A 113,730-nucleotide genomic window follows, 5' to 3' on the forward strand; every position below is an offset into this window, starting at 1 on the left:
GCGGCTGGCTGCCACTGTTGGAGCGGGTGACGCACAGTGCCAGCGGGCCGTGGGTGGCGTCGAGCCAGGTCATCTGGGCGATGGGCACGCCGTCATATTCGAGCAATTGCGCGCGTTTGAACTGCGCGCCGGGCAGTTTCAGTTTCGCCGGCGACAGGCTCACGCCCAGCCGCGCATCGACGGTTCGCAACTGCGCCAGTTGCGAGGCTTCATCGGTGGGTAGATGTTCGAGGGTCTGCGGCACATACAGCGCCATGTAATCGCCCACCAGTTCACGCCAGTTGTGCGATTGCTGCATTTGCCAGGCCAGAAACAGGCGGTCCGCCGCGACGGCGGCGAGTGCGACGCCCGCTGCCGCTGCGCCGATGAACCAGCGTCGGCTGAAACCGGGTTTCTGCGGTGACGGCGCAGCATCGAGCCGGGCCTGCAAACGGTCGAGCGGTACCTGTTGCGCCAGTTCGTCGTAGGCAGTTTTGAACGGCAGATTGCTGCGACTCAGCCATTGCACCCGCAAACTCAGCAGCGGATCGTCGGCGATGAGGCTGTCGAGTTGGCTGCGCTGTTCGCGGTCCAGTTCATCGTCCAGATACGCCACCAGTTGCTCGTCGGAAGGCGCATTCATTGCCGGTCTCCTGCGGGGCTGTTTGGTACCGCTTGCAGCGGCGGATATTCGGCCAGTTTCAGGCGCGCGGTGGCCAGCCGGCTCATGACCGTGCCGATCGGCACTTGCAGGATCTCGGCAACTTCGCGGTAGGACAGGCCCTCGACGTAAGCGAGATAAACCGTTTCACGCTGGGTTTCCGGCAGCGCATCGACCCGGCGGATCACCTGCGCCGCCATCACATGAGTCTGCGCGGCGTATTCACCATCGAAGGTCAGCTGACTTTCGGCGTCCGCCACACCCTGGCCCTGGCGCACCCGGCGGGCGCGCACTTCATTGAGCCAGATCGAATGCAGAATGCTCAGCAGCCAGCGATCCATGCGCGTGCCGGCTACGTACTGGCCCGAACGCTCGAGCGCCCGTACGCAGGTGGCTTGCACCAGATCCTCGGCCACGTGCCGGCTGCGCGACAGCAGCAAGCCGTAGCGCCACAGGCGCACCAGGTGTTGCCCGAGTTCGGCTCTGAAGGCCTGATCGCTGAAAATGTTCGCCTCCGCGTGTCGTGTCAGGTTTTCGATGAATCGTTGATGGCTTCGGCCAGGTCCCGGTATTCCTCGCAGGTCGTGCCGCAGATCTTCTGGATGTGCTGCAACTGTTCCTGCGCCAGATCGACGCGGCCCTTGATCACATAGGCTTCGCCCAGGTACTCGCGGACTTGCGCGTACTGCGGATCGAGTTTCACCGATTGCAGGTAATAACCGATCCCTTCGTCGGTGCGCCCCAGTTTTCGTGTGGCGTAACCGCGATAGTTGAGGGCCTTGGCGGTGTTCGGTTGTTCCAGCGTGTCGAGCAGGGCCAGGGCTTCTTCATAACGGCCGGCCTTGGCCAGACGGTAGGCGTAATCGGTCCGGTCGGCGTCGGGCACCAGATGGCTGGTCTGCATGACGCACTTCTGCGTCTTGGTGTCGAACACCTGGCCTTTGGGGCAGTTGGGTTTCTGCACCGGCGCCTCTTCATCGCCATTGGCGAAGGCGAGGGGGCTCGCGAAAACGGCGGCCACCAGCAACGGGGCGGCGAACATAACGGAACGGATAGTCATGGGCAAGGCTCCACAGGGGGTCATGTTTCACTTTGAACACCACAGGGTGAAAATTTATTCATTGCTTTGTCAGGCTTTGTTAAAGGAAAGCCCTTTTCCCGGCGCTATGCTCGTCAGCATTCGTTGTCGATCTGCAGTTCTACCATGGGAGTTTGGCCATGAAAGATCAGGTTCACCACTCGGCCGCCAGCGGCTACAAAACCGCTGCCGATACCTACGTCAAAGGCCGGCCCGACTATCCGCCGGCCGTCAGCGAATGGCTGACGGGCACACTGGGCCTCGATGGCCACAAGACTGTTATCGACCTCGGCGCCGGCACCGGCAAGTTCACCGGACGGCTGGTGGCGACCGGCGCCCAGGTGATTGCCGTGGAGCCGGTGGCGCAGATGCTGGAAAAACTGTCGCTGGTCTGGCCGCAGGTGTTGGCCGTCAGCGGTACGGCAACGGATTTGCCGCTGCCCGATGCCTCGGTGGATGCGGTGGTGTGCGCGCAGGCCTTTCACTGGTTTGCCAGTACCGAGGCGCTGGATGAAATCGCCCGGGTCCTCAAACCGGGCGGCAAACTGGGCCTGATCTGGAACCTGCGCGACACCCGGATCGACTGGGTGCCCAAGCTGGACGCCATCGTCAATGCGTTGGAAGGCGACACGCCGCGCTTCTACACCGGCGAATGGCGCAAGGCCTTTCCCCATCCGGCGTTCGGGCCGTTGCACGCTCAGCACTTTCAGCACGGCCATACCGGCTCGCCGGAAGATGTGATTTTCAACCGGGTGCGCTCCACCAGTTTCATTGCCGCGTTGAGTGACCAGCAGCGCGCAAAGATCGACGAGCAGATTGCTGAACTGATTGCCAGCGAGCCGCAACTGCGGGGCAGGGAGGTGGTGACGGTGCCATACGAGACCGCTGCCTTCGTCGCGGTGAAGAACGGCTAGAGTCCCGCATTTGGCCGAACCGCCGTGCTGATGCCTTGTTATAGTTCGGGCCTCATTTTCAGCCCGGTAAAGGATTTCTGCCATGACTCAATACACCACCTTCAGCGTCGAACTGGCCGACAACATCGCCCATGTGCAGATCAATCGTCCGGAAAAGATCAACTCGATGAACGCCGCGTTCTGGAGCGAAATCGTCGAGGTGTTTCAGTGGATCGACGACACAGACGAGGTGCGGGTGGTGGTGCTCAGCGGCGCCGGCAAACACTTTTCCTCGGGCATCGACCTGATGATGCTGGCCGGCGTGGCCAATGAGCTGGGCAAGGATGTCGGTCGCAATGCGCGCCTGCTGCGCAAAAAGATCCTGACCCTGCAAGCATCCTTCAATGCCGTCGACAATTGCCGCAAACCGGTACTCGCAGCGATCCAGGGTTATTGCCTGGGCGGCGCCATCGACCTGATCGCCGCCTGCGACATGCGCTACGCCGCTGAAGACGCGCAATTCTCTATTAAAGAAATCGATATCGGCATGGCGGCTGATGTAGGCACTTTGCAACGGTTGCCACGGATCATCGGTGACGGCATGCTGCGTGAGCTGGCTTACACCGGTCGCACCTTTGGCGCCGAAGAAGCGCGCAGCATCGGCCTGGTCAATCGCGTCTACAGCGACAAGGACGGTCTGATCGAAGGCGTGATGGACATTGCCCGGGACATCGCCGGCAAGTCGCCGATCGCGGTCACCGGCACCAAGGAAATGATCAGCTACATGCGCGACCATCGCATCGACGACGGTCTCGAGTACGTTGCCACCTGGAACGCCGCCATGCTGCAATCCAACGATCTGCGCGTGGCGATGGCCGCCCATATGAGCAAACAGAAACCCGAATTTCTGGATTGAGAAACCATGACATCTCGCTGGACCACTGCAGTACTGGACACAGATCAACCCGGCGGCTGGGCCGTGGCGCGCAGCCCCGAGGGTTTCCTGTTCGATGACAACGGCGCGCTGTTCCCCCGGGAATGGCTCAAGCGTCAGGACTTGTCGGTCCTTGCCGAGCACGGTATCGGTCATCTCGATGGCGAGCCGGTGTATCTGCTGGAACTGCGCAGCACCAGCGAGGTGCCGGGGTGCAACTGGAAAGGCCTGCGGGCGTTCATGCTCGACGGCGATCACACGATCTACAAAGTGCTGGGTTATGCGGCGCAGATTGGTACTTGGGCGCGCGAACACCGTTTCTGCGGCAATTGCGGTCAGGCCATGACCCAGGTGCCGCGGGAGCGGGCGATGTATTGCCAGCCCTGTGACCTGCGCAGTTATCCGCGGATTTCGCCGAGCATGATCGTGCTGGTGACCCGTGGCGATGAAGTCCTGCTGGCGCGCTCACCGCGTTTCGTCACCGGGGTCTACAGCACGCTGGCCGGGTTTGCCGAACCGGGTGAGTCGGCCGAGGATTGCCTGATTCGCGAAGTGCGCGAAGAAGTGCAGATCGAGGTGAAGAACATTCAGTACATGGGCAGCCAGTGCTGGCCGTTCCCGCACTCGATGATGCTCGGCTTCCATGCCGAATACGCCGGTGGCGAGATTGTCTGCCAGGAAGACGAGATCGAAGACGCCCAGTGGTTCAACGTGCACGATCTGCCGCCGTTGCCGGCATCCAAATCGATTGCCCGTTACCTGATCGACGTCTACGTGGCGCGGCGCTTAGGCCACGCTGAACCAGTGCTGCCAGGCTAGACGCACGGTCAACCCCAGCACCACGGTGATGAACACCGGACGAATGAACTTGGCGCCGCCGCTGATCGCGGTGCGCGCCCCGAAGAAGGCGCCGACCATCACCGACAGGCCCATGCTCAGGCCGATGATCCAGTCCACCTGCCCGGAAAACACGAACACCGACAGCGCCGCAATGTTGCTGACGAAGTTCATGCTGCGCGCCACGCCGCTGGCCTTGACCAGATCGATCGGGTAGAGCAGCAGGCTGCTGACCGTCCAGAACGCGCCAGTGCCGGGGCCGGCCACGCCGTCGTAGAAACCGAGGCTGAAGCCCTGGGTCGATTGCCACTTCTTCTTGATCGGTGCGTCGCTGTCCAGCGGCGCTTTCGGCGTGCCGCCAAACAACAGGTAAAGGCCACAGGCGAAGACGATCACCGGCAGCATCTTGTTCAGCCATTCGGCCGGCAGATAGTGGGCGACGACGGCGCCGGTCAGCGCACCGACCAGCGTGCCGACGATGGCGTGCATCCACTGCCGTGGGTGAAACAGCTTGCGTCGGTAGAAAGTGAAACTGGCGGTGGCCGAACCGAAGGTCGAACTCAGTTTGTTGGTGCCCAGCACCAGGTGCGGCGGCAGGCCGGCGGTGAGCAACGCAGGCGTGGTCAACAGACCGCCACCGCCGGCGATGGCGTCGATGAATCCGGCAATGAAAGCGACAAGGGCCAGAACGGCCAGGGTGGTGAGGTCAACGCTGAGTTCGAAAGGCATGGAATCGGCTTATTTCGGCAGGGCGCAGAACAGGGCTGCGGGGAGGGTGGTCATGTTACTCATTTCCAAGTGTTGCGGCGACCCATAAGGCCCTATCGCGAGCAGGCTCGCTCCCACATTGGAATGCATTCCCACTGTGGGAGCGAGCCTGCTCGCGATAGCTTGGGTCCAGCCACTTCAAATCCCAACTGTTGCCCACCCAACACGCTAACAACAAATCACCCTCTCACCATGCATGCCGATTGCCGGAAGCCCCAATAAAACCGGGCTTCAGGGGCTGGCACGCTTGCTGCTCTAGCTCACTCACCTTCATCAACTGTCCCGAGGACACGCCAATGAGTCAGCAAGCCGTGAAATTTGCCTACTGGGTGCCGAACGTCAGCGGTGGGCTGGTGGTCAGCAAGATCGAACAACGCACCGACTGGGGCATCGACTACAACCGCAAGTTGGCGCAACTGGCCGAGGCGGCGGGTTTCGAATACGCCTTGACGCAAATCCGCTTCACCGCCGGTTACGGCGCCGAGTTCCAGCATGAATCGGTTGCCTTCAGCCACGCGCTGCTCGCTGCCACCAGCAAGCTCAAAGTCATCGCCGCCATTTTGCCCGGCCCGTGGCAACCGGCGCTGGCGGCCAAACAGTTGGCGACCATCGATCAACTCACCAACGGCCGGATTGCGGTGAACATCGTCAGCGGCTGGTTCAAGGGCGAGTTCCAGGCGATTGGCGAGCATTGGCTGGAGCACGACGAGCGCTATCGTCGCTCGGAAGAGTTCATCCGTTCGCTGCGAGGGATCTGGAGCCAGGACAACTTCACCTTCCGTGGCGATTTCTATCGTTTCGACAACTACAGCCTCAAGCCTAAACCGCTGGGCCGCCCGGAAATCTTTCAGGGTGGCAGTTCCCGTGCCGCGCGGGACATGGCGGCACGGGTGTCGGACTGGTATTTCACCAATGGCAACAGCGTCGAGGGCATCAAGACCCAGGTCGACGACATTCGCGCCAAAGCGGCAGCGAACCATCATTCAGTCAAAATCGGGGTGAATGCGTTTGTCATTGCCCGGGATACCGAAGAGGAAGCCAAAGCGGTGCTGGCGCAGATCATCGATCAGGCTGACCCGGAAGCGGTGAATGCCTTTGGTGATGCGGCGAAACAGGCGGGCAGGGCGTCGCCGGAGGGCGAGGGCAACTGGGCGAAATCGACCTTTGAAGATCTGGTGCAGTACAACGATGGCTTCAAGACCAATCTGATCGGCACGCCTCAGCAGATTGCCGAGCGGATCGTGGCGTTGAAAGCGGTGGGTGTGGATCTGGTGTTGGCGGGGTTCCTGCACTTTCAGGAAGAGGTGGAGTATTTCGGCAAGCGAGTGTTGCCTTTGGTGCGGGAGTTGGAAGCCAAACCAGCGCTGCAGCACAGCGCCGAAGTGGCCTGAAGACCCTTCCTGCACAATCTGCAGGAAGGATCGGCGGCTGAATTACAGACCCAGCTCGGACAGTCCCGGATGATCATCCGGGCGGCGGCCCAGCGGCCAGTGGAACTTGCGTTCGCTTTCCTTGATCGGCATGTCGTTGATGCAGGCGTAGCGCTGGAACATCAGGCCGTGTTCGTCGAATTCCCAGTTTTCGTTGCCGTAGGAACGGAACCAGTTGCCCGAGTCGTCGTGCCATTCGTAGGCGTAGCGCACGGCGATGCGGGTGTCGGAGTAGGCCCAGAGTTCTTTGATCAGGCGGTAATCCAGTTCCTTGGCCCATTTGCGGGTCAGGAAACCCTTGGCTTCTTCGCGGTTGTTGGCGAATTCGGCACGGTTGCGCCATTTGGTGTCCAGGGTGTAGGCCAGCGACACGCGCTCCGGGTCGCGGGAGTTCCAGCCATCCTCGGCCAGACGAACTTTTTCAATGGCCGATTCACGGTTGAACGGTGGCAATGGCGGACGAACTTCGGCTGCAGTAGACATGTTTGTCTCCCGATCTGTTAACAGTTAAACAACTTGTCAGGCTTATTAAGGCGTTACAGGTCCAATAACTTTCGCGCCATGCATTGCGCATTATCGGCGGCACTGTGATCACCCATCACAAGCGCTACGGTAATGGCGCCGTCAATCAGGATCAGCAGCTGTTTGGCCAACAGTTGCGGGTCCTCGGCCCCATGTTCGGTACACAGCTCGCACAGGTAGTCGAGCAGTTTCTGTTTGTGGTCTTTGGCGACCAGGCGCACCGGATCCTCGGGATCGCCGGTTTCGCCACTGGTGTTGATGAAGGCGCAGCCCCGGAAACCTTCCGAGGCGAACCAGCCCTTGAGCACGGTAAACAGGTTGAGCAGACGATCGGCCGGGGTTTCGGCCTGATCGACGGCGCTTCTGTACCAATGCATCCAGCGCACGTCGCGGCGTTGCAGGGCGGCGACGGTCAACTCCTCCTTGTTGGCGAAGTAGCGGTAGATACTCTTTCTGGAAACACCGGCGGTTTTCACCAGAAGATCCATGCCGGTGGCAGCGATGCCACTTTTGTAGATCAACTTTTCGGTGACATCCAGAATGATGTCTCGGGTCGTGTCGTTGCTTGTGATTTCGTTCATGTGGCGAACAGTAGAACGATCGTTCTCCTTGGTCAAATGTTTTTTATTGATCGTTCCCACGCTCCGCGTGGGAATGCCTCAACGGACGCTCCGCGTTCCAGCTCTGGAAGGGACGCGGAGCGTCCCGGGCTGCATTCCCACGCAGAGCATGGGAACGATCATTCAAGAGCGCGGTAACGATCAGTCATTACAGACACTCACAAGACCCGAAGGAGTTGATGGTGTAAGCTCTCGGGTTCTTCGGATTCGACCCATTGCGAGCCCTATGCCGTTGCTTTTCAAACGCTCTCTGCTGCCCAAACTGCGCAGCTTTCCGCTGACCGCCGAGGCCGTGACGATCCTGCCCGGCGCCGCCGATTTCCGCCGTTGCCTGCTGGAAAAAATCGCCCAGGCGACCCAGCGCATCTACCTCGTTGCGCTTTATCTGCAAAACGATGAAGCCGGCCAGGAAATTCTCGATGCCTTGCACGCCGCCAAACTCAAGCGTCCCGAGCTTGAAATCGCGGTGGTCGTCGACTGGCTGCGGGCCCAGCGTGGCTTGATCGGCGCCGGCAAACAGCCGGGCAACTCGGCGTGGTATCAGGAAATGACCCGCACCCACCAGAGCGTGGTGCCGGTCTACGGCGTGCCGGTGCAAACCCGCGAGCTGTTCGGCGTGCTGCACCTCAAAGGCTTCGTGATCGACGATTGCGTGGTCTACAGCGGTGCGAGCCTGAACAACGTCTATCTGCACAAGTTCGACAAGTACCGCTTCGACCGTTATCACGTGCTGCAAAGCCGCGAACTGGCGGACTCGATGCACCACTTGGTCAAGCACGGCCTGATCGAATCGAAAGCGGTGCATCGCCTGGACCTGCCGAACCTGCCGACCACCCGCAGCCTGCGCAACGACATCGGCGACCTGCGCAGCCGCCTCAAATATGCGGCCTACGACACCAGTGCCGGCAGCACGGCGCATACCGGCCTGTCGGTCAGTCCGTTGCTCGGTGTAGGCAAGAACAACCCGCTGAACCGGGTGATTCTGGAGCTGATCGCCAGCGCCCAGAAGCAACTGACTATCTGCACGCCGTACTTCAATCTGCCGCTCGGCGTGATCCGCGAGATCAACCGGGCGCTTGCGCGCGGCGTGAAGATCGACATCGTGGTCGGCGACAAGACCGCCAACGACTTCTACATTCCGCCGAGCGAGCCGTTCAAGGTGATCGCCGCGCTGCCGTATCTCTACGAGATCAGCCTGCGCCGTTTCGCCAAGCGGCATCAGCGCAACATCGACAGCGGCCAGTTGAACCTGCACCTGTGGCGTGAAGGCGACAACAGCTATCACCTCAAGGGCATGTGGATCGACCAGCGCTACACGCTGCTGACCGGCAACAACCTCAACCCGCGGGCTTTCCGTCTCGATCTGGAAAACGCCTTGCTGATCGATGACCCGAAAGGCGAGTGGCTGGAACCGCGCCGCGCGGAGCTGGAGAACATCTTCGTTCACACCACGCGGATTGCACGTTTCCAGGACCTGGAAGCCTTGCCAGACTATCCGGCGGGCGTGGCCAAGTTCCTCAAGCGCGTAAGCCGGGTGCGGGTCGAGCGGTTGCTCTATCGCATTCTCTAAAACCGGCCCACAAAAAATCCCCCGAACGCAGCACGCGTCCGGGGGATTTTTTTATGCGCGGACTCAGTTCAGACCGAGCTTGCCACGCAACGTCGACAGGTCTTCGGCCAAGGTATTGACCGGGCCGACCAGCGCCTTGCGGTCGTTGTCCTTCACCTTGTCGTAAGTCTCAAAACCACCGTCCTTGGTCTTGTACTTGGCCAGGATCTTGTCCACGGTGGCGAAGTTCTTGTCGACTTTGGCGGCGAAGGCCTTGTCCTGCTTCTCGATCTGCGGACGGAACAGGTCGACGATTTTCTTCGCGCCGTCGATGTTGCCCTGGAAGTCGTAGAGGTCGGTGTGGCTGTAGCGGTCTTCTTCACCGGAGATCTTGGTCGCGGCAACTTCTTCGAGCAGCGCAGCGGCGCCGCCGACGACTTTTTCCGGCGGGAATGTCAGGCCGGCGACGCGGGTCTGCAGGTCTTTCACGTCCTTGTTCAGGCCATCGGCCAGGGCGTCGAGATCCTTGGTGCTCTTTTCCGAGAACAGCGAGTATTCGATGCGGTGGAAACCGGTGAAGTCTTCGGCTTTCACGCCTTGCTCGTGGTCGTCGACGCGGGAGTCGATGGAGGCGTCGAGGTCACTGAACAGCTCGGCAATCGGCTCGATCGACTCATAAAAAACGCGGGTCGGCGCGTAGAGCTTCTGCGCGGTGGCCAGGTCGCCTTTTTTCACCGCGTCGGTGAACTGCTGGGTGTGGCTGGCCAGTTCATCCAGTTGTTCGGTGACGTAGATCTTGTAGTCCGACACCGGCCCCACCAGATCCAGAGGCGCGGTCGCGGCGAACGCCGACAGCGGGGTGTTGAGCAAACCAAGGGTCAGCAATAACGCGAGTGGCGTCTTTTTCATGGGGGCGGCTCCTGTTGAATGCTATGCAGTTGTTTTTGGTTGGGTAGCGTTGAGCAGCGAGCGACCGATGAAGTCCTTGTCGCCCGTGACACCCGGGAGGGTGAAGAAGTAACCGCCGCCGACCGGCTTGAGGTATTCCTCCAGCGGCTCGCCATTGAGGCGGGTCTGCACGGTGATGAAGCCTTTTTCCAGGTCGGCCTGGTAACAGATGAACAGCAGGCCCATGTCGAGCTGGCCGTTCTTGTTCACGCCGTTGGAATAGTTGAACGGTCGGCGCAGGATCAGGTTGGCCTGGCTCGCGGCGGTGCGCGGGTTGGCCAGGCGGATGTGCGCGTCGAGCTTGGTCAGCTTGCCTTCCGGGTCCTTGCTGTAATCCGGGACTTCGGTTTCATGGCTGGCGCCCATCGGCGCGCCGGTGGTTTTGACCCGGCCGATGATGCTTTCCTGTTCCTGCAATGGCGTGCGGTCCCAGCGTTCGACGAAGTTGCGGATGATCCGCACCGCCTGATAACTGCCGTGGGCCGCCCAGGCCGGTTCGTCGCTGCCCGGTTGCACCCAGACGATGCGGTCCATGGCTTTGCCGTCGTTGGAATCAGGGTTGGCCGAACCGTCACGGAAACCCAGAAAGTTACGCGCCGATTGCGCCGGCACACCGGATTTGGCCGGGGCTTGCGGCGGCACGCTGCCTTCCTGTTTCCAGCGCACCAGCAGCAGGTCCGGCAGGTTCTTCACGATGTCGCGCAGGGCGTGGATGTTGGTGTCGGCGGTGTTGGAGCAGAACTGCAGGCTCAGGTCGCCGTGGCAGCAATCGGCTTCCAGCGCATCGTTGGGGAAACCGACCATGCGGATCAGGCGCTTGGGTTTGGCGGACGCGAGGCCGAAACGCTCGTCGAACAGCGATTCGCCCACCGACACAGTGATGGTCAAGTTGTCCGGGGTGACCACCGGGCCGAGGATGCCGGAATCCGGCGGCGGCAACTTCGGATCGATCTGCGCCACCGGGCCGCCCTTCATCAGGAACGCGATGCGCTCGTTGAGGGTGCGGAACAGACGCTCCAGGTCTTCACGGTCGCTGGCCAGCACATCGAACGACACCAGCATGCCGGCCGCCGGGCGCGGGGTGACGATGCCGCTCTGGTGTACGCCATGAAAGTCATGGTGATCCTGGGTCTTGTCGCTGCTCGGTGCTTCGGTGACTTGCGCAGGCGCGGCGGCCATCGCCGGGCAGCTCAACGCCGTGCCGGCCAGTGCGACACCGGCGGCGCCCATGCCCATCAATACGCGGCGACGTTGCAGGTTGAAGTGTTCGGAATCGTTCATCGGTATTCGTCTTCTGCTTACAGGCCGGAGAGGCCGAGGGCGGGATCAATGGCGTCGAGGGCGTCGGCCAGAGCCTTGGCCTTGTCGGCGATCTGCTTGCGTTGCTCACCGTTGACGGTGTCGTAGCTGGCGTAGCCGTCCTTGACCTTGAAGCCGTTCAGCGTGGTATCGAAATCAGCCAGCGCGCCGTCGATTTTCGGCAGCAGGTCGGCGGCGGATTTGCTCAGCAGCGGGCGCAGCAGTTCGACGACTTTGTGCGCGGTTTCCTGATTGGCCGCGAAGCCGTTGAGATCGCTGTGGCTGTAGCGTTCCTCTTCGCCGCTGGCGGCGCGCACGTCGGCGAGGGTGTTGAGGTTGCGCACGACGATTTCCACCAGTTGCTCCGGCGGCAGCGACTGGGCCAGCAGCTGTTGTTTCAACGTGGTGACGTTGTCGAGCAAGCCCTGGGCAATGGGCGTCAGGCCGTCGAGTTTGCGTTGCTGGAACAGAGCGTATTCGAGGCGGTGGAAGCCGACGAAGGCCGGATCCTGCTCGCGTTTTTCGAAGTAATCGGCGCGGGCGTTGATGCTGTTGTCCAGCTCGGCCAGGCGTTGTGCGGCGGGGGCCAAGCGCTGGTACGCGGCGCGGGCTGGCAAATACAAAGCCTGGGCTTGTGCCAGATCGCCGCTGTCGATGGTTTGATTCAGCGCCGTCACGGCTTTGATCAGCGCGCTGCCCTGGCTGGCCAGATAGACGCGGAACTCCGACAGCGGCCCGACGAAGGCAACCATCGACGGCTTGGCCTTGGCGGCGGCATCCGAAGCGGCGGTCGGCGTCACGTGCAGGGTGCCGCGCGGGTTGCTCAGCAGGCCGCAGGTGATGGCGTAATCGCCGGGTTGCAGGTTGGCGTTGATCACCTGGCTCAGGCCCGGCGCGATGTTCTCGCGTTCTTCGATCACCAGCACGCCGTCGAGGATCTCCCATTCCACCGCCCGGTCGGAGCGGTTGACGATGCGAAAACTGGCGCGGCCGGCCGGTACGGTGAGGGCGTTCGGCTCGCAACTGTGCGGATGGATGTTCACCACCACTTCGTCATGATTGTGCTGACGTTTGGCGGCGGCCATTTTCGAGGCGTAGTAGAACAGGCCACCGGCGGCGATCATCACGACCACCGAACCGGCCACCGCCCAGCGCAAGGCGCGGGGAGGCGAGGCCTGAGGAATATTAGGCTTTGACATGAAGGCCCTTATTGGCTGGAAACAGAAGACGATTGGGCAGCGGGTTTGGGGGCAGGCATGAAGAACATCACCAGCGCCACCAGCAGATAAATCAGGTACGCGCCGAGGGTGCTGACGGTCGGTGCGTCCTGATAACCGAACATGCCGGCCAGCACCGAGCCCAGCGGGCCGTCCATCGGCAGCGTCGCGCTGAAGTCGAAGAGCACGGTTTGCAGGTGGTTCCACACCCCGGCTTCATGCAGCGCCTGCACCGAGTTGGCGAGAATCCCGGCGGCGACCACGAGGATGAACAGCCCGGTCCAGCGGAAGAACGCCGACAGGTTCAGACGCATGCTGCCGCTGTAGATCAGGAAGCCGACGATGATCGCCAGGATCAGGCCGAGCAGGGCGCCGATCGGCGCGGCCGGGCCTTCGCTCTGCTGGAACACGGCGAGCAGGAAGAACACGGTTTCCAGACCTTCCCGAGCCACGGCGAAAAACACCATGGCGATCAGCGCGATGACCTGATGCTTCGACGCGGTCAGCGCATGATCGAGGGAGGCTTGCAGCGAATGCTTGATCGAACGCGCCACCTTGCGCATCCAGAACACCATCGAACTGAGAATCCCCACAGCGACGAGGCCGACCACGCCTTCGAACAGTTCCTGCTGCTTTTGCGGGAATTCGGCGCTGACCAGTTCCAGGCCACCGCCGACCAGCAAGGCCAGCGCGGCGGCGAGAAACACCCCGATCCACACCGCCGGCATCCACTGGCCACGGCCGGTCTGTTGCAGGTAGCTGGCGATGATGCCAACGATCAGCGCGGCTTCGATGCCTTCGCGCAACATGATCAAAAAGGGAACGAGCATTCGACGATCACTGTGTAACGAAATGAGGTTACAAGTTGTAACATAATGAAAGTCATTCTCACATGGCATCCATTGACATTTACCTGAACCTCAGCTGAACGACTCTGAACATCCACGTCGCCCAGCCAGCTGCGCTAAGATGCCCGCCACTCGAACAACAACAGGATTGCGCGCGTTCCATGTCGGAAAAAGACACCATCGCCATTCAACTGGTGCGCGAAGCACTGCTGCAAAGTTGTGCCCCGGGCGTGGCCACGGAAGAAGTCTTGAGCAAGGTCGGGATCGATCCGGCGCTGCTGTCCACCGATGACGCGCGCGTGCCGGCCAGCCAGTACGCGCGGTTATGGCGCCTGTTGGCGCGACGCGGCGATGACGAATTCTTTGGCATGGACCCGCGCAAGCTGAAATCCGGCAGCCTGGAATTCCTCTGCCGCAGCGCCATGGCCCAGCCGAACCTGGCTGCGGGGCTGAGCACCGGTTTGAATTTCCTGTCGTTGATGCTCGAACGCATGCCCGCGCAACTGGTGCATCAGCAGAGTCTGGCGGAAATCGTGCTGCTGGAAGACGATCCGGAACCGCGCCGCGCCTTCACCTATTTCACGTATTGGATGATCGTCCACGGTGTGGCGTGCTGGCTGGCGGGGCGGCGGATTCCGATCCTGGCCATCGAGCTGCGCTGCCCGGCGCCGGATTTCTGTGATGACTATCGGGTGATGTTCTCGGAAAACCTGCGTTTCGACCGGCCGCGCACGCGGATGATCTTCGCCGCTGACGTGCTGGATCTGCCGATCAAGCGCAGCGCCGAGGAATTGAAGCGCTTTCTGGCCCATGCCCCGGCCAACATTCTGGTGAAGTACCGCGACCCGGAAAGCCTTGCGAGCCGGATCAAGCAGGATCTGCGGCAATTATCTGCTGAACACTGGCCGGAAACCGATGCGCTGGCCCAGCAATTGTGCATGTCGGCGTCGACCCTGCGCCGGCGTCTGGCTGAAGAAGGGCAGACTTATCAGGGGCTGAAGGACAGTGTGCGCAAGGAGTTGGCGATCACCTGGCTGGCGGAGCCTTCGATCAGTTTTGCAGAGATCGCCACCCGCTTGGGGTTTTCCGATGCGAGTTCGTTCTACAAGGCGTTTCGCAAGTGGTCGGGGACCAATCCTGGGCACTATCGCAGCTTGATCCTCAACGAAGCGGTCTGATCCTCGATTCCACGCAAACCTTGGCCAAACCAGTCATCCATCTTGATGGCTTTGACCATTGCCCCGCACCCCGCATGGCGCGAGTATTCCTCTGTTGTTTACGGTTCCCCAACCTAATAAGAACAGAGGGATTCTGGCAATGCGCGATTACTTGTCTGCCACCGCACAGTTTGATTATCAGCACACCGTGGACGCCGCGCTCAGCGGCACGCTCGAGGCGCTCAACGCCTGCGTCGAATGTTGTGACCGGCACGCGCTGCCGGGACGCATCGCGCTGTTCTGGGAAGGCCGCGACGGCGCCAGTGCGACGTACACCTTCAGCGACCTGCAGGACAAAGCCGCGCGTTTCGCCAATTTCCTTCTCGCCCAGGGCGTGCAGAAGGGCGACAAGGTCGCCGGCCTGCTGCCGCGCAATATCGAATTGCTGATCACCGTGTTCGCCACCTGGCGCATCGGCGCGGTGTATCAACCGCTGTTCACCGCGTTCGGCCCCAAAGCCCTCGAGCATCGCCTGAACAGCTCCGGTGCCAAAGTCGTGGTGACCGACGCCGCCAACCGGCCAAAACTCAGCGAAGTCGCCGATTGCCCGACGCTGGTCACCGTTGGCGGTCCGAAAGGCCAGGGCATCGTCCGTGGCGATTTCAGTTTCTGGGCCGAGCTGCCCAACCATTCAAATGTCTGCGAACCTGTGATGCTGACAGGCGAAGACCCATTCCTGCTGATGTTCACCTCGGGCACCACCGGGCCGTCGAAAGCGCTGTCGGTGCCGCTCAAGGCCGTCGTGGCGTTCCAGAGCTACACCCGCGATGCCGTGGATCTGCGCCCGGAAGATGCGTTCTGGAACGTCGCTGATCCGGGCTGGGCCTATGGCATCTATTTCGGTGTGACCGGTCCGTTGTCGATGGGCCACCCGATCACCTTTTACGATGGCCCGTTCACCCTCGAAAGCACCTGCCGGGTGATCAACAAGTACGGCATCACCAACCTCACCGGTTCGCCCACGGCGTATCGCCTGCTGATTGCCGGCGGCGACGAGTTCGCCAAGTCGATCAAGGGCAAGCTGCGCATCGTCAGCAGCGCCGGCGAGCCGTTGAACCCGGAAGTGATCCGCTGGTTCGCCGACAACCTCGGCGTGGTCATTCACGACCATTACGGCCAGACCGAACTGGGCATGGTCCTGTGCAACCACCACGGCCTCGAACACCCGATCCACCTCGGCGCTGCCGGTTTTGCTTCGCCGGGCCAGCGGATCGTGGTGCTTGACGATCAGTACAACGAACTCGGCGTCGGCCAGCCCGGCATCCTCGCCATCGACCGCACGCAGTCGCCGATGTGCTGGTTCGCCGGGTATGAAGGCGCGCCGACCAAAGCCTTCGTCGGCAATTACTACCTGAGCGGCGACACCGTCGAGTGGAACCCGGACGGCAGCATCAGCTTCGTCGGCCGCAGCGATGACGTGATCACCACTTCCGGTTACCGGGTCGGCCCGTTCGACGTGGAAAGCGCACTGATCGAACACCCGGCGGTGGTCGAAGCGGCGGTGGTCGGCAAGCCCGATCCGGAGCGCACCGAACTGGTGAAGGCCTTCGTCGTGCTCAACCCGCAATACCGCGCCGAACCGGCGCTGGCCGAAGAGCTGCGCCAACACGTGCGCAAGCGTCTGGCCGCGCATTCGTACCCCCGTGAAATCGAATTTGTCAGCGAGTTGCCGAAAACCCCGAGCGGCAAATTGCAGCGCTTCATCTTGCGCAACCAGGAAATCGCCAAGGCTCAAGAGGCCGCGGTGCACAACGTTTCAGCTTGAATCCAAGGAAACAGTCATGCAGATCGAGAACAAGGTTTTTATCGTCACCGGCGGCGCGTCCGGCCTGGGTGCCGCCACCGCTGAATTGCTGGTGAACGCCGGCGCCAAAGTGATGCTGGTGGACATGAACGCCGACGCCGTCGCCGCTCAGGCCCAACGCCTCGGTGCGCAGAGCGTAGTGGCAGACATCAGCAACGAAGCCGCCGCCGAAGCCGCCGTGCAAGCGACCGTTAAAGCCTTCGGTAGCCTGAATGGTCTGGTGAACTGCGCCGGCATCGTTCGCGGCGAGAAGATCCTCGGCAAGAGCGGCCCGCACGCCTTGTCCAGTTTCGCGCAGGTGATCAACGTCAACCTGATCGGCAGCTTCAACATGCTGCGTCTGGCAGCGGCGGCGATTGCCGAAAGCGAAGCCAACGCCGAAGGCGAACGCGGTGTGATCATCAACACCGCGTCGGTTGCGGCGTTCGACGGTCAGATCGGCCAGGCGGCGTACTCTGCATCCAAAGGCGCGATCGCCAGCCTGACGCTGCCTGCCGCCCGCGAACTGGCGCGCTTCGGCATCCGCGTGATGACCATCGCCCCGGGCATTTTCGAAACCCCGATGATGGCCGGCATGACCCCGGAAGTGCGCGACTCGCTGGCCGCCGGCGTGCCGTTCCCGCCGCGTCTGGGCAAACCGGCCGAGTACGCCGCGCTGGTGCGGCATATCATTGAAAACAGCATGCTCAACGGCGAGGTGATCCGTCTCGACGGTGCCTTGCGCATGGCCGCCAAGTAAGGAGGATTTCCCATGACCATCTCCAACGATCCGATTGTCATCGTCAGCGCCGTCCGCACCCCGATGGGCGGTTTTCAGGGCGAACTGAAAAGCCTGACCGCGCCACAACTCGGTGCGGCGGCGATCAAGGCTGCGGTTGAACGTGCCGGTGTTGCCGCCGATGCGGTCGATGAAGTGCTGTTCGGCTGTGTACTGCCGGCCGGTCTCGGCCAGGCGCCTGCGCGTCAGGCTGCACTGGGCGCCGGGCTGGACAAATCCACCCGCTGCACCACGGTCAACAAGATGTGCGGTTCGGGCATGGAAACCACCATTCTGGCCCACGACATGCTGCTGGCTGGCAGCGCCGATGTGGTGATCGCCGGCGGCATGGAAAGCATGTCCAATTCGCCGTACCTGCTGGATCGCGCCCGCGCCGGCTACCGCATGGGCCACGGCCGGGTGCTGGATTCGATGTTCCTCGACGGCCTCGAAGACGCCTACGACAAGGGCCGTCTGATGGGCACCTTCGCCGAGGATTGCGCTGAAACCAACGACTTCAGCCGCGAGGCTCAGGACGCTTTCGCCATCGCCTCGACCACCCGCGCCCAGCAGGCGATCAAGGACGGCAGCTTCAAGGCCGAGATCGTTCCGCTGACCGTGACCGTTGGCAAAGAACAGGTTGTGATCAGCAACGACGAGCAGCCGCCAAAAGCCAAACTGGACAAGATCGCTTCGCTGAAACCGGCGTTCCGCGAAGGCGGCACCGTGACCGCAGCCAACTCCAGCTCGATCTCCGACGGCGCAGCGGCGCTGGTGCTGATGCGTCAGTCGCAAGCGCAGAAACAGGGTCTGAAACCGCTGGCGGTGATTCACGGCCACGCCGCCTTCGCTGACACCCCGGGCCTGTTCCCGGTGGCACCGATTGGCGCGATCAAGAAACTGATGAAGAAAACCGGCTGGTCGCTGGATCAGGTCGATCTGTTTGAAGTCAACGAAGCCTTCGCCGTGGTCGGCATGGCGGCGATGACCCACCTGGAAATCCCTCACGACAAGCTCAACATCCACGGCGGCGCCTGCGCCCTCGGTCACCCGATCGGTGCCTCCGGCGCGCGGATTCTGGTGACCTTGCTCTCGGCCCTGCGCCAGAAAGGCCTGAAACGCGGCGTCGCGGCGATCTGCATCGGCGGCGGCGAAGCCACGGCGATGGCTGTCGAGTGCGTCTGAACCCGAGTTAAGGATTTGCCATGATTCCCAATGACGACCAACAACAAATCCGCGACATGGCCCGGCAGTTTGCCGAGGAACGGCTGAAACCGTTCGCCGCCGAGTGGGATCGCGAGCACCGCTTCCCGAAAGAAGCCATCGGCGAAATGGCCGGGCTGGGCTTCTTCGGCATGCTGGTGCCGGAGCAGTGGGGCGGTTGCGACACCGGTTACCTGGCCTACGCCATGGCCCTGGAAGAAATCGCCGCCGGCGACGGCGCTTGCTCGACGATCATGAGCGTACACAACTCGGTGGGTTGCGTGCCGATCCTCAAGTTCGGCAACGACGACCAGCGCGAGCGCTTCCTCAAACCGTTGGCCAGCGGCGAGATGCTCGGTGCTTTCGCACTAACCGAACCGCAGGCCGGTTCCGACGCCAGCAGCCTGAAAACCCGCGCACGGCTGGAAGGCGATCACTACGTGCTCAATGGCTGCAAACAGTTCATCACCTCCGGGCAGAACGCCGGGATCGTGATTGTGTTTGCGGTCACCGACCCGAGCGCCGGCAAGCGCGGGATCAGCGCCTTCATCGTGCCGACCGACTCGCCGGGCTACAAAGTCGCCCGCATCGAGGACAAACTCGGCCAGCACGCCTCGGACACCTGCCAGATTCTGTTCGAAGACGTGAAAGTGCCAGTGGCAAACCGGTTGGGCGAGGAGGGCGAGGGTTACAAGATCGCCCTGGCCAACCTTGAAGGCGGCCGTGTCGGCATCGCTTCGCAATCGGTGGGCATGGCCCGCGCCGCGTTCGAAGCGGCCCGTGATTACGCCCGTGAACGTGACACCTTCGGCAAACCAATCATCGAGCACCAGGCCGTGGCGTTCCGCCTGGCGGACATGGCGACCCAGATCGCCGTGGCGCGGCAGATGGTGCATTACGCCGCCGCGCTGCGCGACAGCGGCCAGCCGGCGCTGGTCGAGGCGTCGATGGCCAAGCTGTTCGCTTCGGAAATGGCCGAGAAGGTCTGCTCCATGGCATTGCAAACCCTCGGCGGTTACGGTTACCTCAACGACTTCCCGCTGGAGCGCATCTACCGCGACGTGCGGGTCTGCCAGATCTACGAAGGCACCAGCGACATTCAGCGCATGGTCATTTCGCGCAATCTTTGAGAAGGAATCTGCACATGAGTTACGAAACGATTTTGCTGGAAACCCATGGCCGCGTCGGCCTGATCACCCTCAATCGCCCGCAGGCGCTGAACGCCCTCAACGCGCAACTGGTCAGCGAAGTGAACCGCGCGCTCGATGGTTTTGAAGCCGACGCGAACATTGGCTGCATCGTCATCACCGGTTCGACCAAAGCCTTCGCCGCCGGCGCCGACATCAAGGAAATGGCCGATCTGACCTACCCGCAGATCTACATGGACGACCTGTTCAGCGACAGCGATCGCGTGGCCAACCGCCGCAAGCCGATCATCGCGGCGGTCAACGGTTTTGCCCTGGGTGGCGGCTGTGAACTGGCGCTGATGTGCGACTTCATCCTGGCCGGCGACAACGCCAAATTCGGCCAGCCGGAAATCAACCTCGGCGTGCTGCCGGGCATGGGCGGCACCCAGCGCCTGACCCGCGCCGTGGGCAAGGCCAAGGCCATGGAAATGTGCCTGAGCGGTCGTTTGATCGACGCGGTGGAAGCCGAGCGCTGCGGCATCGTCGCGCGGATCGTGCCGAGTGCCGAGTTGCTGGATGAGGCGCTGAAAGTGGCGGCGGTGATCGCCAGCAAATCGCTGCCGATTGCGATGATGGTCAAGGAAAGCGTCAACCGCGCGTTCGAAGTGAACCTGACTGAAGGCGTGCGCTTCGAGCGCCGGGTGTTCCATGCGGCGTTTGCGACGCAGGATCAGAAGGAAGGGATGGCGGCGTTTGTGGCCAAGCGGCCACCTGAATTCCAGGGCAAGTAACGCGGCGCTTCTATCGCCAGCAGGCTGGCTCCCACATTGGATCTGTGATTACACAAATCCCTGTGGGAGACAGCCTGCTGGCGATGCTTTTAGAGCTGATAGTTCTTCAACTCCCGAGCAATCACCATCCGCTGTATCTCACTCGACCCCTCATAAATCTGGGTAATCCGCGCATCCCGGTAGTACTTCTCAACCGGATAATCCTCCAGATACCCATACCCGCCATGAATCTGAATCGCTGACGAACACACCTTCTCGGCCATTTCCGAAGCAAACAGCTTGGCCTGCGAAGCCTCCGACAGACACGGTTTACCCGCCGTGCGCAGCCGCGCCGCGTGCAGGATCATCAAGCGTGCCGCGTTGATCTGCATCTGCATGTCCGCCAGCAGGTTGGCGATGCTCTGGTGCTCGACAATCGCCTTGCCGAACTGCACCCGATCACGGGCGTAACCCAGCGCCGCTTCAAACGCCGCACGGGCGATGCCCAATGCTTGCGCCGCAATGCCAATGCGCCCGCCTTCAAGGTTGGAAAGGGCAATCGCGAGGCCTTTACCGCGTTCACCCAGCAGATTCGCTTCAGGAATGCTGCAATTGTTCAGCGTCACCGCGCAGGTGTCGGAAGCTCGGATGCCCATCTTGTGTTCGGTGCGATCAACGATGAAACCGGGCGTATCGGTCGGCACCAAGAACGCCGAGATCCCGCGCTTGCCCAGATCCGGATCGGTCACCGCAAACACGATCGCCAGTTTCGCCCGCTTGCCATTGCTGACAAATTGCTTGGCGCCGTTGATTACCCATTGCCCGTCGCGCAGTTCGGCGCGGGTGCGCAGGTTGTGCGCTTCGGAGCCGGCCTGGGGTTCGGTCAGGCAGAAGCAACCGATCACTGCGCCGCTGGCCAGATCCGCCAGCCAGGTCTGTTTCTGTTCTTCGCTGCCGTAGTTGAGCACCGGCCCGCAGCCCACCGAGTTGTGGATGCTCATGAACGCGCCGGTGGCGCCGTCACCGGCGGAAATTTCTTCCACCGCCAGCGCATAGGCCACGTAGTCGACGTAGGTGCCGCCCCATTCTTCCGGCACCACCATGCCCAGCAGGCCGAGTTCGCCCATCTTCGCCACTAGGGCGTCATCGATCCAGCCAGCCTTTTCCCAGGCCTGTGCGTGGGGCGCGATTTCGCCGCGGGCAAAGTCCCGGGCCATGTCGCGGATCATTACCTGGTCTTCAGTCAATTCGAGATCGTGCATGGCTCAGCTCCCGCTCTCTTCGAAACCGTGGAAGAAACTCGCGATGTGCTCGGCGTGTAGCGCGGCGAGGGTCGGCGGGTTCCAGCGTGGTGATTTGTCTTTGTCGATCAGCAAGGCGCGCACGCCTTCGATCAGGTCGCCGCGTTCGAACCACTGGCGATCCAGATGCAGTTCGAGGGCGAAGCAGTGTTCCAGGCTCAGATGGCGGCCGCGACGGAGCATTTCCAGGGTCACGCCCATGGCCAGCGGCGAGCGGGTTACCAGCAGGTCGGCGGTGGTAGTCGCCCATTCGTGGCTGTCGGCGACGGTCACGGCGCGCAGTTGCTCGACGATGCTCGGCACATCAGGCAAGGCGAAGAAGTGGTCGATGGCCGGGCGCAAGGCTTCAAACGGGGCATCCGGCAGGGTTTGCACGGCGTGGCGGGCCAGCAGGCTTTGCAGGTCTTTAAGCGGCGTGTCGTGCCATTGCAACTGATCGAGCTGCTCGTCGAGGGTGCCGAGTTTGCTGCTGTCCAGATACCAGTCGGCCAGCCCGCAATACAGCGCATCCGCCGCACGAATCTGCACGCCGCTGACGCCCAGATAAATCCCCAGCTCGCCGGGAATGCGCGGCAGGAAATAACTGCCGCCGACATCCGGAAAATACCCGATGGCCACTTCCGGCATTGCCAGACGGCTCTTCTCGGTGACCACCCGCAGATCGGCGCCTTGCACCAGACCCATGCCGCCGCCGAGAACGAAACCGTCCATCAGCGCCAGCACCGGTTTGCGGTAGTGGTGGATCGTCAGGTCGAGGGCGTATTCCTCGACGAAGAAATCTTCGTGCAGCGTGTCGCCGCTTTTATGGCTGTCGTACAGGGATCGAATGTCGCCACCGGCACAGAAGGCTTTCTCGCCGGCACCGCGCAGCACCACCGCGTGGATATCGGCATCGGCGGCCCAGGCGTCCAGGTGTTGCTGGAGCTGGCGCACCATGTCGAGGGTCAGGGCATTGAGGCCGGCGGGGCGGTTGAGGGTCAGATGACCGATGTGATTGCGAACCTCGGCCAACACTTCGTGTGGCGTGGCATCCATGGACGAAGTCCGCGGGGATGAAGCCTGAGCAGTCATCACTAACTCCCTGCTTTTATTGTCTTTATTCGAGAAGCTCGCGCGCGAGCGTTACCGGATCGTAACAGTGCAAATTTGCCGTGTACAACGGGGATATGTGCACGGGCTGTCTGCATTTTTACCTTAGGCCAAATGCACGGGATCGCGGCTTCTTTTCAATCGACAACGCTGACAGGGACAGGCTCTGGACTCAGCGGAACACCTGGCCAATGCTGCGCCGTTTGGCATGCAGTTCACTGGCATGAATCAACTGCTCCAGATCCTCCGGCGTGACATCGATGAACGCCTCCATATCGGCCAGTGCCAGTTTCAGATCTTCGGCCGTGATGGACTGAATATCCACTGGTGCCACGGCCGGCGCCGGTTCGGCAGGGCGTTTCGGGTAGCGGATGCGGGTGAGGTTGTTGTAGGCCAGTGCGGCCAGCAGCAGGCACGTGGCGCTAAGCATCACCGGTTCCAGGGCTTTCCAGTCCATGGCGATGGTCATCGGGTCGGCCAGCACCATGGTCAACGCCACGGCGCCGGCCGGTGGATGCAGGCAGCGCATCCAGCACATCAGGATCAGCGCCATGCCTGCGGCGAGGCACGCGCTGCCCAAGGTTCGGCCGAGGACGTGGGCCACCAGCAACGCGACGACGCCCGCGCACAGGTAGCCGCCGATGATCGACCACGGTTGGGCGAGGGCGCCGGAGGACACGGCGAAGAGCAGCACCGCCGAGGCGCCCAACGGGCCGATCAGGTGGTAGGCCACTTCAATGCCAAACACCTGACTGCACGCCCACACGCTGAACAACGTGCCCAGGGCCATGCCGATCGCGGCGCGGCTCCATTCGGTGGGACGGGTGTTGATGGCGGCGGGCAACCAGCGAGCGAGCATGCAGAATCGATCCTTTGCGAAATCCGGGGCAAAAAAAAGGACTTGTCCGTAAACGCGGAAAGTCCTTCGAAGTGTTCCAACTATTGGGGGAGGAACGCGCACAGTGTGCCAATCATTCACGATGCTGACAAATTCATATAAATGCAGTTTCAGTGCATTATTTATGAAGTAAAGCCACGCGGCGCCCGCTCATGAAACACAGGAAGCCGCCCATCGCAGTCAATGCGCTGAGGGCATAGAACATGGTCGGCGCCGGCGTATGCATCAGCAGGAAGCCGCAGATCACCGGACTCAGCGCGCCACCCAGCGCCGCCAGATTCTGCGCGCCGTAATAGCTGCCGCGCAGTTCTTCCGGGGCCAGAGTGTCGACGAACAGGAATTCCGACGGGTAAATGATCATCTCGCCGAGGGTGAAGATGAACATCGCGATGCACCACGTCACCAGGCTGTCCGCCAGGCTGAAGCCGATCAAACCGAGGATGAACAGGCTGGTGCCAGCGGCGATCCAGTAGCGCAGTTTTTCCCGGTTCAGAAAGCGGCCGATCTGATATTGCAGCAGGATCACCGCGATGGCGTTGCAGGCGAGCAGGGCGGCCATGGTTTGCAGGGCGCGCTGCGAGTCTTCGACCACCAGCAGGTATTGCGACAGGTACAACGTGAAGCGGCCGTGAACCACGGTGCTGAGCAGGCAACCGCAGGTGAACATGATCAGCGTGCGGTCGTTTTTCAGGGTGATCAGGGTTTTCAGAAAGCTTTGCGGCTGGCCGATGGCGGCGACGGGGCTGGCGTCCCTGGGAATACCGATCATCAGGAAGATGCTGCCGAAAGCGATGCCGGCAGCAATCAGGAACGGCGCAATCGGGTAGACCCCGGCGATCACCACGCCGAGCATCGGGCCCGTGGCGTAGCCGATGTTGGTTAGCGTATAGCGCAGGGAAAACGCCTTGGCCCGCTGGCTCATGGGCAGGTTTTCACTGAGGATTGCTTTTGAGCCGATCAGGAACAGCGCCGAGGCGGTTTCGGTGATGACCAGGGTGGCGGTCGTCAGGTACAGGTCTTTGGCGAAGGTCAGCAGCACGAAACCGATGGAGCTGGAGAGCATCGCCAGAATCAGTAACCGACGCTTCTCGAGCCGGTCGATGATGTAGCCGCCGTACAGCGCAAGCAGGGTGGCGATGAACACCGCGATGCCCAGCAGCAACCCGACGTCCTGTTGGTTGAGGCCGAGCTTGTTGCTCAAGAACAGGGTGAGCAACGGACTGGTGATGGCGCGGCTGACGACGATGGTCAGCGAGACGATCATCAGGCGGCGGATAACGAGCGAGTAGGTGGCCACGGAAAATCAAATGTCCTTATTCGGTTAACAGATGCTCGAGATCGCGCACGGAATCCAGCGTTTGCAGTTGCCGCAGTTGCGCCAGTAACGGCTCGGCCTTGACCGGAGAAATGACCCGCAACGCCAGACTGAAAAACTTTTCCTCCAGCGCCGCCTCGCTCAGCGGATTGCCCGGCGCGCCCAGCGGCACCTCGATACACAGGCTCGCCTCACGCCCGTCGCGGGCTCGCACAACGACCACTGGCTCGCCATCCTCCGACAGTCGCTCATCCACTTCAAGGCGAATGCGCGTCAGCCATTGAGCGATGCGCGGATCGTTGCGTGGCTGTTCGTCGTAAGCCTCCAATCGGCAATGACCGTGCACCAGTCGCGCGGCGAGGGCGTAGGGCAGGCTCATCTGCGCGGCGGCCAGACTTTGGATGTCGCGACCGCCGCACATGTCGAGCAGAAACCCGCACAGGTTCACCTGGACGTCTTCCACCTGATCGGCGCCGATCTGCAGTTGCTCCAGCAGCAGCCCGAGCGCATCGATAGCCGAATGGGTGCCACGGCAAGCGGCGTAGGGTTTGATCGAACAGCGCGCGAGTTTCCAGACGCGCCCCAGTTCGACATCCAGCGCATCCGGTTGCGCGCTGCCCGGCGCCAGCGTCTTGAGAAACCCACCCCAGACATCCTCGAACAACACCGACGGCCCACTGACGCCTTCACGGGCAAAACGCGCCGCGAGCAAGCCACCCTCGGCTGCGCGGCCGCTGTGCAGTTTCTTGCTTTGCGAACCGTCGTGAATGAACGCCCACAACCCGCCGCTGAAACTGCCGGCGATGCCCAGCGCCGACACGGTTTGCCCGATATCCAGCGCAAAGATCCGCGCACAGGCCGCCGCCGCGCCGAACACGCCGCAAGTGGCGGTCGAATGCCAACCGGCGCCGTTGTGCGCCGAATAACTGCCGCAGGCTTCCAGCACCCGCCGGCCGATTTCGTAGCCGATCACCACAGCGGTGATGAACTCGCGACCGTCCACCGGCCGATCCACGAGCGACAGCGCCGCCATCACTGCCGGCAACACCACCGCGCCGGAGTGATCGCAGCCGCCGGTGTCGTCCAGTTCCAGCGCATGGGCAGCGATGCCGTTGAGCAACGCCGCATGTCCCGCGCCGACGCGCAATGACGAACCCCAGACCAGCGCGGTGCCCGGCTCGGCGCCGAAAACCTGCCGCGCCTGAAGCGCCACCGCGCTGTCGGCCCCGGCCAGCGCCGCGCCGAAGGTGTCGAGAATGTGCCGCTTGGCCTGCTCCACTAAAGCCGGCGGCAGATCTTCAAACCCTGTTTCGACGCAAAACTGCGCCAGCCGCTGCATGCGTTCGGTCATACGAGGTAGTCCCGATAATGGCGCTCATACACCGACGCCGGATGATCCTGCGCGACCGGCGCCGCCGTTTGCGCCCACCACTGCGCGACCTCAGCGCCGGTGGCGATCCACACGTCGTCATGTTGCTGAATGCCTTGCAGCAATTCGCGCAGCACGCCGATGCGCCCCGGTGTGGCGATGATTTCCGGGTGCAGGCGCAGCACGTAACACAGGCCGAAGCGGTGGAATCCGGCGAAGTCCATTTGCAGGTTGCCCAGGGTGTGGCTGTAGGAAGCGATCCGCGATTGCGCCGGCGGCACGGCCGGGCTCAGGTTGAAGGCGAAGTAAGGCTCGTCTTCCAGTTCGTAATGCAGCGGCAACTCGACCACTTCGGGGGCGGTCGGGTGCAAGAACGGCAGGTCATCGCCACGCCATGATGACGACCATTGAATGCCGTGGTCTCTCAAGGCTTCGATGAAGCCCGGCGCGCCGTTGCCTGCGGGAATCCGGAAACCGGTTGGAGGCACGCCGGTCAATGCTTCCAGCGCTGCACAACCCTTGGCGACTTCCGCACTTTGCGCCGCCAGATCCAGCGTGTCGTAATCCTGATGGCGGTAACCGGCACAGGCGATCTCATGCCCGCCAGCCTGGATGGCTGCGATGTGCTGTGGGTTTTCCTCGGCAACGATGCCGGGCACGAACCAACTGCTGCGCACCCCGAGTTCCCTGAACAGGCCGAGCAATCGCTCGACGCCGCGTTGCGTGCCGTAGCGCCACACCGACAGCGTCTTGTCGCGCCCGGCGACTTCCGGGGCCTGGGTGAGAATGCCGTGGATGTCGTTGTAATCGACGGTCAGCACCACCGTGCAGCGTTTGCCGGCGGGCCAGAGGTTGTCAGCGTCAGCCATGGTGATGCTCCTTCAGCCACCAGCGGGCGACGTCGCGGCAGGTGGCGAACCACACGTCATCGCGCTGGCGCATATGTTCGAAGAGTTTCTCCAGCAACAGGATGCGCCCCGGTTTGCCGGTGACTTTCGGGTGGAACAGGGTAGTCAGGCACAGGCCTTCGTCCATCGCGCCGTCGTACTCGCGTTGCCAGTTGTCGAGGGTCAGCTCGTAGCTGGCGGTGCGGTCGAGCCCGGACGGAAAGTTCGGTGCGCGGGTGTAGGCGAGGGAGGCGTAGTCGTCCATTTCCCAGCGACCGGGGATTTCCACCAGCGGTGTGTCGTGGCCGGGGACGTTGACCAGATACGGGCGATCATCGCCGCGCATGCTGCTGGAATAGATGACGCCGTTGTCGGCCAGCATCGCCGGGGTTTCGGCACGCCAGTCGCCGGACGGGGTGCGAAAACCCTCGGCGCGGATGTGCAGGTATTGCCAGAACACGTCGCGGGATTTGTTCATCACGGCCTGCTGCTGGTCCAGCGTCAGGGCGTAGAAGGATTCGTGCTTGTAGCCGTGGTAGGCGACTTCATGGCCGCGCTCGACGATGGCCTGGCACTGTTTCGGCCAGTTTTCCACGACCCAGGCGGGGACGAAGAAAGTGGTCGGGATCTTGAAGGTGTCGAGCAGATCCAGCAGGCGCGGCAGGGCGCGGTACGGGCCGTAGCCGCCGAAGCCGAAGTATTCGGGTTTGTGCCAGATCGAGTTGTTGAGCATGGCATCGCCGGTCGGGCCGTCGAGGTCGAAGGCCAAGGCGAGGCAGGCTTTGTGCTGGTCGGGCCAGGTGGGTTGCAAGGAGGACATCAAGGGCGCTCCAGCTGTTCATGAAAAAGCGCCGACCGGTTGGGTCGGCGCTGACCGGATTACTTGCCCGCGTTAATGGTCACATCCTTGATCGCACCCAACTCCAGATCCCACTTCTTCAGAATCGCGTTATAGCTGCCGTCATCCACCATGCTCTGCAACGCCACCTTCACCGCTTCACTCAGCTCAGGTTTCTTCTTGCTCACCCCCAATCCGGTGAACTGCACGGAGATCGGCTGGCCGACCGTCTTGTACATGTCCTTTTCCTGGGTCTTGAGGTACGACAGAGTCTCGCTGCCCTGCATCGCCGCATCGATTCGGCTCTGGCGCAGTTGGGCGCGGGCGTCGGCCGAGCCTTCGGTGCCGATCACGTTGATCGCAGGTTTACCCGCGGCTTCACAGTTTTCCTTGCTCCACGCGGCGATTTCCGCCGGGAAGGTGGTGCGGCGGCTGGTGCCGACTTTCTTGCCGCACAGGTCGATGATTTCGTTGGTCGCTGCGTTCTTCTGCAGGGTGTAGAACTGCGGGCCGCTGGTGAAGTAGTCGACGAAGGTCACGCTGGCCTGACGCTCGGCGGTGTCGGTCATGCCTGACAGGACCATGTCCACGCGGTCGGTGGTCAGGGCGTTGATCATTTGCTCGAAGCCGGTTTCCTGCCACTTGATCTTCACCCCGAGGCGTTCGGCCAGGGCGTTGCCCAGGTCGTAGTCCAGGCCGGTGAGCTTGTTGGTGGCCGGGTCCTTGAAATCCATCGGCGGATAGTTGGGCATGATCGCGACGACGATCTCGCCTTTTTCCTTGATGCTGGCCGGCAACTCGGTGGCCACGGCGAAACCGCAAGACATGAGGGAGGTGAGTACTGCTGGAATGACGAAGTTCTTCATGGACGTTCTCTTATGAGTGTTGTGAAGGCCAAAGGGGCCTCAGGTTCGAACGGCAGAAATGAAGCTTTGGGTGCGCGGGTTTTGCGGACTTATTAGTATTTCTTCGGGGCTTCCAGCCTCCACGATCTGGCCGCCGTCCATGAACACCATGCGGTTGGAAACCTCCCGGGCGAAGCCCAGTTCATGGGTGACGACGATCATGGTCATGCCGGTCTGCGCCAGATCGCGCATCACCGACAGCACCTCACCGACCAGTTCCGGGTCGAGTGCCGAAGTGGGTTCATCGAACAGCATCAGCTTGGGTCGCATGGCCAGGGCGCGGGCAATCGCCACCCGTTGCTGCTGACCGCCCGACAACTCGATCGGGTAGCTGTTGCGTTTGTCGGCCAGGCCGACCCGGGCCAGCAGTTCCAGGGCTTCTTCGTGCGCCTCCTTGGGCGAACGCTTGAGCACCTGGCACGGGCCTTCGATGATGTTTTGCAGCACGGTCATGTGCGGGAACAGGTTGAAGCGCTGGAACACCATGCCGGTGGCCAGGCGCTGACGGGCGATCTGCGACTCGTTGAGTTCGTGCAGCTTGTGCCCGACCACGCGGTAGCCGACCAGTTCGCCGTCGACCCAGAGGCCGCCCTTGTCGATCTTTTCCAGTTGGTTGACGCAGCGCAGCAGGGTGCTCTTGCCCGAGCCGGACGGGCCGATGATGCACAGCACTTCGCCTTGCTCGACCTCGATGTTGATGTCCTTGAGCGCGTGGTACTGGTCGTAATATTTGTTCAGGCTCACGGCCTTGACGATGCTTCTCATGTTCGACTCCTCAAGAACGCTTGCCGGCGCCGCGAGCGAAACGACGCTCCAGACGGCTTTGACCAAAGGACAGGACGGTGACGGTGGCCAGGTACCAGATACCGGCGACGATCAGCAGCTCCATGACCCGGGCGTTGGCGTAGTAGATGTTCTGGGCGTTGTAGAGCAGTTCCGAGTACTGGATGACGCTCGCCAGCGAGGTCATTTTCACCATGCCGATGAATTCGTTGCCGACCGGCGGAATGATGATCCGCATGGCCTGGGGCAGGATGATCCGGCGCAGCGCCTGCAGGCGCGGCATGCCGATCGACTTGGCTGCTTCGTACTGACCGGTGTCCACCGACAGCAGGCCGGCGCGCACCACTTCAGCGGTGTAGGCGCCCTGGTTGATGCTCAAGCCGAGCAGGGCGGCCACGAACGGGGTCATCAGGCTCACGGTGTCGAGTTCGAGCAGACCGGGAATGCCGATGGTGGGGAAGATCAGCGCCAGGTTGAACCACAACAGCAGTTGCAGAATCAGCGGCGTACCGCGAAACAGCCAGGTGTAGGTCACGGCCACGTAGCGCAGGATCGGGTTGGCCGACATGCGCATGATCGCGGTGATCACCCCGAACACGATGCCCAGCGCCATGGCCAGCACGGCCATGATGATCGTGTTGAACAGGCCCCACATGATCGCTTCGGAGGTGAGGAACTGGCCGATGTACGACCATTCGATCTTGCCTTCGGCGAAGGCCCGCACCAGGCCGATGATCGCGATGACGATCACGGTGGCGAAAAAGATCCGCCCGTAATAACGCCGTGGCACGTGCTGGTACTGGGTAATGTCGAACTGGTTTTCCGCCAGTTTGCGCTCCGCCTGGAGTCGTTCTGCCTGAGTCTGGCTCATGGTGTTTCTCCGTACACTGTACTTTTCGATCAACCCCCTCCCGGTGGGAGGGGGACCCGGCTTAGAGGCGGAAGCCCTGGTAGTTTTCGGTCCACTGTTGCTGCGCGGCGAGGGCGGTTTTCAGGCGGCCGATCTGCTCGCGAACCTGCTGCGGCGCGGTGCCGCCCCAACCGCTGCGGGCAGCGATGGCGGCTTCCAGGGTCAGGCTGTCACGCACGTCTGCCGTAAGGCGCGGGTCGATCTCGGCCAGCAACGCCGGCGAGGCTTCCCACAATTCGAGGTCGTGTTTTTCGCAGGCCTGAACTAGCGCCCCGGTGATTTCGTGCGCTTCCTTGAACGGCACGCCGCGCACCGCCAGCCAGTCGGCGACTTCGGTGGCGAGGGTGAAACCCAGCGGCGCCTGACGGCGCAGTTCCTCGACGTTGACGGTCATGGTCGCGACCATCCCGGCCATCGCCGGCAGCACCAGCAGCAGGGTGTCGACGCTGTCGAGCACGCCGTTCTTGTCTTCGCTCAGGTCGCGGTTGTACGACAGCGGCAGGGATTTGAGCGTCGACAGCAGGCCGGTCAGGTTGCCGATCAGACGCCCAGCCTTGCCCCGCGCCAGTTCGGCGATGTCGGGGTTTTTCTTCTGCGGCATGATCGAGCTGCCGGTGGCGTAGGCGTCGTCCAGATCGACCCAGCGGAACTGGCGCGATGACCACAGGCAGAACTCTTCGGCCAGACGCGAGATGTTGATCCCGAGCATGCTGGCGATGAACAGGAACTCGGCAACGTGATCGCGGCTGGCCACAGCGTCGATGGAGTTTTCGCAGACCCCGGCGTAGCCCATTTCCTTGGCCGACTGTTGCGGCTGACGAGCGATCGCGGAACCGGCCATGGCCGCAGCACCGAGGGGCGACAGCGAAGTGCGGGTGTCCCAGTCCACCAGTCGCTGCACGTCACGCAACATCGATTGCGCGTGGGCCAGCAAGTGGTGGGCGAACACGATCGGTTGCGCTTGCTGTAAGTGGGTGAAACCGGGGCAGATGCTTTCGACGTGCTGCTCGGCCTGATCCACCAGCGCCGTTTGCAGGGCCAGCACTTCCACGGCCAGGGTGCGGACGTGATCACGCAGGAACAGGCGCAGGTCGTTGGCGGTCTGGTCGTTGCGTGAACGGCCGGCGCGCAGCTTGCCGCCCAGTGCGCCGAGGCGTTCGGTCAGCAGGCGCTCGATGAAGGTGTGAACGTCTTCGTCGTCCAGGGTCGGGGCGATGCGCCCGGCAGCGAAATCGGCACCGATGCCGTCCAGGGCTTCGATCATCGTGCGGGTTTCCTGCTCGTCGAGCAGGCCGGCACGTTGCAGTTCCCCGGCGTGGGCCTTGGAGCCGGCCAGATCGTACGGCGTCAGGCGGAAATAGCGCTCGGGGCAACGGGACAGGGCCGCCAGGGCTGCGGACGGGCCGCTTTTGAAACGGGCACCCCAGAGACGGTCGGTGGTTTGAGACATTTGTTGTTTTCCTCGTCGGTAACGCGAACTGAAATCGGTGTGCTGGGCCCTGAATATCGCGCCAAACAATCAGCGGACGGAATCAGGCCAAAGCAGTTTTCAAGAGGGCAGTTGCAAAGAGACAAGAGCTGATCGAAGTGTCAGCTTTTAATGTTTGGCGATCAGTGAGTTGGCACTGATGTTCGGGATTTTTTGGCGGTTGCCAAGGCTTGTTTTCTGTGATCATTATTATTAGCCGGCGATGTTTTTGTTGTTGGACACAGATTGTTGAACATTGCGCCAGAGGTAAATCAGCATTATGGAAACCCCACTTTCCAATTCCGGAAACCCACCGGTCAAAACCGCTCACCGGGCACCTTTGGCCCTCAGCGGACTGGATTTCAAACTGCTCAAGGTGTTCAAGGCGGTGGTCGAGGCCGGCGGCTTCAGCGCGGCGCAGAACGAGCTGAACGTGGGCCTGGCCGCGATCAGCAAGCAGATTTCCGACCTGGAAATCCGCATCGGCATGCGGCTGTGCACCCGGGGGCGCGAAGGGTTTCACCTGACCGAAGAAGGGCGTCTGGTGTATCAGGCGTCGATCGATCTGTTTGCCTCGGTCGACAACTTTCGTGACCGGCTTAGTTCAGCGCAGAACGAACTTATCGGCGATCTCGGGGTGGGAGTGATCGATAACACTATTACCGACGATAATTCGCCGTTAGTTGCCGCGCTTAAAAAGATAAATGAACACTCGCCGAAAGTAAGGTTTCAACTTCAGGCAACCCAGTTGGATGAAGTGGAAAGAGGCGTGGTGGAAGGTCGCTTAGTTGCCGGAATAGTCCCGGTTTATCAAAAGCGTGAAGAGTTCGATTATTACCCACTCTATGAAGAACGCTCGCAGGCTTACTGCGCCGTCGGCCACCCGTTGTTCGAGATGCCGGCGGAGCAGATGGGCGGCAACGTGCTGCAGGAATACGAGTGCATCAACCATCGCTACGCGATCCATCGCGACAAGCTCAACTTCGCCCGCTACGACAGTTTTTCCGCGTCGGCGACCCAGGTCGAAGCCGTCGCGTTGCTGATCAAGACCGGGCGTTTCGTGGGCTTTCTACCGCAGCATTACGCCGCCACGCTGGTGGCCGCCGGGCAGTTTCGTGCGGTGTGCCCGGAGCTGATCCACTTCGACACGCCGTTCAATCTGATCCTGCGGCATAACACCGTGCGCAGTCCGTTGGTCAAGGCGTTTGCCCAGGCGCTGGGGGTTGATCTCAAGCCGACGGCGTGAGCACCAGGCGCATGGCGCAACGTCGCTCGCCGGGCAATCCGTGAGCGATTTCATCGCGCAATACATCGCTCAGACGTACGTCGCTGTCGTCGGCGTTCAATAGCGTAAAACCCATGCGTTGATAGAACGGCGCATTCCACGGCAGATCGCGAAACGTCGTCAGCGTCACCGCCCGAAGTTGCCACAGACGCGCCTGTTCAATCGCCGCCAACAGCAACTTGCGACCGACGCCCCGGCCCTGAAAGTGTTGGCTGACGGACAGTTCCTCAATGTGCAACTGTTGGTCGACAGTCACCGCCCTTAAAAAACCTGCAAGTTGCCCGTCATTGTTTTCCGCGACCCACAGTTCGCCCCGTTCAATGGCCGGTAAATGCGCCGACGCCTGCGGCACGGCGGCATCCGTCAGCCAGGCCAGTGAAGGGTCGAGGCGAAACAGTTCGGCGGCCGAGCGCTCGATGGCGGGGAGGGCGATGGCATCGGCTGCCAGGGCCTGTCGCACGGTAAAGGTCATCAGTCAGCGGTCCCTGTCGAAATCACGTCGCGCAGGTTAAGGCGTCAGCCACAGCAACACATAATCGTTTTTGTCGAAACGCCCGCTCAGCACCGGCCGCAGCGTTCCGAGCGGCGTGCCTTGCAGAGCCTGCAAGTCGCTGCGATCCATCATCAGCCACGCCGGCCCCTTGAGCGCTTCGAGCGCTTGCGTGGTTTCAGTGAACAGCGGTTGCAGATCCTGCTCGACGTTGACCATGAACTTGATCGCCTTGGCGTCCTTGCCCATGCCATGCAGCACCAGCGGCGCGGGTTGCTCGTGGATCCGCGCCAGCGCCGCCTGGCTGAAGGTCCGCGTGTCATAGAGCTGGCGCTCCACCGGCTCGAACACCAGCACATACGCCGACCAGACCGCCAAAACAGCGCTGAACGCGAGGACTTCCGTTCGCCAGCGCGGCAGCCACAACCGTGACAAAGCGGCCAGTTGCAGGAAGCCCAAGACGGTGAACACCAGCGTCAGGTCGGTCAACGACTCGGGAAACCGTCGCTTCGCCACCCACAACAAGACGATCAACAATGCGGAAATCAACAACCACAATCCCTGCATGCCGACGCGCAGCCAGGCAAACACCCGTCCGTGCAACACCTGAAACGGATACGCCGCAATGATCGCCGCCATGGGCAGCATCGGCAGCAAATAACGGGCCTTTTTCGCCTGGGGAATCGACAGCCCGAGCATCACGATCAATCCCGCCGCGGCGCAATACTGCACCAGGCGCAAGGCCGGGCCGCGTTGCCGGGGCTTGCTCAGCCACGCCGCTGCCAGTGCCAGCAAGGCCAGCGGATACGCCAGCGCGTAGTTGCCCAGTGAACTGGTGAAGTAATACAGCGAGCCGCTGACGCCTTCGCTGCCGTCCATGCGCCCCATGAACTGCATGCGGATCACGTCCTGCCGAAACGCCGGCCCGCCGCTGACCTCCGCCAGCCACAACAACAGCCCGACGCAGGCCGCCAGCAACAGCGAAGCCAGCACGCCGAAGATCAACAGGCGCGACCATTGACGATCCAGCAGGTAGTAACTGCACAGCATGCCGGTCGGCACCACCAACCCGATCGGCCCGCGAATGCCGAACCCCAGCAGCAACAGAATGAACACCAGCGGCCAGCGTCGTCCGGCAGCGAAATGGTCATGGGCATAGCCGAGGTAGAACACCGAGAACGCCACGGCGGCGAGCATCAGGTCCTGCGACACCGCACGGGTCTCGGTGATGAAGGTGCTGGTGAGCATCAGCAACGCGATGCTGACCACCGCCCAGCGCACGGACGAAGGCGCGAGCAAGCGATACATCAACGTTACGATTACCGCGCCGGCCACTGCGCTAGGCAGCCACGCCGTCAGGCTGTTGACCGTCCCGAACGGCAACGACAACAGCCAGATGAACAAGGTCGAGAGCGACGAATAATCGGCGTACGGCTCACCATAGGTGGTGGGAAACACACTGGGCCCGTGGCGGAGCATTTCCTGGGCGAACAACACGAAGCGCGAGTCGAAACCGATGGGTGCCTGCCCGTACACGCCGGCGATGAACAGCAAAAACGCCAGCAGCCCTGCGATCAGGGACTGCCGGCGCAGGGCAGGGGTTAAACCGATCAAGCCACGTCCGAGGCGTGCGGCCATTGCTGCAACGGAATCGGCAGGGTGCGCGATTCGCCACGGCCCATCGGGAAGTAATGGAAGCCGTTGCGGGCCAGACGTTCGGCGTCGTACAGGTTACGACCGTCGAAGATTACCGGGGCCTTGAGGCGTTGCTGGATCAGGTCGAAATCCGGCGCCTTGAACTGCTGCCATTCGGTGCAGATGATCAGCGCGTCGGAACCGGCGAGTACCGATTCCGGGGTGCCCATCAGCATCAGTTTTGATTCTTCCGGGTACAGATGCTGGGTTTCCTGCATCGCTTCCGGGTCAAACGCCCGCACGCTGGCGCCGGCGGCCCACAACGACTCCAGAAGAACCCGGCTCGGTGCATCGCGCATGTCGTCGGTGTTCGGCTTGAACGCCAGGCCCCACAGGGCGAAGGTCTTGCCGCGCAGTTCGCCCTTGTAGAACGCGTTGATGCGTTCGAACAGCTTGTGTTTCTGCCGCTGGTTGATCGCTTCCACCGCTTGCAGCAAATCGCTGGAGCAGTGCGCCTCTTCGGCGCTGTGGATCAGGGCACGCATGTCTTTGGGGAAACACGAACCGCCGTAACCGCAACCGGGGTAGATGAAGTGGTAGCCGATGCGGCTGTCGGCGCCGATGCCCTGGCGCACCGATTCGATGTCCGCGCCCAAGTGTTCGGCCAGTTCGGCGATCTGGTTGATGAAGCTGATCTTGGTCGCCAGCATGCAGTTGGCGGCGTACTTGGTCAGTTCGGCGCTGCGCAGGTCCATGAACATGATGCGGTCGTGGTTGCGGTTGAACGGCGAGTACAGGTCACGCATCACGTCGCGCACTTCTTCGCGCTCGCAGCCGATGACGATCCGGTCTGGCCGGCGGCAATCGGCGACCGCGGAACCTTCCTTGAGAAATTCCGGGTTGGACACGATATCGAACTGCAACAGGCGCCCGGCCTTGATCAGCGCTTTGTCCAGGTGGGTGCGCAAGGTGTCGCCGGTGCCGACAGGTACGGTGGATTTCTCCACCAGAATCAGCGGTTTTTCACGGTGACGGGCCACGGCGTCGCCCACCGACAGCACGTAACGCAGGTCGGCCGAACCGTCCTCTTTCGACGGGGTGCCGACGGCAATGAACGCGACCTTGCCGTGCTGCACCGCGAGTTTTTCATCGCAGGTGAATTGCAGGCGTCCGGCGTCCAGGCCCTCGCGGACCAGACCGGCCAGCCCCGGCTCGAAGATGCTGACGTGGCCCTGGCGCAGCAGCTCGACTTTTTTCTCGTCGATGTCCATGCACACCACGTCATGGCCGACTTCGGCCAGCACGGCGGCCTGCACCAGGCCGACATAACCGCTACCAAACACTGTGATTTTCATGGCGAACTCCTCAATTCGGGCGCACGGGCCGGACGAGTGTTGATGGTGATGACCCCGAGCATGACCAGCGCCACGCCCAGTGATTTAGAGAAACTGAAGGATTCGTTGAACAGCGGCAGGCTGGCCGCCAGCAGGTACACCAGCGCATAGCTGATGCTCAGCAGCGAATAGGCCCGGCCCAGCGGCAGATCGCGCAGGGCGGCGAGCCAGCAGAGCATCGACAGCGCGTAGGCGAAGATCGCCGCGAGCACCACGGCCAGCGCGACTGAATCGACGCTGGGCGCGGCCAGCCACTGATCCGGCCGAGGCAGGCGCGTCATGCTCCAACGCATGCTCAGTTGCGCCATGCTGACCAGCAGCACGCTGGCCAGGGCGAAGAAGATTCCACGACGCTGGTTCATGACTGTTGCCCCAACAGCGCCACGCCACCGATGACCAGAAACACGCCGAACCAGTGTTGAACGTCGACGGGCTCCTTGAACACGAAGCGGGCGATCAAGGTGATGATCACGAAGTTGAGGCTGAGCATCGGGTAGGCGATGCCGACCGGCAGGCGCTGCAACACCAGCAGCCACACCAGCAGACCGGTGCCGAGGGCAAACAGCGCCAGCCACAGCCACGGCGATCGCAGTTTGCGCGACCACGACAGGCTCGCACCGCGCCAGCTCTCGACGGCGAATTTCTGCGCGACCTGGCCCAGGCAGGTCAGCAGGCAGGCGAGCAACAGCAGCCACAGGCTCATGACGCCTCCTGCGGAAGAATCACGATCACCAGATTGCCTTGCTCATAACGGACGCCGTCCTTGGGCAGTCTGTCGAGTTCGTCCAGTTCGTCTTGCCCCTTGACCCGCATCAGCACGCCGACCGAACCGGTCTTGCGGGCTTCGCGCATCCACTGTTGCACCTGATCGGGATCGACCCGTTGGTGAATGCCATCAGGATAGGCAAGGCCATATTTCAATTCGCCTATCGTGTTGTACATCGCCACCTGCGGGCGTTTGACTCGCCAGGACAGGGCCGACGCGGCGCCCAGGTCGTTGCTCAACAGGTGCGTGGTGGCCGCCAGTTCCGTCTGGTGGGCGAGTACGAATTGGTCGGGCATCTTGTTCGCCACCACCGATTTGGGCAGCGCCGCCGGCAGCAATGCGATCAGCAGCAGGCTCCCCACCGCCGGCGCCGCCCAGCATTGCAACGGGCGGAAGGCCTGCAGCAGGTTGCTGATGATCCAGCCGGTCAGGGCGATGAACACCAGAACCAGGCTGTGCAATTCATGGTCGTACAGCGGACGCTTCAACTGCACGTAAACCAGTCCGATCAACGTGACCAGTCCCAGCAACAGGTTCAGCAGGCCATTGAGGCCCAGCGCCCGGCCTTGCTCCAGACGCAAGCGATCGGCCAGCGCATGGCCCAGCAGCAACGCCAGAGGCAGCAGGCACGGCAGGATGTAGGTCGGCAGCTTGCCGTTGCTCAGGCTGAAGAACAGCAGCGGCATCAGCAGCCACAGGCCGAGAAACGCGATGCCGGTTTCGCGGCGGGTGTGCCACGCCTGCTTCAGCGCCACCGGCAACATTCCGACCCACGGCAGACTGAACGCCACCAGCAGCGGCAGGTAGAACCACCACGGCGCGTCATGCTGGGCATCGTCCCCGGCAAAGCGGCGGATGTGCTCGTGCCAAAAGAAGAACCGCCAGTAATCCGGTTCCTGACCGTGCACCGCCAACACCCACGGCAGGCTGACGATGATCGCCACCGCAATGGCCAGCGGGCCGTACAGCAGCAATTCCTTCCAGCGTTTTTGCCAGAGCATCCACGGCAAAGCGATCAGCACCGGCAGCAGCCAGGCGAGAAAACCCTTGGTCATGAACCCCATGCCGCACGCCAGGCCCAACACCGCCCAACCGGCCAGGCGCTGACCGTTGGCGCGGCTGTCGAGGGCAAACCACAGCGCCACCAGACTCAGGTTGACCCAGAAGGTGAATTGCGGATCGAGGTTGGCGTAACCAGCCTGGCCGGCGACGATGACGAAGCTCATGTAGAGCAGGGCGCAGACGAAGCTTTTGCGCGGGTCATTCCATAAACGGCGAGCGATGAGGAAGCACAGCAGCACGCTCAGCCCGGTGCTCAGGGCCGAGGCAAACCGCACGCCGAACAGGTTCTGGCCGAACACGGCCTGCCCGAGGGCGATCATCCAGTAACCGGCCGCCGGTTTTTCGAAGTAACGCAGGTTCATGAAATGCGGCGACACCCAGTTGCCGCTCAGCAGCATTTCCTGGCTGATCTGCGCATAACGGGTTTCATCGGGAATCCACAAACCATGACTGCCCAGCGGCAGCAGATAGGCCAGCAGGAAAATCCCCAGCAACAGCGGCAATGCCCAGCGTTTGCTCATGTGCCTTGCACTCCCAGCCAGCCTTCGCGGCCTTCGAGGGCACCGCGTTGCACACGGCCGACGGGCAGGGTGTTGAGAAACGCGGGCAGCAGATTGCCCAAGGGCTGAAAGTGGATATGTCGCTGGCGCGCGTCGGCCAGCAGTCGACGAAAGTCTTCTGCCATCAGAATCCCTTCTACTTCGGCGTGAATGGTGTAGACGTTGAGGTTGTCCGGGCGGAACCGGTCGAGGATGAAGGCGTTGAAATCCTTCGCCGCCACACTCGGCCCGACCACTTCATCGAAGGTCGGCAAGTCCACCGGAATCTGCGGCGCACCGACCGAGCCGTCAGACAGCAACGGGCGGAACAGCCGCTGCCCACGGCAATCGCTGTTGTAGCGAAAGCCGAAGGCCTGTTTGGCTTCGATCACACGCTCGTCCGCACGCCAACCGGCGGCGGCGGAACACATGACCTTTTCGCCAAGAATGTCACTCAAGGTGTCGACGCCCTGACGGATCTGCTCGACCAGTTGCGCATCGCTCCAGCGCCCGGCATTGGCCTGCCAGCCGTGGTGATCCCAGGCGTGCAGGCCGACCTCGTGGCCGGCGGCCCGGGCCTGACGCATCAGGTGCCCGAGGTCGCGGCCGATCGGTTTGCCCGGCCACGCCGTGCCGGCTAGCAGGATGTCCCAGCCGTACAGGCCGGCGGCGTTGGAGCGCAGCATTTTCCAGAGGAACTGCGGACGGATCAGGCGCCACAGGTGCCGACCCATGTTGTCCGGGCCGACACTGAAGAAAAACGTCGCCTTGATCTGCGCTTCATCGAGAATTTCCAGCAAGCGCGGCACGCCTTCGCGGGTGCCGCGAAAGGTGTCGACATCGATGCGCAAACCGGCCTGCATCAACGCTTGCTCTCGATTTCGGCCATTGCTTCACGCAGGAAGAAGTCGAGCGTGTTGCCGATGGTCTCGCGCATTTCCACGGTCGGTGTCCAGTCCAGCAGGCGCTTGGCGTTGGCGATGCTCGGTTTGCGGTGCTCGACGTCCTGGTAACCGGCGCCGTAGAACGCCCTGCTTTCCACGTCGCGGAAACCGGCGAACGGCGGGAAGTTGGAACGCAGCGGATGAGCCTCGAACTGGCGCAACAGTTCTTCGCCCAACTGACGAATGCTCGCTTCGTTGTCCGGGTTGCCGATGTTGATGATCTGGCCGTTGCAGACGTCGTTGTCGTTATCGATGATCCGCGCCAGCGCCTCGACGCCATCGGCGATGTCGGTGAAGCAGCGTTTCTGCTCGCCGCCGTCGAACAGGCGGATCGGCGTGCCTTCCACCAGATTGAGGATCAATTGGGTGATGGCCCGGGAGCTGCCGATACGCGCCGAATCGAGGCGATCCAGCCGTGGACCCATCCAGTTGAAGGGACGGAACAGGGTGAAGTTCAGGCCTTTGGCGCCGTAGGCCCAGATCACCCGGTCCAGCAGTTGCTTGGAGACCGAGTAGATCCAGCGCTGCTTGTTGATCGGGCCGACGATCAGGTTCGAGCTGTCCTCGTCGAAGTGCTTGTCCTGGCACATGCCATAGACTTCCGAGGTCGACGGGAAAATCACGCGCTTGTTGTATTTGACGCAGTAGCGCACCAGTTTCAGGTTTTCTTCGAAGTCGAGCTCGAACACCCGCAGCGGATTGCGCGTGTATTCGATCGGCGTGGCGATGGCCACCAGTGGCAGGACCACGTCGCATTTCTTGATGTGGTACTCGATCCACTCCGAGTGAATGCTGATGTCGCCTTCGACGAAGTGAAAACGCGGGTGGCTGCGCAGGCGGTCGATGGCGTCGGAGCCGATGTCCAGGCCATAGACTTCGTAGCGCTCGTCGCGCAGCAGGCGCTCGGACAAATGGTTGCCGATGAAACCGTTGACGCCGAGGATCAGCACCCGCGTGCGGCGCGGGCCACGACCGGACTCGGCGCCGCGCAGCAGCGAGCCGTCCACCAGACCGAGTTCATTGGCCAGTTGCGGGCCGCTCAGGTACAGGCCGTTGTCGTTGCGCTGGCCGGCGTTGATCACCAGCGAGTCTTCACCGCAGGCGATGCGCAGCGGGTCGACGCTGATGACCCGGCCCGGCGCCTGGCCTTCGTTGCCCTTGACCACGTCGGCGCTCCAGACGATCAGCTTGTGCTCACCCACGGCGCAGAAGGCGCCGGGGTAAGGCTGAGTCACGGCCCGTACGAGGTTGAACAGTTTTTCCGCCGGTTGGGCCCAGACCAGTTTGCCGTCCGCCGCGGTGCGACGGCCGAACACCGTGGCTTTGGATTCGTCTTGCGGGGTTTCGGTGATTTTGCCTTGAAGCATCGCCGGCAGTGCATCGCGCAGCAGGTCGCTGGCGGCGATCCGCAGTTTGCCGTGCAGGCTCAGCGCGGTGTCGCTGCGTTCGATGGCCACACGCTGTTGGGCGAGGATGGCGCCGGCGTCGGCGCGCTTGACCATGCGGTGCAGGGTGACGCCGGTCTCGGTTTCGCCGTTGACCAGCACCCAGTTGGCCGGGGCGCGACCACGGTAGCGTGGCAGCAGGGAGCCGTGCAGGTTGAACGCGCCTTTTTTGGCGGTGGCCAGCAAGGGCTCGCTCAGCAGGTTGCGATAGTAGAAGGAGAAGATGTAATCCGGATTGAGCTTGGCAATCCGCTCGATCCACAACGGATGGTTGGCGTCTTCCGGTGCATGAACCGCGATGCCTTTGTTGGCGCACAGTTGCGCGACCGAGGCGTAGAACGCGTTTTCCTGCGGGTCATCGGCATGGGTGAACACCGCGGCAATGTCGTAGCCGCTGTCGAGCAGGGCTTGAATGCCGGCGCAGCCAATATCGTGGTAAGCGAAGACAACGGTTTTTGCGCTCATGAGAGAACCTGATCGGACGTGGAGTTGGAAGTGAGGCCGTCAACGGTGATGGCGGGGGCCGGCGAGGCGGGGTGGCCGCGCAGGACCTTTTCGATGAAGAAACGCGGGCGGGCGCGCACGTCGCTGTACATGCGCCCCAGGTATTCGCCCAGCAGGCCCATGCCGATGAACTGGCCACCGGTGAACACGAACAGCACAGCGAACAGCACGAACAGGCCATCACCGGCCCATCCGGCACCAAAGGCCAGGCGCATGACGATCAACGCCGCCGCGAACAGCACGCCGAGCCCGGCCATGGCGAAACCGACGATGCTCAACAGGCGCAGAGGCGTGGTGGTCATGCAGGTGATCAAGTCGAACATCAGGTTGATCAGGCGCATCGGGCTGTATTTCGAATCACCGTGTTCGCGTTCGGCGTGGGCCACGGTGATTTCCGTGGTGTGGCGGGCGAAGCTGTTGGCGAGGATCGGAATGAACGTGCTGCGTTCGCGGCAGGCGAGCATCGCGTCGATGATGGTGCGGCGGTAGGCGCGCAGCATGCAGCCGTAGTCGCTCATGGCGACGCCGGTGGAGCGCTGCACCGCGAGGTTGATGAGTTTCGACGGATAGCGGCGCAGGGCCGAATCCTGACGATTGCCGCGCACGGTGCCGACCACGTCAAAACCTTTTTCAGCCTCGGCCACCAGACGCGGGATTTCTTCCGGCGGGTTCTGGAGGTCGGCGTCGAGGGTGATCACCACGTCGCCCTTGCACTGTTCGAAACCGGCCATGATCGCCGCGTGCTGGCCGTAGTTGCGGTTGAGGATGACCGCGACGAACGGGCTGTCCACGACGGACGCGGCGTCTTCGAGCAGTTGCGCGGAGGCGTCGCGGCTGCCGTCGTCGACCAGCACGATTTCGTAGTCATGCCGCAATTGCTGGCAGGCGGCCTGGGTACGGCGCAGCAGTTCCGGCAGGCTGTCTTCTTCGTTGTAGACCGGGATGACGATCGACACGCAATGAATCGGATAAGGTCTCACGGGCGTTTCCCCATCAGGTGTTCAATGGCCCAGACGACCCGGTCCAGATCCTGGTCGGTCATGTCGGGAAACAAGGGAATCGAGCACAGCCGCGCCGAGTTCCACTCGGTGTCGGGCAGGTACAGGTGCGGGTCACGCTGGCGATACCAGGTGTGCAGGTGGGTGGCGATGAAATGGATGCCGGTGCCGATGCCTTGCTCCTGCAAACCCTTCATGAAGGCTTCGCGGTCGATGCCGCAGCGCTCGCTGTCGATGCGCAGGATGAACAGGTGCCAGGCGTGCTGTTGGGCGTATGGCGGCACGGCCAGCGGTTGCACCGGCAGGCCTTCGAGTTTTTGCAGGTATTGCGTGGCCAGTTCGGTGCGGCGGGCGTTGATCGCGTCCAGACGCTCCAGTTGCACCAGCGCAATCGCGGCGTTGATGTCGGCCAGGTTGTATTTGAAACCGGGCTCGATCACCTGGGCCTGGGGTTTGCGGCCGTGGGTCAGGCGGTCGTAGGCATCGACACCGAGGCCATGAAACTTGAGCATGCGCACACGGTTGGCCAAGGCTTCGTCGTCGGTGACGAACATCGCGCCTTCGGCGCAGGTCATGTTCTTGATCGCGTGGAACGAGAAGATCGCGGTGCCTTGCGAGCCCACGTGGCGGCCCTTGTAGCGGGTGCCGGCGGCATGGGCGGCGTCTTCGATCACGGCGATGCCGTGCTTGTCAGCCAGCGCGTAGAGCGGATCAAGGTCGAACGCGGCGCCGGCGTAATGCACGGGAATGATCGCTTTGGTGCGCGGGGTGATGGCGGCTTCGATGCGCGCGGCGTCGGTCATCAGGGTGTCGCGGTCGACATCGACGAACACCGGCGTGGCGCCGAGCAGGGAAATCATGTTGGCGGTGGACACCCAGGTCTGCGACGGGGTGATGACTTCGTCGCCGGGGCCGATTCCCAGCGCCAGTAAAGTTACATGCATGGCACCGGTGGCCGAGGAAAGTGCCACGGCGTGCCGACTGCCGACATAGTTGCCGAAGTGTTCTTCCAATGCCTGATTCTTCGGCCCGGTGGTGATCCAGCCCGAACGCAATACTTGTTCGACGGCGGCAATTTCTTCTTCGCCGATACTGGGGCGGGAAAACGGGAGAAACGCTTGACTCATAAGAACCTCGGGGCGACAGCCATCCTTCAGCCAATTGTCTGAAAAACACGTGTTTTCAAGGGTTTGAAGTACCACCCGGGGAATGCCTGATTGACTTTTGCGTCCCCGGACGGCACGTTGTGAGCCATTCGGGGCCCACCGGATGCATTTAAGGTTATGCGCGTTTTTGTGAAAGGAACATGAAAAAGCGGTTGGCAAATCGTCTATCTGAAACTTATACAGCCACCGTTCAGACTTCTTCCGTTCATCGGCGTTTTTAGTAGAAAAGTCCTACAGAAGTGCCCCGTCTTATTTAAGTTTTGTTGCCGTTTTTAGTTGTTTTGTTGAACTGTTTCTTATTCAAGGCCGTTTCGTTTGATTGACTTGTCGAGTACTGAATCCTCACCCTCCAACAGCAATCCGCTGACTGTTTATCTGGCGCGCCTGGCGCCCTCCAGCCAACTGACCATGCGTTACGTGTTGCAGGACGCTGCCGACCGCCTCGGTTTCGAAGACGTGAACCTTGAGGACATTCCCTGGCATGGGCTGCAACCGGATGATGTCGTTGCGTTAGTCGCAGCATTGCGCGCGGACAACTACGCACCGAATACTTCTTCGCTGTATGTAAACGCGATTCGCGGTGTGATGAATGAAGCCTGGCGCATGAGTCTTATCAGCCAGGAACATCTGTTGAAGATGCGCTCGGTCAAAGGCATTGCCGGCACGCGACTGTCTCAGGGGCGCAATCTGAAGCGCACGCTGATTCATGAATTGATGGAAGTCTGCGCGGCCGATCCGCGACCACAAGGTTTGCGTGATGCGGCGGTGATTGCGCTGTTGTACGGCACCGGCATGCGCAAGTCGGAGTCGGTGGATCTGGACCTGAATCAGGTCGACTTTACAGAGCGCAGTCTCTGTGTCACTGCCAAGGGCAATAAACAACTGATCAAGTATGCGCCGGCCTGGGCGTTCGCCAAACTGAATGCGTGGCTGGAGTTCCGTCGCTCGGAACTCAAGGAAGGCGAGAGCGACGACGCGTTTCTGTTCAACCGTATTCGCCGTGGCAGCCACATCACCCGCGAGCGCATCACCAAGCACGCGATCTATTACATCGCCCGCCAGCGCGGCACTCAGGTCGGGGTGAAGATCATGCCCCATGATTTCCGGCGTTCGTTCATCACTCGGGTGATCGAAGAGCACGACCTGTCGATTGCCCAGAAGCTGGCCCATCACAGCAATATCCAGACAACCGCCAACTATGACGTGCGCGACGACAACGAGCGGCGCCGCGCTGTGGATCGCTTCGACCTGTAGTCAGGGTGTTTCGAAGACGTGGGCCGCACCCAGAATGGACAACTGCACAGCGCTGCCGGCCGGGGGCGCGTGCATGCCGGAGCTGCGCACCAGCAGTGAGCGGCCGGGGCTGGCCTGGGACCGAAGTTCCACCGTCAGGGTGCAGACGTTGCCGCCAAAGTCCCGATCTGTGACCACCGCGTGGCAGCCGTCCGGGTCGGCGGGAATGTCCGACAGTTGCAGTTGTTCGGGCCGCAGCATGATCTGCGCGGCACCGGAAAACCCGTTGGTGTTGACCGCCACCCGGCCCAGGTCGCAATGGGCCCAACCGGCTTCGATCCGGGCGGGCATGACCACGGCTTCGCCAAGAAAACGCGCGGTCTGTTCGTCGTCGGGGTAGCGGTAGAGATCCATCGGATGTCCCGACTGCACCAGACGACCGTCGCGCATGACGGCCAACTGGTCGGCGAACGACAGCGCTTCGCCCTGATCGTGGGTCACCAGAATCGTGGTCACGCCGGCGTCCTCTAGCAGGCGCGCGACCATTTTGCGCATGGCGCCTCGCAGGCCGGTGTCGAGGGCGGAAAAGGGCTCGTCGAGCAGCATCAGGCGCGGCCGTTGCGCCAGTGCCCGGGCGAGTGACACCCGCTGTTGCTGGCCGCCGGACAATTCGTGGGGCCAGCGTGCGGCCATGTCGGCGTTCAGGGCGACGCTGTCCATCAGCGCCTGAATGCGCTCGGTTCGGGTGTTGCCGGTTTCCGCCAGCCCGAAGCCGATGTTGTCGGCCACGGTCATGTGCGGAAACAACGCGCCGTCCTGCGGCACGTAACCGATCTGCCGTTGATACGCGGGCACGGCGTGGGTGCTGTCGACCAAGGTCTGGCCGTTCAGCGTCAGGCTGCCGGCGTCGGGGAATTCGAACCCGGCAATCATCCGCAACAGGGTGGTCTTGCCGGAGCCGGACGGGCCGACGATCACCGTGCGGCTGCCGGTCGGGACGGACAGGTTGATGGAGTCCAGCGCCGTTTGCGCGCCAAAGGATTTGCTTAAGGAAATGATGTCGAGAGCGTTCATCGGCCGGCACTGCGCCTGGATTGGTGATAGAGGATGGCCGTGAGCGGCAGCGACAACAGCACCATCAGCAGCGCATAAGGCGCTGCGGCGGCATAGTCGATTTCGCTGGTCATGGCCCAGAAACCGGTGGCCAGGGTGCGCGTGCCGTTGGGCGCGAGCAGCAGGGTCGCGGTCAGTTCATTGGTGATCGCCAGAAACACCAGCGCCGCGCCCGCCGCCGCACCGGGCGCCGCCAGACGCAAGGTGATCAGCCACAGGGCGCGCAGGGGCGAGCGACCGAGGCTTTGCGCGATGTTTTCCAGTTCCACAGGGGCTTGTGCAAAGCCTGCGCGCAGGCTGACCAGCGCCCGGGGCAGAAACATCAGCAGGTAGGCCAGCAGCACGGTGATCGTGGTCTGGTAGATCGGCCGGGCGAAATGGATGGTCACGGTCACCAGTGCCAAAGCCACGACGATTCCCGGCAGTGCGCTGGTGATGTAGTTGCAGCCTTCGAGCAGGCGTTGCAGCTTGCCGGGGGCGCGGATCGACAGCCAGGCAATCGGGATCGCCGCGAGGCTGGTCAACAGCGCGCCGGCCACGCCGAACGACAGCGTCTGCAGCAACGCCGGCAGCAATTCGTTGCCTTGCCAGACCTCGGCACCACCGGCGATCAGCCACTTGCCAAGGGTCAGCAACGGCACGCCGAGGGCCAGCAGGCAGGTCAGGCCTTGCAGGCACAATCCCAGCGCGGCGGTGCGTCGTTGCAGGCGCACGGTGCGTTGCTCACGAGCGCTGCCGGAGCCGACGCGGGCGTATCGCGCATGACCACGGGCGCCGGATTCCACCACCAGCATCGCGAGGCAACACAGCGCCAGAACGCTGGCGAGCATGTTGGCGGCGGGTCCGTTGAAGGTCGATTTGAACTGGTCGAAAATCGCCGTGGTGAAGGTGTCGAAACGGATCATCGCGTACAGGCCATATTCGGCCAGCAGGTGCAGGCCGACCAGCAATGCACCGCCGCAGATCGCCAGCCGCAGTTGCGGCAACACCACCCGGAAAAACACCGCCCATGGCTTGAGGCCGAGGGATTCGGCGACGTCTTCAATCGCCGGATCGAGACGACGCAACGTCGCCGCAATCGGCAGGTACAGGAACGGAAAATAGGCGATCACCGACACCAGCACCCCGGCCGGCAATCCATTGATCGACGGAATCAGGCTGACCCACGCGTAGCTGTGCACGAACGCCGGCACCGCCAGAGGTGCGACCGCCAGCAATGACCACAGCCGTCGCCCCGGCAGATCGGTGCGTTCGGTCAGCCAGGCTAGAGTGGTGCCGAGCACGATGCAGATCGGCAAGGTGATCAGCACCAGCAACACGGTGTTGATCAGCAGCTCGGCGACCCGAGGGCGGAAGACCAAGGCTTCGATGGTCGCCCAGCCGGTGTACCACGACACGCCGATCACAAAGCCGATCGGCACCAACGACAGCAGCGACACCGCGATGGCCAGCACGACCACCCACGGACTCCCGCGCCCATTGAGGGCGCGGGTCCGGCGTGACAAATGGGCGGAGGGCGCCGCAGCGATCCCCGCGGGCAGTGGTTCAGGCATCAATTACAGCAGTCCTGCCTGGGTCATCAGTTCGACGGCTTTCTTGCTGTCGAGCTTCGATGCATCGACTTTCGGCGCGTCCAGGTCCTTCAACGGCACCAGTTTGGGGTTGGAAGCAGCGTCCTTGCCCACCGCGTATTCAAAGGATTTGCCGGTGCGCAGCACTTCTTGGCCTTGCTTGCCGGTGATGTACTGGAGGAATTTCTGCGCGTCTTCCTGGTGTTTGCTGGAGGCCAGCACGCCTCCGCCGGAAATGCTCACGAACGCACCCGGATCCTGATGCTTGAAGTAGTGCAGGGCGGTGTTCTTGCTGTTTTCACCGGTCTTGGCCTGATCGACGAACGCGTAGTAGTGATAAATCACACCGCTGTCGACTTGCCCGGCGTTCACCGCTTTGAGCACCGAGCTGTTGCCACGGTAAGCGGTGAAATTGGCTTTCATGCCCTTGAGCCATTCGAGGGTGGCGGCTTCGCCTTTCTGCTCCAGCACGGCGGCGACGATGGCCTGGAAATCCGCACCGGCAGGCGACGCGGCCCAGCGACCTTTCCAGGCCGGGTTCGCCAGATCCATCAGGGATTTGGGCAGGTCTTTTTCCGGCAACTTGGACGGGTTATAGACGAACACCGTGGAGCGCGCGGCGATACCGACCCATTGGCCGTGTGCCGGGCGATACGCCGCGTCGACTTGCTCAAGTGTCGGCGGAGCCACGGGCGCGAACAGCTTGGCGTTGTCCACCAGCACCATGGCCGGGGAGTTTTCTGTCAGGAACACATCCGCCGGCGACGCCGCGCCTTCCTGCACGATCTGATTGCCCATTTCCGTGTCATCGCCGTTGCGCACCGTGACCGGAATCCCGGTTTCCTCGGTGAAGCCAGCGACCCAAGCCTTGGTCAGGGTTTCGTGCTGGGCGTTGTAGACCACCAGGCCGACGGAATCGGCGGCAAACGCCTGCCCGGCAGCGAGCAGCGCAGTCGCCAGCGCGGCCTGTTTCAGAAAGGACGGAACGGATGGACTCATGGCGGGGCAGCTCCTGTTTTTAGACGTTATGGTTTGCGAGCACCCGCAGGGGATTCAAATGCGAATGCTTTGCAAAAATAGAGTCGCGGCAATGTAGGGCGGCAAACGAGAAAAATACGTCAAAGAAATCGTTAATAAATGTCATTGCCATTCAGATTAGCAGCGTCTGGCCGCTTGCACGGCGGCCGTACGTCTTGCCGATTGGAGGAGGGATCAGGAGGAGGGTGGGCAGCCGCGTGAGCCGGTGGAGGCCTGGCTGATCAACGCAGCCAGGCGCTTGACGTTGTTCTGCTGGGCTACCACCAGATCGTCGATGGTCGGCCCGGACGGGGTTTGCAGCAATGAGCGACAGGCGGTCAGGGCGTCGTCCCCGGTGTTGGCCTGGCGCAGGCGCCATTTGACGTCGATCAGCCCGTATTGCCCGGGAATCGAATCGAAGCGTTGCACATCGATGCGCACCGAGGTTTTACGCTGGCCGCCGGCATTACTGAGCTGATCCACCAGCGCACTGCGCAATTCATCGCTGAGGCTCGCGCCCCACCATTCGGTCTCGAGAATCGCCAGGCCGCTGTTACCCTGGCGGATGACGATCTGCGGCCGGTCGACCTGCGGCGGCACGCTGATGCCTTCGATGGCGATTTCCGAACCGGCGCGGCCGGCCATCGGTTGCGTCGGCGTCAGGGTGTGAAAGCTGATCGGGGCGCTTTTGCAGGCGCCGAGCAGCAGGCCGATCGCGAGCACGGTGAACTTCAGCTTTAAAGCCATGGGACAGCTCCTGTGCTCAATTGCGCGGCGGTCCTTTGAGGTCCAGCGGCGCGGCGTTGTCGGGGCGGCCGCGAATCAACGATTCCGGATGACGGCCCAGATAATCGGACAGCTCACGCAACGAACGGGACATGCGCCCGAGCTCGTCGAGGGTCTCGGTCAGTTGTTCGCGTTGCGGCGAGTCTTCGGCCAGGGTCGAACTGGCCGATTGCAGGGTCTTGCTCACGTCGGCGAGGGTGTTCTGCACGCCGGGCAGGGTCTTGGCGTTGAACTGGGTCAGGCCTTTGCGCAATTCCACGAGGTTGCTGTCGAGGTTGCCGGCAATCCGTTCCACCGGCAGCTTGTTGAGCTTGTCGATCATCGCTTCGAGTTTTTCCTGCAACTGTTCGAGGCTGCCGGGAATGGTCGGAATGCTGATCGGGCGGGCGGTCGGGTCAAACGCGACTTTCTCGGCTTTCGGGTAGAAGTCCAGCGCGATGTACAACTGGCCGGTCAGCAGGTTGCCGCTGCGGGCCTGAGCGCGCAGGCCGTTGTCGATAAAGGTGCCGATCAGGCGCACGGCGGCGGCTTCGTCCTCCGGATTGTGATTGAGCACCTTGAGCATCTTCACGTGGGCCTGGCCGAGACGTGCCGGGTAGATCACGATCCCGACGTTGAGCGGGAAGCTGCGTTTTTTTGCGTCGAAATCGAGGTTGACGCTGACCACCCGGCCGATTTCCATGCCGAGGAATTCCACCGGCGCATCGACTTTCAGCCCGCGCAACGCCTGATCGAAACGCAGGCTCAGGTACTGCGCCTTGCCGTTGGGCGGGGCGAGGGCAGTTTGCTGGTCCTCAAACAGGTCGTAAGTCCTTTCTTCGGCGGCGGCAACGTCGTTGGGGCTGTACTCCGGCGCGCGGAAGGCGATGCCGCCGACCAGCAAGGTCGACAACGATTCGGTTTTCACCGCAAAACCGTTGGCACCGACGTTGACGTCAATGCCGCTGGCGTTCCAGAACCGGGTGTTTTCGGTGACGTAGGCATCGTTTGGCGCATGGATGAACACCTCGATGTTCACCCCTTTGCCATCGGCGTCCAGCGCGTAGGCCACCACTTGTCCCACCGGGATCTTGCGGTAATAGACCGGCGAGCCGATGTCCAGCGAACCGAGGTCCGAAGCGTGCAGATTGAAGCGTTTGCCCGGCTCGCCGTAGGTGATCGGCGGCGGGTTTTCCAGGCCTTTGAAGTGTTTTGCGCGCGAGTTGGACTGACCGATATCGGCGCCGATGTAGTCGCCGGACAGCAACGTGTCGATGCCCGAGACACCGCCCGCACCGATACGCGGCCGCACGACCCAGAACTGTGAATCTTCGCGGGTAAAGGTTTCGGCCTGCTTGGCCAGTTTGATCGTGGCGTTGACGCTTTTCTGATCGTCGCTCAGCTCGACGTCCGTGACCTGGCCGATCACCACGTTGCGGTATTTGACTTCGGTCTTGTTGGCGGTCAGGCCGCTGCCGGTCTTGAAGGTGACGACGATGCTGGGGCCTTCCTGCATCAGGTTGTGCACCACCAGCGAGATGCCCACCAGCACCGCGATGATCGGCACGATCCACACCAGCGAAATGCTGAAACGCCGGGTCTTGACCGGCGCCTGGCCGGGCGCTCGCGGTTGATCGGCGGCTGACGACTCCATCCATGACCTCCAGGGTGTGTTGGGCACTGAGCGTCAGGAACGCAAAAGCACTTCATCAATATAGAAGTGCTTCGCGATAGAGCAAATGTACAGGAGGCATTAACCGCAAAGCGTCATCCCAGCAGTTCCCGCAGGCGATACCAGAACATGCCCAGTGCCAGCAGTGGCGAACGCAGCGCCGGGCCGCCGGGGAAGGTCATGTGCGGCACGTTGCTGAACACATCCATGCCCTGACTGTGACCGGCATGAATCGCTTCGCCCAGCAGCTTGGCGCACCAGTGGGTGACGTTCAGGCCGTGGCCGGAATAGCCCTGGGCGTAGAACACGTTCGGGTGCTGCTTCAAACGGCCGACCTGCGGGAAGCGGTTGGCGGTGATGCCGATTTTGCCGCCCCACTGATAGTCGATGCGCACATCCGCCAGTTGCGGAAACACCTTGAGCATCTTCGGTCGCATGTAGGCGGCGATGTCCGCCGGATCCCGTCCCGAATAATGGCAGGCACCGCCGAACAGCAAGCGCCGGTCCGCCGAGAGCCGGTAGTAATCGAGGCCGACTTTCTGGTCGCACAGCGCCAGGTTCTGCGGAATCAGCTCGGCGGCACGTTCCGCCGACAACGGTTCGGTGGCGATGATGTAACTGCCGGCCGGCAGGACCTTGCCGCTGAGTTGCTGTTCGAGTTCATCCAGGTGCGCGTTGCAGCCGAGCACCAGACTGCCGGCGCGCACGGTGCCGGACCGGGTGCGCACCTGAACGGTCGCGCCGTGGAGGATTTCCAGCACCGGGCTCTGCTCGAAAATCCGCACCCCGAGAGAGGCTGCCAGCCGCGCTTCGCCCTGCACCAGATCCAGCGGGTGCAAGTGCCCTGAACCCATGTCGATCAGACCGCCCTTGTAGACACCCGCGTTCACCACTTGCCGGCGGATGTCTTCGGGGGCGACCAGCCGTGTTTCATGGCGGTAACCCAACTGCGCCAGGCTGTCCTGCTCGGCTTTGAAGGCGTCGAACTGCGCCGGCGTGTTCGCCAGCTCACAGAAACCCCAGCGCAGGTCGCACTCGATGGCGTTGTCGGTGATGCGCTGGCGCACCAGTTCCACCGAATCGATCCCGGCCCGGTGCAGGTAGCGCACGCCTTCGGCGCCAACATGCCGCGAGAAACCTTCGACGTCATGACCGATCCCGCGAATCAGTTGCCCGCCATTGCGCCCGCTGGCGCCCCAGCCGATGCGCCGGGCTTCGAGCAGAATCACCGAGAGCCCGCGCTGCGCCAGTTCAATGGCCGTGTTGACGCCGGTGAACCCGCCGCCGATCACGCAGACATCGGCGATCAGATCGCCCGCCAGTTCGGGATAAGGTGTGCTGGCCCGGGCCGACGCGGCGTAATAGGAGAGGGCGTGTTCCTGGGTGTACTGATTCATTTGTTCGACTTCACTTTGCTCCAGGACCGGGTCATCAGACGCATGATCGACTGGGGCGGGGTAGAGGAGATGTAGAGCTTGTCGAGGACTTCCTGCGACGGATAGACCTCGGGGTTGTTGACCAGCTCCGGATCCATGTATTGCTTGGCCGCCGGGTTCGGGTTGGCGTAACCGACCGAGGCGCTGACCTTGGCGATCACTTGCGGATCGAGCAGGTAATTGATGAAGGCGTGGGCTTCCTTGGTGTTGCCGGCATCGGCAGGAATCGCCAGCAGGTCGAACCACAGGTTCGCGCCTTCCTTGGGAATCGAGTAGGCGATGTTCACGCCGTTCTTGGCTTCCTTGGCACGGTTGGCAGCCTGGAACACGTCGCCGGAATAACCGAAGGCCACGCAGATGTCGCCGTTGGCCAGGTCGGACACGTATTTCGAGGAGTGGAAATAGGTGATGTACGGCCGGATGCTCAGGAGTTTCTCCTCAGCCTTCTTGTAGTCCTCGGGTTTCTCGCTGCGCGGGTCCATGCCCATGTAGTTGAGGATCGCCGGGAACACTTCATCGGCCGAGTCCATCATCGACACGCCGCACTGGGTGAGTTTCTTCAGGTTCTCCGGTTCGAACAGCACGGCCCAGGAATCGATGTGATCGATGCCCAGCACTTGCTTGACCTTGTCGACGTTGTAGCCGATGCCGTTGGTGCCCCACAGGTAAGGCACTGAGTGCTCGTTGCCCGGATCGTTTTTTTCAAGCAGGGCCAGCAGTTTCGGGTCGAGGTTTTTCCAGTTCGGCAGTTGCGAGCGGTCCAGTTTGAGGAACGCACCGGCCTTTACCTGACGGGCGAGAAAGTGATTGGACGGCACCACCACGTCATACCCGGTACGCCCGGCGAGCAGTTTGCCTTCGAGGGTTTCATTGGAGTCGAAGACGTCGTAGATCACCTTGATCCCGCTGGAGGACTGGAAGTCGGCGAGGGTGGTTTCGCCAATGTAATCGGTCCAGTTGTAGACGCTGACCTGGGGTTGGGCGAGGGCACCGGCACTGCACGCCAGGGCCAGCGCGGCGGGGATCATGGATTTCAACAGACGCATATCGACACCTCTTCGAATTATTGGATTTTTCAGGCGACTCTTGCTGATCGTTCCCACGCTCCGCGTGGGAATGCCTCAATGGACGCTCTGCGTCCGCTTTGTGACGCGGAGCGTCACGGGCTGCATTCCCACGCAGAGCGTGGGAACGATCGTGGGTTGGTTTTTGTTGTTTTAATCAGACGCTCAGCAACAGGAACTCCCGCTCCCAGGAGCTGATCACGCGCTTGAAGTTTTCATGCTCGGCGCGTTTCACCGCGACGTAGCCGCGCACGAATTTGCTGCCCAGGTATTGCGCGACGGTGTCGCACTCTTCCATTTGGGTCAGGGCTTCTTCGATGGTGATCGGCAGGCGCAGGTTGCGGCGCTCGTAAGCCCGGCCTTCGACGGCGGCGCTCGGTTCGATGCCTTCGACCATGCCGATGTAACCGCACAGCAGGCTCGCGGCGATGGCCAAATACGGGTTGGCGTCAGCGCCCGGCAGACGGTTTTCAACCCGCATCGCCTCAGGCCCGGAAGTCGGAACCCGCAGGCCGACGGTGCGGTTTTCTTCGCCCCATTCGACGTTGACCGGGGCCGAGGTGTCCGGCAGGAAGCGGCGGAACGAGTTCACGTTCGGCGCGAACATCGGCAGCACTTTCGGGATGTACTTCTGCAGGCCGCCGATGTGATGACGGAACAGGTCGCTCATGCTGCCGTCGGCATTGGCGAAAATCGGTTGGCCGCTGGCGATCTCGACCACGCTCTGGTGCAGGTGCATCGCGCTGCCGGGCTCGTCACCGATCGGCTTGGCCATGAAGGTCGCGGTCACGTTGTGCTTGAGCGCGGCTTCACGCAGGGTGCGTTTGAACACGGTGATCTGGTCGGCCAGATCCAGCGCGTCGCCGTGACGGAAGTTGATTTCCATCTGCGCCGGGCCGTCTTCGTGGATCAGCGTGTCCAGGTCCAGGCCTTGCAGTTCGCACCAGTCGTAGACGTCTTCGAACAGCGGATCGAATTCGTTGGCGGCGTCGATGGAGAACGACTGACGACCGCTTTCAGCGCGACCGGAACGACCCAGCGGTGCCTTCAATGGCAAGTCCGGGTCTTCGCAGCGCTGGGTCAGGTAGAACTCCATTTCCGGCGCCACGATCGGCTTCCAGCCTTTGTCGGTGTACAGCTGCAGGACTTTCTTCAGCACGTTGCGCGGCGACAGTTCGATCGGGTTGCCGAACTTGTCGAAGGTGTCGTGGATAACGATGGCGGTCGGCTCGATGGCCCACGGGATCACGTACACCGCGTCGCTCACCGGCTTGCAGACCATGTCGATGTCGGCCGGGTCGAGCAGGTCGTAGTAGATATCGTCGTCGACAAAATCCCCGGTTACCGTTTGCAGCAACACACTTTCCGGCAGGCGCATGCCTCGCTCATGCAGGAACTTGTTGGTCGGTGCAATTTTGCCGCGGGCGATGCCGGTCAGGTCGCTGACCACGCATTCCACTTCGGTAATCTTGTGATCTTTCAGCCACGTGAACAGCTGATCGAAAGGGGCATTCATAAAGACCTCGTCGTTGGTTTTGTTGACGCGGGGGAAAGCGATTTCATCTTTCGCAGACTTCCCCTGAGGCGCGTTGACGACTATCTTGGGCGGGCCTTGACGTTCCATCTATCCACTTTCAGCAGCACCAAAGCGCACCAAAAGAGTGCGCAAGGTCTCCCATGACAACGTGTAATCCGCTACAGGTTCAAGCTTTCAATACCGCCGATGTCACCGAACAGATCCGCGCCACGCCGGGTTGGGTTCAGCATTACCAGCAGATGTCGCCGGGGCATTTCGCCGGGCAGATCCGCTATCTGGATTTGCAGGGTGTGGAGGTTTACGAAGAACAGATGAACACCCGGGTCGAGCAGAATTTCAGCGCGCCGGAAGGCTCGCTGGCGTTCTGTTTCGATCGCAGCGACAACGCGCTCTATCTGCTCAATGAAGAGAGCCGCAACATCTGGATCACCCCGGAGAACTATCAGGAAATCGCCGTGGTGTTCGGCCCGGAATTCGTCCAGCGCAACGGACTGGACGTGGCCAGGCTGGAAGGTCTGTTCATGGCGCCGCTCAATGGCGCGCAGAACGGATTATTCAGTCGCTGGTTAAGCTCGACCCTCACGAAGTTGTCGCAAACCCTTGATCAGCCAAGTAAAGAAGCGCTGACCCAGCAGTTGCTGGAGGATTGCCTGTTCATCCTCGACAACGCGAGCGTGTGCCTGGACGGCGGTGGTTTGCAGCGTCGCGCCGAAGAGCGAATCACCCTCAAGCGCGTGGGCGAGTGGGCGGCGGATTCGCCGGAAGAAACCCTCAATCTGCTGGAGCTGTCGCGGGTGGCCGGGGTTTCCCTGCGTCAGTTGCAACAGACGTTCAAGGCGTACACGGGGATGTCGCCGAGTCATTGGCTGCGTTTGCGCCGGCTCAACAGTGCGCGGCGGGAATTGCTCAAACGCTCGCAGGCAGATACGACGGTGGCGGAGGTCGCGATGAACTGGTCGTTCTGGCATCTGGGTCGTTTTTCAAGCAGTTACCGTGCAATGTTCAAGGAATTGCCGAGCGAGACCTTGAAGCGCTCATCGTCGATGTGACGGGTACTCTGCGCCACAAACAAAAAAAGACGGGAGAGGTTTCGGTATTTGCCGAAACCTCTCCCGTCTTTTTTACCTGTCGAATTATTGATGTTGCCCAGTCTGCTGCGCTGCCGATTAATCGACTCTGAGACGATTGAAGGAAGATGAAAGGGATCTTTTCATCAGTCTGGCCATCGGGGTTTCTATTTCTTTATGGATGACATGGGACGCACCTATCATCAAAGCGATGGTGCCCCAGAGCAGCAAATGTGGATTGATGGCCGGATAAGCCATATTGAAGATCATGAAGCCGATCATTTGATGCAGCAGGTAAAGCGGGTAAGTCAGGGCGCCCAATGCTGTCCAGTCGAACTTCCCGATGGCTGACGTTTTGTGCGTCGCGATAAAAAGAAACGTCATGAAAAACAGGGCAATGACACCGCAGATGATCAAGGCGTCGTATTCGGTCGAATATTTCAGTTCGATCGATTCGGCCCAGGTGATCGCGTTGTAGCTGGCCAATGCCTGTGCAGCGGCCAGCAGGGAAATACGCGCTTTGGTAAAACCCTTGTCCCATATGATGTAGAACGTCGCACCGGCGATGAAATAGGCCGCGTAGTCGGTGATCAGTACCGAGCGCAGCTTTTCGAAAGCAAAGACTTCCGCTGTGGCTGAAACCAGCAGCCAGAGCACAAGGAACGTTTCTATTTTCTCTATCTTCTTGAAAGCCAACAGAATGGCGATCATCAGGTAGAACTTTATTTCGACGAACAGTGACCAGTAGACCCCGTCTATGGGCGGCACTCCGAGCACGTCGCCGAGGAATGTCATGTTGATCACGTACTGATAAAGGTCAGCCGAAAATCTTGGCTGCCCAATGGCCAGCGTGACCAGAAAAGTGATCGTGCAGCACACCCAGAACGCCGGGCAAAGGCGAATGACACGGGAAATGAAGAAGACTTTGAGATCGTTGCTCGAAGCCGTCATCAGGATGACGAATCCGCTGATCATGAAAAACAGCTCGACCCCCAGATAACCGTATTTGGCCACGTCAGCCAGCAGCGGGTAGGGCATTACCGACATATCGCCCCTCGCATACCCGCGAAACGCATAGTGAAAAAACACCACGGCGATCGCTGCGAGGAAGCGCAACAAGTCCAGCTCGTTCAGTCGCCGGTTGTTCATGTACAGGCGCTCCAGACTCGTCAGCGCGGATCGATAACTGAGGACTGTGTCGTGTGAAATTCGACTCAAGGCCAAAGCGGCGTAGGGTTGCTCAAGGACTGCGTAGCCACATGCGGATGTAATCGACTTCGAACGTGGAGGGCAGGTCAGCATCGTCGACCACACCGAACCATTTCCACATGGCCTCACTGTCAAAGACGATCTGCATGGGGTAAAAAAAGTGGTCGTTCTTCGACTCCCTGACCAGCACGCCATCGACGTACCAGCGCAGGGTATCGGGCTGCCAGTCGAAGCCGTAGACATGAAAGTCACTGGCCAGCCGCCAGGGGCTGGTCCAGGTGCTGCCGTTGGCGATATGCTCGGTGCTCTGTGGCGTGGCCCAGAGGTGGGCGTTCATGTTGTAGGCGCGGTCTGAAGCCGCGTCTTTGGTCTTGCCGCCGATTTCAAAGATATCGATTTCGGTGGCGTTGTCGGCCATCCCTGTCCACGCCAGCCAGAATGCGCTGGAACCCGCAGAGTTCATGGGTTTGGCGCGTGCTTCGTAATAGCCGTAAAAACCGCGTTCAAGGGTACGAACCATCGCCGAGGTGTAATCCTTGAAACCGAGCTGGACGTACTTCGGTGGCAAGGTTTCCTTGCGAAAGACAATCTTCAGATGGCCGTTGCTGACGCTGGCATTGCGCTCGGTGAACAACGCCGGCTTGCGTCCCAGCGACTCGTTGCCGATAGCATTGTTGACGTGCCAGCGTGTGCGATCGAGGGTGGTGCCATCGAACTCGTCGGACAGTGTCGTGTTGAGCAACCACCGGCCGGCATTGGCCTGATCGGACAACGGCAGATCCGGATGGATGTGGGACGGCAGAGCGTCCAGGGGGCCGACACGTGTCCAGGTATCGGCCTGAACCGGTATGGCCACGGTCCACTTGTCTGCCAGGTATCGAAATACGCGCTGGCGCTCCGCGAGCGAGGCAAGCGGGCGGTCATACACCAGGACTTCGGCGATGTCGCCGCGAAAGTTTTCGGCATTGCCGACGGCATTGCGCCCCACGCCATACGGTCCCAGTGGCACGTCCTGCAGTTCAAGGACAGAAACCGTCGGTTCATAGGCACCGGTTTGCGGCAGGCTGACAGCGAAATTCGGCAGCACGTTATCGTTGCTTGCAGCTTGCGGCCGCGAACTGAACAACCGTTGCCAGGGATCGACCCCGGCCTGCTCTGGCAACCGACGGGACACGATCAGTACGGTCGCAGACCCTTTGGCCGTGCGCAGTGCCCGGCCCAGTAATCCCGAGTTACCGCTCAAGCGCACCACCGACTGGCCATTGAGGCTGTTCTCCATCCGTTGTGGCGGCGAAGAAGCGCCATCGACTGTCGCATCATTGGCCTTGCCTGATTTGTCGCTCCAGCGCTGGAGACGGTTCTGCGCATCCAGGCTCATCGTCGACGCGTCGGCGGCGTCCAGCCACAACACGAGCCCGGTGCTCGGCACAGCAGGAGGCGCCTGCGCGGCGTTGCTTGCCAGCGAAACCGAAAACAGCGCGGCCAGCAGACATTCCTTGAACATCGGCATCACTTCACCGCAACGGGTGCCGGAATCTTGAATGAAGATTGATACCCCTGCGGATTGCACGACTGCCAGCGCCAGGTATCGGTGATCATTTGTTCCAGGCCGCGCTGTGCGCTCCAGCCCAATTCGCGTCCTGCCTTGCCCGGATCGGCCCAGCATTTGGCGATGTCACCGAGACGTCGAGGGGCGAAGCGGTAGGGAATGCTGATGCCGGTGATGTCCTCGAAACTGTGGATGATCTGCAGCACGCTGTAGCCAACGCCCGTGCCGAGGTTCCAGAAGCGAATGCCTGGGTTGTGCTGCAGCACTTGCAGTGCCTTCAGATGCCCGATGGCCAGGTCGACCACGTGGATGTAGTCGCGCACGCAGGTCCCGTCCACGGTGGGATAGTCGCTGCCGTACACCGTGAGTTCGGGTATCCGGCCTATGGCGACCTGCGTCAGGCAGGGCAACAGGTTGTTGGGGCGGCCTCTCGGGTCCTCGCCGATCATTCCGCTTTCGTGGGCGCCGATCGGATTGAAGTAGCGCAATAACCCGATGCTCCAGCGTGGATCGGAATCGCACAGGTCCGTCAGCAGCTCTTCAATCATGAGCTTGGTGCGGCCATAGGGGTTGACCGGTTTGCCGGTGCCGAAGTCTTCGGCGATCGGCGTATGTGTCGGCTCCCCGTACACCGTGGCCGAAGAGCTGAACACCAGTTGGAAGACGTTGTTGCGAGCCATCGCCTGGCACAGGTCGAGCGTGCCGGCGACATTGTTGGCGTAGTAGTCCAGCGGCTTGCGCACGCTTTCCTCGACGGATTTGAGACTGGCAAAGTGCACCACGGCCTCGATGTCGTACCGGCTGAAGATATCGTCGAGCAGCACCGGATCGCGAATATCGCCCTTGATGAAGTCGACGCGGGTCAGGGTCAGTTGTTCAAGGCGCCGGATGCACTCTCGACAGCTGTTGCACAGGTTGTCGAGCACCAACACCTTGTGGCCGGCGTTAATGAGGGCCAGAGCCGTGTGCGAGCCGATGTAGCCGGCCCCGCCAGTAATCAACGTGGTTTTGCGCATGATGAGGTCTTCCTGTCTCGGGGACTGAACTCAGCGGGAGGTGAAAACCGATTTGAATTCCTGTGGCCAGTGCGGGTGCATGACGCTGTAACCCACGGCATAACTCAGCACGCCGACCACGATGCTGCCGATCAAGTGCAGATAGCCCTGTAGTCCCAGCTGCGGTAGCACGACCAGCACGGTTGCAGCCATGACCAGTGAAGCGATAACGCTGCGGTAACTGGCTTCGAAAAAGCCGCGCCAGCTGTAACCGACCGCCGTGTTGAGGCCACGGATCTGCAGCGGCGTGATGACCAGCATTCGCGCAAGCAGAGCGCCGGCTGCGGCCATGCCGCCGTACAGATTGCCGAGGGTGTAGACCAGCGCCAGAGCCAGCGCGGTGGTCAGCACTTCGGCCTTGATTGTCAGGTGGCTGCGGTTGACCGCCACCAGTGCGGTGGTGGCGTACATGGCGCTGTTGCCGATGGCTGCCGTGCAGGCCAGCACTTGCAGCAGAGGAATGGCTTCGGCCCATTTGGCGCCGAAGATCAGCAGGATCAGGTCGTTTGCCGTGAGTGCGATGCCGATGAACAGCGGCGTCAGCAGAAAACCGCTGACAGCGGTTGAATCGCCAATGATCCCGATCAATCGTTTGGGCTCTGCGCTGCGCCGGGAGAACGCCGGCAGCGCATAGCTCAGCAAACCGTTGTAGATGGCGGTGCGTGGCAGCTCGATGATGCGCATCGCCATGTTGAACATGCCGACGGCGTTCGCGCCGGCGGTGATGCCCAGAACCACGTTGACCCCGCGCTGCAAGGTTTGCGAGCTCAGCGCGTTGATGGCCACCGGTGCGCCGGACTTCAACAACTCGCGCAGGATCGGACCGTCGATGTGAAACGGGATGCGGCGAGGGTCTGCGCGCATCAAGACAATGATCGACACCAGCTCCATGATCAGCGCCTGGGCAATGACCGCCCACGCACCCAGTCCCCAAAGCGCAACGGCAATGCCGCCGACGCCACCCGCCACCTTGCCCAGCAGCGTGCGCGATGCCAGCATCCTGAAGTTGCTGCTGCGGCGCATCTGCGCCACATAGACCCGCGCCATCATGGTGAACAGGATCTTCAGCGAGGCTACCGCCGTCATCCATTGCAGCACCGGATCCGGGGTGTACAGCATGACGGCGCCGGAGATAACGCCGATGCTTACCAGACTGACGAGCACCGCCGCCCAGTAGGCTGTGCTGATGTGTTTGTCTTCCAGCCGCTCAAGTCGTACCAGCGGGTCTTCCAGCACCGACGAATACACCAGACCGATCAGTTCGACGATGGCAATGATCACCGTGCCCACCCCCAGCTCGGCTGGCGACAGCAGTCTGGCGTAAGCGACGAAGGTAATCATCGACAGCAGGATCAGGCCGAATTTCTCGGTGAAGATCCAGGTCAATGTCATCAGGCGGTGGTTGGCCATGGCGGATACCGGTTCAATGAGCCGTGGTTGACGCCGTTGCCTTGCGCAAGTTTCTGGCAAGGGCATAGAGGTAGCGCAAGGTCGGTTTGCCATTGGCGAAGAACAGCGTTTGCCATGAGCAATCCAGCATTCGCCGATACACACCGATGACCTGGTCATGCTCGCCACGTCGGGAAAACGCTTCGAGAAAATCGGTGTGGTTGCCCAGCTCGAAATCGATCCGCTGCTGGCGGGTCAGTTGCGCGCCGTAACGGGCGAGGTACACCTCGATGAAGCGGATTTTGTTCTGGTAGTACTTTTTCGGATTCGCGGTCATGTTGCCGCCATTGACCGTGCGCTCCAGCAGCACCTCCGGCACCGTGTGGATCTCCCAATGCTCGGCGATCCGGGTCCACATGAAGCGGTCTTCGGAATAACGCAGGCTGGCATCGAAGCCGCCGAGTTGCATGATCACGTCACGTTTGACCAGCGCGGTCGAGACGCCATTGACGACGTTGGCGTGGATGAAATCGTAGAAGTGCCTGCCGTGCTTGAGCCGGTCGTCCAGCTGGCGCCTGCCATCGCTGTAATTGACTTGCGCGTAGCAGTCGATCAGCCCGACCGGCCGGCCCTGGCGGGTGAGTTCGTCATACAGTGCCAGCTGCAATTCCAGCTTGCGCGGATGCCATTGGTCATCGGCATCAAGCATTGCCACGAACGTCTCTGCGGAGTGCCGCATCCCATGATTACGGGCGCTGGCCTGGCCTTCGTTGGCTTGCTGCAACAGCGTCAGGCGAAACGGCGCGACGAAGTCTCTGACCCGTTGTGGTCCGTCATCGGTAGAGCCATCGTCGATGACGATCACGTGGTCGGGCAGTCGGGTTTGCCGGGCCAGGGACGTCAGTGTCTGCTCGATGCTGTCGGCGCCGTTGTACATCGGAATGACGACGCACACTGAATCTGCTGAACGGGGAGCTTGGTTTGGCACGGTGATTCTCCTTGGGTTACGCGCTGGCGGAATCGCGCGGTAGTGCGCTGCCCGACGAACGCTGACGCAGCGCTGCCGGTGAGGATTCGGGATAGGTCGCGTGGTGGTGCCGGAAGGTCAGGGCCAGCGTGCAGAACACCAGGAACTCGGCGGAGCGGTAGTTGGGAATCACGTAGGCCACATAATTGGTGATGGCGAACAGGCCGATGATGACCAGCGCACTGGCGCGAAACCGGGCTGCCTGATTCGCCGTCACGGCGCGGTATTGCTTGAACAGTGCTTCACCCAACATCAACGCCAGCGCCGTCAACTGGATGAGGCCGCCGTTGAGCAGGGTTTCCATGTAGCCGCTGTGGGCGTTGCCGATGTAACCCCAGCGGGTGATGAACGCATCGGCATCAGGGCTGGACCAGAAGGCGCCGAAGCCGTAGCCCTTGAGAAACTGGCTGTCGATGAAAGGCGCGAGCAGTTCCCAGATCAACGTGCGATCGGTGAGTGACGGGTCGCGACCGGCCATTTCCAGCAGTACCGCAAAGTTGCTGTACAGAAACAGGCAGACCAGCAGGTAAAGGACGGTGCATCCCAGGAACATCAGCTGTGAGCGATTGATGCCCAGGCGGATCATCGTGAGGAAGTACCAGTAGCTGATCGTGCCGGAAATGATCAGCGCCACGCCTGTGGCTGACTGGGCAAGCAGGATCGCGACCAGCGAAAAGAATGAACAGAAGAGTGCCCAGCGATTGCGCTGCCGGATCATCGGCAGCAACAGTACGATGGCGATCGCGTTGAGCCGGGCGCCAGCATTCTTTTCGGCGAAAACGCCTTTGAATGCGCCATCGCGAATGCCCCCGGAGAGGAACGCCACTTCGGGCATGACTACGGCGAGCAACAACCCGATCAACGCCGCTATGCCGATGGCGCAACCGAGCATGAAGGTGATTTTTTCGAGGGAGTAGTTATAGGCAAGAAAACCGGCAAAAAACACCACGCCGAGCAGGGCGATGAACCGCTTGAGACTGAGCATCGGGTCGTGGGACCAGCCGATCGATGCGATGACACAGAGCAGGAACACCAGCAGGAAGAAGTTGCTGCGATAAAAGGTCTTGCTGAGGAATACCTTGTTGCGGATGAAAAAGAATAGCGGCACCAGCAGGGTGATGAGGCCGCAGACCTGATTGGCGACGTTGCCTTCGAGGTCTTTATTGATATCGCCAAAACTGGAAGCACCGCCCAGATTGAGGACAAAGGTAATCACCTGAATGTAGAAAAGAATGCCGAACAAAGTGAAGCCGTCGCGTAACGTCGAATACCTGATCGTCAGTGTGCTCATGATGACGGGCTCCCGATCAACGCTTTGAGGTAGGTCTGCACCGCACTGGCGCTCATGAATCGTGCGGCCGCATCGAGGCGTGATTGACGCTGCAGATCGCGCGGTATGGACAGTTGCTCGGCGATGGCCTGCGCCAGGGCGATCGGATCATCGACAGCGACCAGCGGCGCCACCAGACCGCCGACGAGGATGTCTTGCGGACCGTGGGGGCAGCGGGTCGCCACCACCGGCGTACCGGTGGATAACGCCTCGACCAGCGCGTTGGGACTGCCCTCGAAACGCGACGACAGTACGAAACAATCGGCTGCGGCCACTTCTGCCAGGGGATCATCGGCATAGCCCGGCAGATCGAAGCGCTCCGCCACCCCCAGCTGTTTCGCCTGTTCCAGCAGTGCGGCCCTGAGGGCGCCTTCACCAAAAATTATCAGTCGGGCACGGCGATCAGGCAGTGCCGCGAACGCTGTGATCAGCGTGTCGAAACCTTTTTGCGGCGCCAGGCGCCCCACCGCGACAATCACCGTGCCGGACTTTTCCAGCAGCCAGCGGTGGCGGGGCAGTCCCGGCGTCTTCTCGCGGAAATCGTTGTCGAGCACCGGATTGTCGGCAATGGTCACGTCCTGCCGCCGGGCGAGGGTGGTATCGACCAGATCCTGGGCGACACCGCGCGATACACAGATCACCGGGTTGGGAATCATCCGGTAAAGCAGCGGTGCCACCCGATAAGCCATCCGCACCATGAAGTCGGGGTTCACGTGCCGGTCATGGGAAAAGGCATTGCGCTCGCTGACGTGCAGCCGGGCCAGCGTGCCGGACAGGGCCGCCGCGACGATCGCCACCACGTTGACGTGGGTGAGAGCCGCCAGTTGGGCGTCAAAGCGATTGGCACGCAGAAATCGCGTGAGTGCTGGCACCGCACGGACGCTGCGCGGGCTGTGCAATTCAACCTTTTTCACCCGCGGGTCGAGATGCGCTGCGTGAATGCCGCCGCCGGTGAGCATCAGCAATGTCACGTCATTGCCCGCATCCACCAGTGCCTTGGCCAGGCGCGCCATCATTTTTTCAGCGCCGCCGGCGCTGAGGTCATGGAGGATGATCAGTAACTTTTTCATTGATTCCAGACCTGGTAATACGCCTGCGCCGCGTGCTGGCTGGTGTAAGGGCGCAGGGTGTCAGTGAGTGTTTTGTCGCTGCAGACAATGTCATTGCGCGGGGTCAGGTTGCGCAGCATGCCGTCGGCCAGTGCCTTTACGTCGTTGACGATAACCAGTTGGCCAAGCCGGCCGTGGTCCAGCAACTCTCTCGGCCCGGTCTCGCAATCGCATGCCAGCACCGGCGTGCCCAGCGCCAACGCCTCGATCAGCACGGTCGGCATGCCTTCTTGCAGAGAGCTCAAAATGAACAGCCGGGCGTGCCTGAGCACGGGATAGGGATTGCTGAGGAAGCCGCTGAAGTGCACCCGTTGCGCGATACCCAATTGATTGGCCTGAGTGACCAGTGCTTCGCGCAATGGGCCATCGCCGACGATCACCAGATCCGGCAGCGCTGCGCTGCGTAGCGCCAACGCATAGGCGTCCAGCAGCAGGTGAAATCCTTTGGGCTCGACCAGACGCCCCAGGCCCAACCAGTAGTTGCGGGGGAAACCGGCGGGTTGCGGTGCCTGGGCGGCCTGGAACAGTTGATCGGTAACGACGGCATTGGGGCAATAACGGATGCGCTGCCGCCCCCAAGGCACGGCATCGGCGAGGGTCTGGCGCAGGGCCGAGGAAACCGTCACCACCTTGCCGCTGCCACACAGATATAAGGTGTAGAGCAGGCGCAGGCTTGAGGGGCCGGTTTTCTGTTCGCTGCAATCGAGTGTCGCGTGGCGGCTGTAGATGACCTTGCAGGCACTGCCCAGGGTGGCGAACCACGTGCAGAGGTTCGCCTGTTCCTTGGCGGAAATGAGGTGGGTGACGCCTTCACGCTGTATGAGCCGGCGCAACAGCACGATTGACTTGAACAGGCCGGCGATGCCGCCGCCTCCACCGCTGAAGCATTGAATGTCTCGGGTGTCGGGCAGGTCCGCGTTCATGACGAAAAAACTCACACGCCGGCCGTCCTTGAGAAACTGCTCGGACAACCGTTGCTGAACGCGCTCGACGCCACCGCCGGGCTTGAAATCCTTGAGGATAAACAGGATGTGCATGGTCATTCCCCAACGCTGATGGCGACTTTGTGTCGAACGATCATGTTCAGCAGGTGCAGGAAGTTGGTGGGGTAATCGATGAGGTAGCGCTTGATCGTGTGGGGCTCGCGGTACATGCGATAGAACGCGCGCAGGTGCAGTCGATTGATCAGTACCGGGTAGTACTGCCGCGTCGCCAGGGCTTCTTGCCGGATGAACCCGCCACAGGTGAAGGCGACCCCGCGAAAGCCTGCGCGCAGGGCATCCAGCTCGAACTGCTCTTGCCGTCCGGCGCCCAGGCCGACGATCAGAATGTCCGCTGCACTGCGACAGATGTCAGCCCGAATGCCTTCGGCCTGGGCGGCGTCGAAATAGCCGTTGTGATAGCCGGCGATGCTCAGTTGCGGATAAAGGGTTTTGATCTTGCTGATGAACAGGTCGAGTTCAGCTTGTCGGGCGCCGACGAAATAAACCCGTTTGCTCTGTTGCTCGGCGCTGCGCAGCACGACGTCGGCTATCGAGGTGAAGTCGAAGCTGACCCGGCCAATCGTTCTGCCGGTGACGCGAGACATGAAGGTCGACATCAGCATGCCGTCGCAGAAATAGGCAACGGTGCTCGGGTTCTGCTCGAAAAAGCTGCCGATCGAGGCAAAGTTGATGAAGGAATAGGCCTGGTTGGCCTCCAGTAATTTCGCCGAGTAATGCCCGACTATTTCCAGTTTGAACATGGCGCGGCTCCTTTCAGAGGACTGAAGGGGTCTGCCGACCCACGGAGACGTAGGTGAAGCCGCGTTTGCTCAAACGCTGCGGATCGAACAGATTGCGTCCGTCGAAAATCAATGGCTGTTTGAGCAACTGGCTGAGCCGGTCGAAGTCCGGCGCCCGGAACGATTGCCACTCGGTGACGATGATCAGGGCGTCGGCATTTTTCAGCGCCGCTTCCTTGGTGCCTGTCAGGGTCAGGTCATCGCGCGAGCCGTATAAGCGCTGGGCCTCTTCCATGGCTTTGGGATCGAACGCCTGCACGCTGGCGCCGGCTTGCCACAACGCCTCCATCAGTACGCGGCTGGGGGCTTCGCGCATGTCGTCGGTGTTGGGCTTGAAACTCAACCCCCACAGGGCAAACGTCTTGCCGCGCAGGTGACCGTCGAAGTGATCGAACACTTTGCGGAACAGGCTGGCCTTCTGCTCCTGATTGCGCGACTCCACGGCCTTGAGCACCCGGGCGTCGATGTCTACACCGTTGGCCGCCTGTATCAGTGCCTTCACGTCTTTGGGAAAACACGAGCCGCCGTAGCCGAGACCGGGGTAGATAAACTGGTAACCGATGCGTGGGTCGGCACCGATGCCGTGGCGCACCTTTTCGATGTCGGCGCCGAGCTTTTCAGCGAGGCAGGCCATTTCGTTCATGAAACTGATCTTGGTCGCCAGCATGCAATTGGCGGCGTACTTGGTCAGTTCAGCGCTGCGAACGTCCATGACGATGATTTTTTCGCGGCTGCGATTGAACGGCTCATACAGTTCGCGCATGACCTCTTCGGCACGCGGGCTGTCGGTGCCGATGATGATCCGGTCCGGGCGCATGCAGTCTTCGACCGCGCAGCCTTCCTTGAGAAATTCCGGGTTGGAAACCACGTCGAACGTCAGGTCACTGCGACCGTTGTCGGCCAGTACCTGCTCGATACACGCTCGCACCCGGTCGCCGGTGCCGACGGGTACGGTGGATTTGTCGACGATGATCTGATGCCGATCCATGTTCAGCGCGATGGTTTGCGCCACGCTGAGCACGTATTTGAGATCCGCCGAACCGTCTTCGTCGGGCGGCGTGCCGACGGCGATCAACAGCACATCACCATGGTGAACGGCGTCCACCAGGTCTGTTCCGAACCTCAGCCGGCCGCTTTGATAATTGTCGCGCACCAGACTCTTGAGGCCGGGCTCGTAGATCGGCAGCGTGCCTTCTTTCAGCGCCTCGACCCTGCCCGCGTCGACGTCGACGCAGAGCACGTTGTGCCCGACCTCGGCCAATGCAGCACCCTGGACAAGGCCTACGTAACCAATACCGAATACGCTCACATTCATGGTCGAACCTCAGGTCGTCGTGACGGTTATCAACGGTCGGGAAGGGGAGCGGCAGAAGTGGGACAGGGGCTCAATAGATGTTTTTCGAGAACAGCGTGAAGGGGGTCTTGATAAGGATTTTGATGTCGAGCCACAGCGACCACTGGTTGATGTAGTTGAGGTCCTGGGCAACGCGCAGCTGCATCTTTTCCACGGTCTCGGTTTCGCCACGATGGCCGGTGATCTGGGCCAGACCGGTGATCCCCGGCTTGAGGCGATGCCGTGCCATGTAGGCGCGCACCTTGCCGGTGTAATAAATGTTGTGGGTGACGGCATGCGGGCGCGGGCCGACCAGGGCCATCCGGCCGGACAGGACGTTGAACAGCTGTGGCAATTCGTCGATGGAACTGCGGCGCAGGAAACCGCCGATCGGCGTGAGGCGGTCGTCGTTGCGGGTGGCCTGGCGAACTTCGTGGTCGTCGTGGACGTGCATCGAGCGAAACTTCCAGACCTTGATCACTTCGCCGTTGCAACCATGACGGTTTTGCTTGAACAGCACCGGGCCTGCGGAGGTCAGCTTGACGGCAACGGCCACCACCAGCAGCAAGGGGCTGAGCAGAGCAATGGCCAGGCCGGCGAGGCTGCGTTCAAACAGATCCTTGCAAAACAGGCTGGCGGGGTGCGAGCTGAGCAGGCTCTCGTTGAGGTAGATGGCCGGCATCCGCTCGATTTCCGAGATCGAATGGTTGAGCAACACCATGCTGCCGAAATCCGGGATCCACACCACGTCGACATTCATGTCCAACAGGTCGATATAGAGCGCTTCGATGGTCGCGGCATGGGCCATCGGCAACACGATATAGACGCGGCGCACTTCCAGGCCCGTGATGATCTCGCGGATGGCGGAAACGTGGCCGAGCAACGGCAGAATGCTGGGTGCGGGGCCACTGCTGTCGGCAGCGGCGATGAAGCCCAGCACCAGCGCGCGGTTCGGCAGCGACAGTTTTTTCGCCAGTTCATGGGCCGTCGGGCAGGTACCGATGATCACCGAGCGGCGCCCGTTGCAGACCTTGCGCGAGTACAGACGGGCCAGGTAATGCAGGGGCAAAAAGCTCAAGGCCTGAACCACGAAGCCCAGCACCGCCCAGACCATGATCACCTGGCGTGAATAAATGGCACTGGTCTGGGTGAAGAACGCAATCGCCGCCAGTACCGCCAGCAGGATCAACCAACCGGCCAGCAACCTGCCAAGCCCGACCAGCAGGCCATGACGCTTGTGGTAGACCTGCATCACGCTGTAGATCGGCACCGAGCCGAGCACGGTCAGAATGATCAGGATGCGGTATTCGCTGGTCAGACTGCCGACGCGCCACTGCACGAGCAGCATCAACAGCGCCGTCACCAGCGACAGCGCGCACAGCCACTGGCCCCAGAACGTCAGGCCTCGGCGGTGTGTCATGTGAGCGGTATAAAGCGAAGTCATAGGCTTAACCTCAAGACAGCATTCATGCATCAGCGCGAATCGAGCAGACACGACGTGTCTCCCGATGGCTTTTCCGTAGCTCGGCGGAGGTGAAGCGAGTGGTGCGTTGGCAGAAGAGGGCATAGCGGCGGGCGTATGCGCCCGATGGTTACCTGGGCGCGAAATCGTAGTTATAGAACGCCCGGGAGTGGTGGTAGCCGTACTTGCGCGCCTTGCGCAGGTCGACCTGGTTGAGCACCGTGCCAAAGACCGGCACATGGCTTTGTTGCAACATGGCAATCCCTCGCTGAACCTGGCTGATCGAGGTGCTGTCAGCCTTGACGACATAGATCACCGCATCGGAATGTCTGGCCAGCAACAGCGCGTCACTGATCATCTCCGCAGGGGGTGAGTCGATAATGATGTGGCGATAGCGTGATCTGAGCGCCTCGAGCATGCGCGCCATGCGCGGCGAGCTGAGCAAATCCTGGGGTGGCGGCTGAACCGGGTTGAGCGGATCGCCAGGGGACGGCAGGCGCGGTGCAACGAACATATCCAGCGATGGCGGCAAGACCTTCCCGGCCGGCAGCATGTCCAGATTGCCCACTGAAACAATGCAGTCTTCAAGCCTGGCCGTGCCGGCAATGACATTCGCCAGTCCGGGGCTGTCCGGTGGGAAATCGAAGTTCAGCGACAGGGTTGGCTGACGCATGTCGGCATCGATCAGCAGCACGCGTTCCAGCGGTGTCAGCGAACTGGCCAGATTGGTGGCGATGGTGCTTTTCCCCTCACCGGCAACCGTCGAGGTCACGAGCACCACTTGCGAGGGCTTTTCGCTGCTTTGCAGCATCAGCCAGGTACGCAGGTTGCGAATAGTCTCGGAAAAGCGCGGGTTGTCGTTGTCCTCGAAGAGCCGTGCCAGTTGCCGGCGACTTTTTTTCACCACCAACGGCACGACGCTGAGCAGTGGAACATTCAACACGCTCTCGATCGACTCATCGGTTTTGAAGGTGTTGCTCAAACTCTCGAAGAGCAGTGCCAACGCGACGCCGATGACCGCAGCGACCAGCCCGACGATTGCGACAATCAATGTTTTGCGGGGTTTGCTCGCGTCGACTGGAACGATGGCCGGGTCGACGATGCGCACTTTCGTCGAGTCCATGTCGGCGGTGGCCGTGGTTTCTTTCAGGCGGGTGACGAAGGTTTCATACAGCGCGCGTGTGCTGTCGACCTCACGCTGGAATTCGCGCAACTGGAATTCTTTGCGCGCGATGTCCTGGATTTGCGCCTTGTTGCTATTGAAGGATTGACGCAACGACGCTTCACTCGCCGTGGCGAGCTGGTATTGCCGCTCGATACCGGCCACCACTTGCTGGACCTGCAATTGCAGGCTGGTGGTGGCAGTGCGCAACTCGGTTTGTGCGGAAATCAGGCTCGGGTGCTTCGGACCGTAGCGTCCCGCCAGTTCATCGACCTTGGCTTGGGCAACAGCCCGATCGGCCTGGAATTTCTGCACCAGGGGATTGCTCAAGACCGCAGGCACGCTGGAGAGCCGGCTCAGATCGCCGTTGCCCAAGGCCTTGGCCTGCCGGTACTCGCTCTCGGCTTCAGCGCGGTTGCGACGGGCGTCGACCATTCGATTGCCGGTCATTTCCAGTTCGTTGGCGCTGATGGTGGCGACGCCGCCAACATCCACCAGACCTTGTTCTTCGCGGTAACCCTGCAGTTTTTTCTCGGCCGCACGCAGATTATCGCGCAGCTTGATCAGGCGAGTGTTCATCCACGCCGTGGTCGTTTGCGACGATTTCTCGCTGGTATCGAGCTGGCTGTCGGTAAAGCCCTGAGCCAGTGCGTTGGCCGCCGCCGCTGCGAGAACAGGGTCTGGCAACTCGACTTCGATTTCGAGCAACTGGCTTTTGCCAACGAACTTGACGCTGGTGTGCAGCATGAGGTTCTGCGTGACCTGATTGAAGACCTCTGCTTCAGTGAGCTCCTCTTTCTTCGGCGGTAAAAATCGACCCAATCCCGGGATCCATTGATCAAGCTCCAGATTGGCCAGCCATTGGCGCGGAGCAAACCAGGGCTTTGGCTGCTGGCGCGGGTCGGTGACCGGGTGGGTCGTCAGGCCGAGTTTTTTCACCGCGCGTTCGGCAAGGTCCCGCGATTGCAGGAGCGCCTGCTGGGTCTGCAAGTAATCAGTGGCGTTGCCGCCTGAGTCCTTGACTTGCTGGAAGGACATCAGAGGAGGTGTCTTGTCGTTGAACAGCAGGGTGGTGCTGCCAATGTATTGCGGCGTGATGCTGGAGACCACAGCGGCCGCCAATGCGCAGCTCAGCAGAACCAGCCACCCGATGCTCCATTTGGCGCGCCAGATGACCCTCCACAGATTGAGCAGATCCAGGGTGTCCTTGTCTTCGCCGTGCTGCGGATGCAGATGCGCTTGAAGAGGACGTTCGACGTAGTTGCTAGGGCTGTTGTCCATGATCAGAAAAAGCCTTGTGCAATGGAAATGGTGTCGCCGGGGGCAATCGTGGTGCTTCGCGTGACGTTATCGGTCACGGTCGCGCCACCATCGCCGCGCAAGATGGTCACTCGCTTCATCGAGGCGCGCTCGGTCAGGCCGCCGCCCAGCGCGATGGCTTTCTCCAGTGTCAGTCCGGGCACGAACGGGTAGCTGCCGGGCTTTTTCACTTCGCCATTGATGTAGAACGAGCGGTATTCGATCTGGCTGAGACTGACTTTCGGGTCGATCAGATAACCCTGCTTGAGCCCGTCGACGATGATTTTTTCGACCTGGCCGGGAGTCAGTCCCTTGGCGGAAATCTCGCCCAGGAACGGATAGGAAAAGGTGCCGGCGTCACTGAGCCGGATCTTCTTCATGCTTAATTCCGGCTCACCGAAAACGATGATTCGTAACACGTCGCCGGCAGCCAGTTTGTATTGCGTGTCGGGATCTGCCGCGTAGGTATGAGGTATGAGAAACAACGCGAACAAAAGAAAAACCATGCGAGCGTTCATGTCGAAACCCTCTTAAAGGCTGACGTTGAAGCTGATCTGGAACACGTTGCGGGTGAAGCTTTCATTGTCGGCATCGGAATCGTTGTCGCGATATCGATAACCCAGTTCGATATCCAGCCAACGGCGCATCGCGTACACCACGGCCAGGTTGTAGTCCTGAAGATTGTCGGTACGGCTTTGGCCTTCGTAGACATAGCGGCCGTAACCGGCCTGTGCCACCGTGGTGATCCGTTCGGTCCAGCCGTGACGCCAGCCCACTTGGGTGAACGTCGACTTCACGGCATCAGCGCCGTCGTCACCCTCGGCAAGGGCCTGGCGAGCGACGAAGGTGAATGTCGAATACGTTCGCGGTTTCCATTGCAAGTCCACTTGCCAGGTCGGGTTATCGAGGTCTTTGGATTCGCTGTTGTCGAAGTTCTTCTTCTCGTAACCGATGCGAACCTTGCCCGTCGTGCGTGCCGTGAAATCCCATACGGCACCGGCCATGACGGCGTCGGATTTACTGCTGCGCGGGCTGTTGGCCTGCTGGTAATCAAAGTCGGTGTGGTTATATTCCACCAGACCCCGGGTATTGCTGCCGATGCGGTGATACCAGGTGCTGGTGAGGGCCGTGGTATTGCGCTCCTTGTCGTCGTTGATGCCGTCGGCATTGTCGTAGCGAAGTTGGGCGTAACTGGCCCCGAGATCGATCTGATTGTCAGCGCTTTTCGCACCGAAGGTGTAGAGACCACCCACACGTTTGTTGTTGAGTTTGTCGTTGATGCCTTCGACCGCCGTCGATTCCGTTCGCTCCCATTTCCGGTATTCGGCGTCGAGCTTCAAACGATGCCGGTCAGTGAACTCCATGATGCTGTCGGCACGCACGCGTTGTGCGGTGTTCGAGGCATCCGACTCGTCGTGATAAATGTAGCGAGTAGGTTGCCAGATCAGCCGGGTGGCGCTGTTGCGATCCTCGGCCTTGAGCTCGAAAGAGGGCGCCAACTTGGTGACCATGGAGGACTGCTTGCTGTTTTCCAACTCGCGAAAGTTGTCGTCATAACTTTCTGAAAACAGGAAGGATGGTGTGAAGTCGAATCCGTAAACATCAATGGCTTGCGGATTGATGCTCCAGGCCATTTCCGGATAGAGGCAGGCCATCATCAGTGCGACAGGGCATCGTGACTTTAAAGCCATGTTAGAGCTCCTGAGCAAAGGCATGTAAGGCAAAGTCGTTAGTTATAGGTGTGAAAACCGGCTTGTTGACGTTCAATCACGCTGAGTGGTAAGCAGACAGGCTGCTCACGGTTAAGAAACTGCAGGAGGATCATGACGCGGTCGGTACCGTGCAACCCCAGGAACACGCCTTCCAGTGGCGCGAGCGGACCGCTGACGATCTGCAGGTTTTCTCCGGGTTTCAGCGCTTCATCCGGCTCCGACAACGTTGATTCAAGGCAACGTGCACGCAGATGCTCGATGACGTGCTCCGCCACTGTCGCGGGACCATGGTTGAATTCGACAAAGCGACTGACCCCTCGAGTGGAGCGCAAGGGTGCCCAGTTATCGTCACGACTGAGTTGGATGAACAAGTACCCTGGGAAGAGGGATTCCTGGACTCGCTGTCGTTTCCCGCGAATGACGCGCTCACTGACGAGTTGGGGGTGAAAGACCACGTAGTTCTGTTGAAGCAGGTTGAGGTGGGCACGCTCATCCTGACGTGGCTTGCATTGTAAAAGGTACCAATTAGGTTGGTCCGAGCTGATGACTGGCATGCTTGTAAACTCTTTGATGATCGAAAGTTTATGGCAGGCAGAAGCTCTAATGAGGGCTAAGTAATGGCAGGCAGTGAAAGTGCATTTATTATTGTTGGGAAGTGAAGTGTTTCAATCATGAATCACAAAGTGTTTCATTGATGTGCATCGACTGACGAAGTTGTGCCCCGTTATGTGGCGCCTTTCGATGAGTTGTCAGGATAACTTTTTGGAAGACAAAGCTACCGCACGGTCTGTTCATCGCAGCCTTAAAGTTAGGTAACTAAGTAGTTGACCCTGAAGCGACAGGGCGCGAGTAAGTGATTGCTCGCGCCCTGTAAAAAATCAACCTTGGTAGTTATCGGCCAGACTTTGCGGTCTGTCAAACGTTACCAGTCAAAAAACACGCCATCCATCCAGTAATGAGTTTGCCAGTATTCAAATTATTGTTTTTCAAGGGCTTTTCCTTTTGTCTGAATGACAGAAACTTTTTCTGCTGACTACGGTCATGGCTGTCGTTTAGATCAGAAACTATCCCCAATATTGGGTGCTGTTATAAAGGCTGGACTCAATAAGTCGACGGAGGCTATAACTAATCGCCTGTCGGCTTAAGTGGAGCAGGGATTATGACCGTTCTTGTTACAGGTGCTGCGGGCTTCATCGGGTATCACACGGTAAAACGCCTGGGCCTGCTCGGTCAGGAAGTTGTCGGTATCGACAACCTCAACGATTACTACAGTGTGGATCTCAAACAGGCACGGCTTGAACAGTTGAGCGGTCTGCGGGGTTTCAACTTTGAAACACTGGATATTGTCGACAAACCTGCCTTGATGGCGTTGTTCAAAACGCATGATTTCACCGAGGTTGTGCATCTGGCTGCTCAGGCAGGTGTTCGCTATTCGCTCGACAACCCGGATGCCTATGCGCAATCGAACCTGGTGGGGTTTCTCAATGTGCTGGAAGCCTGCCGACACCATCCGCCCGCGCATCTGATCTACGCCTCCAGCAGTTCGGTATACGGAGCCAACAGCAAATTGCCATACAGCGTCGACGATGCGGTCGAGCATCCTGTGTCCCTGTATGCCGCCACCAAGCGTGCCAATGAACTGCTTGCCGACAGCTACTGCCATCTTTACGGTTTGAAGGCCAGCGGCCTGCGTTTTTTCACGGTTTACGGGCCTTGGGGCAGACCGGATATGGCACTGTTCAAATTTACCGAGGCCATTCTCCAAGGGCGGCCGATCGATATTTACAACCAGGGCCAGATGGCGCGGGACTTTACTTACGTCGACGACATTGTCGAAAGCATCGCCCGACTGTGCCCAAAGCCGCCGGTGCCGACCAACGCAGGCGAGGGCGTCAACCGGATTTTCAACCTGGGGCGCGGCAAACCGGTAGCGTTACTGGATTTCGTCGACTGCCTCGAGCAGGCATTGGGCATCAAGGCCCGGCGCAACATGTTGCCGATGCAGGCAGGCGACGTCATCAAGACCTGGGCTGATGTTTCAGCACTGGCGCAATGGATCGGGTTTTCTCCCCATGTGGAAGTTGAAGAGGGCGTGGCGCAGTTTGTGAGTTGGTATCGCCAGTATTATCGGATTTGAGCACCGGCTCGTGCTCTCGGTCCGATGGCGTCCGGTCATGAGCCGAATCCTGCCCGGTTATTGCGCATGATCGAGAAATTCAACGCCGCAGCGACACACAGCCAGGCCAGGTAGGGAAACAGGATCAACCCGGTGATCACATCCAGGCGCAAGGCCAGGACTACCATCGCCGCGACGACCAGCCACAGCACCACGAGAATGACCATCGCCGCAACGATCCGCTGCGCACCGAAAAACACCGGTGTCCACAGTGTGTTCAGGGCAATCTGCGCCGCCCACAACGCCAAGACCATTTCACTGCCGGGAATCATGGTCAAACGGTAGCCAACCCAGGCCAGCAGCAGATAGATCGTCGTCCACGCCACCGGAAACACCCAGTTGGGCGGGGTGAACTTCGGTTTGTTGAGCTGCGCGTACCATTGGCCGGGCTTGAAAACCATGCCGGTGGTTGCGGCTGCACCGCAGGCGATCAGGAAAATCAGGAAAGTCACCATTTATCACTCCTTGGCCGCAGCCAGTCTGCTTGGGTTGCTATTTGGCTCTCGATGACATCAGGTCAATCACCCGCGCCACCAGCGTGTCGACTGCGAAGGGCTTGGTCAGTACTTGCATGCCGGGCCCCAATTGGCCGGCGCCGATCACTGCGTTTTCTGCGTATCCGGTAATGAAAAGTGTCGTCAGATTCGGGCGGATCTCCCGGCCGGCGTCGGCCAGTTGCCGGCCGTTCATGCCACCCGGCAGGCCAACGTCGGTGATCAGCAAGTCGATATGCACGTTCGATTGCAACGCCTTCAGCCCGGCGACGCTGTCGCTTGCTTCGAGCAGGTTGTAGCCGAGATCGCCGAGCACTTCAGTCAACAAGGCGCGCACGGTCGGTTCATCGTCCACCACAAGAATGGTCTCGTTGGCCTTGGGGACTACGGCCGGTGCGATGCGCTTGTCGTCGAGACTTTGCACGGGTTCGCCACAGTGGCGCGGCAGGTAGATACACATCGTGGTGCCCCGGTCGACCTGCGAGTGCACGCGCACCTGGCCGCCGGACTGCTTGGCGAATCCGTAGATCATCGACAGCCCGAGCCCCGTGCCCTGGCCCAGCGGCTTGGTGGTAAAGAACGGGTCGAAAGCCTTGGCGATGACATCCGCCGACATGCCGGTGCCGGTATCGCTGACGCACAGACACACATACTCACCACCGGGAATCTCCAGCGTGCTGGCGGTCTCGGCATCCATGGTGCGATTGGCCGTCTCGATGGTGATGCGTCCGCCATCAGGCATCGCATCGCGGGCGTTGATGCACAGGTTGAGCAGTGCGTTTTCCAGCTGACTGGCATCCACCAGTGTAGGCCAGAGCTGCGGCGAGCCAATGGTTTCCAGAAGAATGCTCGGGCCCACGGTACGCTGGATCAGTTCGGTCATGCCGGTCATCAGCATGTTGACGTCGGTGGGCCGCGGATCGAGGGTCTGGCGTCTGGAGAACGCCAGCAGGCGGTGGGTGAGGGCGGCGGCACGCTTGACCGCGCCCTGTGCGGTCACCATGTATTTGTCGACTTCGCTCAACCGGCCCTGACTGATCCGCGTCCCCATCAATTCCAGCGCGCCGGAAACGCCGGCCAGCAAATTGTTGAAGTCATGAGCCAGGCCTCCGGTCAGTTGGCCGACCGCTTCCATCTTCTGCGACTGACGCAGTTTTTCCTCCGCTTGCATCAACTCGGCGGTGCGCGCTGACACCCGTTGTTCCAGTGTGTCGTTGAGCGCACGCAAGGCGGCGATAGCCCCGTCGCGCTCCGCCTCGACGGTGCGACGTTCCTCGACGTCGATCAGTACGCCGGGGAAGCGCAATGGTTTGTTGTCCTCGGCACACTCAACGCGGCCGTTGGCTTCGATCCACTGGTATCTGCCGTCCGCGCGGCGCACACGGTACTGATGGGAATAGGCGCCACCGCGGCCAATGGCTTCGTCGATCGCCGTGGTCAGCCCGTCCCGGTCGTCGGGGTGCACGCTGGTGATCACCTGTTCGAGGCTAAGGCCTTCGCGCCCCAGACTCGGGTCGAGGTTGAACACCTGGGCGAAGCCTTCGTCGATGGCAAATCGATCAGTCAGCAGGTCCCAGTGCCAGGTGCCGATAATGGCGCCGGCGGCGAGGGCCAGTTGCACACGCTCGACGTTCTCCCGTGCGATCGCCTCACTGGCGCGCAAGCGCTCCTCGGCGTCGCGCCGTTCGGTGACGTCGTTGAACAGGATCGCGATCTGCCGGTCGGCCGGATCGCCGACCCGCACGGCGCGCACATCGAACCAGCGTTCAAAGGTATTGGCGTAATTCTCGAAGTTCGCCGGTTCCCCGGTCTTGGCCACGTGGCCGTAGGTTTCGAACCAGAAGCGCTCCAGATTGGGCGCAAATTCGGTCACCCATTTGCCGCGCAGGTTGACCCCGCACTGGCGCTCGAACGCCGGGTTGGCCTCGACGAAGTAATAGTCGACAGGCTCGTCGTTGGCGTCGAATTTGACTTTGACGATGGCAAACGCCGATTCGATGGTTTCCAGAATCGTGCTGAAGCGTTCCTCGCTGCGGGCGAGCGCAGCTCTGCTGGCCTGCAGTTGGGCCGCCACATTTTGCTCAGTGTCGACTTCATTGCTCAGCAGCGCGGCGCGTAATCGCTTTACCTCGGACTCAAGTGCTTCGCGATCAAGGTGTTTGAGGGTATCCATTTCACCTGCTTTGTCAGGTTTTTCAGGGGCCGGATTCATGGGGCGGACAGGCCGGACTGGGGCAGTGGTCATCTCGAAGCGGTCTGGCTGGATGGTTGTTCATTCGTTGACCGGTGGCGTCGTCGGTAAGTTTCACGGATGGCTCCGCGCGGACGCTGATTTCAGATCGACTCCCCGTTATCCAGGCGGGCCAGCAGCATCTGGCCGCGTTGCCAAAGTGCCTCTTGCTTGGCCTGAGGCATGCGGTCGAGGTTCTTGTACATCATGGCCATGCGCTGATTGCCGCGCAGCAGCTCGCCGTGGCGCATCAGGAAATGCCAGTAGAGTGAATTGAACGGGCAGGCATTGTCCGCCGTGCTTTCGCTGACCTTGTACGCGCAACCGCGGCAGTAATCGGACATGCGATTGATGTACTGGCCGCTGGCGCAATAGGGTTTTGAACCGAGATAACCGCCATCGGCGTGCATGACCATGCCCAGCGTGTTGGGCAGCTCGACCCAGTCAAAGGCGTCCATGTAGATCGCCAGATACCACTCGCAGATCTGGCTCGGCGCGATGCCGGCGAGCAGGGCGAAATTGCCGGTGACCATCAGCCGCTGGATGTGATGCGCGTAGGCATGCTGCAAGCTTTGCCCGATGGCGTGGCGCATGCAGTTCATTTGCGTGTCGCCGGTCCAGTAGAACTCAGGTAATGCCCGGGTGTTGCCGAACGAGTTGCCCTGCGCGTAATCAGGCATCTTCAACCAGTACACGCCCCGCACGTATTCACGCCAGCCAATCAGTTGCCGAATGAAGCCTTCGGCGGCATTGAGTGCAACGCTGCCGGACCAGTACGCCGACTCCACATCGCTGAACAGCTGCCGCAGATCCAGCAGGCCGGTGTTGAGCGCCGCACTGATGCGCGCATGAAACAGGAACGGCTCATCACTGGCCATGGCGTCCTGGTAATCGCCAAACCCGGCCAGACCGTAATCGAGAAAGTACGCCCAAAGAGCCTGTGCATCGGCATGGGTGACGGGGTAGTTGAAGTCATCGAGCGCGCCGTAGTGCTGGCTGAAGCGCGCTTTGACCAGTGCCAGTACTTCGCGGGTAATTGCGTCGTTGCTGAAGCGTGCCGGGTAGGGGGCTTTCACGTTTTTGGGCAGGGCCTTTCGATTGTCGGCATCGAAATTCCACGCACCACCCACCGGCGAGCCGTCGCCATTGAGCAACAACCGGCTCTTGCGGCGCATCTCCCGGTAGAAAAACTCCATGCGCAGCTGTTTCTTGCCTGCGGCCCATGCAGCGAACTCTTCGCGACTGCACAGAAAACGCGTATCGACGTGCCAGTGAATCGGCAAGCCGCATTCCTTCATCGAGTGCTCCAGCCGCCAGTCGCCACACTCGGTGACATGCACTTCCTCGGCCTGCAACAGCGCTTGCCAGCGATGTAATTCACCCGGCACCGAACCGCTGTTATCCGGATCATCCAGTCTGACGTATTCAACGCGTACACCCTGGTCTCGCAGCGCCTGGGCGAAATGGCGCATGGCACTGAAGATCAGGGCAATCTTCTGCGGATGGTGGGGCACGTGGCTGGCTTCTTCCATGACCTCAACCAGCAACACCGTGTCGCGTTCGGCATCGAGTGCCTGCAAGGAAGCCAGGTCGAACGACAACTGGTCGCCCAGTACCAGGCACAAGCGGCGGGTAACGTTCATTCAATCAAGCTCTGCGTTGTGCGGTTCATTGGCTTGCTTCGGTGCCCTGGCGGCGAAAGAACAAAGTCACCTGACCGACTTCCACCCCGAACTTGGACATGCTGGTGCGGTTGATCAACGTGTCCTCGTCCATCAGGTACATCCAGTCGTCCATGCTCACTTCATAGGTCGAATCGTCGACCGCCAGGTTCAGGCGATAAACCCAGTGCACGGCATTCCCGGCAATCTGGCCCTGGGCAGCGCCGATCACATCGCCGGCGCGACCGCTCCAGCGTCCCTGGCCCTCGGGCGTCAATGTCCAGACGCGGTGCTGGCGGGTGCCGTCGCTGTACAGGAAGCGCTCGTCGAGAATCAGGTTGTTGCCTTCGCGACGGCTGACGATGGTGACTTCGAAACGCTTGGTCACTTCGCCGCCGGGCTTCTGGAATATCCCCCAGGCTTTGACGGGCTGGCTGAAAAAACGCTCCAGACTCAGTGCCGGTTGTTGATCGGCATAACGCGTGACATCCACGTTGCTGCAGCTTGCGAGGTTGAGCATCAGTGCCAGTAACAGCAGTAATCGAGTCATTGCCTTGCTCCCTGATTGCAGGTGTTGAGGGAGAACGTTCGAAGCATTTTCTTGTACGCCGAATACGTCGCGTACAGGCTTATGGCCGCTGCATTTAGCTTTATCGAGTAAGAACTGCGTATGAAGCAGGATCGGTAGCGACAAAAATTGTACGTAGATAGTTTGTTTGTATAGGTTTTAAGCAAGGTTAGGCGGAAAAAAACCACCTGACAACGAAACGGCGATCTTTTTCTATCGAGGCGAAATCCCGCGTCCCCTCCGACAACCTCCATTCGGACTAGGCAAGCCTGACGATTCTGCCGCGCACCGCCCGGACCAGACTGGCGACTCGAAGGGGCACCACTTCACGGGTGCTCCGCCAGACGAGTAGAAGGCGCCGCGATGGAGTTTGCATTCAGCGACGAACAGGAAATGATCCGCGAATCGGCCGAAGGTTTTCTGGCCGATGTCTCGGATTCTGCCGCCGTGCGTGCGGCGATGGTCAGTGAGCGGGGTTTCGACGAGGCGCTGTGGCAGCGTCTGTGTCGCGAAATGTACTGGCCGGCGATCCATATTCCCGAAGCCTATGGCGGTCTGGGACTCGGGTTTGTCGAACTGGGCATCCTGCTGGAACAGATGGGCCGGCGCTTGCTGTGTTCTCCCTTTTTCGCCACAGCCTGCATGGCCACGCCGGCGCTGTTGCTGGCCGCTGACGATCAGCAGAAACAACGCTGGCTGCCGTTGATTGCCGACGGCAGTGTGACCGCAGCGTTGGCGTTCAGCAGTGCAAACGGCCGTGCCGCCGAAGACGTGCAAGCCACGGTGGTGAAGGCGGGCGACGGTTTTGTGCTCGACGGCACCCTCAATCATGTACTCGACGGGCATGGCGCTGACCTGCTGATCATCGCTGCGCGGCTGCCCGGATCGGTGGGCGGGGCCGGCATCAGCCTGTTCGCCGTAGAAGCCGATCAGCCCGGCATCGAGCGGCAGATGTTGCCGACGATGGACCAGACCCGTCGTCAGGCTCGAATCCGGCTCAACGGTCTTTACGTTGACGCGCAATGCCTGCTCGGCGAATTCGGCAAGGGTTGGTCGCACCTTGAGCGCGTACTGCAACTGGCCTGCATCGCCCTGGCCTGCGAACAGACCGGAGGCGCACAACAGGTGCTGGATCTGAGCGTGGCCTACATGCAGGAACGCCAACAGTTCGGCCGGCCGATCGCCAGTTTCCAGGCGCTCAAACACCGCGCCGCCGACATGATGCTGCAAGTGGAATGCGCGCGTTCGGCCAGTTATTACGCGGCCTGCGTCGCTCAGGAAGTACTCGATCCCGAAGGTGATTCGCAAGTAGCCAGCGAGCTACCGACGGCGGCGGCGCTGGCCAAGGCGCATTGCTCGGAAACCTTCTTTCACTGCGCCTCGGAAGCCATTCAATTGCACGGCGGGGTCGGGTTCACCTGGGAGTACGACGTGCACCTGTATTTCAAACGCGCCCGCGCCAGCGAGAGTTTTCTCGGGCTGCCGGTCTGGCATCTGGAGCGCATCGCCGAGGCGATTCTGGGGGAGCAGCCATGAAAATCAGTTTCAGCGAACACGATGAACGCTTCCGTCAGGAAGTGGCCGACTGGTTGCGCGTCAACCTCAGCGGCGAATTCGAAGCCCTGCGTTTTCGCGGCGGCCCGGGCGACGAGCACATGTTCCCCGAGGAGCGCAAAGCCTGGGAGCGCAAACTCGCCGAAGGCGGTTGGACCTGCGTGGGCTGGGCCCCGGAGCATGGCGGCCGTGGTCTGTCGATCACTCAGCAAGTGATTTTCCACGAAGAGTACGCCCGCGCCGGCGGCCCCGGACGCATGGGGCATATCGGCGAAGGTCTGGCTGGCCCGACCATCGCCGCTTTCGGCAGCGCCGAACAGCAGCGGCGATTCTTGCCGGGTATCGTCAACGGCACGGCGTTCTGGTGTCAGGGTTATTCGGAACCGGGCGCAGGGTCGGACCTGGCCAACGTCAAGACCCGGGCCACGCTGGATGAAGACAGCGGCAGCTGGATCATCAACGGCCAGAAGGTCTGGACTTCGCTGGCCCATGAGTCGGACTGGTGTTTTGTGCTGGCCCGCACCGAGCCCGGCAGTGTCGGCCATCGCGGCCTGTCGTTCCTGCTGGTGCCGATGGCGCAGGCCGAAATCACCGTGCGGCCGATCGAGCAACTGACCGGCACTTCGGAATTCAATGAAGTGTTCTTCGACGACGCCCGCACCGAGGCCGCAAATATCGTCGGCCTGCCGGGCGAAGGCTGGAAGATCGCCATGGCGCTGCTCGGTTTCGAGCGCGGGGTGTCGACGCTCGGCCAGCAGATGCAGTTTCACAATGAGCTGAACGAGATCATCGGCATCGCCCGGGCCAATGGCGCCGCGCGCGATCCGGTCCTGCGTCAGCGCCTGGCCCAGGCCTGGAGCGGCCTGCGGATCATGCGCTACAACTCGCTGCGCATGCTGTCGGGGGCGCAGGACGGTTCGCTGCGCAAGGAAGCGACCATCTACAAGCTGTTCTGGTCCACGTGGCACGCCAGCCTCGGCAAGCTGGCGATGGACGTCCTTGGCGCCGACGCCGAACTGCTCGAAGCCGGGCCTTACCAGCTCACGCGTCTGCAATCGCTTTACCTGTTCAGCCGCGCCGACACCCTCTACGGCGGCAGCAACGAGATCCAGCGCAACATCATCGCCGAGCGTGCCTTGGGCATGCCCAAAGAGCCACGCCATCCTGTGTGATCAAGGAGTTTTCCATGTCTGTTCCTCACTACGTTGCCGGTCACGGCCTATTGCGCGGCAAGTCGGTGCTGATCACCGCCGCAGCCGGGGCCGGTATCGGTTTTTCCGCCGCGCTGCGGGCTGCCGAGGAAGGCTGTCGCGCCTTGATGATCAGCGATATCCATGAAGGCCGGCTGGCCGAAGCGGTGCTGAAGATTCGCGAAGCCACCGGGCTGCAACAGGTTTTCGGGCAGGTCTGCAACGTCGCCGACGAAGCCCAGGTGCAGCAGCTGATTGCCTGCGCCGAGCGCGACTTACAGGGCGTCGATGTGCTGATCAATAACGCCGGTCTCGGTGGTTCGGCGTTGCTGGTGGAAATGACCGATGAGCAATGGAACCGGGTCCTCGATGTGACGCTGACCGGCACCATGCGCATGACCCGCGCCATGCTGCCGAAGATGATGGAGCGCCGTGCCGGGGTCATCGTTAATAACGCTTCGGTGCTCGGCTGGCGGGCGCAGAAAGAGCAGGCGCACTACGCCGCCGCCAAGGCCGGGGTCATGGCGTTGACCCGTTGCGCAGCGGTCGAGGCCGCCGACTACGGGATCCGCATCAACGCGGTGAGCCCGAGCATCGCGTTGCACGATTTCCTGCGCAAATCCGCGCCGCAAGCCGTGCTCGATCAACTGGCGGCCAACGAAGCCTTCGGCCGCGCCGCCGAAGTCTGGGAAGTGGCCAACGTGATGATGTTCCTGGCCAGCGACTACAGCTCCTACATGACCGGCGAAGTGCTGTCGGTCTCCAGCCAGAGGGCGTGACATGCCGCGTATTTTCGACACGCCTTTCGCCCTGCGCGACGCGGTGGGAGAAGAGCTGGGCGTCAGCGACTGGCTGTTGCTGGCGCAAGACCGGATCAATCAGTTCGCGGACGCCACCGGCGATCATCAGTGGATTCACGTCGATCCGCTCAAGGCCGCCAGCGGCCCGTTTGGCGGCTGCATCGCCCACGGCTACCTGAGCCTTTCACTGGTCAATCTGTTTCTGCCGCAGATCGTCGAGGTTCGCGGTATCGCCATGGGCGTCAACTATGGCTGCGAGCGCGTGCGCTTTCCCACGGTAGTGCCGGTGGGTTCCCGTGTGCGCGGTCGTGCGCAGTTGATGGCCGTCGACGAGGTCAAGGGCGGCGTCCAGGCGACCATCCGCGTCAGCGTCGAGATCGACGGCGAAGAACGCCCGGGCTGCGTGGTCGACACCATCAGCCGCTACTACCCGCAAGATTCAGCAGCACCTTCGAGGAGTCCCGCATGAAAGAAGCCGTCATTGTTTCGACCGCCCGTACCCCGATCGGCAAAGCCTTTCGCGGCGCGTTCAACGACACCGAAGCGCCGCTGCTCGGTGGCCATGTGGTGCGCGAAGCCGTGCGCCGGGCCGGCATCGAGCCCGGCGAAGTGGACGACGTGATCATCGGCGCGGCAGCGCAACAGGGCACGCAGTCCTACAACCTTGGCCGCCAGTGCGCGATTGCCGCCGGTTTGCCGTTTTCCGTTTCGGGCATTGCGGTCGAACGCCAATGCTCGTCCGGGCTGATGAGCATCGCCATGGCCGCCAAAAGCATCATGTGCGACGAAATCGACATCGCGGTGGCCGGGGGCCTGGAATCGATTTCGCTGGTGCAGAACAAGCACAAGAACCTCTATCGCAACCAGTCCGGCGCAGTGCTCGAGCGCGATCCGCACGCTTACATTCCGATGATCGAAACCGCCGAGATCGTCGCCGCCCGCTACGGCATCAGCCGCGAGGAGCAGGACGAATACAGCTACCAGAGCCAGGTGCGTACCGCATTGGCCCAGAGTGCCGGTCTGTTCGACCGGGAACTGGCGCCGATGACCAGCCGCAAGGCGATCTTCGACAAGGCCACCGGCGAAACCCGCTTTGAAACCCTCAGCCTGCAACGCGACGAGTGCAACCGCATCGACACCACCCGCGAAAATCTCGCCGCACTGGAGCCGGTCTGGGCCGGCGGCGAATGGACCGAAAAGGGCCGTTTCATTACCGCCGGCAACGCCTCGCAGTTGTCCGACGGCGCGTCGGCCTCGGTGTTGATGAGTGCCAAAATGGCCGAGAAACGCGGGCTGGAACCTTTGGGGATCTATCGCGGGATGGCCGTCGCCGGCTGCAACTCCGATGAAATGGGCATCGGCCCGATCTACGCGATTCCGAAGCTGCTCAAGCGTCAGGGCCTGACCATGGACCACATCGGCCTGTGGGAGCTGAACGAAGCGTTTGCCTGTCAGGTGCTGTACTGCCGCGACACGCTGGGCATTCCTCAGGAACGGTTGAACGTCAACGGCGGGGCGATCGCGCTGGGGCATCCGTTCGGTATGTCCGGGGCGCGGATGGTCGGCCACGCCTTGATCGAAGGTCAGCGCCGAGGCTTGCGCTACGTCGTGGTGAGCATGTGCATCGGCGGCGGCATGGGCGCTGCGGCCCTGTTCGAGGTGGTCTGAATGATCAGCGCACAGCAGATTCAAACCACCATGGCCCGTTATGTGGAACTGGTGGACGCCGGCGATATCGACGGGATTCTTGCGCTCTATAGCGAGGTTGCAACGGTGGAAGACCCGGTCGGTCAGCCGCCGATTCAGGGGCTGGCTGACATCGCGCGTTTCTACCGTCAGGGCCTGGGCGCGAGCAAGGTGTCGGCCACGCTGACCGGCCCGGTTCGCGCGACGTTGAACGGGTGCGGGGCGATGCCGTTTCGCGTGGATATGCAGTGGGCAGGGCAGCCGTGTTCGCTGCATGTGATCGACGTGATGGAATTCGATGACGACGGCAGGATCCGCTCGATGAAAGCCTATTGGAGCGAAGCCAATATCGGCCCGCAGTCCTGATGCCGGTTGCAGGCTGCGCAATATCGCGGCCTGCAAGCCGATTCATTGCGCGATGCCGCTCTCGTAATAGACCTTCAGATTCTCGGCGATCTGCCGCACGACCTTGTTGAACGCCTTGCCCAGCAGTTTTTCCATCAGCCTGCCACCGCGCAGGCTGTAGTGCATCTGGGTGGTCATGCGGCTGAATTCACCTTCGCGCTGCAAGGCATAACTGAAACTGGCTTCGCGAAATGGGAAGGGCGCGCCGGCGCTGGCCTTGTGCAGCACCAGGACAAAACCGACCCCGTCCTGCCATTGCACCACGCTTTCATCCAGCCATTGACCACCCTTGCGAAACACCCGGCGACTGGCGCCAAGCCCTTCGATGGGCCCGGGATGCAGCTGGCAACCGGTGAGTCCCGGCACATAGTGGGGCGCAAGGCGCAGGTCCCGCAGTTTGGCCCAGGCGGCGGGCGGGGTCAGTTCGAGCAGGACGCTGTGGCAGGCAGTTGCCGGCATGCTGGATTTCCTTGTCTTTAAAATTTAGTGGGGCTGGGCAGCGTCGAGAAACGCCGGGCGTTCGCCACCGCCGTGCACGGTGATGTCCGCGCCGCTGACATAACGCGCCAGGGGCGAGGCGAGGTACAGGCAGGTGTCGCCGATGTCTTCCGGCGCGGCCAGGCGTTGCAGCGGAATGGTAGAGGCAACACGGGCAATACCTGCGTCATCGCCGTAATGCAGGGCGGCCTGTTCGGTAAGGATCAACCCGGCCGTGACCGCGTTGACCCGCACTTTCGGCGCCCATTCCACAGCCAGCGAACGGGTCAGGTTCAACAAACCAGCCTTGGCCGCACCATAAGCCGCCGTGCCCGGTGAAGGCCGAACCGCGCTGACGCTGCAGATATTGATGATTGCACCGCCGTCGGCCTGCGCCTGCATCACCTGATTGGCCTGCTGACAAAGGTTCAGCGGCGCCAACAGGTTCAGGCGAATGATCGCTTCGCTGAAACGCGGCGAAGCGCTGGCGGCGTCGGCATTGGGCGAGCCACCGGCATTGTTGACCAGCACGTCGAGCCGGCCAAAGCGCTCGACGATGGTCTCGATCAACCGCCCGGACTGCTCGACATCACGCAGATCGCACGGCAGGAAAACCGCCTCGCGTCCTGCGCCAGAAGGCAGTGATTCCGGCGCCTCGCGACCGCAGATCACCACCTCGGCGCCGCCATCGAGAAAACGCTGACTGATGCCCCGGCCAGCCCCTTTGCCGCCCCCGGTGACCAGTACCACTTTGCCGCGAAAATCCAGCGCATCCAGCATGCAACACCTTCGTTCAGTCACAGATCAATGCCTTCGATGCTAGGTGTGCAGACGCGTACGGCCAACGTCCGAAAAGACTAGAGCGGCTAGTCCTGTCGGACGATGTTGCCTGCCTGGCCTGCGCAAATAATCCGGGCACAACAATAGCCGGGAGCACACCTTATGAGCGCAATGGCGCAAGGGCACTTCGTTACGCTGCCGCAGGGGTTGCGGCTGCATTATCTGGACATCGGCGGGCAAGGCGCCGGCAGCGGCGAGACGGTGGTGTTCATCCACGGCAGCGGGCCCGGGGCCAGCGGCCACAGCAATTTCAAGCAGAACTACCCGCTGTTCGTCACCGCCGGTTACCGCGTGATCGTGCCCGACCTGCCGGGTTATGGCGCGTCCGACAAGCCGGACACCCTCTACACCCTGGACTTTTTCGTCAATGCGCTGAGCGGTCTGCTCGATGCCCTGGATATCCAGCGCTGCATCCTGGTGGGCAACTCACTGGGCGGTGCGATCGCCATCAAACTGGCCCTCGACCAGCCGCAGCGGGTCAGCCGACTGGTGCTGATGGCGCCGGGCGGGCTGATGGAGAAGGAACAGTATTACCTGCAAATGGAAGGCATCCAGAAAATGGGCGCGGCGTTTGCCCGAGGTGAACTGCACGACGCGGACGGCATGCGCCGTTTGCTGAGCCTGCAATTGTTCGACGAGGCGTTGATCAGCGCCGAAACCGTCAATGAACGGGTCGCCGTGGTGCGCGAGCAGCCGGTCTGCGTGCTATCGACCATGCAAGTGCCGAACATGACCGAGCGCCTCAAGGAATTGCAGTGCCCGATCCTCGGGTTCTGGGGTATGGACGACAAGTTCTGCCCGGTTTCGGGTGCGCAAACGATGATGCAGCACTGCCAGAACATCCGTTTTGTGCTGCTCAGCGAATGCGGGCATTGGGTGATGGTCGAGTACCGCGAGCTGTTCAATCGCGAATGCCTGTTCTTCTTTCAGGAAGGCCAGCGATGAGCGCGGCATTGCGTCGCCAGTTCGGCGAAGAGTTGTATCAGGCGCTGATTGAGGGAAAAACCGTGGCCCCGCTGACCGAGCGCTGGCCGTCGATCAGCATCGAAGACGCCTACCATGTTTCGCTCTATTGCATCGAACGCCGGGTGGCGGCCGGTGACCGGATCGTCGGCAAGAAGATCGGTGTGACCTCGGCGGCAGTCCAGCGAATGCTCAACGTGCATCAGCCGGATTTTGGCTTCATCACCCAACAGATGTCGTTCGCCAATGACGCAAACATTTCCCTGTCGGCGAACCGGCTGATCCAGCCCCGCGCCGAGGGCGAGATTGCCTTCCGGCTCAAGCACGACCTGATCGGCCCCGGCGTGACCGAAGCCGATGTGCTGGCGGCGACCGAGTACGTGACGCCGTGCTTCGAGATCGTCGACTCGCGGATCCACGACTGGCGCATCCGCATCCAGGACACCGTCGCCGATAATGCCTCCTGCGGTGTGTTTGTGCTGGGCGATGTGCAAGCCGATCCGCGCGCGCTGGACCTGCCGAATCTGCACATGCGCGTATTCAAGAATGACGAACCGCTGAGCGAAGGGCTGGGCTCGGCCGTGCAGGGAAACCCGTTGACGGCGGTCGCCTGGCTGGCCAACACCCTGGGTGCGTTCGGCATTCCGTTCAAGGCCGGAGAGCTGATTCTCTCGGGCTCTCTGGTTCCGCTTGAGCCTGCCCGTGCAGGCGACCGTTTTTCTCTGACCATCGATGGCCTGGGCACTGCCCGGGTGTCTTTCTGCGCCTGACCCGTGGGGTTTAACCGGATGAACAAGAAACTCAGAGCGGCCATTATCGGCCCGGGAAACATTGGCACTGACCTGCTGATGAAAATGCACCGATCAGAATGGATCGAGCCGGTGTGGATGGTCGGCGTCGACCCCGAGTCCGAGGGCCTCAAACGCGCCCGCGAACTGGGGGTGAAAACCACCGCAGGCGGCGTCGACGGGCTGCTGCCCCACGTGCTCGACGATGACATTCGCATCGCCTTCGATGCGACCTCGGCCTACGTCCACGAGCAGAACAGCCGCAAGCTCAACGAGCTCGGGGTGATCATGATCGACCTGACGCCCGCGGCCATCGGCCCGTTCTGCGTGCCGCCGGTCAATCTCAAGGAGCACGCGGCATCGCTGGCGATGAACGTCAACATGGTCACCTGCGGTGGCCAGGCAACGATCCCGATGGTGGCGGCGGTGTCGCGGGTGCAATCGGTCAGCTACGGCGAAATTGTCGCCACCGTGTCGTCCGGCTCGGTCGGTCCCGGCACCCGGCAGAACATCGACGAGTTCACCCGCACCACGGCCGGTGCGGTCGAGAAGATCGGCGGTGCCCGGCGCGGCAAGGCGATCATCGTCATCAACCCGGCCGAACCGCCGCTGATGATGCGCGACACCATCCATTGCCTGACGGACGACGAGCCGGATCAGCAGAAGATTCGCGCCTCGGTGCTGCAGATGGTCGAGGAAGTGCAGCGCTATGTGCCCGGCTACAAGCTGATCAACGGCCCGGTGTTCGATGGCCGCAAGGTCTCGATCTTCATCGAGGTGGAAGGCCTCGGGGATTTCCTGCCCAAGTCCGCCGGCAACCTCGACATCATGACCGCCGCCGGCCTGCGTACCGCCGAAATGTTCGCCGAAGAAGCCCACAAGGGCGCCCTGCAACTGCCCGCCCGTTAAGTGGAGAATGACCATGAATCTGCAAGGTAAACGCGTTCGTCTGCACGACATGAGCCTGCGCGACGGCATGCACGCCAAACAGCATCAGATCAGCCTGGACCAGATGATCGCCGTGGCCACCGGCCTCGATGCGGCCGGCGTACCACTGATCGAAATCACCCATGGCGACGGCCTCGGCGGTGCGTCGCTGAACTACGGGATGCCGGCCCACAGCGACGAGGAATACTTCTCGGCGGTGATTCCACGGCTGCGCCAGGCCAAGGTCTCGGCGCTGTTGCTGCCCGGTATCGGCACCCTCGATCACTTGCGCATGGCCCATGAACACGGCGTATCGACCATCCGCGTCGCCACCCACTGTACCGAGGCTGACGTTTCCGGTCAGCACATCGGCATGGCCGCAAAAATGGGCCTCGATACCGTCGGTTTCCTGATGATGGCCCACATGGTCAGCGCGGAAAAACTGCTGGAGCAGGCGCGGCTGATGGAGAGTTACGGCGCCAACTGCATTTACTGCACCGACTCGGCGGGCTACATGCTCCCGGACGAGGTCAGCGAGAAAATCGGCGTGCTGCGCGCCGGCCTGAATGCCGGCACCGAAGTGGGCTTTCACGGTCACCACAACCTGGGCATGTCGATTGCCAACTCCCTGGCCGCAATCGAGGCGGGCGCCGCGCGTATCGACGGCTCGGCGGCAGGGCTGGGCGCTGGTGCGGGCAACACGCCGCTGGAAGTGTTCGTTGCGGTGCTGGAGCGGATGGGCGTTGAAAGCGGCGTCAACCTCTATGGGATCATGGACGTCGCCGAAGACCTGATCGTGCCGATGATGGATCAGCCGATCCGCCTCGACCGCGATGCCCTAACGCTGGGGTACGCCGGGGTTTACAGCTCGTTCCTGCTGTTTGCCAAACGTGCGGAGAAAAAGTACCTGGTGGCCGCTCGCGAGCTGCTGGTGGAGCTGGGGCGGCGCGGCACCGTCGGCGGTCAGGAAGACATGATCGAAGACCTGGCGCTGACCCTGTCCCGGGCGCGGGGCTTCCTGCCGACCTGATCCTCGGCAGACAACAAAAAGCACCGGTGCTGCTTGCAGGCCGGTGCTTTTCTATACGTACAGGTCTAGGGGCGCAGGTTTATGGAAGCAGATTGCGCACCAGCGGCGGGTAGCAGTTGACCGCCGTGCTCGAACAACCGAGTAGCGCGCTGCTCGGTCGATAGGCTTCGTTTCTGAACAACTGACACAGGCTGACGGAACTGCCGACGCAGACGATCAGGAGCAGGGCGCAGGTGGAATGTCGCATCGCGGGCCTCATACGGATTTTTATTGTTGTAGAGGCAAGGTAGGGCGGCGGGAGATATTCGGCGTCGTCTGAATGGACTAGTCAGGCAAAGAAGCCATCGCCCGGGCGGACGATGGCGCGGGATGGGTGTCAGCCGAGGGTGGCCACGCTGCGCAGGATCAGGCGCACGAGCATGGTCTGGCGGGTCACGCCGGTCTTGGAGAAGGTCGAACGCAGGTGGGCGCGCGCGGTGTTGCGGCTGATGCCCAGTTCTTCCGAGGCTTCATCGAGGGTCAGCCCGTTGGCCAGCAGCATGGCGAGCTGGGTTTCCGCCGGGGTGAAGTCGAACAGGGCGCGGACGATCTCCTGAGGCGCGGTGGACTGCTGCTCCGGGTCGCTGATGAAGATCACCACCGTCGGGCACTGTTTGCCTTCGCTCCACTCCGACAGCGGCACCGAGCGCACGATGATGCCCAGATCGGCGCGCCCGGAAGGCCGCTGCACGCGCAGCGCTTCGACCATCGACGGGTTGCTGCTTTTCTGCGAAAGCAGCGACTGTTTGACCAGCCGACGAAACTCTTGGGTGTCGCGGTCGGTACCGACCTGCAGGCCATCGTTGACCAGTTTGATGCCGTCCTTTTCCTGGATCAGCCGGTCGGCCACCTGGTTGGTCTGCAGCACCTTGCCGGCCTCGTCGAGGATGATCGTACCGACCGCCATCTGATTCACCGCGCCGGCGTAGAGGTTGCGTTCGACCTCGATCCGGTTGAGCTGCATGTGAACCTTGATCGAGCGCTCGAGGTGCGGAATGAAATGCGCCAGCAGGGTTTTCTCTTCATCACCAAACGGCTTGTCATCGCGGCCACGGCTGATGCGGATCCGGCACTGGGCGCCGTCGCAGGTGTTGATGTCGGCGCCGAGGATATGGAATACGTCCACCGCTTCGAGGAAGTTCTTGTAGAACTCGGATTTCTGCCAGTCATCGCTGGAGACGAATTCGGCGAGAGTCACCACTTGACGATTGGGCAGGCCGACGAAGGGGTCGAGGGTGAAAAAATGGGTGTTGTACGAGGCGACCGCTTCGGTCGAGGTGCCGGTGGTGTTGACCATCAGTCCGTCCACATGGGTGCTGGGCGGCCGCAGGATGAAGGTCACGTATTTGCTTTTCAGGTAGACGTTGAGCTGGTTGAGGAAGGTCGCCCAGGGAATGGTTTCCAGCGGCCCCTGATACAGGTTGCCGATGAGATCGCTGAACGTGTCGAGGCTGAGGCTCTGCTGCATGGGGAACCCGTTCTTATTATTAGTGGTTTGCGGTGCCCGAGAATAAGCGCCTGTATCGACCACTTGCAACGCCCGGGCACGAGGCCTGACCGGCGGCGGCCGGCCAGGCGCAAAAACGCGACAGCCCCGTGATCAGGCCTGTTCGCGGGCCCGCACGATGAACTCTTTCTGGTCCTGCACCTCCGCTGAAAGCAATCCGACGTCGGTGTAGAACTGCTCGTACCAGCGCCGCAATTGATAGACCGGGCCGTCGCCATCGCAAAGCAACGGGTTATCGACGCGGGTCTTGCTGTGCCAGATCGACACGTCTTCGTAAAAGGCTGCCTGGGCCTGTTGCACATAAGCCTTGGCTATCGCCTGATTCTGTTCTTCGCTCAGGCCCGGGATCTTTTTCACCAGCACGCCGTAGCGCAGGGTGAAGCTGCCGAGGTCGATCGGCACATGGCAGTTGAGCAGGATCGAGTGGATCGGCTGGCCGTTCATGGCGCCGGTCATTTCGGTGATCTGGTAGGCCGGCCCGTAGTAGGTGGCCACGGTGGTCAACGCGCTGTCGCCGGACAGCCGCTCGCTGCGGGCGCTCATGATCTGGGTGGCGAGGTGGCCTTCGAATACGTTGCTGAAGGCTTCGACCGGTGCGCCGTGCACCGTGCCGAAGTGCGCCATGTCGGCGACGTTGTCGATCAATTCGCGGCAGTTGGTGTCGATCTGCAACTCGGCGACTTCCCACTCGGCCCATTCATCGCTGAAGCAGGCGTCGATGCGCGGGATGCGTTGCTCGGGCAGCGGCGGGTTGCCTTCCGGGTCGTTCCAGACGAACAGCAGATGGTTTTCCTCCATCAGTGGCCAGCTCTTGAGCTTGGCACGAGGCGGTATGCGTTTGGCGTAGGGAATGTCATCGCACACACCGTCTGCGCCCCAGCGCCAGGCGTGGAATGGGCAGCGAATCGAATTGCCTTCGACGCAACCGGTGCTGAGGTCGGCGCCCATGTGCGGGCAATAGCCGTCGAGAATGTGCAGCTCGCCGTCCTCGCCCTGAAACGCCACCAATCGGGTGCCGAACACGTCCAGACGGTGGGTGTTGCCGTCGCGGTAGCGGGCGGCCAGACCCAGGCAGTGCCAGCCGCGTGCGTAGCGGTCTTCCAGCAGTTTGGCTTCGATACGGTGCAGGGTACTCATCTTGTTATTCTCCCAGGTTCACGGGTTTGAGCTTGCTGGAGATTCTGCCGCCCCTGTAGAAGCGGGCATCGTCTGAATGGACGATGGCCGGCCGACCGGCGCCCGCTCTACTGACGCCATCGGATGTTTGTCAGGAGCAGGCAATGAATGAGCAATCAGGGCCGGTCGCGGTCATTACCGGTGCCGCCAGCGGCATCGGCCGGGGGCTGGCCGAGCATGCGGCGAAGTTGGGGATGCGCCTGGTGCTGGCCGATCTCGATGCGGTGCGGCTGGAAAACCTCTGTGCTGAACTGCGAAGCGCTGGGGCCCAGGCAGTCGCCTGCGTCACCAACGTCGGCGATCTGGAACAGGTGGAGCGCTTGCGCGATGTCGCCCTCGATCACTTTGGCGGGGTCGATCTGCTGTTCAACAATGCCGGGGTGATGCAGACCGGCCACAGCTGGGAAATCACCGCGCGCCAATGGCAGCGCATGCTCGACGTCAACCTCTGCGGGGTCATCAACGGCATTCGCTGTTTCGTGCCGCTGTTCCTGCGTCAGGGCCGTGCGGCCCATGTGATCAACACCGCGTCGCTGGCTGGTCTGCTCAGCAGCCCGTTGATGGCGCCTTACAACGTGACCAAGCAGGCGGTGGTCGCGCTGTCGGAAACCCTGCACTACGAATTGACGCAGCTCGGTGCGCCCGTGTCGGTTTCGGTCGTGTGCCCGGGGCCGGTAGCCAGTGAAATCATGGCCTCCAATCAAGTGGTCGATGGCGCCGGTTCGTCCTTCAGCCAATTGCTCGACAACAGCATTCGTCAGGGCATGACACCCGCAGAACTGGCAGAGCAAGTGTTCGCCGCCATCGCCGAAAAACGCTTCTGGGTCTTTCCCCACAAAGGCTTCAAAGTGGCCCTGCAGCAACGGGTGCAGAGCATCCTGGAAGAGTCCAACCCACAATTCACAATGTCCGATGTAGAGGAAGATGCCCATGCCGCTCGATAAACAGATCGCGCTGATACTCCAGCAATTCAGCGACCTGCCGGCACCCGATTACAGTCAGCTCGATGCCGCGCACTACCGGCAGTTCTGCGACAACATGCAGCCGGCGATTCCGGGCGTGCCGATGATTGAAGTGCGCAACTTGCGGGTCGAGGGTGCGGTGGGCGAACTGGATGCGCGTCTGTATCGACCATCGGAAGAGAGCAATCTGCCGTTGCTGGTGTATTTCCATGGCGGCGGTTTTGTCGTCGGCAACCTCGACACCCACGACAACCTGTGCCGCTCGCTGGCCCACCTGACCGAGGCTGTGGTGGTGTCGGTGGCTTATCGCCTGGCGCCGGAGCATCCGTTCCCGGGAGCGCCGCTGGATTGTTACCGGGCGACCTGCTGGCTGGTAGAACACGCGGCGCAACTGGGCGTTGATGGCAGTCGGCTCGCAGTGGCCGGCGATAGCGCCGGAGGCAATCTGGCGCTGGCGGTCAGTCAGTTGGCGGAGCAACGGCAAGGGCCGAAAATCCGCTATCAATGCCTGTTCTATCCGGTCACCGACGCCGGTTGCGACAGCCATTCCTATCAGGAATTTGCCGATGGCTTCTTCCTCACCGGCGCCATGATGAACTGGTTCTGGCAGCAGTATTTGCAGGAAGACGGGCAGGGCGATGATCCGCTGGCTTCGCCGTTGCGCGCCGGGAGCGTGGCGCATCTGCCGCCGACGACCCTGATCACTGCCGAATTCGATCCGCTGCGCGACGAAGGCGAGGCGTTCGCCGAGCGCTTGCGTGCAGCCGAAGTACCCGTGCGGGTGCAGCGCTGCGAAGGAATGATTCACGGATTCATCAGCATGGCGCCGTTTGTCGAAGGCGCTGCTCAGGTGTTGTCCGAAGCGGCTGCCGATCTGCGCGAGGCGCTGCAATGACTCCGGCGTTCGACAGCGTGCCGCAACTGCTCGAAGCCATCGCGGCGGGACAGATGGTGGTCATCACCGATGACGAGAACAACGCCGAAGGCTCACTGCTGATGGCCGCCGAACGGGCCGGGGCCGAAGCAGTGACGTTCATGGCGGTGCAGGCGCGCGGCTTGATCTGTCTGGCACTGACCGAACAGCGTTGTCGCGAACTGGGGCTGGATCTGATGGTGCCGCATTCGCGGGCGCAACATGGCGTGGGCTTTACCCGGTCGATCGAGGCGGCTACTGGCGTGTCCACGGGGATCAGCGCCGCCGACCGGGCGCGCTCGATCCAGGTGGCGGTCGACCCGGCCAGCGGCCCGGCGGATCTGGTGCAACCGGGGCATATCTTTCCGGTGCAGGCCTTGCCCGGTGGCGTCATGCAGCGGGCCGGGCATGTCGAGGCCGCGTGTGACCTGACCCGCCTCGCAGGCTTGCAACCGGCGGCGACGCTGGTGGGGATTCTCGACGAGGGCGGCGACCTGGCCCGTGGCGGGCAGCTGCACGAATTCGCCCGCCGCCATGGCCTGCGCATCGGCAGCATTGCCGAGCTGATTCACTACCGCATTCTTCACGAAGGCACGATCGAACGCGGCGAGGCTTATTCCTTGCTGACCCGCCACGGCGAGTTCCAGGTGACGGCGTATCAGGACACCTATCAAGGCGCGCTGCATCTGGCCTTGGTCAAAGGCCGGATTGACAGCGCTCAACCGGTGCTGGTGCGGGTGCAAAGTATCGAAACCCTGCGCGATGCACTTGGATGCGAAAGTGAAGGCGGGCCGCAGCAATGGACCCTTGAACGTTCGCTGGCGTGTATCGCGGCGGCCGGCAACGGTGTGCTGGTGTTGTTGGCGCAGAAGGAAACCGCTGAAGGCGTGCTTGAGCAATTGCGTCAGCGCAGCGGCGGTAAATCGCGGCCGCCGCATTTTCCGCACCGTACGCTGGGCATCGGCGCGCAGATCCTGCGCGATCAGAACGTGCGCAAGATGCGCCTGATGAGTTCGCCGGTGCCCTATAAAGCGGTGTCGGGGTTCGATCTCGAAGTCACCGAATTCATCCCGTTCCAACCCGCCGTCTGAAACCGTTCAACCCCTGCGGGTGATGACCTGCAGGGGTTGTGTCGGTTCAAGGCTGGACGCTTTTGAGCATTTTCTTCGCCTGATCCTGCACCGCCTGCGGCGCACTCATATTGCCGGCGATCACCGTAATCACTGCATGTCCTTGCCACAGTTGATAGGCATCGGCCTGCTGCTGAATGGCAGTGGGTGTCGGCGGTGCAACCAGGTTGACGTGAACCGCACCGTCGGCGCCGCGCTGTGAGGTGAAGTTCACCCGGTCCCAATTGCCGATCGGCGCAAAACTCACGCCTTTGACTTCACGCGCAGGCAACGCCGGGTAGTTGAGGTTCAGCCCGTTGACGCCCGGCAGCCCGAGCACATTCAGTTTGCAGCTGTGTTTGGCGCAGGCCTGATGGGCCTGTTCGATGACCTTCACCGCAAACTTCGCGGTGTCATCCATGGCGCCCAGGGTTTTGCGGAAGCCGGCCTGCTGGTCGCGCATGATCAGGTCCATGTCGATCGCCGTCGACACCGCCACCGCCGGAACGCCCTTGAACATGGCCCGAATCGCAGCGTTGAGGGTGCCGGACATCTGCGTCAGCGGGCCGACGTTTTCACCGAAGTTGATGCCCGACACCACCAGATCCGGCGGGGTGTCCTTAAGCAACACATCCAACCCGACGTTGACCGCATCCACCGGGGTGCCGATGGCCGAAGTCTTGCCGGTCGGCGGGGTGTAGCCCTCGGGCGGTCCGACGCAGAATCTGCCGGGCGCAAGCTCGGTCACCGCCAACGCCTGGCCGGGCACCACGACGCTGGCGGCGCTGATGCCGCTGCTGTCGTTCAACGGGCCGACCAGCGTTACGGTGTGCCCGGCGGCGGTCAGTGCGCGGTACATCGCATCAATGCCGGGGGCGCGGCAGCCGTCGTCGTTGGTCAGCAGAATGTTCAGGGCGCTGGCCTGCATCGACAAACCGAGGCCGGCCACGGCAAGGGCCGCAGTGAGTAATCTGTTCATGGGCAGTTTCCGTCAAAAGTACAAAGTGAAAAAAGCACAACGCCCCGACCGAATGAATCGGTCAGGGCGTCAAGGGTTCAGCGGGTGCCGAGTTTGCGCAGGTTGCCAGGGGTGAATTCGTCTTCGGAGAAGGCGGTGGCATTCAGCTTCGCAGGCTTCTGATCGACCAGCAGACGGTCAACCAGATAAGAGCCGGCGATCAGGTCATGGTAGATGCCGAGGCGGGCGTGGTAGCGCTCGATGTCGTAGGCGTAGATCGAGGTCTGCATGTTGGTGCGCCACAACTGGCCACGGGAATCGTAGTTATCGGCCATGGTTGCGGACCAGGTGTCTTCGTCGAGGTACAGCACCCGTTTGGCGTAGACGTGACGGGCGCCTTCCTTGAGCGTTGCCTGCAGCACCCAGACCCGGTGTTTTTCGTAGCGCATGTACTGCGGATCGACATGGCCGGTGGTCGACAGGATCTGATCGGCCGTCACGCTCGGGTCGTCGATCTTGTAGTTGTGATACGGAATGTAGAGTTCCTTTTTCCCGACGATGGTCCAGTTGTAGCGGTCCGGCGCACCGTTGAACAAGCGGTCTTCGTCGTACACCCGGAAGCCGCCGGCGCCGGTTGGCGAGTCATAGCCGACTGTAGGCGCGCGACGAACGCGGCGCTGGCCGGGGCTGTACTGCCAGGCCTGACGCGGCGAGGCCGTCGGGTTGATGAACTCGTGACCGACCACGATCTCGCCTTTCTTGCGCACCGGTTCCAGGGTGGTGATCAGGAAGTTGGTCAGGATGCCGTTGGCGCTGTCGAGGTTCTTGTCCGGGCTGGACCAGATCGAGAAAATCTTGTAGTTGACCTCTTCCAGCACTTTTTCCTTGTTGGCGTACACCACCGCCTGGCCATAGTTGGCCTCTTCGGTGTTGGCGCGGCCTTGCAGGGTGTGGTTGAACATCAACTCGCTGCCGTTCTTCGGAATCGGAAACGGCGAGGCGCCCCAGGCGTTCTTGGTGTCGTTGTTGTCGTTGTCGAGTTCGGCGGTCACCGCGTTTTTCTTGATCAGGTCTTCCAGACGCTGATCAGCGCGGAAGTCGCGATGGCTCGGGTACACCGGGATCTTGAAGGTGTCCGGGTAGCGTTTGAGCAGCGCTTTCTGGCCGTCGGACAGGTTCTCGGCGTACTTGTCCATGTTCTTCGAATCGATCACGAACAGCGGTTTTTCCGCCGCGTACGGATCCGGATAAGGCGTGCCGGGGCCGGCAAACTTCAGACCCGGTGGCAGACCACGCCACTTGCCGCTCCACGCCGGAATGCTGCCGTCGGCGTTGCCGGCCTTTTCCGCGCCCATCGGGGTCAGGTCCTGGCCCAGTCGCGCGGCTTCTTCGGGGCTGACCTTGGCGTAGGCCAGGCCACTGCCGAGCAGGCCGACGGTCAGCGCCGTGCTCAATAACGTTTGGGTGAATCGAGACATGCTGTGCTCCTCCGACAGGGGAATCAGAACCGGTATTTGAAGTTGAGGGCGACGTTGTCGCGGTCGGCCAACGGGCTGTTGTTGGCGTTGCCCAGGTAGGCGTTGTAGCGGGCTTCGACGGTGAAGTTGCCCAGATAGCGCCACGAGCTGCCGATACTGGCGCGGTCGTCGCCTTCGCCCTGGTTGATCGAGCCGACAATCGAGCTGTCGCCGTGGGATGCGGTGCTGTAGGTGATCGGCACGGACATGTCCCAACCGCTGAACACGTCGTTGTAATCGAAGCTGACTTGCGCGGTGTAACCCCAGGCTTCGCGGTCGTAGACCAGGCTGTCGGTGCCCGGCAACGTGAAGCCCGGCGCCAGGGTCACGGGTGCCGACTTGTCGTTGCTGATCACGGTGTTGTAGACGACCTCGCCGGTCAGGGTGGTGTTGTCGGCGAAGGCGGTCGGGCCAAGCACGTAGATCATCGACGACTGCGCTTGCATCGTTTTGCCGCGTACCGCGCTGGAGAAACCGTTGTTGACCATCACCGGCGCGCCGTCGCGGTAGCTGACTTCACCGGCCCAACTGACGTCGCCGATTACCGTGGAGAAACTGGCGCCGAACAGATCGATGTTGTCGAAGTACACCGCACGATAGCGACCGAGTTCGGACTGGAAGTCCAGCGACGGCGTCTTGTCGTGATAACGCGAGTAGTAAATGCCGAACTCGGTGTTGTTCAGCGACTCGGCGGCGTAGGTGAAGGCCACGCCGTACTGGCCCTGATTGCTCGGTTTGTCGTTGGCCAGACGCGTGATGAAACCGCTGGCGTCGTTGTAGCCGCCTTCGTCGATGTAGTCGGTGGTGGAGAAGTAGCTGCCGACCCCGAACAACTGGGTCTTTTCCCATTTGTATTGGTAGTAGGCCTGGATATCGAGGCTGTCGGTGAGGCTGAACTGGGTGAACAGTTGGCCGACCGGCAGAAGGATTTCCTTGACCTCGACACCTGGCGTGGTCGACTTGGTCGCGTCCACCGGGCTCTGCGCTGCCGAAATACCGGGGTAGAACAGGCTTTCACCCCAGCTCACCACTTGATTACCCAGCCGCGCATTGAGGTTGTGACCGCCCAGATCCCAGGTGCCGTAGGCGTAGTAATCGAGCATGCGCAGTTCCTTGCGGTGCTGATCGATGGTGTCCTGGGAGAAACGGTCCGGCCGGTTGCAATGGCCGCCGGCAAAGCAGTTCGAGGTGCCGGTGTTGTTGTCGTTGTCTTGATCGTAGACGTTGTCGTAGAAGCCCGTGGCCCGCACGAACACGCCGTAATCGTCCTGCCATTTGATGTTGGCTTCGGTGAGGAAACCGGCGCGGTTGTTGATCAGGCTGCCTTTGGAAAACGCATTGTCGCCGTCATTGCCATCGGCGTTGGCCGTCAGCTTGTGATCGCGGCCTTCGGTGCGCCAGGCGAGGCTGTAGGTCAGCGTGGTGTCCCAGTCGACGCTCAGATTTTCGTTCGGCTGGAAGGTCATCGCGCTGGCCTGGCTGCCCAGTCCACCGGCCAGCAACAACATGGCCAGCTGTACGCGAGGGTGTAGCGATTGTGGGGCGATTATTGTTTTTATCATGTCGTCCTCATGCCCAGGTCGGACCTGCCCGACCTGCATTTCAGGGGGGAAGTGGTGCCGTGGGCGACTATGCGGTCAGGCACAGGGCGCAACATCGTCCAAGCGGACTAAGCGATTTGCACGGGGCGATTTGCACAGGAGCAGGGCGCTCAAGCCTTAGTCCCATCGGACGATGACCACCCGGCACACGCGCCCAACAATCCCGAGACCGACTGCGCCGGACGAAGATCCGGCCAGCGGTTTTTGCCTTGAAGGCGCTGAGCAAAGGGTGATCGCATGAAAGCTGCCGAGATCAAATGGGATGAGTGCTGCGATGTGCTGGTGGTGGGTTCCGGAGCAGGCGGGATGACCGCGGCGCTGCGCGCTCACGACCTGGGACTGAACGTGTTGCTGATCGAAAAGAGCAACGAGTACGGCGGCACCTCGGCGGTGTCCGGCGGCGGCATCTGGATTCCCGGCAACCACCGGATCGAGGCCCTGGGCGGCAGCGACAGCGCTGCCGAAGCGATTGCCTATATTCGCGCGGTGACCCACGGCGAGATCGACGACGGGCGTATCGAAGCCTACGTCGAGCACGGCAAACAAATGGTCGAATACCTCGAACAGAAGACCCGCGTGCGCTTCGAGGCCCAGGCGCGTTACGCCGATTACTACCCGGAAGTCGAAGGCGGCAAACCCGGCTATCGCTCCATGGACCCGCAACCGTTCGACGCCGCCGAACTGGGTGAAGAGTTTCTGCGCATGCGTGCGCCATCCCCCGGCACGTTGATGATGGGGCGTATGGCAATGACCATGAAAGAGGCGCAGGTCCTGCTGTGCCGAGGCCCCGGCTGGTTGCGCCTGACGCTGAAGGTCATGTGGCGTTACTGGCGCGACCGCGAGGGGCGGCGCCTGTCGAAGCGCGATCGTTACCTGACCCTGGGCAATGCCTTGATCGGCGCTTTGCGTTGCTCGTTGCAGGATCGCGGCAAATCGTTGTGGCTCAACTGTGGGCTGGAAGAGTTATTGATTGTCGGCGACCGGGTCGGCGGTGCGCGGGTCTGTCGCGAGGGGCAGCGCCTGAACGTCAAGGCACGCTACGGCGTGATCGTTGCCGCCGGTGGTTTCGAACGTAATCAAGAGATGCGCACCCAGTATCTGCCGCAACCTTCAAAGACCGACTGGAGCGCCACACCGCCGCACAATACCGGCGACGGCATTCGCGCCGGGCAAGCCATCGGCGCACGCACAGCGCTGATGGAACACAGCTGGTGGGCACCGACCACCTACGTTCGCGGCGAGGAAAAACAACGGGCGATGTTCGTTGAGCGCACGTTGCCCGGTTGCGTAATGGTCAACTCGGCGGGTGAACGCTTCGTCAACGAAGCCGCCCCCTACACCGATATCGTCGAGGCGATGTACGCCAACAACCGCGAAGGTGCGGTCAGCGTGCCGTGCTGGATGGTGTTCGACGCCGAGTTCCGCCGCAAATACCCCTGCGGCGCGCTGTTGCCGGGATATGCCCAGCGCGACTGGCAACTGCCAGAACATTTGCGTGATTACTTTTTCAAGGCGCCGGATCTGCAAACCCTGGCGGCGAACATCGGCGTCGATGCAGCCGGACTGCTGCGCACGGTGCAGCGTTTCAACGGCATGGCCGTGCGCGGCTACGACGAAGACTTCCACAAAGGTGAATCGCTGTTCGATCGCTACTACGGCGACCCGAGCGTGCAGCCCAATCCGTGTCTGGCGCCGTTGTTCAAAGGGCCGTTCTACGCCGTGCGCATCGATGCCGGCGACATTGGCACCAAAGGCGGTTTGCTCACCGACGTTCACGCCCGAGTCCTGCACGAGGACGGCAAACCGATCAAGGGCCTGTACGCCATCGGCAACAGTGCGGCGTCGATGATGGGCCGTACCTATCCGGGAGCCGGTTCCACCATCGGCCCGGCGATGACCTTCGGTTACCTGGCGGCCAATCACATCCATCGTCAGAGCCAGAAAAGCGGCTCGGTGATCAGTCAGTTCGGGAGCGTCAAATGAAGCGGCAAGTTGCAGTGGTGACCGGCGCCAGTCGCGGCGTCGGCCAGGGTATTGCCCTGGCACTCGGTGCGGCGGGCATGCGGGTTTACGTCACCGGGCGTGCGCCGGAGTCGGCAGGCGCGCATCTGTATGGACAGGCCTTGAACAGCTCGCTGGACGACACGGCCGCCGCGATTACGGCGGCGGGCGGAGAGGGCGTCGCGGTGGTTTGCGATCATGCCGACGATGCGCAGGTTGCCGCGCTGTTCGCCCAGATAGAACGTGAATGCGGACGGCTGGATCTGCTGGTGAACAATGCAGCGTTCATTCATGACCAGTTGATCGAACCGGGGCCGTTCTGGGAGAAGCCGCTGGACCTCGTGCGCATTCTCGACGTCGGCCTGCGCTCGGCGTATATCGCCAGCTACCACGCTGCGCCGCTGTTGTTGAACAGCACACAAGGGCTGATCTGCTTTACCTCGTCCTTTGGCGGCGGTTGCTACATGCACGGGCCGGCGTACGGGGCGCAGAAGGCCGGTTGCGACAAACTGGCGGCGGACATGTCCATCGATTTCGAGGGCCGTGGCGTGGCGGCGTTATCGCTCTGGCTCGGGCCGCAACTGACCGAGCGCACGCGGATTGCCGGCGAACAGCATGGCGAGCAGTACCAGGCTTTTCTGGCGCACGCCGAAACCCCGCAATTCAATGGCCGGGTGATTCATGCGTTGCTTAATGACCCGCAGTTGATGGCGCTCTCGGGGCAGACGCTGATCACCGCCGAAATCGCTGCCGGTTACGGCATCAGTGAAGACGGCGGCCGTCAGCCACCGTCCCATCGCGCTCTGCTCGGCGATCCGCGCCAACAACATCCGGCCCGGGTGATTTGAAGGTCATTCCCCCAGTGGGTATCCACTGGGGGAGGGAAGTCAGCTCAACGCCCACTCTCGCAACACATTCTTGGTCACTTTCCCTGCCGCGTTCAGCGGCATGCTCTCCAGCACCTGCACCCGGCGTGGCACCTTGTAGTTGGCCATCTGTTCACGGCACCAGGCGAGAAATCGGGCCTGCTCGATCTCGGCACCCGGCGCCGGCAGCAGGAAGGCCATGGCCACTTCGCCCAGACGCTCGTCCGGAATGCCGATCACCGCCACTTGCGCCACGCCGGGATAGCCCAGCAGGCAATGTTCGATTTCCGCCGGGTAGACGTTGAAACCGCCGGTTATGAACATGTCCTTGAGGCGATCGGTGATGCGCAGGTAACCCTGATCGTCGAGTACGCCGATATCACCAGTGTGCAGCCAGCCGTCGGCGTCGAGGACTTCCTGACTGGCTTGCGGATCATTGAAGTAACCCTGCATCAGGTTGTAGCCGCGCACCTGGATTTCGCCGGGGACGTTCACCGGCTGGCTGCGACCGTTGGCGCCGATGCAACGCACTTCCACCCCCGGCATGGCCCGGCCGCTGGTTGACGCGAGCAACTCCAGCGAGTCCCCCGGCCGACAGATCGTGGCAAAACCGCAGGTTTCGGTCAGGCCATACGCGGTGACGATGGTGGCGAATCCCAGCTCATCGCGCATGCGGCGGATCATCTCCACCGGAATCGTCGCGGCGCCGGTGACCGCAATGCGCAGGGACGTCAGGTCGAACGCATCGCGCTGCGGGTGGGCGAGCAAGGATTGATAGAGAGTCGGCGGGCCGGGCAGCACGGTGATTCGCTCGCGCTGCACGCATTCGAGCACCGCCTGCACGTCGAAAATCTGCTGCGGCACGATGGTGCAGCCGCGCATCAGCGCCGCCAGCCAGCCGGCCTTGTAACCGAACGAATGGAAGAACGGATTGACGATCAGGTAGCGATCGCCCTCGCGCAAACCGACCACTTCACTCCAGTCGCGCACCACCCGCAGGGTTTGCCCGTGGCTGCTCATCACGCCCTTCGGTTTGCCGGTGGTGCCCGAGGTGAACAGCAGATCGGAGAGGTCTTGCGGGCCGAGCGCCTGTTCTCGTGTTTGCAGGGTTTGCGGTGAGACGGCGCTGGCCAGCGCCAGGAACGCGTCCCAGCTCAAAGCGCTTGAGTCATCGCTGCGCAAGGTGACGATGTGGCGCAGCGCCGGCAGGTCTTCGGCGGCGAGCATGCGCGGATAATCGGCGCCGAGGAATTCGCCGATGGCAAACAGCACGCAGGCGCCGCTCTGACGGAGGATGAAACCGGCTTCGCTGCCTTTCATGCGCGTATTGAGCGGCACCAGCACGGCGCCGACGCTTTGCAGCGCTCCGGCGGCAACGATCCATTCCCAGATATTCGGTGCCCAGATCGCCACGCGGTCGCCGGGCTGGACGTTCAACGCCAACAGCGCCCGGGCAGCCTGGGCGCGCAGTTGATCGAGTTGCCGGTAGCTGAGCGAGCGCCCGTCATCTTCGATGGCCGGGCGGTCGCCATAGTTGCGGGCAGCGTTGGCGAACAGTTGGACGATGGTCAGTGCGTTTTCGACAGGCAGCATGGGGCCTCCTCGGCCAGAGGACAGGTGCGGAAGAAAGGGGTGTGCCGGGCAGGCGCCCGGCGAGGTAAATCAGGCGGCGGGCGGGGCGAAGCGGCGGCCGGCGGAGAAACCGCCGTCCACGGCGATCATCTGGCCGCTGACAAAGGACGCTTCGTCCGAGGCCAGGAACAGGGCGACGTTGGCCACTTCTTCCGGCTGCCCGGAGCGATTGAGCATATGTTGCGAGGCGAAGAACGCGTGGAAGGCTTCGTGCTCGCGAACCATGCTGGTCATCGGGGTCTCGATCAGGCCGGGGCACAGGCCGTTGACGCGAATGTTGGCATCCCCGAAGTCGATCGCCATCGAGCGCGTCAACTGGTTGATGCCGCCCTTGGACACGTTGTACGCAACGTTGCCGTCGCAACCCTGGAGGCCGAAGATCGAGCCGATATTGATGATCGAGCCGCTGCGTCGGGGTTCCATCGATGCCAGCGCGTATTTGCTGGTGAGCATGCTGCCGGTCAGGTTGATGTCCAGCACCCGTTGCCAGTTGGCGGTGCTGGTCTGGGTGACGCTGCCCTGGTCGGCGACGCCGGCTGCGTTGACCAATACGTCGATGTGGCCGAAGTGATTGACGACTTCCTGCATGACCTGCTGCACCTGCGCTTCATCGCGCACATCCAGCGTCATGAACAGGCCCGGGAAATCCGCCGGGGCGTTGCCGATGTCCAGGCCGACAACCTGCGCGCCTTCGGCGGCAAAGCGCCGCACGCACGCCAGGCCGATCCCCGATGCGCCGCCGGTAACCACCGCGACCTTGTTTTGCAAACGAGCCATAACTGCACCTCTTTTATTGTTTTTGGGCCAATGGGCTGGCCGAGTCTAACTGCAGATCGCATCCGGGAGATCGTCCGTTGAGACTATTCCCGACCGCCGCTCAATCCGGGAACTTCAAGCGCACCCGCGCACCGCTCGGGCGACTCTGGCAGGCCAGGGTCCAGCCTTCGGCCAGTTCTCTGGGGCTGAGCACGTCGTTGCGGGCCATCTGCGTTTCACCTTCCTCGACGACGCACATGCAGGCACCGCAAAAACCTTCTTCGCAGGAGGAGGGCACGTCGAGGCCAGCGGCCTTGCAGCTTTGCAGCAGGGTGTCGCCGGGCTGACAGGCAATTTCGTGTGTTTGCCCGTCTAGCACGACCACCAGTGATTCGCAGCGCGAGCCGAGGGCGGCTTGCCGGGCGGCGGCTTCTTCCGCCAGCAATTCGTCGGGGTCGGGCGGCGAAACGAAGCGTTCGACGTGGATGCGTTCAGCGGCTTCACCGAGTTCCAGCAAGGTCCGTTCGACGGTGTCCATGAACGGGCCCGGGCCGCAGATAAAGTAATCGCCGCCGTCAGAACCTTTTAGCAAATGGCGCACTTGGGCAGCGGTCAGGAAACCCTGCACCGAATCGAGCACGTGCACCACTTGCAGTTGTTCCGGATGGGCCTGGGTCAGTTGCCGCAGCTCATCCTTGAAAATCACCGATGCTTCATCGCGATTGGCGTAGATCAACGTGATCGACCGTCGGCTGCGCTGCAGCGTCGATTTGAGAATGGAGAACACCGGGGTGATGCCCGATCCGCCGCCGAACAGCACCAACGGTTTGTCGTCATCCGGTTGATGTTCATCGAGGCAGAAATGCCCCGCCGGCGGCAAGACTTCCAGCCAGTCACCGACCTGCACCTCGTTCATCCGGTTCGATACCCGGCCACCCTCGACCCGTTTCACCGTAACTTTGGGCTGTTTATCGGTCAGCGGCGAACTGGCCATGGAATAGCAGCGGGTCAGCAACTTGCCGGCGCAGGGCACGCGAAACGTCAGGAACTGCCCCGGTCTGTAGCCAAAGCGCTCACGCAGGTCTGGCGGGACGTCCAGCACCAGCGAGCGCGCATCGGCGGTTTCGTCGATCACCGCGCACACTTGCAATGAATAGCTGGTTGCCGTGGCCTGGGCCGGTGTCAGGTTCTGTTGTTGCGTGCCCATGTTCACCTCGGCCTCAGAGCCCGCTGATCAGTTGGGCGTTGTCGACGCGGATCTCGGCACCGTTGACGAAGCGCGACTCGTCGGTGGCCAGGAACAGCACCACATTGGCAATGTCGGCCGGCGCGCACATGCGGTTCATCGGGTCTTGGTCGAGGTCTTGCTGATTGACCGCCACGCCACCGGTGAGGGCCTGGGTCATCGGCGTGTTGACGCCGTCCGGGTGCACGCTGTTGCAGCGAATCCGGTAACCCTGCTGTTTGCAATGCAAGGCAATCGAGCGGGTCATCGCCGCCACCGCGCCCTTGGATGCCGAATAGGCGCAGAACATCGGCATCGCGCCCAGTGCGGCCACCGAGGACATGTTGATGATCGAACCGCCACCGGTTTCCTTCATCGCCTGGATCGCGTATTTGCAGCCGAGGAAGTAGCCGTCGCCGTTGATTTTCTGCACCTTCTGCCACAGCTCCAGCGTGGTGTCTTCGATGCTGCCCAGCGCGAGGATGGCGGCGTTGTTGACCAGTACGTCGAGGCGGCCGAAGTGTTCCAGGGTGGTTTTGATCACGTTCTGCCAGTCGCTTTCGCTGGCGATGTCGTGACGGATGAACAGCGCGTTGCTGCCGATTTGCGCAGCGACTTCCCGGCCGGCAGTGTCGTTGAGATCGGTCAGCACCACCTTGGCGCCTTCGCGGGCCAGCAGCAGGGCGTCTTCGCGACCGATGCCGCTGGCGGCGCCGGTGATGATGCAGACTTTGCCTTCTACACGTTGCATTGTTGTTCTCCTGAGCGTGTGGTTTGAGCAGCAAGTTGTTCGGCCATATGGGCGGCGGCGCGTCGGCCGGAATAAATGCAATCGGCCAGGGACAGGCCCGAGACATACAGATTTGAAGCGACCCCGACCGCGTTGCGCCCGGCGCTGTAGAGGCCGGCAATCGGCTGGTCGGCGTGGTTCAGCACCTGACCGCTGGTTTCACAGACCTTCAGCCCGCCGAGGGTGATGACGGGGCAGGGGAAGAGGAGGCTGGCGAAGGACAGGTCGAGGGCGTACCACGGGCCCTGGTCTATGTCGGCGAGCATCGCTTGCGACTTGCCGAACGGATCGACAATTTCTGCGCGAGCCGCGCGGCTGTAGGTATTCACGGTGCGTTGCAGATTGTCGGGCGGTAATCCGCAGCGCTTTGCCAGGTCCGCGAGGTGGCGGCTGCGTCTGGCGTTGAACAGCAGATTGAGCAGCACCGGCAAACGCTGGAAGGCCCAGACTTTGCCGGGGCCGACCTGCCGCAGCGCTTCGCGCACCAACGCCCGGTCGAGAATCAGGATGGCGCGGCCGTCCTGTTCTTCCACCATCGCGTGGCCGAGGGTCGCGCCGTAGATTTCTTCGTTGGCGTAGCGCTCGCCGCGCGCATTGACGATCAGGCCTCGAGCCCAGGCCAGCGGCGGGTTGATGAAACGCCAGGCGCTGACTTTGTCCATCCGCGCCACACGACCGCCGGCACTCTGGCCCAGGGCGATGCCGCTGCCGTTGCAACCGGTGGTGCCCAGCGGCAAACCCGGTAGATAGCGCGGCGCATGCTGACCGACCCATTCGCGGTTGAAGATGAAACCGCCGCTGCTCAGCAATACGGCCTGGTCGGCGCGAATCAACTGGCGTTCGGCACTGGCGAGTTCAATGCGCCGCAAGCGAGCGCGTAACCGATCCGCCACTGCCGGCGCGTACATGTGAATCGCCGTGGCCCAGCGGGACAACCGGGCATGTTGCCTCGCTGCCCGACTTCCCGGTGGCAATTGCCAGGCTTCGACGCCGACCACGCGGTCATTGGCATCAATCACCAGACGCCGGACTTCGCATTGGCTACGCAGGCGTGCCCCAAGGCGCAAGGCGCTGGTTTTCAACGGCGCGAACAGGCTCGCGCCCGACAGGCCCGGGCCTTTGGTGCGGTGGCCGCGCGGTGCCGGTTTGGCTAGCGCGGCATAGGCCGGGACGGCTTCGTTGCCGGAGTAATAAAGGTAGAACCGGTCGCTCGGGTAGGACGTCTTGTGCGGCGGCACGCTGGATTCGAATGCCACGCCCTGGCGTTCGAGCCAGGCCAGTTGCTCGCAACTGCCTTCGCAGAATTCACGCAAGGTCTGCGGGCTCACGGCCTCGCCGACTTCCTGACGCAGGTAGTTGAACATCGCGTCGCGACTGTCTTCGTAACCGGCCTGGCGCTGATACGGTGTGCCGCCCCCGGCGTACACAACACCGCCGCTGATGGCCGTGGCACCGCCGCCGGCGAAGCGGTCCAGTGCCAACACCGACAATCCGCGACTGGCCGCCTCGATCGCCGCGCAGGCTCCGGCGCCGCCAAAACCGACCACCAGCAAATCGCAGCGATCGTCCCAGTCCAACTGCTCGGCGCTGTTCACGCGCAATGCCGACAACTGTTGTTGAGCGTCCATGGCCCGGCCTCAGCCCGCAGCAGCGAAGGCAGATGCGGGGCTTGCGGTGGTGGTGTAGCTGCCGTCGAGGTAGACCAGCGGGGTGATGGTGTCGCTGGTGTGGATTTGCAGGATGCGCCCGATGAACACGGTGTGGGTGCCATAGCTGAAGTGGCCGTCCTGACGGCAGAGGATCGCCGACTGAGCGTCACTCAGGTACGGAATGCCGCCGGGGCTGGTCAGCCAGTTGCCCTGGTCGAAGCGTGCCTCGCCCTTGATCGAGCCGCTGCAGCGATGGGCCAGTCCCTGTTGTTCGACGCCGAGGATGTTCACGCAGAAGTCCGCGCCGGTGGCCAGTGCCGCGTGGGAAGAGGCTGTCTTGTTCACGCAGATCAGCAGCGACGGCGGCTCGGTGCTGAGGGAATCGACCGCCGTGGCGGCCATGGCGAAACGCTCGGAGCCGTTGCTGGTACTGATGATGGTGACTGACTTGGCCAGACGGCGCATGGCCTGGAGCATGTCGGCTTGCAGATTGACGTCGTTCATCGCACTCGTCCTGTGGTTGTACTGGAGTGCGATGGATTTTTGCGCTGGCGTGCCTGCGCAGCATCGTCCGAGGGGACTAGGCGTTTGGGTGGTCTGCGTACGTGCTTCGGGTCATCGCCGACATGGTCCGTTTGAGGGATGTCCGGCGCTTTTCACATTGTTTGAATGCCGCACAGGAGGCAGGCACCGCAAGTGCGGCACGTGCCTCGCTGCACGCGCGCCCCGGCGGACGGGGTGAACAATGGAGAACAATAAAAATGCTCAACCAAGACCTGATTCGCCAGCGTCTGAGCCAGCGTGCCCGCGAGCTGGTACCGATTCTGCGTGAGCGCGCCCTGGACGCCGCGCAGACCGGCCAGTTGCCGGAAGAGACCCTGAAGGATTTTCAGGACGCGGGGTTCTTTCGCATCCTGCAGCCGGCACGCTGGGAAGGCTACGAGCTGGAGCCCAAGGACTTTTTCGAAGTGCAGATGACCCTCGCCGAGGGCTGCATGTCGTCAGCCTGGGTGCTTGGCGTCGTGGCGATTCATAACTGGCAGATGGCGCTGTTCGATGACCGTGCGGCGCAGGATGTCTGGGGCGATGACTCCAGCGTGCTGATCTCTTCTTCCTATATGCCGGTGGGCAAGGTTGAACGAGTCGAGGGTGGTTTCAAACTCAGCGGGCGCTGGGGATTTTCGTCCGGCAGCAAGCATTGCGAGTGGGCGTTTCTCGGGGCCCTGGTGCCGGCGGAGGAGGCCGGTGGTGCGCCGGATTACCGGACGTTCCTGGTGCCGCGCAGTGACTACCAGATACTTGATAACTGGAATGTGATGGGGCTCGAAGCCACCGGCTCTCACGACATTCTGGTCGAGAACGCTTTCGTTCCTGAATACCGCACCCATCGGGCATTCGACGGTTTTATGCAGAACAGCCCCGGAAACGCGGTGAACACTGCGCCGCTGTTTCGCCTGCCGTTCGGGCAGATCTTCGTGCGGGCGGTGTCGTCGGCGGCCATCGGTGCGCTGCAAGGCGCGGTGGATCAGTTTGTCGAGCACAACCGTGCGCGGGTCGGGGTCAACGACGGACGCAAGATGGTCCAGGACCCGGCGGCGCAATCGGCGCTGGCCAACGCCATGGTCTGCGTCGACGAATGCAAGATCGTGCTCTATCGCAACTTTGCCTTGATGCTGGAGCGGGCGCAAAAAGCCGAGCCGCTGAGCATGCCCGAGCGAGTAAAGATGCGTTACGACTCGGCACTGGTCGCCGACAAATGCGCGAAAGCGGTGGGCGAGCTGATGTTCAACAGCGGCGCCTCGACGATCTTCCGCAGCCACCCGATCAACCGCGCGTTCCGCGACATTCACACCGGTCGCGCCCACGTCGCCAACAGCCCGGCGAAGTACGCCTGGAACCTCGGCGCCGTGAGCATGGGCCAGGACAGCAACGACTTTTTCCTCTGACCGCATTGCGCTGAATCGGCTAGTCCGTTTGCAGGATTCGAGCGCTGCGGCGATGCCCGAGCATTAGCGCGAAGGCGTGGTTCTCCGGCGCCGGCTGCGCATCCAACAAGTACAAGGATCAACCATGAAATTTTCCCTGATTTACGAAGCCCAGACGGTGGACTCCAGCCGCGAAGGCGATCGCAAGATTTTCGAAGACACCGTTGAACAGGCCGTGCTGGCCGACAAACTGGGTTTCGATACGTTCTGGTGCGTGGAGCACACGGCGCTGAGCAACTATTCGCACATGTCCGCGCCGGAAACCATGCTGGCGTTCGTCGCCGGTAAAACCGAGCGGATCGGCATCGGCCACGGTGTGGTCTGCCTGCCGCCGGCGATGAACCACCCGGTCAAAGTCGCCGAGCGCATCGCCACCCTCGACCTGCTGTCCAAAGGCCGGGTGCATTTCGGCGTCGGCAAGGGCGGCACCCAGCAGGAGGCCGGCACTTTCGGCTACGACCTGACGACGTTGCAGCCGCAGATCGACGAGATGATGTACCTGATCCCGAAAATGTTCGTGTTCGACGAGATCGAGCACCAGGGCGACTTCGTGCAAATCCCGAAACGGCCGATCCATCCCAAGCCTTATCAGGACCCGCATCCGCCGATGTACCTGGCCTGCACCAACACCGATTCGCTGAAAAAGGCCGGCAGCCGTGGCATGGGCGCGCTGGTGCTGGGCTTTGGCGGTCCGGAAGAGATCGCCAAGAAGGTCGAGGTCTATCACCAGGCCTGGGACAACCGTGACGTGAAACATCAGGTGGGCTTCCGTCCGAACCGTCACATCGCGGCGCTGTGCCCGGCGATCGTGCTGGAAAACAATGAAGAAGCGCGACGCATCGGCATCCGTGGCCAGCGTTACTTCATGGAGTCGCTGGGTTACTGGTACGGCGGCGGTGAGCGTCCGGA

At 61.7% G+C, this 113,730-nt stretch carries 104 protein-coding genes (1 of these 104 only partly in view); 32 read left to right on the top strand and 72 right to left on the bottom strand.

Annotated elements, in window-relative coordinates:
- The 3 genes from PMI24_RS03505 to PMI24_RS03515 form a co-directional block, all read right to left on the bottom strand.
- The coding region (locus tag PMI24_RS03505; RefSeq protein ID WP_007951253.1) for an anti-sigma factor family protein at nt 1-622 on the bottom strand (622 nt) is incomplete at its 3' end.
- A complete protein-coding gene (locus PMI24_RS03510; protein ID WP_081493551.1) occupies nt 619-1,104 on the bottom strand; it encodes a sigma-70 family RNA polymerase sigma factor in 486 nt (161 codons plus the stop codon). The genes PMI24_RS03510 and PMI24_RS03505, both read right to left, overlap by 4 nt.
- A 62-nt stretch (nt 1,105-1,166) precedes the next feature.
- Nucleotides 1,167-1,700 carry a tetratricopeptide repeat protein gene (locus PMI24_RS03515; RefSeq protein WP_007951256.1) on the bottom strand — a complete coding sequence of 178 codons (534 nt, stop codon included), beginning with the start codon at nt 1,698-1,700 and terminating at the stop codon, nt 1,167-1,169.
- A 158-nt stretch (nt 1,701-1,858) separates the two neighbouring features.
- Between PMI24_RS03515 and PMI24_RS03520 the strand changes: the two genes are divergently transcribed.
- The 3 genes from PMI24_RS03520 to nudC all read left to right on the top strand — a co-directional run bounded on the left by PMI24_RS03520 (nt 1,859) and on the right by nudC (nt 4,364).
- Entirely contained in the window at nt 1,859-2,632 is a 774-nt protein-coding gene (locus PMI24_RS03520) for a class I SAM-dependent methyltransferase (protein WP_007951257.1), read from the top strand.
- Nucleotides 2,633-2,714: 82 nt separating this feature from the next.
- Entirely contained in the window at nt 2,715-3,527 is an 813-nt protein-coding gene (locus PMI24_RS03525; RefSeq protein ID WP_007951258.1) for a crotonase/enoyl-CoA hydratase family protein, read from the top strand.
- A gap of 6 nt (nt 3,528-3,533) precedes the next feature.
- A complete protein-coding gene (nudC, locus tag PMI24_RS03530; protein WP_007951259.1) occupies nt 3,534-4,364 on the top strand; it encodes an NAD(+) diphosphatase in 831 nt (276 codons plus the stop codon).
- Here the strand turns inward: nudC and PMI24_RS03535 are convergent.
- Nucleotides 4,332-5,111: a TSUP family transporter gene (locus PMI24_RS03535; RefSeq protein WP_007951261.1), complete on the bottom strand. Its 780-nt coding sequence runs from the start codon at nt 5,109-5,111 to the stop codon at nt 4,332-4,334. The genes nudC and PMI24_RS03535 overlap by 33 nt on opposite strands.
- Nucleotides 5,112-5,446: 335 nt before the next feature.
- On the opposite strand from PMI24_RS03535, the gene sfnG reads away from it, so the two are divergent.
- Nucleotides 5,447-6,541: a dimethylsulfone monooxygenase SfnG gene (gene sfnG, locus PMI24_RS03540; RefSeq protein ID WP_007951262.1), complete on the top strand. Its 1,095-nt coding sequence runs from the start codon at nt 5,447-5,449 to the stop codon at nt 6,539-6,541.
- Nucleotides 6,542-6,583: 42 nt separating this feature from the next.
- On the opposite strand, the gene PMI24_RS03545 is transcribed toward sfnG, so the two are convergent.
- Together PMI24_RS03545 and PMI24_RS03550 are read right to left on the bottom strand one after the other, a co-directional pair.
- On the bottom strand, nt 6,584-7,063 hold the full coding sequence (locus PMI24_RS03545; RefSeq protein WP_007951263.1) for a nuclear transport factor 2 family protein: 480 nt from the start codon (nt 7,061-7,063) through the stop codon (nt 6,584-6,586).
- 53 nt (nt 7,064-7,116) lie between these two features.
- Nucleotides 7,117-7,683 (bottom strand): TetR/AcrR family transcriptional regulator, encoded by a 567-nt coding sequence (locus PMI24_RS03550; RefSeq protein WP_007951264.1) that lies wholly within the window; start codon nt 7,681-7,683, stop codon nt 7,117-7,119.
- A gap of 265 nt (nt 7,684-7,948) precedes the next feature.
- Between PMI24_RS03550 and pssA the strand changes: the two genes are divergently transcribed.
- Nucleotides 7,949-9,292, top strand: coding sequence for a CDP-diacylglycerol--serine O-phosphatidyltransferase (gene pssA, locus PMI24_RS03555; RefSeq protein ID WP_007951265.1), 1,344 nt, complete (start codon nt 7,949-7,951; stop codon nt 9,290-9,292).
- 63 nt (nt 9,293-9,355) lie between these two features.
- Here pssA and efeO (PMI24_RS03560) read toward each other — a convergent pair whose 3' ends face one another.
- The 4 genes from efeO (PMI24_RS03560) to efeU are packed head-to-tail and all read right to left on the bottom strand — an operon-like array spanning nt 9,356 to nt 13,565.
- Nucleotides 9,356-10,180 (bottom strand): iron uptake system protein EfeO, encoded by an 825-nt coding sequence (efeO, locus tag PMI24_RS03560; protein ID WP_007951266.1) that lies wholly within the window; start codon nt 10,178-10,180, stop codon nt 9,356-9,358.
- Between the two features lie 21 nt (nt 10,181-10,201).
- Nucleotides 10,202-11,500, bottom strand: a complete 1,299-nt coding sequence (gene efeB / locus PMI24_RS03565) for an iron uptake transporter deferrochelatase/peroxidase subunit (RefSeq protein ID WP_007951267.1) — start codon at nt 11,498-11,500, stop codon at nt 10,202-10,204.
- A 17-nt stretch (nt 11,501-11,517) separates the two neighbouring features.
- Nucleotides 11,518-12,717: an iron uptake system protein EfeO gene (gene efeO, locus PMI24_RS03570; protein WP_007951268.1), complete on the bottom strand. Its 1,200-nt coding sequence runs from the start codon at nt 12,715-12,717 to the stop codon at nt 11,518-11,520.
- Between the two features lie 8 nt (nt 12,718-12,725).
- Nucleotides 12,726-13,565: an iron uptake transporter permease EfeU gene (gene efeU, locus PMI24_RS03575; RefSeq protein WP_007951269.1), complete on the bottom strand. Its 840-nt coding sequence runs from the start codon at nt 13,563-13,565 to the stop codon at nt 12,726-12,728.
- Between the two features lie 179 nt (nt 13,566-13,744).
- Between efeU and PMI24_RS03580 the strand changes: the two genes are divergently transcribed.
- From PMI24_RS03580 to PMI24_RS03605, 6 genes are all read left to right on the top strand, one after another.
- Nucleotides 13,745-14,761 carry an AraC family transcriptional regulator gene (locus PMI24_RS03580; protein WP_007951270.1) on the top strand — a complete coding sequence of 339 codons (1,017 nt, stop codon included), beginning with the start codon at nt 13,745-13,747 and terminating at the stop codon, nt 14,759-14,761.
- A gap of 139 nt (nt 14,762-14,900) precedes the next feature.
- Nucleotides 14,901-16,565: an AMP-binding protein gene (locus tag PMI24_RS03585; RefSeq protein WP_007951271.1), complete on the top strand. Its 1,665-nt coding sequence runs from the start codon at nt 14,901-14,903 to the stop codon at nt 16,563-16,565.
- 16 nt (nt 16,566-16,581) lie between these two features.
- Entirely contained in the window at nt 16,582-17,343 is a 762-nt protein-coding gene (locus PMI24_RS03590) for an SDR family NAD(P)-dependent oxidoreductase (RefSeq protein WP_007951272.1), read from the top strand.
- Between the two features lie 12 nt (nt 17,344-17,355).
- On the top strand, nt 17,356-18,546 hold the full coding sequence (locus tag PMI24_RS03595; protein WP_007951273.1) for an acetyl-CoA C-acyltransferase: 1,191 nt from the start codon (nt 17,356-17,358) through the stop codon (nt 18,544-18,546).
- A 20-nt stretch (nt 18,547-18,566) separates the two neighbouring features.
- Nucleotides 18,567-19,694 (top strand): acyl-CoA dehydrogenase, encoded by a 1,128-nt coding sequence (locus PMI24_RS03600; RefSeq protein ID WP_007951274.1) that lies wholly within the window; start codon nt 18,567-18,569, stop codon nt 19,692-19,694.
- Nucleotides 19,695-19,708: 14 nt separating this feature from the next.
- Nucleotides 19,709-20,482: an enoyl-CoA hydratase gene (locus PMI24_RS03605; protein ID WP_007951275.1), complete on the top strand. Its 774-nt coding sequence runs from the start codon at nt 19,709-19,711 to the stop codon at nt 20,480-20,482.
- Nucleotides 20,483-20,571: 89 nt separating this feature from the next.
- Here PMI24_RS03605 and PMI24_RS03610 read toward each other — a convergent pair whose 3' ends face one another.
- The 11 genes from PMI24_RS03610 to argH form a co-directional block, all read right to left on the bottom strand.
- On the bottom strand, nt 20,572-21,723 hold the full coding sequence (locus PMI24_RS03610) for an acyl-CoA dehydrogenase family protein (RefSeq protein ID WP_007951276.1): 1,152 nt from the start codon (nt 21,721-21,723) through the stop codon (nt 20,572-20,574).
- 3 nt (nt 21,724-21,726) lie between these two features.
- Nucleotides 21,727-22,833, bottom strand: a complete 1,107-nt coding sequence (locus PMI24_RS03615; RefSeq protein WP_007951277.1) for an enoyl-CoA hydratase/isomerase family protein — start codon at nt 22,831-22,833, stop codon at nt 21,727-21,729.
- Between the two features lie 190 nt (nt 22,834-23,023).
- On the bottom strand, nt 23,024-23,710 hold the full coding sequence (locus tag PMI24_RS03620) for an HPP family protein (protein WP_007951278.1): 687 nt from the start codon (nt 23,708-23,710) through the stop codon (nt 23,024-23,026).
- A gap of 157 nt (nt 23,711-23,867) precedes the next feature.
- On the bottom strand, nt 23,868-25,046 hold the full coding sequence (locus PMI24_RS03625) for an MFS transporter (RefSeq protein ID WP_007951279.1): 1,179 nt from the start codon (nt 25,044-25,046) through the stop codon (nt 23,868-23,870).
- 16 nt (nt 25,047-25,062) lie between these two features.
- A complete protein-coding gene (locus tag PMI24_RS03630) occupies nt 25,063-26,415 on the bottom strand; it encodes an MmgE/PrpD family protein (protein ID WP_007951280.1) in 1,353 nt (450 codons plus the stop codon).
- Entirely contained in the window at nt 26,412-27,302 is an 891-nt protein-coding gene (locus PMI24_RS03635) for a polysaccharide deacetylase family protein (RefSeq protein WP_007951281.1), read from the bottom strand. Before PMI24_RS03635 ends, PMI24_RS03630 begins: the two co-directional genes overlap by 4 nt.
- Nucleotides 27,295-28,143 carry a polysaccharide deacetylase family protein gene (locus PMI24_RS03640; protein ID WP_177323236.1) on the bottom strand — a complete coding sequence of 283 codons (849 nt, stop codon included), beginning with the start codon at nt 28,141-28,143 and terminating at the stop codon, nt 27,295-27,297. The genes PMI24_RS03635 and PMI24_RS03640 overlap by 8 nt, the downstream gene beginning before the upstream one ends.
- Nucleotides 28,144-28,199: 56 nt before the next feature.
- Nucleotides 28,200-29,024 carry an ABC transporter substrate-binding protein gene (locus PMI24_RS03645; RefSeq protein ID WP_007951283.1) on the bottom strand — a complete coding sequence of 275 codons (825 nt, stop codon included), beginning with the start codon at nt 29,022-29,024 and terminating at the stop codon, nt 28,200-28,202.
- A gap of 39 nt (nt 29,025-29,063) precedes the next feature.
- Nucleotides 29,064-29,828 carry an amino acid ABC transporter ATP-binding protein gene (locus PMI24_RS03650; protein ID WP_007951284.1) on the bottom strand — a complete coding sequence of 255 codons (765 nt, stop codon included), beginning with the start codon at nt 29,826-29,828 and terminating at the stop codon, nt 29,064-29,066.
- A 10-nt stretch (nt 29,829-29,838) separates the two neighbouring features.
- Nucleotides 29,839-30,717 carry an amino acid ABC transporter permease gene (locus PMI24_RS03655; RefSeq protein WP_007951285.1) on the bottom strand — a complete coding sequence of 293 codons (879 nt, stop codon included), beginning with the start codon at nt 30,715-30,717 and terminating at the stop codon, nt 29,839-29,841.
- 61 nt (nt 30,718-30,778) lie between these two features.
- Nucleotides 30,779-32,206 carry an argininosuccinate lyase gene (gene argH / locus PMI24_RS03660; protein WP_007951286.1) on the bottom strand — a complete coding sequence of 476 codons (1,428 nt, stop codon included), beginning with the start codon at nt 32,204-32,206 and terminating at the stop codon, nt 30,779-30,781.
- Nucleotides 32,207-32,504: 298 nt separating this feature from the next.
- Between argH and PMI24_RS03665 the strand changes: the two genes are divergently transcribed.
- Nucleotides 32,505-33,470: a LysR family transcriptional regulator gene (locus tag PMI24_RS03665; RefSeq protein WP_007951287.1), complete on the top strand. Its 966-nt coding sequence runs from the start codon at nt 32,505-32,507 to the stop codon at nt 33,468-33,470.
- Here PMI24_RS03665 and PMI24_RS03670 read toward each other — a convergent pair.
- From PMI24_RS03670 to arnB, 10 genes are read right to left on the bottom strand one after another with little or no spacing between them, the layout of a single operon-like run.
- On the bottom strand, nt 33,454-33,981 hold the full coding sequence (locus tag PMI24_RS03670) for a GNAT family N-acetyltransferase (protein WP_007951288.1): 528 nt from the start codon (nt 33,979-33,981) through the stop codon (nt 33,454-33,456). The genes PMI24_RS03665 and PMI24_RS03670 overlap by 17 nt on opposite strands.
- Nucleotides 33,982-34,017: 36 nt before the next feature.
- On the bottom strand, nt 34,018-35,637 hold the full coding sequence (locus PMI24_RS03675; protein WP_007951289.1) for an ArnT family glycosyltransferase: 1,620 nt from the start codon (nt 35,635-35,637) through the stop codon (nt 34,018-34,020).
- Nucleotides 35,610-36,989, bottom strand: a complete 1,380-nt coding sequence (locus tag PMI24_RS03680) for a UDP-glucose dehydrogenase family protein (protein WP_007951290.1) — start codon at nt 36,987-36,989, stop codon at nt 35,610-35,612. The genes PMI24_RS03675 and PMI24_RS03680 overlap by 28 nt, the downstream gene beginning before the upstream one ends.
- Nucleotides 36,986-37,390 (bottom strand): 4-amino-4-deoxy-L-arabinose-phosphoundecaprenol flippase subunit ArnF, encoded by a 405-nt coding sequence (arnF, locus tag PMI24_RS03685; protein WP_007951291.1) that lies wholly within the window; start codon nt 37,388-37,390, stop codon nt 36,986-36,988. The genes PMI24_RS03680 and arnF overlap by 4 nt, the downstream gene beginning before the upstream one ends.
- Nucleotides 37,387-37,731 (bottom strand): 4-amino-4-deoxy-L-arabinose-phosphoundecaprenol flippase subunit ArnE, encoded by a 345-nt coding sequence (gene arnE / locus PMI24_RS03690; RefSeq protein WP_007951292.1) that lies wholly within the window; start codon nt 37,729-37,731, stop codon nt 37,387-37,389. The genes arnF and arnE overlap by 4 nt, the downstream gene beginning before the upstream one ends.
- The gene (gene arnT, locus PMI24_RS03695; protein WP_007951293.1) at nt 37,728-39,377 is read right to left on the bottom strand and encodes a lipid IV(A) 4-amino-4-deoxy-L-arabinosyltransferase; all 1,650 of its coding nucleotides are present in this window, start codon (nt 39,375-39,377) and stop codon (nt 37,728-37,730) included. The genes arnE and arnT overlap by 4 nt, the downstream gene beginning before the upstream one ends.
- Entirely contained in the window at nt 39,374-40,258 is an 885-nt protein-coding gene (arnD, locus tag PMI24_RS03700; RefSeq protein WP_007951294.1) for a 4-deoxy-4-formamido-L-arabinose-phosphoundecaprenol deformylase, read from the bottom strand. The genes arnT and arnD overlap by 4 nt, the downstream gene beginning before the upstream one ends.
- Complete coding sequence (gene arnA / locus PMI24_RS03705; protein WP_007951295.1) at nt 40,258-42,249, bottom strand: bifunctional UDP-4-amino-4-deoxy-L-arabinose formyltransferase/UDP-glucuronic acid oxidase ArnA; 1,992 nt, start codon at nt 42,247-42,249, stop codon at nt 40,258-40,260. The genes arnD and arnA overlap by 1 nt, the downstream gene beginning before the upstream one ends.
- The gene (arnC, locus tag PMI24_RS03710; RefSeq protein ID WP_007951296.1) at nt 42,246-43,268 is read right to left on the bottom strand and encodes an undecaprenyl-phosphate 4-deoxy-4-formamido-L-arabinose transferase; all 1,023 of its coding nucleotides are present in this window, start codon (nt 43,266-43,268) and stop codon (nt 42,246-42,248) included. Before arnC ends, arnA begins: the two co-directional genes overlap by 4 nt.
- A complete protein-coding gene (gene arnB / locus PMI24_RS03715; RefSeq protein ID WP_007951297.1) occupies nt 43,265-44,413 on the bottom strand; it encodes a UDP-4-amino-4-deoxy-L-arabinose aminotransferase in 1,149 nt (382 codons plus the stop codon). Before arnB ends, arnC begins: the two co-directional genes overlap by 4 nt.
- Nucleotides 44,414-44,860: 447 nt before the next feature.
- Here arnB and PMI24_RS03720 point away from each other — a divergent pair, with 447 nt between their 5' ends.
- Nucleotides 44,861-45,706, top strand: a complete 846-nt coding sequence (locus PMI24_RS03720) for a site-specific integrase (protein ID WP_238553809.1) — start codon at nt 44,861-44,863, stop codon at nt 45,704-45,706.
- Here PMI24_RS03720 and PMI24_RS03725 read toward each other — a convergent pair whose 3' ends face one another.
- The 8 genes from PMI24_RS03725 to PMI24_RS03760 all read right to left on the bottom strand — a co-directional run bounded on the left by PMI24_RS03725 (nt 45,707) and on the right by PMI24_RS03760 (nt 55,839).
- Nucleotides 45,707-46,759 (bottom strand): ABC transporter ATP-binding protein, encoded by a 1,053-nt coding sequence (locus PMI24_RS03725; RefSeq protein ID WP_007951299.1) that lies wholly within the window; start codon nt 46,757-46,759, stop codon nt 45,707-45,709.
- A complete protein-coding gene (locus PMI24_RS03730) occupies nt 46,756-48,351 on the bottom strand; it encodes an ABC transporter permease (RefSeq protein WP_007951300.1) in 1,596 nt (531 codons plus the stop codon). Before PMI24_RS03730 ends, PMI24_RS03725 begins: the two co-directional genes overlap by 4 nt.
- 3 nt (nt 48,352-48,354) lie before the next feature.
- Entirely contained in the window at nt 48,355-49,368 is a 1,014-nt protein-coding gene (locus PMI24_RS03735) for an iron ABC transporter substrate-binding protein (RefSeq protein ID WP_007951301.1), read from the bottom strand.
- Nucleotides 49,369-49,581: 213 nt separating this feature from the next.
- Nucleotides 49,582-50,133 (bottom strand): PqiC family protein, encoded by a 552-nt coding sequence (locus tag PMI24_RS03740; RefSeq protein ID WP_007951302.1) that lies wholly within the window; start codon nt 50,131-50,133, stop codon nt 49,582-49,584.
- Between the two features lie 16 nt (nt 50,134-50,149).
- Entirely contained in the window at nt 50,150-51,805 is a 1,656-nt protein-coding gene (locus PMI24_RS03745) for a PqiB family protein (protein ID WP_007951303.1), read from the bottom strand.
- Nucleotides 51,806-51,918: 113 nt separating this feature from the next.
- Nucleotides 51,919-53,220, bottom strand: a complete 1,302-nt coding sequence (locus PMI24_RS03750; RefSeq protein WP_007951304.1) for an NAD(P)/FAD-dependent oxidoreductase — start codon at nt 53,218-53,220, stop codon at nt 51,919-51,921.
- Nucleotides 53,217-54,305 carry a polyamine ABC transporter substrate-binding protein gene (locus PMI24_RS03755; protein WP_007951305.1) on the bottom strand — a complete coding sequence of 363 codons (1,089 nt, stop codon included), beginning with the start codon at nt 54,303-54,305 and terminating at the stop codon, nt 53,217-53,219. The genes PMI24_RS03750 and PMI24_RS03755 overlap by 4 nt, the downstream gene beginning before the upstream one ends.
- A 175-nt stretch (nt 54,306-54,480) precedes the next feature.
- Nucleotides 54,481-55,839 (bottom strand): glutamine synthetase family protein, encoded by a 1,359-nt coding sequence (locus PMI24_RS03760; protein ID WP_007951306.1) that lies wholly within the window; start codon nt 55,837-55,839, stop codon nt 54,481-54,483.
- A 161-nt stretch (nt 55,840-56,000) separates the two neighbouring features.
- Here PMI24_RS03760 and PMI24_RS03765 point away from each other — a divergent pair, with 161 nt between their 5' ends.
- Entirely contained in the window at nt 56,001-56,909 is a 909-nt protein-coding gene (locus PMI24_RS03765) for a helix-turn-helix domain-containing protein (RefSeq protein WP_007951307.1), read from the top strand.
- Between the two features lie 117 nt (nt 56,910-57,026).
- Here the strand turns inward: PMI24_RS03765 and PMI24_RS03770 are convergent, their stop codons facing one another.
- The 15 genes from PMI24_RS03770 to rfaH all read right to left on the bottom strand — a co-directional run bounded on the left by PMI24_RS03770 (nt 57,027) and on the right by rfaH (nt 74,900).
- Nucleotides 57,027-58,076 (bottom strand): acyltransferase family protein, encoded by a 1,050-nt coding sequence (locus PMI24_RS03770; RefSeq protein ID WP_007951309.1) that lies wholly within the window; start codon nt 58,074-58,076, stop codon nt 57,027-57,029.
- Nucleotides 58,077-58,167: 91 nt separating this feature from the next.
- On the bottom strand, nt 58,168-59,646 hold the full coding sequence (locus PMI24_RS03775) for a family 16 glycosylhydrolase (protein ID WP_007951310.1): 1,479 nt from the start codon (nt 59,644-59,646) through the stop codon (nt 58,168-58,170).
- A complete protein-coding gene (galE, locus tag PMI24_RS03780; protein WP_007951311.1) occupies nt 59,646-60,701 on the bottom strand; it encodes a UDP-glucose 4-epimerase GalE in 1,056 nt (351 codons plus the stop codon). The genes PMI24_RS03775 and galE overlap by 1 nt, the downstream gene beginning before the upstream one ends.
- 30 nt (nt 60,702-60,731) lie before the next feature.
- Nucleotides 60,732-62,150: an oligosaccharide flippase family protein gene (locus PMI24_RS03785; RefSeq protein ID WP_007951313.1), complete on the bottom strand. Its 1,419-nt coding sequence runs from the start codon at nt 62,148-62,150 to the stop codon at nt 60,732-60,734.
- A 13-nt stretch (nt 62,151-62,163) separates the two neighbouring features.
- Nucleotides 62,164-63,117 carry a glycosyltransferase family 2 protein gene (locus tag PMI24_RS03790; protein ID WP_007951314.1) on the bottom strand — a complete coding sequence of 318 codons (954 nt, stop codon included), beginning with the start codon at nt 63,115-63,117 and terminating at the stop codon, nt 62,164-62,166.
- 16 nt (nt 63,118-63,133) lie between these two features.
- Nucleotides 63,134-64,447: an O-antigen ligase family protein gene (locus PMI24_RS03795; RefSeq protein ID WP_007951316.1), complete on the bottom strand. Its 1,314-nt coding sequence runs from the start codon at nt 64,445-64,447 to the stop codon at nt 63,134-63,136.
- Nucleotides 64,444-65,556, bottom strand: coding sequence for a glycosyltransferase (locus PMI24_RS03800; protein WP_007951317.1), 1,113 nt, complete (start codon nt 65,554-65,556; stop codon nt 64,444-64,446). Before PMI24_RS03800 ends, PMI24_RS03795 begins: the two co-directional genes overlap by 4 nt.
- Nucleotides 65,553-66,632 (bottom strand): glycosyltransferase, encoded by a 1,080-nt coding sequence (locus tag PMI24_RS03805; protein ID WP_007951318.1) that lies wholly within the window; start codon nt 66,630-66,632, stop codon nt 65,553-65,555. The genes PMI24_RS03800 and PMI24_RS03805 overlap by 4 nt, the downstream gene beginning before the upstream one ends.
- Before the next feature lie 2 nt (nt 66,633-66,634).
- On the bottom strand, nt 66,635-67,339 hold the full coding sequence (locus tag PMI24_RS03810) for a WecB/TagA/CpsF family glycosyltransferase (protein ID WP_007951320.1): 705 nt from the start codon (nt 67,337-67,339) through the stop codon (nt 66,635-66,637).
- Nucleotides 67,340-67,352: 13 nt separating this feature from the next.
- Entirely contained in the window at nt 67,353-68,693 is a 1,341-nt protein-coding gene (locus PMI24_RS03815; RefSeq protein WP_007951321.1) for a UDP-glucose dehydrogenase family protein, read from the bottom strand.
- 70 nt (nt 68,694-68,763) lie between these two features.
- Complete coding sequence (locus tag PMI24_RS03820) at nt 68,764-70,155, bottom strand: undecaprenyl-phosphate glucose phosphotransferase (protein WP_007951322.1); 1,392 nt, start codon at nt 70,153-70,155, stop codon at nt 68,764-68,766.
- Between the two features lie 148 nt (nt 70,156-70,303).
- On the bottom strand, nt 70,304-72,616 hold the full coding sequence (locus PMI24_RS03825; protein ID WP_007951323.1) for a GumC family protein: 2,313 nt from the start codon (nt 72,614-72,616) through the stop codon (nt 70,304-70,306).
- Nucleotides 72,617-72,618: 2 nt separating this feature from the next.
- Complete coding sequence (locus PMI24_RS03830; RefSeq protein WP_007951324.1) at nt 72,619-73,152, bottom strand: polysaccharide biosynthesis/export family protein; 534 nt, start codon at nt 73,150-73,152, stop codon at nt 72,619-72,621.
- 12 nt (nt 73,153-73,164) lie between these two features.
- Nucleotides 73,165-74,325 carry an outer membrane beta-barrel protein gene (locus PMI24_RS03835; protein ID WP_007951325.1) on the bottom strand — a complete coding sequence of 387 codons (1,161 nt, stop codon included), beginning with the start codon at nt 74,323-74,325 and terminating at the stop codon, nt 73,165-73,167.
- A gap of 38 nt (nt 74,326-74,363) precedes the next feature.
- A complete protein-coding gene (rfaH, locus tag PMI24_RS03840; protein WP_007951327.1) occupies nt 74,364-74,900 on the bottom strand; it encodes a transcription/translation regulatory transformer protein RfaH in 537 nt (178 codons plus the stop codon).
- Between the two features lie 605 nt (nt 74,901-75,505).
- On the opposite strand from rfaH, the gene PMI24_RS03845 reads away from it, so the two are divergent.
- Nucleotides 75,506-76,483, top strand: a complete 978-nt coding sequence (locus tag PMI24_RS03845; protein ID WP_007951328.1) for an NAD-dependent epimerase/dehydratase family protein — start codon at nt 75,506-75,508, stop codon at nt 76,481-76,483.
- A 35-nt stretch (nt 76,484-76,518) separates the two neighbouring features.
- Here PMI24_RS03845 and tspO read toward each other — a convergent pair whose 3' ends face one another.
- The 4 genes from tspO to PMI24_RS03865 form a co-directional block, all read right to left on the bottom strand.
- Nucleotides 76,519-76,977 (bottom strand): tryptophan-rich sensory protein TspO, encoded by a 459-nt coding sequence (gene tspO, locus PMI24_RS03850; RefSeq protein ID WP_007951329.1) that lies wholly within the window; start codon nt 76,975-76,977, stop codon nt 76,519-76,521.
- A 37-nt stretch (nt 76,978-77,014) separates the two neighbouring features.
- Complete coding sequence (locus tag PMI24_RS03855; RefSeq protein ID WP_007951330.1) at nt 77,015-79,189, bottom strand: hybrid sensor histidine kinase/response regulator; 2,175 nt, start codon at nt 79,187-79,189, stop codon at nt 77,015-77,017.
- A gap of 161 nt (nt 79,190-79,350) precedes the next feature.
- The gene (locus PMI24_RS03860) at nt 79,351-80,889 is read right to left on the bottom strand and encodes a cryptochrome/photolyase family protein (RefSeq protein ID WP_007951331.1); all 1,539 of its coding nucleotides are present in this window, start codon (nt 80,887-80,889) and stop codon (nt 79,351-79,353) included.
- A gap of 25 nt (nt 80,890-80,914) precedes the next feature.
- Nucleotides 80,915-81,457, bottom strand: a complete 543-nt coding sequence (locus PMI24_RS03865; protein WP_007951332.1) for a DUF3833 domain-containing protein — start codon at nt 81,455-81,457, stop codon at nt 80,915-80,917.
- A gap of 381 nt (nt 81,458-81,838) precedes the next feature.
- On the opposite strand from PMI24_RS03865, the gene PMI24_RS03870 reads away from it, so the two are divergent.
- The 6 genes from PMI24_RS03870 to PMI24_RS03895 are packed head-to-tail and all read left to right on the top strand — an operon-like array spanning nt 81,839 to nt 87,071.
- On the top strand, nt 81,839-83,011 hold the full coding sequence (locus PMI24_RS03870; protein WP_007951333.1) for an acyl-CoA dehydrogenase family protein: 1,173 nt from the start codon (nt 81,839-81,841) through the stop codon (nt 83,009-83,011).
- Nucleotides 83,008-84,201 carry an acyl-CoA dehydrogenase family protein gene (locus tag PMI24_RS03875; RefSeq protein WP_007951335.1) on the top strand — a complete coding sequence of 398 codons (1,194 nt, stop codon included), beginning with the start codon at nt 83,008-83,010 and terminating at the stop codon, nt 84,199-84,201. Before PMI24_RS03870 ends, PMI24_RS03875 begins: the two co-directional genes overlap by 4 nt.
- 14 nt (nt 84,202-84,215) lie before the next feature.
- Nucleotides 84,216-84,998: an SDR family oxidoreductase gene (locus tag PMI24_RS03880; RefSeq protein ID WP_007951337.1), complete on the top strand. Its 783-nt coding sequence runs from the start codon at nt 84,216-84,218 to the stop codon at nt 84,996-84,998.
- 1 nt (nt 84,999) lies between these two features.
- Nucleotides 85,000-85,488 (top strand): MaoC family dehydratase, encoded by a 489-nt coding sequence (locus PMI24_RS03885; RefSeq protein WP_007951338.1) that lies wholly within the window; start codon nt 85,000-85,002, stop codon nt 85,486-85,488.
- Nucleotides 85,485-86,687 (top strand): acetyl-CoA C-acyltransferase, encoded by a 1,203-nt coding sequence (locus tag PMI24_RS03890; RefSeq protein ID WP_007951339.1) that lies wholly within the window; start codon nt 85,485-85,487, stop codon nt 86,685-86,687. The genes PMI24_RS03885 and PMI24_RS03890 overlap by 4 nt, the downstream gene beginning before the upstream one ends.
- Nucleotides 86,688-87,071, top strand: coding sequence for a steroid Delta-isomerase (locus tag PMI24_RS03895; protein WP_007951340.1), 384 nt, complete (start codon nt 86,688-86,690; stop codon nt 87,069-87,071). It begins immediately after the preceding gene.
- A gap of 42 nt (nt 87,072-87,113) precedes the next feature.
- Here the strand turns inward: PMI24_RS03895 and PMI24_RS03900 are convergent, their stop codons facing one another.
- Nucleotides 87,114-87,569, bottom strand: coding sequence for an SRPBCC family protein (locus PMI24_RS03900; protein WP_007951341.1), 456 nt, complete (start codon nt 87,567-87,569; stop codon nt 87,114-87,116).
- A gap of 24 nt (nt 87,570-87,593) precedes the next feature.
- Nucleotides 87,594-88,367: an SDR family oxidoreductase gene (locus PMI24_RS03905; protein ID WP_007951342.1), complete on the bottom strand. Its 774-nt coding sequence runs from the start codon at nt 88,365-88,367 to the stop codon at nt 87,594-87,596.
- 162 nt (nt 88,368-88,529) lie between these two features.
- Between PMI24_RS03905 and PMI24_RS03910 the strand changes: the two genes are divergently transcribed.
- Genes PMI24_RS03910 through dmpG form a run of 4 tightly spaced genes read left to right on the top strand, consistent with a single transcriptional unit; the run spans nt 88,530 to nt 92,135 of the window.
- Complete coding sequence (locus PMI24_RS03910; RefSeq protein WP_007951343.1) at nt 88,530-89,372, top strand: alpha/beta fold hydrolase; 843 nt, start codon at nt 88,530-88,532, stop codon at nt 89,370-89,372.
- Nucleotides 89,369-90,160: a fumarylacetoacetate hydrolase family protein gene (locus PMI24_RS03915; RefSeq protein ID WP_007951344.1), complete on the top strand. Its 792-nt coding sequence runs from the start codon at nt 89,369-89,371 to the stop codon at nt 90,158-90,160. The genes PMI24_RS03910 and PMI24_RS03915 overlap by 4 nt, the downstream gene beginning before the upstream one ends.
- 18 nt (nt 90,161-90,178) lie before the next feature.
- On the top strand, nt 90,179-91,087 hold the full coding sequence (locus tag PMI24_RS03920; RefSeq protein ID WP_007951345.1) for an acetaldehyde dehydrogenase (acetylating): 909 nt from the start codon (nt 90,179-90,181) through the stop codon (nt 91,085-91,087).
- Between the two features lie 13 nt (nt 91,088-91,100).
- Nucleotides 91,101-92,135 (top strand): 4-hydroxy-2-oxovalerate aldolase, encoded by a 1,035-nt coding sequence (dmpG, locus tag PMI24_RS03925; protein WP_007951347.1) that lies wholly within the window; start codon nt 91,101-91,103, stop codon nt 92,133-92,135.
- Between the two features lie 79 nt (nt 92,136-92,214).
- Here dmpG and PMI24_RS29325 read toward each other — a convergent pair whose 3' ends face one another.
- The 3 genes from PMI24_RS29325 to PMI24_RS03935 form a co-directional block, all read right to left on the bottom strand.
- Entirely contained in the window at nt 92,215-92,382 is a 168-nt protein-coding gene (locus PMI24_RS29325) for a hypothetical protein (RefSeq protein WP_007951348.1), read from the bottom strand.
- 129 nt (nt 92,383-92,511) lie between these two features.
- Nucleotides 92,512-93,642 (bottom strand): helix-turn-helix transcriptional regulator, encoded by a 1,131-nt coding sequence (locus tag PMI24_RS03930; RefSeq protein ID WP_007951349.1) that lies wholly within the window; start codon nt 93,640-93,642, stop codon nt 92,512-92,514.
- 132 nt (nt 93,643-93,774) lie between these two features.
- Nucleotides 93,775-94,818 carry a Rieske 2Fe-2S domain-containing protein gene (locus PMI24_RS03935; RefSeq protein ID WP_007951351.1) on the bottom strand — a complete coding sequence of 348 codons (1,044 nt, stop codon included), beginning with the start codon at nt 94,816-94,818 and terminating at the stop codon, nt 93,775-93,777.
- Nucleotides 94,819-94,961: 143 nt separating this feature from the next.
- Between PMI24_RS03935 and PMI24_RS03940 the strand changes: the two genes are divergently transcribed.
- From PMI24_RS03940 to PMI24_RS03950, 3 genes are read left to right on the top strand one after another with little or no spacing between them, the layout of a single operon-like run.
- On the top strand, nt 94,962-95,801 hold the full coding sequence (locus PMI24_RS03940; protein ID WP_007951352.1) for an SDR family NAD(P)-dependent oxidoreductase: 840 nt from the start codon (nt 94,962-94,964) through the stop codon (nt 95,799-95,801).
- The gene (locus tag PMI24_RS03945) at nt 95,788-96,714 is read left to right on the top strand and encodes an alpha/beta hydrolase (RefSeq protein WP_007951353.1); all 927 of its coding nucleotides are present in this window, start codon (nt 95,788-95,790) and stop codon (nt 96,712-96,714) included. Before PMI24_RS03940 ends, PMI24_RS03945 begins: the two co-directional genes overlap by 14 nt.
- Nucleotides 96,711-97,823: a 3,4-dihydroxy-2-butanone-4-phosphate synthase gene (locus PMI24_RS03950; protein ID WP_007951354.1), complete on the top strand. Its 1,113-nt coding sequence runs from the start codon at nt 96,711-96,713 to the stop codon at nt 97,821-97,823. The genes PMI24_RS03945 and PMI24_RS03950 overlap by 4 nt, the downstream gene beginning before the upstream one ends.
- A 46-nt stretch (nt 97,824-97,869) precedes the next feature.
- On the opposite strand, the gene PMI24_RS03955 is transcribed toward PMI24_RS03950, so the two are convergent.
- The 3 genes from PMI24_RS03955 to PMI24_RS03965 all read right to left on the bottom strand — a co-directional run bounded on the left by PMI24_RS03955 (nt 97,870) and on the right by PMI24_RS03965 (nt 101,878).
- Entirely contained in the window at nt 97,870-98,820 is a 951-nt protein-coding gene (locus PMI24_RS03955) for a 5'/3'-nucleotidase SurE (protein ID WP_007951355.1), read from the bottom strand.
- Between the two features lie 77 nt (nt 98,821-98,897).
- Nucleotides 98,898-100,277, bottom strand: a complete 1,380-nt coding sequence (locus PMI24_RS03960) for a DUF1329 domain-containing protein (protein WP_007951357.1) — start codon at nt 100,275-100,277, stop codon at nt 98,898-98,900.
- A 23-nt stretch (nt 100,278-100,300) separates the two neighbouring features.
- Nucleotides 100,301-101,878: a DUF1302 domain-containing protein gene (locus PMI24_RS03965; RefSeq protein ID WP_007951358.1), complete on the bottom strand. Its 1,578-nt coding sequence runs from the start codon at nt 101,876-101,878 to the stop codon at nt 100,301-100,303.
- 276 nt (nt 101,879-102,154) lie between these two features.
- Here PMI24_RS03965 and PMI24_RS03970 point away from each other — a divergent pair, with 276 nt between their 5' ends.
- Both PMI24_RS03970 and PMI24_RS03975 read left to right on the top strand, forming a co-directional pair.
- Nucleotides 102,155-103,900, top strand: a complete 1,746-nt coding sequence (locus tag PMI24_RS03970; protein WP_007951359.1) for an FAD-dependent oxidoreductase — start codon at nt 102,155-102,157, stop codon at nt 103,898-103,900.
- Nucleotides 103,897-104,766 (top strand): SDR family NAD(P)-dependent oxidoreductase, encoded by an 870-nt coding sequence (locus PMI24_RS03975; protein WP_007951360.1) that lies wholly within the window; start codon nt 103,897-103,899, stop codon nt 104,764-104,766. The genes PMI24_RS03970 and PMI24_RS03975 overlap by 4 nt, the downstream gene beginning before the upstream one ends.
- Nucleotides 104,767-104,805: 39 nt before the next feature.
- Here PMI24_RS03975 and PMI24_RS03980 read toward each other — a convergent pair whose 3' ends face one another.
- The 6 genes from PMI24_RS03980 to PMI24_RS04005 all read right to left on the bottom strand — a co-directional run bounded on the left by PMI24_RS03980 (nt 104,806) and on the right by PMI24_RS04005 (nt 111,340).
- A complete protein-coding gene (locus PMI24_RS03980) occupies nt 104,806-106,377 on the bottom strand; it encodes a FadD3 family acyl-CoA ligase (protein WP_007951361.1) in 1,572 nt (523 codons plus the stop codon).
- Nucleotides 106,378-106,446: 69 nt separating this feature from the next.
- Entirely contained in the window at nt 106,447-107,193 is a 747-nt protein-coding gene (locus PMI24_RS03985; protein ID WP_007951363.1) for an SDR family NAD(P)-dependent oxidoreductase, read from the bottom strand.
- A 100-nt stretch (nt 107,194-107,293) separates the two neighbouring features.
- The gene (locus PMI24_RS03990) at nt 107,294-108,379 is read right to left on the bottom strand and encodes a ferredoxin--NADP reductase (protein ID WP_007951364.1); all 1,086 of its coding nucleotides are present in this window, start codon (nt 108,377-108,379) and stop codon (nt 107,294-107,296) included.
- Nucleotides 108,380-108,392: 13 nt separating this feature from the next.
- The gene (locus PMI24_RS03995; RefSeq protein ID WP_007951365.1) at nt 108,393-109,148 is read right to left on the bottom strand and encodes a glucose 1-dehydrogenase; all 756 of its coding nucleotides are present in this window, start codon (nt 109,146-109,148) and stop codon (nt 108,393-108,395) included.
- Complete coding sequence (locus PMI24_RS04000) at nt 109,136-110,815, bottom strand: FAD-binding protein (protein ID WP_007951366.1); 1,680 nt, start codon at nt 110,813-110,815, stop codon at nt 109,136-109,138. Before PMI24_RS04000 ends, PMI24_RS03995 begins: the two co-directional genes overlap by 13 nt.
- Before the next feature lie 9 nt (nt 110,816-110,824).
- On the bottom strand, nt 110,825-111,340 hold the full coding sequence (locus PMI24_RS04005) for a flavin reductase family protein (protein WP_007951367.1): 516 nt from the start codon (nt 111,338-111,340) through the stop codon (nt 110,825-110,827).
- 257 nt (nt 111,341-111,597) lie between these two features.
- Here PMI24_RS04005 and PMI24_RS04010 point away from each other — a divergent pair, with 257 nt between their 5' ends.
- Both PMI24_RS04010 and PMI24_RS04015 read left to right on the top strand, forming a co-directional pair.
- On the top strand, nt 111,598-112,782 hold the full coding sequence (locus PMI24_RS04010; RefSeq protein ID WP_007951368.1) for an acyl-CoA dehydrogenase: 1,185 nt from the start codon (nt 111,598-111,600) through the stop codon (nt 112,780-112,782).
- A 124-nt stretch (nt 112,783-112,906) separates the two neighbouring features.
- Nucleotides 112,907-113,730, top strand: the 5' portion of a protein-coding gene (locus tag PMI24_RS04015) for an LLM class flavin-dependent oxidoreductase (RefSeq protein WP_007951369.1). 298 nt of this gene lie beyond the right edge of the window; 824 of the gene's 1,122 nt are visible here — the first part of the coding sequence; it begins with the start codon at nt 112,907-112,909; its stop codon lies beyond the right edge, outside the window.

Origin of the sequence: Pseudomonas sp. GM25 (assembly GCF_000282255.1) — a bacterium.
Lineage (GTDB): Bacteria > Pseudomonadota > Gammaproteobacteria > Pseudomonadales > Pseudomonadaceae > Aquipseudomonas > Aquipseudomonas aphyarum.

Excerpts from the sequence above, each read along its gene's own strand:
- PMI24_RS03765 (WP_007951307.1), top strand. The coding sequence starts at position 56,001 with ATGACAACGTGTAATCCGCTACAGGTTCAAGCTTTCAATACCGCCGAT.
- PMI24_RS03720 (WP_238553809.1), top strand. The coding sequence starts at position 44,861 with ATGCGTTACGTGTTGCAGGACGCTGCCGACCGCCTCGGTTTCGAAGAC.
- tspO (WP_007951329.1), bottom strand. The coding sequence starts at position 76,977 with ATGGTGACTTTCCTGATTTTCCTGATCGCCTGCGGTGCAGCCGCAACC.
- dmpG (WP_007951347.1), top strand. The coding sequence starts at position 91,101 with ATGAATCTGCAAGGTAAACGCGTTCGTCTGCACGACATGAGCCTGCGC.
- PMI24_RS03755 (WP_007951305.1), bottom strand. The coding sequence starts at position 54,305 with ATGCGTCTGTTGAAATCCATGATCCCCGCCGCGCTGGCCCTGGCGTGC.
- pssA (WP_007951265.1), top strand. The coding sequence starts at position 7,949 with ATGCCGTTGCTTTTCAAACGCTCTCTGCTGCCCAAACTGCGCAGCTTT.
- PMI24_RS03630 (WP_007951280.1), bottom strand. The coding sequence starts at position 26,415 with ATGACCGAACGCATGCAGCGGCTGGCGCAGTTTTGCGTCGAAACAGGG.
- PMI24_RS03955 (WP_007951355.1), bottom strand. The coding sequence starts at position 98,820 with ATGAACAGATTACTCACTGCGGCCCTTGCCGTGGCCGGCCTCGGTTTG.
- PMI24_RS03970 (WP_007951359.1), top strand. The coding sequence starts at position 102,155 with ATGAAAGCTGCCGAGATCAAATGGGATGAGTGCTGCGATGTGCTGGTG.
- arnT (WP_007951293.1), bottom strand. The coding sequence starts at position 39,377 with ATGAGCAAACGCTGGGCATTGCCGCTGTTGCTGGGGATTTTCCTGCTG.
- PMI24_RS03725 (WP_007951299.1), bottom strand. The coding sequence starts at position 46,759 with ATGAACGCTCTCGACATCATTTCCTTAAGCAAATCCTTTGGCGCGCAA.
- PMI24_RS03665 (WP_007951287.1), top strand. The coding sequence starts at position 32,505 with ATGGAAACCCCACTTTCCAATTCCGGAAACCCACCGGTCAAAACCGCT.
- arnA (WP_007951295.1), bottom strand. The coding sequence starts at position 42,249 with ATGAGCGCAAAAACCGTTGTCTTCGCTTACCACGATATTGGCTGCGCC.
- PMI24_RS03740 (WP_007951302.1), bottom strand. The coding sequence starts at position 50,133 with ATGGCTTTAAAGCTGAAGTTCACCGTGCTCGCGATCGGCCTGCTGCTC.
- PMI24_RS03880 (WP_007951337.1), top strand. The coding sequence starts at position 84,216 with ATGTCTGTTCCTCACTACGTTGCCGGTCACGGCCTATTGCGCGGCAAG.
- PMI24_RS03515 (WP_007951256.1), bottom strand. The coding sequence starts at position 1,700 with ATGACTATCCGTTCCGTTATGTTCGCCGCCCCGTTGCTGGTGGCCGCC.
- rfaH (WP_007951327.1), bottom strand. The coding sequence starts at position 74,900 with ATGCCAGTCATCAGCTCGGACCAACCTAATTGGTACCTTTTACAATGC.
- PMI24_RS03960 (WP_007951357.1), bottom strand. The coding sequence starts at position 100,277 with ATGTCTCGATTCACCCAAACGTTATTGAGCACGGCGCTGACCGTCGGC.
- PMI24_RS03905 (WP_007951342.1), bottom strand. The coding sequence starts at position 88,367 with ATGCTGGATGCGCTGGATTTTCGCGGCAAAGTGGTACTGGTCACCGGG.
- PMI24_RS03915 (WP_007951344.1), top strand. The coding sequence starts at position 89,369 with ATGAGCGCGGCATTGCGTCGCCAGTTCGGCGAAGAGTTGTATCAGGCG.
- PMI24_RS03835 (WP_007951325.1), bottom strand. The coding sequence starts at position 74,325 with ATGGCTTTAAAGTCACGATGCCCTGTCGCACTGATGATGGCCTGCCTC.
- PMI24_RS03615 (WP_007951277.1), bottom strand. The coding sequence starts at position 22,833 with ATGACTGCTCAGGCTTCATCCCCGCGGACTTCGTCCATGGATGCCACG.
- PMI24_RS03535 (WP_007951261.1), bottom strand. The coding sequence starts at position 5,111 with ATGCCTTTCGAACTCAGCGTTGACCTCACCACCCTGGCCGTTCTGGCC.
- PMI24_RS03795 (WP_007951316.1), bottom strand. The coding sequence starts at position 64,447 with ATGAGCACACTGACGATCAGGTATTCGACGTTACGCGACGGCTTCACT.
- efeB (WP_007951267.1), bottom strand. The coding sequence starts at position 11,500 with ATGAACGATTCCGAACACTTCAACCTGCAACGTCGCCGCGTATTGATG.
- PMI24_RS03525 (WP_007951258.1), top strand. The coding sequence starts at position 2,715 with ATGACTCAATACACCACCTTCAGCGTCGAACTGGCCGACAACATCGCC.
- arnE (WP_007951292.1), bottom strand. The coding sequence starts at position 37,731 with ATGAGCCTGTGGCTGCTGTTGCTCGCCTGCCTGCTGACCTGCCTGGGC.
- PMI24_RS03735 (WP_007951301.1), bottom strand. The coding sequence starts at position 49,368 with ATGAGTCCATCCGTTCCGTCCTTTCTGAAACAGGCCGCGCTGGCGACT.
- sfnG (WP_007951262.1), top strand. The coding sequence starts at position 5,447 with ATGAGTCAGCAAGCCGTGAAATTTGCCTACTGGGTGCCGAACGTCAGC.
- PMI24_RS03545 (WP_007951263.1), bottom strand. The coding sequence starts at position 7,063 with ATGTCTACTGCAGCCGAAGTTCGTCCGCCATTGCCACCGTTCAACCGT.
- PMI24_RS03860 (WP_007951331.1), bottom strand. The coding sequence starts at position 80,889 with ATGAACGTTACCCGCCGCTTGTGCCTGGTACTGGGCGACCAGTTGTCG.
- PMI24_RS03810 (WP_007951320.1), bottom strand. The coding sequence starts at position 67,339 with ATGTTCAAACTGGAAATAGTCGGGCATTACTCGGCGAAATTACTGGAG.
- efeO (WP_007951268.1), bottom strand. The coding sequence starts at position 12,717 with ATGTCAAAGCCTAATATTCCTCAGGCCTCGCCTCCCCGCGCCTTGCGC.
- PMI24_RS04005 (WP_007951367.1), bottom strand. The coding sequence starts at position 111,340 with ATGAACGACGTCAATCTGCAAGCCGACATGCTCCAGGCCATGCGCCGT.
- argH (WP_007951286.1), bottom strand. The coding sequence starts at position 32,206 with ATGTCTCAAACCACCGACCGTCTCTGGGGTGCCCGTTTCAAAAGCGGC.
- PMI24_RS03550 (WP_007951264.1), bottom strand. The coding sequence starts at position 7,683 with ATGAACGAAATCACAAGCAACGACACGACCCGAGACATCATTCTGGAT.
- PMI24_RS03875 (WP_007951335.1), top strand. The coding sequence starts at position 83,008 with ATGAAAATCAGTTTCAGCGAACACGATGAACGCTTCCGTCAGGAAGTG.
- PMI24_RS03930 (WP_007951349.1), bottom strand. The coding sequence starts at position 93,642 with ATGCAGCAGAGCCTCAGCCTCGACACGTTCAGCGATCTCATCGGCAAC.
- nudC (WP_007951259.1), top strand. The coding sequence starts at position 3,534 with ATGACATCTCGCTGGACCACTGCAGTACTGGACACAGATCAACCCGGC.
- arnD (WP_007951294.1), bottom strand. The coding sequence starts at position 40,258 with ATGCAGGCCGGTTTGCGCATCGATGTCGACACCTTTCGCGGCACCCGC.
- PMI24_RS04010 (WP_007951368.1), top strand. The coding sequence starts at position 111,598 with ATGCTCAACCAAGACCTGATTCGCCAGCGTCTGAGCCAGCGTGCCCGC.
- PMI24_RS03825 (WP_007951323.1), bottom strand. The coding sequence starts at position 72,616 with ATGGACAACAGCCCTAGCAACTACGTCGAACGTCCTCTTCAAGCGCAT.
- PMI24_RS03675 (WP_007951289.1), bottom strand. The coding sequence starts at position 35,637 with ATGGCCGCACGCCTCGGACGTGGCTTGATCGGTTTAACCCCTGCCCTG.
- PMI24_RS03895 (WP_007951340.1), top strand. The coding sequence starts at position 86,688 with ATGATCAGCGCACAGCAGATTCAAACCACCATGGCCCGTTATGTGGAA.
- PMI24_RS03760 (WP_007951306.1), bottom strand. The coding sequence starts at position 55,839 with ATGAATGCCCCTTTCGATCAGCTGTTCACGTGGCTGAAAGATCACAAG.
- PMI24_RS03595 (WP_007951273.1), top strand. The coding sequence starts at position 17,356 with ATGACCATCTCCAACGATCCGATTGTCATCGTCAGCGCCGTCCGCACC.
- PMI24_RS03605 (WP_007951275.1), top strand. The coding sequence starts at position 19,709 with ATGAGTTACGAAACGATTTTGCTGGAAACCCATGGCCGCGTCGGCCTG.
- PMI24_RS03520 (WP_007951257.1), top strand. The coding sequence starts at position 1,859 with ATGAAAGATCAGGTTCACCACTCGGCCGCCAGCGGCTACAAAACCGCT.
- arnF (WP_007951291.1), bottom strand. The coding sequence starts at position 37,390 with ATGAACCAGCGTCGTGGAATCTTCTTCGCCCTGGCCAGCGTGCTGCTG.
- PMI24_RS03920 (WP_007951345.1), top strand. The coding sequence starts at position 90,179 with ATGAACAAGAAACTCAGAGCGGCCATTATCGGCCCGGGAAACATTGGC.
- PMI24_RS03585 (WP_007951271.1), top strand. The coding sequence starts at position 14,901 with ATGCGCGATTACTTGTCTGCCACCGCACAGTTTGATTATCAGCACACC.
- PMI24_RS03950 (WP_007951354.1), top strand. The coding sequence starts at position 96,711 with ATGACTCCGGCGTTCGACAGCGTGCCGCAACTGCTCGAAGCCATCGCG.
- PMI24_RS03900 (WP_007951341.1), bottom strand. The coding sequence starts at position 87,569 with ATGCCGGCAACTGCCTGCCACAGCGTCCTGCTCGAACTGACCCCGCCC.
- PMI24_RS03620 (WP_007951278.1), bottom strand. The coding sequence starts at position 23,710 with ATGCTCGCTCGCTGGTTGCCCGCCGCCATCAACACCCGTCCCACCGAA.
- PMI24_RS03865 (WP_007951332.1), bottom strand. The coding sequence starts at position 81,457 with ATGACTCGATTACTGCTGTTACTGGCACTGATGCTCAACCTCGCAAGC.
- arnB (WP_007951297.1), bottom strand. The coding sequence starts at position 44,413 with ATGAGTCAAGCGTTTCTCCCGTTTTCCCGCCCCAGTATCGGCGAAGAA.
- PMI24_RS03785 (WP_007951313.1), bottom strand. The coding sequence starts at position 62,150 with ATGGCCAACCACCGCCTGATGACATTGACCTGGATCTTCACCGAGAAA.
- PMI24_RS29325 (WP_007951348.1), bottom strand. The coding sequence starts at position 92,382 with ATGCGACATTCCACCTGCGCCCTGCTCCTGATCGTCTGCGTCGGCAGT.
- PMI24_RS03910 (WP_007951343.1), top strand. The coding sequence starts at position 88,530 with ATGAGCGCAATGGCGCAAGGGCACTTCGTTACGCTGCCGCAGGGGTTG.
- PMI24_RS03775 (WP_007951310.1), bottom strand. The coding sequence starts at position 59,646 with ATGCCGATGTTCAAGGAATGTCTGCTGGCCGCGCTGTTTTCGGTTTCG.
- PMI24_RS03830 (WP_007951324.1), bottom strand. The coding sequence starts at position 73,152 with ATGAACGCTCGCATGGTTTTTCTTTTGTTCGCGTTGTTTCTCATACCT.
- PMI24_RS03985 (WP_007951363.1), bottom strand. The coding sequence starts at position 107,193 with ATGGCTCGTTTGCAAAACAAGGTCGCGGTGGTTACCGGCGGCGCATCG.
- PMI24_RS03975 (WP_007951360.1), top strand. The coding sequence starts at position 103,897 with ATGAAGCGGCAAGTTGCAGTGGTGACCGGCGCCAGTCGCGGCGTCGGC.
- PMI24_RS03610 (WP_007951276.1), bottom strand. The coding sequence starts at position 21,723 with ATGCACGATCTCGAATTGACTGAAGACCAGGTAATGATCCGCGACATG.
- PMI24_RS03885 (WP_007951338.1), top strand. The coding sequence starts at position 85,000 with ATGCCGCGTATTTTCGACACGCCTTTCGCCCTGCGCGACGCGGTGGGA.
- PMI24_RS03670 (WP_007951288.1), bottom strand. The coding sequence starts at position 33,981 with ATGACCTTTACCGTGCGACAGGCCCTGGCAGCCGATGCCATCGCCCTC.
- PMI24_RS03935 (WP_007951351.1), bottom strand. The coding sequence starts at position 94,818 with ATGAGTACCCTGCACCGTATCGAAGCCAAACTGCTGGAAGACCGCTAC.
- PMI24_RS03655 (WP_007951285.1), bottom strand. The coding sequence starts at position 30,717 with ATGAGCCAGACTCAGGCAGAACGACTCCAGGCGGAGCGCAAACTGGCG.
- PMI24_RS03855 (WP_007951330.1), bottom strand. The coding sequence starts at position 79,189 with ATGGATACCCTCAAACACCTTGATCGCGAAGCACTTGAGTCCGAGGTA.
- PMI24_RS03890 (WP_007951339.1), top strand. The coding sequence starts at position 85,485 with ATGAAAGAAGCCGTCATTGTTTCGACCGCCCGTACCCCGATCGGCAAA.
- efeU (WP_007951269.1), bottom strand. The coding sequence starts at position 13,565 with ATGCTCGTTCCCTTTTTGATCATGTTGCGCGAAGGCATCGAAGCCGCG.
- PMI24_RS03635 (WP_007951281.1), bottom strand. The coding sequence starts at position 27,302 with ATGGCTGACGCTGACAACCTCTGGCCCGCCGGCAAACGCTGCACGGTG.
- PMI24_RS03980 (WP_007951361.1), bottom strand. The coding sequence starts at position 106,377 with ATGCTGCCTGTCGAAAACGCACTGACCATCGTCCAACTGTTCGCCAAC.
- PMI24_RS03870 (WP_007951333.1), top strand. The coding sequence starts at position 81,839 with ATGGAGTTTGCATTCAGCGACGAACAGGAAATGATCCGCGAATCGGCC.
- PMI24_RS03600 (WP_007951274.1), top strand. The coding sequence starts at position 18,567 with ATGATTCCCAATGACGACCAACAACAAATCCGCGACATGGCCCGGCAG.
- PMI24_RS03940 (WP_007951352.1), top strand. The coding sequence starts at position 94,962 with ATGAATGAGCAATCAGGGCCGGTCGCGGTCATTACCGGTGCCGCCAGC.
- PMI24_RS03965 (WP_007951358.1), bottom strand. The coding sequence starts at position 101,878 with ATGATAAAAACAATAATCGCCCCACAATCGCTACACCCTCGCGTACAG.
- PMI24_RS03645 (WP_007951283.1), bottom strand. The coding sequence starts at position 29,024 with ATGAAGAACTTCGTCATTCCAGCAGTACTCACCTCCCTCATGTCTTGC.
- PMI24_RS03680 (WP_007951290.1), bottom strand. The coding sequence starts at position 36,989 with ATGAAAATCACAGTGTTTGGTAGCGGTTATGTCGGCCTGGTGCAGGCC.
- PMI24_RS03990 (WP_007951364.1), bottom strand. The coding sequence starts at position 108,379 with ATGGGCACGCAACAACAGAACCTGACACCGGCCCAGGCCACGGCAACC.
- PMI24_RS03770 (WP_007951309.1), bottom strand. The coding sequence starts at position 58,076 with ATGAACAACCGGCGACTGAACGAGCTGGACTTGTTGCGCTTCCTCGCA.
- PMI24_RS03800 (WP_007951317.1), bottom strand. The coding sequence starts at position 65,556 with ATGAAAAAGTTACTGATCATCCTCCATGACCTCAGCGCCGGCGGCGCT.
- PMI24_RS03590 (WP_007951272.1), top strand. The coding sequence starts at position 16,582 with ATGCAGATCGAGAACAAGGTTTTTATCGTCACCGGCGGCGCGTCCGGC.
- efeO (WP_007951266.1), bottom strand. The coding sequence starts at position 10,180 with ATGAAAAAGACGCCACTCGCGTTATTGCTGACCCTTGGTTTGCTCAAC.
- PMI24_RS03815 (WP_007951321.1), bottom strand. The coding sequence starts at position 68,693 with ATGAATGTGAGCGTATTCGGTATTGGTTACGTAGGCCTTGTCCAGGGT.
- PMI24_RS04000 (WP_007951366.1), bottom strand. The coding sequence starts at position 110,815 with ATGGACGCTCAACAACAGTTGTCGGCATTGCGCGTGAACAGCGCCGAG.
- PMI24_RS03730 (WP_007951300.1), bottom strand. The coding sequence starts at position 48,351 with ATGCCTGAACCACTGCCCGCGGGGATCGCTGCGGCGCCCTCCGCCCAT.
- PMI24_RS03820 (WP_007951322.1), bottom strand. The coding sequence starts at position 70,155 with ATGACTTCGCTTTATACCGCTCACATGACACACCGCCGAGGCCTGACG.
- PMI24_RS03845 (WP_007951328.1), top strand. The coding sequence starts at position 75,506 with ATGACCGTTCTTGTTACAGGTGCTGCGGGCTTCATCGGGTATCACACG.
- PMI24_RS03745 (WP_007951303.1), bottom strand. The coding sequence starts at position 51,805 with ATGGAGTCGTCAGCCGCCGATCAACCGCGAGCGCCCGGCCAGGCGCCG.
- PMI24_RS03945 (WP_007951353.1), top strand. The coding sequence starts at position 95,788 with ATGCCGCTCGATAAACAGATCGCGCTGATACTCCAGCAATTCAGCGAC.
- PMI24_RS03650 (WP_007951284.1), bottom strand. The coding sequence starts at position 29,828 with ATGAGAAGCATCGTCAAGGCCGTGAGCCTGAACAAATATTACGACCAG.
- PMI24_RS03580 (WP_007951270.1), top strand. The coding sequence starts at position 13,745 with ATGTCGGAAAAAGACACCATCGCCATTCAACTGGTGCGCGAAGCACTG.
- PMI24_RS03995 (WP_007951365.1), bottom strand. The coding sequence starts at position 109,148 with ATGCAACGTGTAGAAGGCAAAGTCTGCATCATCACCGGCGCCGCCAGC.
- galE (WP_007951311.1), bottom strand. The coding sequence starts at position 60,701 with ATGCGCAAAACCACGTTGATTACTGGCGGGGCCGGCTACATCGGCTCG.
- PMI24_RS03750 (WP_007951304.1), bottom strand. The coding sequence starts at position 53,220 with ATGAATCAGTACACCCAGGAACACGCCCTCTCCTATTACGCCGCGTCG.
- PMI24_RS03805 (WP_007951318.1), bottom strand. The coding sequence starts at position 66,632 with ATGCACATCCTGTTTATCCTCAAGGATTTCAAGCCCGGCGGTGGCGTC.